The sequence below is a fragment of the Marinomonas rhizomae genome (genome assembly GCF_003315485.1).
Lineage (GTDB): Bacteria > Pseudomonadota > Gammaproteobacteria > Pseudomonadales > Marinomonadaceae > Marinomonas > Marinomonas rhizomae.
On sequence record NZ_QNSE01000002.1, the window covers coordinates 230,687 to 346,029 of the forward strand.

102 protein-coding genes and 1 riboswitch (2 of these 103 running past the window's edge) are annotated in these 115,343 nt (G+C 43.8%); of the genes, 41 read left to right on the forward strand and 61 right to left on the reverse strand.

Annotation, left to right across the window (positions count from 1 at the left end; genetic code table 11):
• The 11 genes from putA to DFP80_RS03005 form a co-directional block, all read right to left on the reverse strand.
• Positions 1 to 1,222: the 5' portion of a bifunctional proline dehydrogenase/L-glutamate gamma-semialdehyde dehydrogenase PutA gene (gene putA / locus DFP80_RS02955; RefSeq protein ID WP_113915325.1), read on the reverse strand. Its footprint begins 1,901 nt before the window's first position; the window shows 1,222 of its 3,123 coding nt (coding positions 1–1,222); its start codon is at positions 1,220 to 1,222; its stop codon lies off the left edge, out of view.
• Between the two features lie 312 nt (positions 1,223 to 1,534).
• Positions 1,535 to 2,308, reverse strand: coding sequence for a helix-turn-helix domain-containing protein (locus DFP80_RS02960; RefSeq protein WP_113915326.1), 774 nt, complete (start codon positions 2,306 to 2,308; stop codon positions 1,535 to 1,537).
• Between the two features lie 192 nt (positions 2,309 to 2,500).
• Positions 2,501 to 3,460 (reverse strand): NADPH:quinone reductase, encoded by a 960-nt coding sequence (locus tag DFP80_RS02965; RefSeq protein ID WP_113915327.1) that lies wholly within the window; start codon positions 3,458 to 3,460, stop codon positions 2,501 to 2,503.
• A 57-nt stretch (positions 3,461 to 3,517) separates the two neighbouring features.
• The gene (locus tag DFP80_RS02970) at positions 3,518 to 4,906 is read right to left on the reverse strand and encodes a TRAP transporter large permease (protein ID WP_113915328.1); all 1,389 of its coding nucleotides are present in this window, start codon (positions 4,904 to 4,906) and stop codon (positions 3,518 to 3,520) included.
• The gene (locus DFP80_RS02975; protein WP_113915329.1) at positions 4,906 to 5,442 is read right to left on the reverse strand and encodes a TRAP transporter small permease subunit; all 537 of its coding nucleotides are present in this window, start codon (positions 5,440 to 5,442) and stop codon (positions 4,906 to 4,908) included. The genes DFP80_RS02970 and DFP80_RS02975 overlap by 1 nt, the downstream gene beginning before the upstream one ends.
• Positions 5,443 to 5,683: 241 nt before the next feature.
• Positions 5,684 to 7,051, reverse strand: a complete 1,368-nt coding sequence (locus tag DFP80_RS02980) for a hypothetical protein (RefSeq protein WP_113915330.1) — start codon at positions 7,049 to 7,051, stop codon at positions 5,684 to 5,686.
• 63 nt (positions 7,052 to 7,114) lie between these two features.
• On the reverse strand, positions 7,115 to 8,281 hold the full coding sequence (locus DFP80_RS02985; RefSeq protein WP_113915331.1) for an iron-containing alcohol dehydrogenase: 1,167 nt from the start codon (positions 8,279 to 8,281) through the stop codon (positions 7,115 to 7,117).
• 40 nt (positions 8,282 to 8,321) lie between these two features.
• Entirely contained in the window at positions 8,322 to 9,761 is a 1,440-nt protein-coding gene (locus DFP80_RS02990; RefSeq protein ID WP_206610543.1) for an NAD-dependent succinate-semialdehyde dehydrogenase, read from the reverse strand.
• Between the two features lie 367 nt (positions 9,762 to 10,128).
• Positions 10,129 to 11,364, reverse strand: a complete 1,236-nt coding sequence (locus DFP80_RS02995; protein WP_113915332.1) for an ABC transporter substrate-binding protein — start codon at positions 11,362 to 11,364, stop codon at positions 10,129 to 10,131.
• A 30-nt stretch (positions 11,365 to 11,394) separates the two neighbouring features.
• On the reverse strand, positions 11,395 to 12,741 hold the full coding sequence (locus DFP80_RS03000; RefSeq protein ID WP_113915333.1) for a sigma-54-dependent transcriptional regulator: 1,347 nt from the start codon (positions 12,739 to 12,741) through the stop codon (positions 11,395 to 11,397).
• A complete protein-coding gene (locus DFP80_RS03005) occupies positions 12,734 to 14,428 on the reverse strand; it encodes a sensor histidine kinase (protein WP_113915334.1) in 1,695 nt (564 codons plus the stop codon). The genes DFP80_RS03000 and DFP80_RS03005 overlap by 8 nt, the downstream gene beginning before the upstream one ends.
• A 243-nt stretch (positions 14,429 to 14,671) precedes the next feature.
• Between DFP80_RS03005 and DFP80_RS03010 the strand changes: the two genes are divergently transcribed.
• From DFP80_RS03010 to msrC, 6 genes are all read left to right on the forward strand, one after another.
• Entirely contained in the window at positions 14,672 to 15,640 is a 969-nt protein-coding gene (locus DFP80_RS03010) for a PstS family phosphate ABC transporter substrate-binding protein (protein WP_113915335.1), read from the forward strand.
• 128 nt (positions 15,641 to 15,768) lie between these two features.
• A complete protein-coding gene (locus tag DFP80_RS03015) occupies positions 15,769 to 18,030 on the forward strand; it encodes an ABC transporter permease subunit (protein ID WP_113915336.1) in 2,262 nt (753 codons plus the stop codon).
• An 11-nt stretch (positions 18,031 to 18,041) separates the two neighbouring features.
• Positions 18,042 to 19,742: a phosphate ABC transporter permease PstA gene (gene pstA, locus DFP80_RS03020; RefSeq protein ID WP_113915448.1), complete on the forward strand. Its 1,701-nt coding sequence runs from the start codon at positions 18,042 to 18,044 to the stop codon at positions 19,740 to 19,742.
• Positions 19,743 to 19,762: 20 nt separating this feature from the next.
• Positions 19,763 to 20,593, forward strand: a complete 831-nt coding sequence (gene pstB / locus DFP80_RS03025; protein ID WP_113915337.1) for a phosphate ABC transporter ATP-binding protein PstB — start codon at positions 19,763 to 19,765, stop codon at positions 20,591 to 20,593.
• 14 nt (positions 20,594 to 20,607) lie between these two features.
• Complete coding sequence (gene phoU, locus DFP80_RS03030) at positions 20,608 to 21,321, forward strand: phosphate signaling complex protein PhoU (protein WP_113915338.1); 714 nt, start codon at positions 20,608 to 20,610, stop codon at positions 21,319 to 21,321.
• A gap of 167 nt (positions 21,322 to 21,488) precedes the next feature.
• Complete coding sequence (gene msrC / locus DFP80_RS03035) at positions 21,489 to 21,989, forward strand: free L-methionine (R)-S-oxide reductase MsrC (protein ID WP_113915339.1); 501 nt, start codon at positions 21,489 to 21,491, stop codon at positions 21,987 to 21,989.
• A gap of 15 nt (positions 21,990 to 22,004) precedes the next feature.
• Here the strand turns inward: msrC and DFP80_RS03040 are convergent, their stop codons facing one another.
• From DFP80_RS03040 to DFP80_RS03075, 8 genes are all read right to left on the reverse strand, one after another.
• Positions 22,005 to 22,340 (reverse strand): Hpt domain-containing protein, encoded by a 336-nt coding sequence (locus DFP80_RS03040; RefSeq protein WP_113915340.1) that lies wholly within the window; start codon positions 22,338 to 22,340, stop codon positions 22,005 to 22,007.
• The gene (locus tag DFP80_RS03045) at positions 22,337 to 24,157 is read right to left on the reverse strand and encodes a sensor histidine kinase (protein ID WP_113915341.1); all 1,821 of its coding nucleotides are present in this window, start codon (positions 24,155 to 24,157) and stop codon (positions 22,337 to 22,339) included. The genes DFP80_RS03040 and DFP80_RS03045 overlap by 4 nt, the downstream gene beginning before the upstream one ends.
• 10 nt (positions 24,158 to 24,167) lie before the next feature.
• Positions 24,168 to 24,686 carry a putative pterin-binding protein gene (locus tag DFP80_RS03050; protein WP_113915342.1) on the reverse strand — a complete coding sequence of 173 codons (519 nt, stop codon included), beginning with the start codon at positions 24,684 to 24,686 and terminating at the stop codon, positions 24,168 to 24,170.
• Positions 24,687 to 24,870: 184 nt separating this feature from the next.
• Positions 24,871 to 25,872, reverse strand: coding sequence for a murein tripeptide/oligopeptide ABC transporter ATP binding protein OppF (gene oppF, locus DFP80_RS03055; RefSeq protein WP_113915343.1), 1,002 nt, complete (start codon positions 25,870 to 25,872; stop codon positions 24,871 to 24,873).
• The gene (locus DFP80_RS03060; RefSeq protein ID WP_113915344.1) at positions 25,872 to 26,861 is read right to left on the reverse strand and encodes an ABC transporter ATP-binding protein; all 990 of its coding nucleotides are present in this window, start codon (positions 26,859 to 26,861) and stop codon (positions 25,872 to 25,874) included. Before DFP80_RS03060 ends, oppF begins: the two co-directional genes overlap by 1 nt.
• 9 nt (positions 26,862 to 26,870) lie before the next feature.
• Positions 26,871 to 27,797, reverse strand: a complete 927-nt coding sequence (gene oppC / locus DFP80_RS03065) for an oligopeptide ABC transporter permease OppC (RefSeq protein ID WP_113915345.1) — start codon at positions 27,795 to 27,797, stop codon at positions 26,871 to 26,873.
• A gap of 12 nt (positions 27,798 to 27,809) precedes the next feature.
• Positions 27,810 to 28,730 (reverse strand): oligopeptide ABC transporter permease OppB, encoded by a 921-nt coding sequence (gene oppB, locus DFP80_RS03070; protein ID WP_113915346.1) that lies wholly within the window; start codon positions 28,728 to 28,730, stop codon positions 27,810 to 27,812.
• 133 nt (positions 28,731 to 28,863) lie between these two features.
• Entirely contained in the window at positions 28,864 to 30,474 is a 1,611-nt protein-coding gene (locus DFP80_RS03075) for a peptide ABC transporter substrate-binding protein (RefSeq protein ID WP_113915347.1), read from the reverse strand.
• Positions 30,475 to 30,817: 343 nt separating this feature from the next.
• Here DFP80_RS03075 and cysZ point away from each other — a divergent pair, with 343 nt between their 5' ends.
• Both cysZ and DFP80_RS03085 read left to right on the forward strand, forming a co-directional pair.
• Positions 30,818 to 31,597, forward strand: coding sequence for a sulfate transporter CysZ (gene cysZ, locus DFP80_RS03080; protein ID WP_113915348.1), 780 nt, complete (start codon positions 30,818 to 30,820; stop codon positions 31,595 to 31,597).
• Positions 31,597 to 32,439, forward strand: coding sequence for a response regulator (locus DFP80_RS03085; RefSeq protein WP_113915349.1), 843 nt, complete (start codon positions 31,597 to 31,599; stop codon positions 32,437 to 32,439). Before cysZ ends, DFP80_RS03085 begins: the two co-directional genes overlap by 1 nt.
• A gap of 133 nt (positions 32,440 to 32,572) precedes the next feature.
• On the opposite strand, the gene phoR is transcribed toward DFP80_RS03085, so the two are convergent.
• The 9 genes from phoR to DFP80_RS03130 form a co-directional block, all read right to left on the reverse strand.
• Positions 32,573 to 33,922, reverse strand: coding sequence for a phosphate regulon sensor histidine kinase PhoR (phoR, locus tag DFP80_RS03090; RefSeq protein ID WP_113915350.1), 1,350 nt, complete (start codon positions 33,920 to 33,922; stop codon positions 32,573 to 32,575).
• The gene (phoB, locus tag DFP80_RS03095; protein ID WP_113915351.1) at positions 33,919 to 34,614 is read right to left on the reverse strand and encodes a phosphate regulon transcriptional regulator PhoB; all 696 of its coding nucleotides are present in this window, start codon (positions 34,612 to 34,614) and stop codon (positions 33,919 to 33,921) included. Before phoB ends, phoR begins: the two co-directional genes overlap by 4 nt.
• Before the next feature lie 84 nt (positions 34,615 to 34,698).
• Complete coding sequence (gene ubiA, locus DFP80_RS03100) at positions 34,699 to 35,553, reverse strand: 4-hydroxybenzoate octaprenyltransferase (RefSeq protein WP_113915352.1); 855 nt, start codon at positions 35,551 to 35,553, stop codon at positions 34,699 to 34,701.
• Complete coding sequence (locus DFP80_RS03105; RefSeq protein ID WP_113915353.1) at positions 35,550 to 36,110, reverse strand: chorismate--pyruvate lyase family protein; 561 nt, start codon at positions 36,108 to 36,110, stop codon at positions 35,550 to 35,552. Before DFP80_RS03105 ends, ubiA begins: the two co-directional genes overlap by 4 nt.
• Before the next feature lie 6 nt (positions 36,111 to 36,116).
• Positions 36,117 to 37,385 carry an HDOD domain-containing protein gene (locus DFP80_RS03110; RefSeq protein ID WP_113915449.1) on the reverse strand — a complete coding sequence of 423 codons (1,269 nt, stop codon included), beginning with the start codon at positions 37,383 to 37,385 and terminating at the stop codon, positions 36,117 to 36,119.
• 95 nt (positions 37,386 to 37,480) lie between these two features.
• Positions 37,481 to 38,260, reverse strand: coding sequence for an amino acid ABC transporter ATP-binding protein (locus DFP80_RS03115; protein WP_113915354.1), 780 nt, complete (start codon positions 38,258 to 38,260; stop codon positions 37,481 to 37,483).
• A 22-nt stretch (positions 38,261 to 38,282) separates the two neighbouring features.
• Positions 38,283 to 39,383 carry an amino acid ABC transporter permease gene (locus DFP80_RS03120; RefSeq protein ID WP_113915355.1) on the reverse strand — a complete coding sequence of 367 codons (1,101 nt, stop codon included), beginning with the start codon at positions 39,381 to 39,383 and terminating at the stop codon, positions 38,283 to 38,285.
• Between the two features lie 9 nt (positions 39,384 to 39,392).
• Positions 39,393 to 40,568, reverse strand: a complete 1,176-nt coding sequence (locus DFP80_RS03125) for an amino acid ABC transporter permease (protein WP_113915356.1) — start codon at positions 40,566 to 40,568, stop codon at positions 39,393 to 39,395.
• Positions 40,569 to 40,679: 111 nt separating this feature from the next.
• Positions 40,680 to 41,705: an amino acid ABC transporter substrate-binding protein gene (locus DFP80_RS03130; protein ID WP_113915357.1), complete on the reverse strand. Its 1,026-nt coding sequence runs from the start codon at positions 41,703 to 41,705 to the stop codon at positions 40,680 to 40,682.
• Between the two features lie 542 nt (positions 41,706 to 42,247).
• On the opposite strand from DFP80_RS03130, the gene lrp reads away from it, so the two are divergent.
• A complete protein-coding gene (gene lrp, locus DFP80_RS03140; protein WP_012072052.1) occupies positions 42,248 to 42,724 on the forward strand; it encodes a leucine-responsive transcriptional regulator Lrp in 477 nt (158 codons plus the stop codon).
• A gap of 45 nt (positions 42,725 to 42,769) precedes the next feature.
• Here the strand turns inward: lrp and DFP80_RS03145 are convergent, their stop codons facing one another.
• From DFP80_RS03145 to DFP80_RS03155, 3 genes are all read right to left on the reverse strand, one after another.
• Positions 42,770 to 43,450: a ComEA family DNA-binding protein gene (locus DFP80_RS03145; RefSeq protein WP_113915359.1), complete on the reverse strand. Its 681-nt coding sequence runs from the start codon at positions 43,448 to 43,450 to the stop codon at positions 42,770 to 42,772.
• 104 nt (positions 43,451 to 43,554) lie between these two features.
• On the reverse strand, positions 43,555 to 45,636 hold the full coding sequence (gene recG / locus DFP80_RS03150; RefSeq protein WP_113915360.1) for an ATP-dependent DNA helicase RecG: 2,082 nt from the start codon (positions 45,634 to 45,636) through the stop codon (positions 43,555 to 43,557).
• A gap of 8 nt (positions 45,637 to 45,644) precedes the next feature.
• Complete coding sequence (locus DFP80_RS03155; RefSeq protein WP_113915361.1) at positions 45,645 to 46,550, reverse strand: hydrogen peroxide-inducible genes activator; 906 nt, start codon at positions 46,548 to 46,550, stop codon at positions 45,645 to 45,647.
• 162 nt (positions 46,551 to 46,712) lie between these two features.
• Between DFP80_RS03155 and DFP80_RS03160 the strand changes: the two genes are divergently transcribed.
• Positions 46,713 to 47,555 carry an NAD-dependent epimerase/dehydratase family protein gene (locus tag DFP80_RS03160; protein WP_113915362.1) on the forward strand — a complete coding sequence of 281 codons (843 nt, stop codon included), beginning with the start codon at positions 46,713 to 46,715 and terminating at the stop codon, positions 47,553 to 47,555.
• Positions 47,556 to 47,672: 117 nt separating this feature from the next.
• Here DFP80_RS03160 and ridA read toward each other — a convergent pair whose 3' ends face one another.
• From ridA to gmk, 4 genes are all read right to left on the reverse strand, one after another.
• Entirely contained in the window at positions 47,673 to 48,059 is a 387-nt protein-coding gene (gene ridA / locus DFP80_RS03165; RefSeq protein WP_024024215.1) for a deaminase RidA, read from the reverse strand.
• Between the two features lie 59 nt (positions 48,060 to 48,118).
• Positions 48,119 to 50,236, reverse strand: a complete 2,118-nt coding sequence (locus tag DFP80_RS03170; RefSeq protein WP_113915363.1) for a RelA/SpoT family protein — start codon at positions 50,234 to 50,236, stop codon at positions 48,119 to 48,121.
• A 62-nt stretch (positions 50,237 to 50,298) separates the two neighbouring features.
• Complete coding sequence (gene rpoZ, locus DFP80_RS03175) at positions 50,299 to 50,523, reverse strand: DNA-directed RNA polymerase subunit omega (RefSeq protein ID WP_113915364.1); 225 nt, start codon at positions 50,521 to 50,523, stop codon at positions 50,299 to 50,301.
• A 57-nt stretch (positions 50,524 to 50,580) separates the two neighbouring features.
• Entirely contained in the window at positions 50,581 to 51,204 is a 624-nt protein-coding gene (gene gmk, locus DFP80_RS03180) for a guanylate kinase (protein ID WP_113915365.1), read from the reverse strand.
• Positions 51,205 to 51,497: 293 nt separating this feature from the next.
• Between gmk and DFP80_RS03185 the strand changes: the two genes are divergently transcribed.
• The 4 genes from DFP80_RS03185 (at position 51,498) to DFP80_RS03200 (ending at position 57,118) form a co-directional block, all read left to right on the forward strand.
• Positions 51,498 to 53,699: a GGDEF/EAL domain-containing response regulator gene (locus tag DFP80_RS03185; RefSeq protein WP_113915366.1), complete on the forward strand. Its 2,202-nt coding sequence runs from the start codon at positions 51,498 to 51,500 to the stop codon at positions 53,697 to 53,699.
• A 3-nt stretch (positions 53,700 to 53,702) separates the two neighbouring features.
• The gene (locus DFP80_RS03190; protein ID WP_113915367.1) at positions 53,703 to 55,646 is read left to right on the forward strand and encodes a sensor histidine kinase; all 1,944 of its coding nucleotides are present in this window, start codon (positions 53,703 to 53,705) and stop codon (positions 55,644 to 55,646) included.
• Positions 55,647 to 55,730: 84 nt separating this feature from the next.
• The gene (locus DFP80_RS03195) at positions 55,731 to 56,591 is read left to right on the forward strand and encodes an AraC family transcriptional regulator (RefSeq protein ID WP_206610544.1); all 861 of its coding nucleotides are present in this window, start codon (positions 55,731 to 55,733) and stop codon (positions 56,589 to 56,591) included.
• Between the two features lie 20 nt (positions 56,592 to 56,611).
• Positions 56,612 to 57,118 carry a DUF6622 family protein gene (locus tag DFP80_RS03200; protein ID WP_113915369.1) on the forward strand — a complete coding sequence of 169 codons (507 nt, stop codon included), beginning with the start codon at positions 56,612 to 56,614 and terminating at the stop codon, positions 57,116 to 57,118.
• A gap of 4 nt (positions 57,119 to 57,122) precedes the next feature.
• Here the strand turns inward: DFP80_RS03200 and DFP80_RS03205 are convergent, their stop codons facing one another.
• Positions 57,123 to 58,325: an MFS transporter gene (locus DFP80_RS03205; RefSeq protein ID WP_241560169.1), complete on the reverse strand. Its 1,203-nt coding sequence runs from the start codon at positions 58,323 to 58,325 to the stop codon at positions 57,123 to 57,125.
• A 74-nt stretch (positions 58,326 to 58,399) separates the two neighbouring features.
• Between DFP80_RS03205 and DFP80_RS03210 the strand changes: the two genes are divergently transcribed.
• Positions 58,400 to 59,227 (forward strand): AraC family transcriptional regulator, encoded by an 828-nt coding sequence (locus DFP80_RS03210; protein ID WP_241560170.1) that lies wholly within the window; start codon positions 58,400 to 58,402, stop codon positions 59,225 to 59,227.
• Between the two features lie 26 nt (positions 59,228 to 59,253).
• Here DFP80_RS03210 and DFP80_RS03215 read toward each other — a convergent pair whose 3' ends face one another.
• Positions 59,254 to 59,571 carry a DMT family transporter gene (locus tag DFP80_RS03215; RefSeq protein WP_113915372.1) on the reverse strand — a complete coding sequence of 106 codons (318 nt, stop codon included), beginning with the start codon at positions 59,569 to 59,571 and terminating at the stop codon, positions 59,254 to 59,256.
• A gap of 35 nt (positions 59,572 to 59,606) precedes the next feature.
• On the opposite strand from DFP80_RS03215, the gene DFP80_RS03220 reads away from it, so the two are divergent.
• The 8 genes from DFP80_RS03220 (at position 59,607) to DFP80_RS03255 (ending at position 66,686) form a co-directional block, all read left to right on the forward strand.
• Complete coding sequence (locus tag DFP80_RS03220) at positions 59,607 to 60,566, forward strand: LysR family transcriptional regulator (RefSeq protein ID WP_241560171.1); 960 nt, start codon at positions 59,607 to 59,609, stop codon at positions 60,564 to 60,566.
• 108 nt (positions 60,567 to 60,674) lie between these two features.
• Complete coding sequence (locus DFP80_RS03225) at positions 60,675 to 60,971, forward strand: helix-turn-helix domain-containing protein (RefSeq protein ID WP_113915373.1); 297 nt, start codon at positions 60,675 to 60,677, stop codon at positions 60,969 to 60,971.
• On the forward strand, positions 60,961 to 61,170 hold the full coding sequence (locus DFP80_RS03230) for a hypothetical protein (RefSeq protein ID WP_175020579.1): 210 nt from the start codon (positions 60,961 to 60,963) through the stop codon (positions 61,168 to 61,170). Before DFP80_RS03225 ends, DFP80_RS03230 begins: the two co-directional genes overlap by 11 nt.
• A 166-nt stretch (positions 61,171 to 61,336) precedes the next feature.
• Positions 61,337 to 61,585: a transcriptional regulator gene (locus tag DFP80_RS03235; protein ID WP_241560172.1), complete on the forward strand. Its 249-nt coding sequence runs from the start codon at positions 61,337 to 61,339 to the stop codon at positions 61,583 to 61,585.
• Positions 61,582 to 62,439, forward strand: a complete 858-nt coding sequence (locus tag DFP80_RS03240; protein WP_241560173.1) for a type II toxin-antitoxin system HipA family toxin — start codon at positions 61,582 to 61,584, stop codon at positions 62,437 to 62,439. The genes DFP80_RS03235 and DFP80_RS03240 overlap by 4 nt, the downstream gene beginning before the upstream one ends.
• Before the next feature lie 349 nt (positions 62,440 to 62,788).
• Entirely contained in the window at positions 62,789 to 63,088 is a 300-nt protein-coding gene (locus tag DFP80_RS03245) for a hypothetical protein (protein WP_113915374.1), read from the forward strand.
• Between the two features lie 158 nt (positions 63,089 to 63,246).
• Entirely contained in the window at positions 63,247 to 64,776 is a 1,530-nt protein-coding gene (locus DFP80_RS03250) for a DNA cytosine methyltransferase (protein ID WP_113915375.1), read from the forward strand.
• Positions 64,777 to 64,826: 50 nt separating this feature from the next.
• Positions 64,827 to 66,686, forward strand: a complete 1,860-nt coding sequence (locus DFP80_RS03255; RefSeq protein WP_113915376.1) for an ATP-binding protein — start codon at positions 64,827 to 64,829, stop codon at positions 66,684 to 66,686.
• A gap of 371 nt (positions 66,687 to 67,057) precedes the next feature.
• Here DFP80_RS03255 and DFP80_RS03260 read toward each other — a convergent pair whose 3' ends face one another.
• Positions 67,058 to 67,747: an NYN domain-containing protein gene (locus tag DFP80_RS03260; RefSeq protein ID WP_113915377.1), complete on the reverse strand. Its 690-nt coding sequence runs from the start codon at positions 67,745 to 67,747 to the stop codon at positions 67,058 to 67,060.
• A gap of 285 nt (positions 67,748 to 68,032) precedes the next feature.
• On the opposite strand from DFP80_RS03260, the gene DFP80_RS03265 reads away from it, so the two are divergent.
• Together DFP80_RS03265 and DFP80_RS03270 are read left to right on the forward strand one after the other, a co-directional pair.
• Positions 68,033 to 68,257, forward strand: coding sequence for a type II toxin-antitoxin system Phd/YefM family antitoxin (locus DFP80_RS03265; protein ID WP_113915378.1), 225 nt, complete (start codon positions 68,033 to 68,035; stop codon positions 68,255 to 68,257).
• The gene (locus DFP80_RS03270; RefSeq protein ID WP_158601330.1) at positions 68,250 to 68,591 is read left to right on the forward strand and encodes a type II toxin-antitoxin system RelE/ParE family toxin; all 342 of its coding nucleotides are present in this window, start codon (positions 68,250 to 68,252) and stop codon (positions 68,589 to 68,591) included. The genes DFP80_RS03265 and DFP80_RS03270 overlap by 8 nt, the downstream gene beginning before the upstream one ends.
• A 74-nt stretch (positions 68,592 to 68,665) precedes the next feature.
• Here the strand turns inward: DFP80_RS03270 and DFP80_RS20840 are convergent, their stop codons facing one another.
• Entirely contained in the window at positions 68,666 to 68,800 is a 135-nt protein-coding gene (locus DFP80_RS20840; RefSeq protein ID WP_110577088.1) for an entericidin EcnAB, read from the reverse strand.
• A gap of 350 nt (positions 68,801 to 69,150) precedes the next feature.
• Between DFP80_RS20840 and DFP80_RS03280 the strand changes: the two genes are divergently transcribed.
• Positions 69,151 to 70,002 carry an ion transporter gene (locus DFP80_RS03280; protein WP_113915380.1) on the forward strand — a complete coding sequence of 284 codons (852 nt, stop codon included), beginning with the start codon at positions 69,151 to 69,153 and terminating at the stop codon, positions 70,000 to 70,002.
• Positions 70,003 to 70,006: 4 nt separating this feature from the next.
• Here the strand turns inward: DFP80_RS03280 and DFP80_RS03285 are convergent, their stop codons facing one another.
• A complete protein-coding gene (locus DFP80_RS03285; protein WP_113915381.1) occupies positions 70,007 to 71,716 on the reverse strand; it encodes a sensor domain-containing diguanylate cyclase in 1,710 nt (569 codons plus the stop codon).
• A gap of 171 nt (positions 71,717 to 71,887) precedes the next feature.
• On the reverse strand, positions 71,888 to 72,754 hold the full coding sequence (locus DFP80_RS03290; RefSeq protein WP_113915382.1) for a YicC/YloC family endoribonuclease: 867 nt from the start codon (positions 72,752 to 72,754) through the stop codon (positions 71,888 to 71,890).
• Positions 72,755 to 72,923: 169 nt separating this feature from the next.
• Between DFP80_RS03290 and rph the strand changes: the two genes are divergently transcribed.
• The 4 genes from rph (at position 72,924) to DFP80_RS03310 (ending at position 77,726) form a co-directional block, all read left to right on the forward strand.
• Complete coding sequence (gene rph, locus DFP80_RS03295) at positions 72,924 to 73,646, forward strand: ribonuclease PH (protein WP_113915383.1); 723 nt, start codon at positions 72,924 to 72,926, stop codon at positions 73,644 to 73,646.
• Between the two features lie 227 nt (positions 73,647 to 73,873).
• Positions 73,874 to 74,668 carry a substrate-binding periplasmic protein gene (locus DFP80_RS03300; protein WP_113915384.1) on the forward strand — a complete coding sequence of 265 codons (795 nt, stop codon included), beginning with the start codon at positions 73,874 to 73,876 and terminating at the stop codon, positions 74,666 to 74,668.
• Positions 74,669 to 74,687: 19 nt separating this feature from the next.
• Positions 74,688 to 77,102: a sensor domain-containing protein gene (locus DFP80_RS03305; protein WP_113915385.1), complete on the forward strand. Its 2,415-nt coding sequence runs from the start codon at positions 74,688 to 74,690 to the stop codon at positions 77,100 to 77,102.
• Positions 77,103 to 77,207: 105 nt separating this feature from the next.
• Positions 77,208 to 77,726, forward strand: a complete 519-nt coding sequence (locus DFP80_RS03310; RefSeq protein ID WP_113915386.1) for a hypothetical protein — start codon at positions 77,208 to 77,210, stop codon at positions 77,724 to 77,726.
• 100 nt (positions 77,727 to 77,826) lie between these two features.
• Here the strand turns inward: DFP80_RS03310 and ushA are convergent, their stop codons facing one another.
• The 7 genes from ushA to DFP80_RS03345 all read right to left on the reverse strand — a co-directional run bounded on the left by ushA (position 77,827) and on the right by DFP80_RS03345 (position 86,623).
• Entirely contained in the window at positions 77,827 to 79,434 is a 1,608-nt protein-coding gene (gene ushA, locus DFP80_RS03315) for a bifunctional UDP-sugar hydrolase/5'-nucleotidase UshA (RefSeq protein ID WP_113915387.1), read from the reverse strand.
• A gap of 252 nt (positions 79,435 to 79,686) precedes the next feature.
• Positions 79,687 to 80,796 (reverse strand): ABC transporter ATP-binding protein, encoded by a 1,110-nt coding sequence (locus tag DFP80_RS03320; RefSeq protein WP_113915388.1) that lies wholly within the window; start codon positions 80,794 to 80,796, stop codon positions 79,687 to 79,689.
• Between the two features lie 100 nt (positions 80,797 to 80,896).
• The gene (locus DFP80_RS03325) at positions 80,897 to 81,799 is read right to left on the reverse strand and encodes a carbohydrate ABC transporter permease (RefSeq protein ID WP_113915389.1); all 903 of its coding nucleotides are present in this window, start codon (positions 81,797 to 81,799) and stop codon (positions 80,897 to 80,899) included.
• Positions 81,792 to 82,721, reverse strand: a complete 930-nt coding sequence (locus DFP80_RS03330; RefSeq protein ID WP_113915390.1) for a carbohydrate ABC transporter permease — start codon at positions 82,719 to 82,721, stop codon at positions 81,792 to 81,794. Before DFP80_RS03330 ends, DFP80_RS03325 begins: the two co-directional genes overlap by 8 nt.
• Positions 82,722 to 82,902: 181 nt before the next feature.
• On the reverse strand, positions 82,903 to 84,150 hold the full coding sequence (locus tag DFP80_RS03335) for an ABC transporter substrate-binding protein (protein WP_113915391.1): 1,248 nt from the start codon (positions 84,148 to 84,150) through the stop codon (positions 82,903 to 82,905).
• A gap of 279 nt (positions 84,151 to 84,429) precedes the next feature.
• On the reverse strand, positions 84,430 to 85,896 hold the full coding sequence (locus DFP80_RS03340; RefSeq protein WP_113915392.1) for an ATP-binding protein: 1,467 nt from the start codon (positions 85,894 to 85,896) through the stop codon (positions 84,430 to 84,432).
• Positions 85,886 to 86,623: a response regulator gene (locus DFP80_RS03345; protein ID WP_113915393.1), complete on the reverse strand. Its 738-nt coding sequence runs from the start codon at positions 86,621 to 86,623 to the stop codon at positions 85,886 to 85,888. Before DFP80_RS03345 ends, DFP80_RS03340 begins: the two co-directional genes overlap by 11 nt.
• Before the next feature lie 228 nt (positions 86,624 to 86,851).
• On the opposite strand from DFP80_RS03345, the gene DFP80_RS03350 reads away from it, so the two are divergent.
• The 7 genes from DFP80_RS03350 to DFP80_RS03380 all read left to right on the forward strand — a co-directional run bounded on the left by DFP80_RS03350 (position 86,852) and on the right by DFP80_RS03380 (position 95,991).
• Positions 86,852 to 87,823 (forward strand): carbohydrate kinase family protein, encoded by a 972-nt coding sequence (locus DFP80_RS03350; RefSeq protein ID WP_113915394.1) that lies wholly within the window; start codon positions 86,852 to 86,854, stop codon positions 87,821 to 87,823.
• A 456-nt stretch (positions 87,824 to 88,279) separates the two neighbouring features.
• Positions 88,280 to 89,632, forward strand: a complete 1,353-nt coding sequence (locus DFP80_RS03355; protein WP_113915395.1) for an ABC transporter substrate-binding protein — start codon at positions 88,280 to 88,282, stop codon at positions 89,630 to 89,632.
• Between the two features lie 114 nt (positions 89,633 to 89,746).
• Entirely contained in the window at positions 89,747 to 90,757 is a 1,011-nt protein-coding gene (locus DFP80_RS03360; RefSeq protein WP_113915396.1) for a carbohydrate ABC transporter permease, read from the forward strand.
• A gap of 1 nt (position 90,758) precedes the next feature.
• Positions 90,759 to 91,901 (forward strand): carbohydrate ABC transporter permease, encoded by a 1,143-nt coding sequence (locus DFP80_RS03365; RefSeq protein ID WP_113915397.1) that lies wholly within the window; start codon positions 90,759 to 90,761, stop codon positions 91,899 to 91,901.
• Positions 91,902 to 91,973: 72 nt separating this feature from the next.
• The gene (locus DFP80_RS03370; RefSeq protein ID WP_113915398.1) at positions 91,974 to 93,074 is read left to right on the forward strand and encodes an ABC transporter ATP-binding protein; all 1,101 of its coding nucleotides are present in this window, start codon (positions 91,974 to 91,976) and stop codon (positions 93,072 to 93,074) included.
• Between the two features lie 96 nt (positions 93,075 to 93,170).
• A complete protein-coding gene (locus tag DFP80_RS03375; RefSeq protein ID WP_113915399.1) occupies positions 93,171 to 94,790 on the forward strand; it encodes an alpha-glucosidase in 1,620 nt (539 codons plus the stop codon).
• Positions 94,791 to 94,890: 100 nt separating this feature from the next.
• Positions 94,891 to 95,991 (forward strand): LacI family DNA-binding transcriptional regulator, encoded by a 1,101-nt coding sequence (locus DFP80_RS03380; RefSeq protein ID WP_113915400.1) that lies wholly within the window; start codon positions 94,891 to 94,893, stop codon positions 95,989 to 95,991.
• Positions 95,992 to 96,014: 23 nt separating this feature from the next.
• Here DFP80_RS03380 and DFP80_RS03385 read toward each other — a convergent pair whose 3' ends face one another.
• The 11 genes from DFP80_RS03385 to DFP80_RS03435 form a co-directional block, all read right to left on the reverse strand.
• The gene (locus DFP80_RS03385) at positions 96,015 to 96,731 is read right to left on the reverse strand and encodes a 3'-5' exonuclease (protein WP_113915401.1); all 717 of its coding nucleotides are present in this window, start codon (positions 96,729 to 96,731) and stop codon (positions 96,015 to 96,017) included.
• Positions 96,732 to 98,588 carry a DUF294 nucleotidyltransferase-like domain-containing protein gene (locus DFP80_RS03390; protein WP_113915402.1) on the reverse strand — a complete coding sequence of 619 codons (1,857 nt, stop codon included), beginning with the start codon at positions 98,586 to 98,588 and terminating at the stop codon, positions 96,732 to 96,734.
• A gap of 44 nt (positions 98,589 to 98,632) precedes the next feature.
• Complete coding sequence (locus tag DFP80_RS03395; RefSeq protein WP_113915403.1) at positions 98,633 to 99,199, reverse strand: TMEM165/GDT1 family protein; 567 nt, start codon at positions 99,197 to 99,199, stop codon at positions 98,633 to 98,635.
• Positions 99,200 to 99,210: 11 nt separating this feature from the next.
• Positions 99,211 to 99,394: riboswitch (yybP-ykoY riboswitch) on the reverse strand.
• Positions 99,395 to 99,494: 100 nt separating this feature from the next.
• The gene (locus tag DFP80_RS03400; RefSeq protein WP_113915404.1) at positions 99,495 to 101,084 is read right to left on the reverse strand and encodes a BCCT family transporter; all 1,590 of its coding nucleotides are present in this window, start codon (positions 101,082 to 101,084) and stop codon (positions 99,495 to 99,497) included.
• Between the two features lie 475 nt (positions 101,085 to 101,559).
• Positions 101,560 to 102,729 carry a radical SAM family heme chaperone HemW gene (hemW, locus tag DFP80_RS03405; RefSeq protein WP_113915405.1) on the reverse strand — a complete coding sequence of 390 codons (1,170 nt, stop codon included), beginning with the start codon at positions 102,727 to 102,729 and terminating at the stop codon, positions 101,560 to 101,562.
• On the reverse strand, positions 102,726 to 103,340 hold the full coding sequence (rdgB, locus tag DFP80_RS03410; protein WP_113915406.1) for an RdgB/HAM1 family non-canonical purine NTP pyrophosphatase: 615 nt from the start codon (positions 103,338 to 103,340) through the stop codon (positions 102,726 to 102,728). Before rdgB ends, hemW begins: the two co-directional genes overlap by 4 nt.
• A 77-nt stretch (positions 103,341 to 103,417) precedes the next feature.
• The gene (gene metW, locus DFP80_RS03415) at positions 103,418 to 104,008 is read right to left on the reverse strand and encodes a methionine biosynthesis protein MetW (protein ID WP_113915407.1); all 591 of its coding nucleotides are present in this window, start codon (positions 104,006 to 104,008) and stop codon (positions 103,418 to 103,420) included.
• Complete coding sequence (gene metX / locus DFP80_RS03420; RefSeq protein WP_113915408.1) at positions 104,008 to 105,165, reverse strand: homoserine O-succinyltransferase MetX; 1,158 nt, start codon at positions 105,163 to 105,165, stop codon at positions 104,008 to 104,010. Before metX ends, metW begins: the two co-directional genes overlap by 1 nt.
• Positions 105,166 to 105,404: 239 nt before the next feature.
• The gene (locus tag DFP80_RS03425) at positions 105,405 to 107,291 is read right to left on the reverse strand and encodes a methyl-accepting chemotaxis protein (RefSeq protein ID WP_113915409.1); all 1,887 of its coding nucleotides are present in this window, start codon (positions 107,289 to 107,291) and stop codon (positions 105,405 to 105,407) included.
• 231 nt (positions 107,292 to 107,522) lie between these two features.
• Positions 107,523 to 108,125 (reverse strand): 16S rRNA (guanine(966)-N(2))-methyltransferase RsmD, encoded by a 603-nt coding sequence (rsmD, locus tag DFP80_RS03430; RefSeq protein WP_113915410.1) that lies wholly within the window; start codon positions 108,123 to 108,125, stop codon positions 107,523 to 107,525.
• Positions 108,122 to 109,438: a peptidase M16 family protein gene (locus DFP80_RS03435; protein WP_113915411.1), complete on the reverse strand. Its 1,317-nt coding sequence runs from the start codon at positions 109,436 to 109,438 to the stop codon at positions 108,122 to 108,124. Before DFP80_RS03435 ends, rsmD begins: the two co-directional genes overlap by 4 nt.
• A gap of 172 nt (positions 109,439 to 109,610) precedes the next feature.
• On the opposite strand from DFP80_RS03435, the gene ftsY reads away from it, so the two are divergent.
• From ftsY to rpoH, 4 genes are all read left to right on the forward strand, one after another.
• Positions 109,611 to 110,870, forward strand: coding sequence for a signal recognition particle-docking protein FtsY (ftsY, locus tag DFP80_RS03440; protein ID WP_113915412.1), 1,260 nt, complete (start codon positions 109,611 to 109,613; stop codon positions 110,868 to 110,870).
• Between the two features lie 64 nt (positions 110,871 to 110,934).
• Positions 110,935 to 111,606, forward strand: coding sequence for a cell division ATP-binding protein FtsE (gene ftsE, locus DFP80_RS03445; RefSeq protein WP_113915413.1), 672 nt, complete (start codon positions 110,935 to 110,937; stop codon positions 111,604 to 111,606).
• The gene (gene ftsX, locus DFP80_RS03450; RefSeq protein WP_113915414.1) at positions 111,607 to 112,614 is read left to right on the forward strand and encodes a permease-like cell division protein FtsX; all 1,008 of its coding nucleotides are present in this window, start codon (positions 111,607 to 111,609) and stop codon (positions 112,612 to 112,614) included.
• Positions 112,615 to 112,744: 130 nt separating this feature from the next.
• Positions 112,745 to 113,611 carry an RNA polymerase sigma factor RpoH gene (rpoH, locus tag DFP80_RS03455; protein WP_113915415.1) on the forward strand — a complete coding sequence of 289 codons (867 nt, stop codon included), beginning with the start codon at positions 112,745 to 112,747 and terminating at the stop codon, positions 113,609 to 113,611.
• An 80-nt stretch (positions 113,612 to 113,691) separates the two neighbouring features.
• On the opposite strand, the gene DFP80_RS03460 is transcribed toward rpoH, so the two are convergent.
• Positions 113,692 to 114,552, reverse strand: coding sequence for an energy transducer TonB (locus DFP80_RS03460; RefSeq protein WP_113915416.1), 861 nt, complete (start codon positions 114,550 to 114,552; stop codon positions 113,692 to 113,694).
• Positions 114,553 to 114,559: 7 nt separating this feature from the next.
• Positions 114,560 to 115,343 carry the 3' portion of a glutathione synthase gene (gene gshB / locus DFP80_RS03465; RefSeq protein WP_113915417.1) on the reverse strand. 164 nt of this gene lie beyond the right edge of the window, so the window shows 784 of its 948 coding nt (coding positions 165–948); the start codon falls outside the window, past its right edge; it ends in the stop codon at positions 114,560 to 114,562.

Genomic DNA, 115,343 nt, shown 5'->3' on the forward strand with positions numbered 1-115,343 from the left:
TGTTTGCACGAGTATGCTCGCTCAATAAGAAATGCGCACACGCCAAGTAAGAAACATCAGTGGATTCTTTGCGGGTATAAACTGGGTAGCCGTTGATGCCGCGTTGTTGGCAAAGTTTGATTTCAGAATCCCAGTAAGCGCCTTTTACAAGACGCACAGGTACACGGTCGCCTTGTTCTTTAGAAAGGGCTGCCAACCACACCAAAACCGGTAGTGCGCGCTTAGAATAAGCCTGAACAACAAGGCCGAATAAGCCCCAACCTTTCGTACATTCGTCACGATAAAGTTTTTCGAATAAATGCAAAGACAGCTCGAGACGGTCAGCTTCTTCTGCATCTATGGTGATGCCGACGTTCAACGAGCGCGCTTTGATGATCAAGCTTTTTACGCTGTCGAAAAGCTCTGTCATTACACGGTCTTCACAACCGACTTCGTAACGTGGGTGTAGTGCAGACAGCTTGATAGAAATAGTTGGGCGGTGTCCTTTGCTGTAGGTGTCTTTGCCTACAGATTCTACGGCTTTCATATAAGACGTTAGATACTTATCAGCATCAGCTGCGGTTAGTGCCGCTTCACCCAACATGTCGAAAGAGTAGGTGTAGCCTTTGTCGCGGTAGCTTTTGCCACGAGACAAGGCTTCTTCAATACTGCGACCTAGAACAAACTGGTGTCCCATGATTTTCATTGCTTGGTTCATCGCTTTACGAATCACAGGTTCAGAAACACGGTTTACCATGCGGTTTACTAAGTTCGCTGGTGTACCGTCTTTGTTCTCGTCCATCGTGACGATTTTGCCCGTCAACAATAAACCCCAAGTAGACGCATTAACGAAGAAAGAGTCCGAGTTTTTAGCGTGAGATGCCCAATCGGCAACGCTCAAGCGGTCTTTGATAAAAGCATCAGCGGTTTCTTTGTCCGGCACACGCATTAGAGCTTCAGCTAAGCACATCAGCAAGATGCCTTCTTTGGTGTCTAGGCTGTATTCCAATAACAAGGCGTCAATCATTGACATGCTATCGTCGTCTTTGCGGACGTCGGCAATCAAATTGGCAGCGGCATTGGTTTGGTTTTCTAGCTCGCCTTCAGTCGGTTTAGCTAAAGGTAATAACTCATTTAACCACTTCTCTTCATCCATATTATAAAGAGGGGAAATGAGCTGCCACAATTCATTGAGTGGACGCTGAATGAAGTTAGGCTGTAACACCTCAATCGCTTTAAACATGGTTGGATTCTCCCGCGTTAATATAAAAAACGACATGGTTTTTTATGAAGGCCGCATATTGTTATAGAGCATTAAGCATTTTTCTGACTACTTTTCACTCTGCTGAATCAAAAAAATGCATGTCTGGATAATGCTGACACTTTAGTGACAGAAGGGATAAATTGTCTTTCGAAAAAATCGTTTTTTTTTATAAGAAAGTCCGACAGCATAAGAATAAAGAGGGCGCTGATTTATTCTTGTGCAAATGATTAGGGGAAACGATAGCAATGCTTATAAATGGGGCGTTTAATGATTTTATATGGAGAAAGAGAATCAGCGCGTACCAAATTGCTTTTGGTACTTCAGTGGCGTAATGCCAAGGGTTTGAGAAAATACATTGGTCATAGCGCTTTGACTAGAAAATCCACACATTTCGGCCACTTGAATAGGGGGGAAGCCTTCGGCGAGCAAGCTTTGAGCACGTTCTAAACGTTTGCGCATTAAGTATTGGTGTGGGGTCATGCCAGTTCGGTCTTTAAAGCGTTCGTGAAATTGGCTAACACTCAAAAAGCAGAAGTTTGCTAACTGATCGATATGAACACGGCGGGATAAATTTAGTTCGATAAATTGGTCGAGTTTATCAATATCAAGATGATTGCCACGAGAGCGGACATCTTTATTGTTGATTTGATGGCGAATAGCGCTTAATAAGGTATTACCGCAAGCGCGAGCCAAGGTCATATCATTTGGGTATTGTTGCAATTCACCAGATAAAGCAGAGGCTAAGATCTGTAAACGCGGATTTAGCTGAAAATATGCTGCTTGGTCAAACAAACGAGATACGACTTCGTATTCTTCGTCGGTAATACTTTTTTGCGGCGGAACAGGTAGATTGACTACCATGATGCGATTTTCCCCTAGGCCTGCAAACGCATGACTGTTCTCAGACGGAAGGATACAGCCTTCGCCAGTATGCAGTTGCTTGCCTTTGCCTTCTATATCGAAATCGGTATTGCCATCTAGCACAACGACCAATTGGTGGTAATCGTGATCGTGCGTGTCCGCTTCGGCAGGTAGGCTGAAAACATCGGAATCAGACTTAGTCAAAATGAGCCTTTTGAATAAACATAAGTAAGAAAGTATAGCGGCCTTAGGGCAGCTTTAGTAGCGTATTTTTGTGAAGATATCGGATTTTACCGTATGAAGAGTATCTTTATTGCGAATAAAGAAGCAGGTGAAAAGATAAGAAAAGACGGCACTTGATGTTATTAAGCACCGTCTTTTCGTACTGGTTGGGTACTAGCTTATGCGGATAACAAGGTTGCCCAACGCTCCCGATTTTAAAACATCTTCGTGAGCTTGAGCCAATTCGGTAAGCGGGTAGCTATGACGAATAACGGGCTTGAGGACACCTTTTTCAAACAATGGCCGCAAAGATTTTGCAATCAAGGCCAGCTCGACAGGTTTTACATTGGCTAATGCCACACCGACGACAGAGGCATCACGCGCCATTAAGTCACGAGGGTTAACCTCGACTGTGCCTCGGTTGCCCACAACCGCCACACAACCACCAAAAGCCAAGGCTTTTAAATCCTGATCTAAATTGTGATTAGCGAGCATTTCGATGACGATATCAAAGCCAGTTTCTAATGATTGATAAGGTGTAAGGTGATCAGCATCATTGTGCATAATGACGTTAGTCACGCCTTGCTGACGCAATAAATCTGCACCGGCAGGGGTGCCTGAACTGGCAACCACTTCCATTCCCGCGGCTAATGCTAATTGCACTGTGGCAAGACCTACAGCGCCGGTTGCGCCATGTACTAATACCTTGTCACCGGCTTTGCCGTTGGCACGACCAAACAAGGCTCGGTGAGCGGTAGTATAAGGAATACCAATACACGCACCTTCTTCGAAAGATAAAGCATCCGCCAAAGGATAGGTATGAGTTGCAGCACAAGCAGCAAACTCCGCAGAAGAACCGCTTAGATTGCGACTAAAATACACACGCTGACCAATTTCGAAGCCAGTGACATTAGAACCGAGTTCAACAATCGTACCCGCACCATCAGAACCAGGCGTATGCGGGAAAGTGGTTGAATAGTTATTGGTGCCAGAGCGAATATAAGTGTCTACAGGGTTGACGCCTGCCGCACCGACTTGAACCAAAATTTGGTCTTCATTGATGCTTGGTTTTGGAGCATCAGCCAGCGATAAATCGCTGGCTGGGCCGTAGTCTGTGATTTGCATTGCTTTCATGTTTTTATCCTAACTTAATGAGTTCTGTTTTTGTTATTTCAAAAGTTATGTCTTAGATCAGTCTGCATAGACTTGTTCAGGCAGCCAAGTCGCTAGATCTGGCCAAATGGATAACATGATTAGTACTAACACCTGAATAAGAATAAAAGGTAAAACCCCTTTATAAATAGACTGAGTTTTCAGTTCTGGCGGCGCTACGCCACGCAAGTAAAATAGCGCAAATCCGAATGGTGGAGTGAGGAATGATGTTTGTAAATTAATGGCCATCATAATACCCAACCACACTGGATCTAAGCCCATTGCTAACAATACTGGCGCAACAATAGGTACAACCACAAAAGTGATTTCTATGAAGTCTAGAATGAAGCCAAGGAAGAACATTAGCAACATCACGACGATCATTGCGCCAACAACGCCACCAGGAAGTTGTGAGAAGAAGTCTTGAATCAACTCTTCGCCACCAAAGCCACGGAACACCAATGAAAATAAAGATGCACCGATCAGAATCATGAACACCATGCAGGTGACTTTTGTGGTCGAGTACACTGCATCTTTTAAGGTTGGGAAGCTTAACTTGCCACTTCCTAGAGCTAGCAACGCCGCACCTAGTGCGCCAACACCTGCTGCTTCAGTTGGTGTGGCAATACCGCTAAGAATTGACCCCAATACAGCAAAGATAAGCACCAAAGGTGGCACCAAGCCTTTAAGTAGTTGAACGGCTAAAGACTCTGTTGAGCCATTGCGCAATTCGTCACGAGGAACCGCGGGTGCTTTGTGCGGCTGCAACCAAGCGACCATGATGACGTAAAGAATATAAAGCCCAACTAAAATTAAGCCAGGAATCAAGGCACCAACAAACAAATCTCCTACAGAGATGGTTTTAGGAGAGAAAATGCCCATTTCCAATTGCGCTTTTTGATACGCATTGGACATCACATCGCCTAACAGAACCAATGCGATGGATGGTGGAATGATTTGACCTAACGTACCTGTCGCACAAATAGTCCCTGCGGCTAAAGCTGGATCGTAGCCGCGACGCAGCATGGTGGGTAACGAAATCATACCCATAGTTACCACGGTTGCACCCACAATACCGGTACTTGCCGCCAGTAACATACCTACTAAAATAACCGAAATACCCAAGCCACCACGTAACGTACCAAACAGCATCGCCATGGAGTCGAGTAGTTTTTCTGCCAATTTTGATTTTTCGAGCAAAACACCCATTAGGACAAAAAGCGGGACAGCGATCAGCGTTTCATTGCCGATGATACCGAACAAACGGTTTGGCAAAGCCTCCAAAAAGACACCATCAAAAGTGCCGAACATGGAGCCTACAGCGGCAAAAATAAGCGCCGTACCACCTAGAGAAAATGCGACAGGGTAACCAAATAACAAGCAGACACAAACGCCGGCAAAGAGCCATAAAGGAATAAATTCAGCCATTAGTTTTGTCCTTTAGCATGTCTAGTAATGGGGGAACGCGCCGCAGTTACCACACCAATATTTTTCAAAATATCCGCAGAACCTTGAATGATCATGCTCACCATCATGATAGGAATAAGCGTTTTTAGCAGATACACAAAAGGTAAACCGCCAGGCTCTGGAGAGGTTTCCAGTACACGCCACGAAGCACTCACATAATCTAGGCTTAAATAGGCGGTATAAAGTGTGAATGGCAAAAGGAAGAAAATGCCGCCAATGATATTTACCCATGCTTTTTTAGTGACAGAAAAATCACGATAAAAAACATCAACACGTACGTGCTCATCATCTTTAAAGGTATAGGCCGCTCCTAACATAAAGACCGTTGCATGCATATAAAGCACGGACTCTTGTAGTGCGATCGCACCAATATCAAAGCCATAACGCAAAAGCACGATGAGACAGGTAAACAGCATCATCGCTAACGTAAGCCAAGCAACGCATCGCCCCATATAATGGGAAATCGCCTCAGCCGAACTGACTAGTTTGTTTAACATTAAAATACCCACAGTTTTTAATCATTTTTATCGGAAGTTTAGCGAGGCCACAGTGCCTATAAAATCCGGACAGTTAGTCTATTGGATAACGCCACTCTTGGGAATATTACAGATGGCTTGAAAGGCAAGTTAGAAGGTATTTACAGGAAATTGAGCGTTTTTTTCGAGTAAAACAGTGAGCGATGATTCACTGTATGTCAGAAAACAGACACGACGTTGCCGTGTCTGTTTATTGAAAGTATTACTTAGTTTGGTCTTTTACAAAGGTTGTGTCTTTTTCACCTTTAAAGAAATCACGACCGTATACCAAAAGACAAAGTACTACACCAACGGCGAATGCCCATGTAGCACCACGAGTGGCTAGTACTGCAGCAACGATACCTGCGATACCAAGATCGCGTTGTGATCTGGCTTCCATAATACCGATTTTCACCGATACATAACCCTGAATGAGCAAGGTTAACGCCAGTGCTACGCCTAGGATTGGTTGCACGAGAGTAACAATTGGCATGAATAACAAGCCAGTGTTGGTTCCCCAGCGGAATGAGCCTGCACCACCAAAGATGGAGTTCATGGCTTTCTTGCCCTGGCTGAAACGCTCTGTGATAACTACGTGCATAGCCGCCCAAAGAGGTCCACACATTGTTACATCGGGCCCAAGAATCGACATTGCTGAGTTTCTTGCACCAAAAATCATGTGTGCACGGTCTGGGCTGTAATCGATTTTTTCATCGGAACGAACTAGATCAGCTTCATCCAAAATCGCTTTGCTTTGTAGCACGTCACCAAATAGTACGATGTACGCTGCTAAAACTGTCGGAACAGCAGTAACAAACATCATTATTGGTGGCATGCCTAGACCGAACACGGTGTACTCTTTCCAAAGAGTAACAAAATCTGGAGAAGAGAAGCCCCACTGAATCTCAGGCCAAGAAGTCTCACCAACCGTTGGTGCAATAAGAATCGCTAGAACGATGATTGGGAAGATACCGAGCTTTCCGATCATATTAAACAAAGCATTGTTTTGTTTTAGTGCTGCAAAATGACGTGAAAATATCACATAAAAAGCCACACCCACTGCAAGCGTGATGGTTACAGGGTAGGTATCAAAACGGCCATCGACTTTAAATACCGCCATAACCGCCGCAATCCCTGCACCGATGATGATGCCGGATTTTATGGCCTGTGGAATGAGTGATACGACTCTGTGTGCCAACCCCGAGGCCCCGATAAAAATGGCAAACACCCCTAACAGTAGTTGGAATGAGACGAGAGCGTATATTCGTTCAGGCCCTTCTGGGAAGGTCGAGCAATATGCCATGAGTAGTGGGATAGCGGGAGTAATCCAGCCTGGAACGACAGGGTCGCCTAATAAATGGTGTAACAAATAGAACAAGCCATTAAGCATGACGACGGCCAATGCTACTTCGAATGGCATACCGAGTAGTTCGGTCATTAGTGGGATAGCGGCTAAATCGACCGCACACATTATGAGGCCTTGAAAGTAATCTGGCCACTCAAAACGATAATGGACAAAAGGCAGCCTGACTTTAAAAGGTCCCATCTTCCAATAGGGCGTTTCTTGGCCATCAATGCGTTCTTCTCTCATGAGTTTTTCCTTTTATTTTTTTAGTTATTAGCCTCACCTGTATGGGGCGAGGGTTGTGTTAAATTAAAAAGCTGCTTGATATAACGCTAATGCATCGTCTTCGGTGACGGGAACGGGATTGTTGCCGAGCAAGCGAGTTTGTAACATGGCGTCTTTAGCAAGCGTTGGCAGGCTTTCCTCGGTGACACCAACATCTTGTAGGCGTTGTGGTGCACCAGACTCATTCATCAGTTTTTGCATGAAATCAACGAATTTCGCTGAGCGTATTTCTACTTCTTCTTCTGACGAACCCAGCACGACATCGGCAAGTTCTGCGTACAATGGCGCCGCAACGGCCATGTTGTAGCGTAATACCGGACCAAGCATGAGTGCGTTTGTTAAGCCATGAGGTAAGTGATAATGACCGCCCAATGGATAAGCGAGAGCATGAACGGCAGCAACTGGGCTATTGGAGAAGGCTTGCCCTGCTAAGTTTGCTCCCAACAACATGGCTTCACGAGCCGCGCGGTTTTGTCCATCTTGACAAGCTGTGACGAGGTTTTTGCTTAGCAAGCGTAAAGCCTCTTTTGCCAATGCATCAGACAATGGGTTTTTAAGATGTACTGAGGTGTATGCTTCTATAGCGTGAACCATCGCATCAATGCCGGTTGCCGCGGTTGGCAACGCAGGAAGCCCGACAGTTAATTCTGCATCCAACAAAACACGGTCTGCGTATAATTGCTGAGATACCACCCCCATTTTAGTGGTTTCGCCTGTGGTAAGAATGGTGATATTGGTTACTTCTGACCCTGTGCCTGCTGTGGTAGGAACTTGTACCAATGGTGTTCGAGTTCCTGTGACATTGCCAATACCGTACAGCTCAGACAGTGGTTGTTCTGATGTCAGCATAACCGCAACGAGTTTGGCGATGTCCATTGACGACCCGCCACCCAAGCCTAGAACGATATCAGCATGGCTCTTTTTACCTTGTTCAACACACGCCATTAACACATGTTCTGGTGGATCTGCGACTACATCGTCAAAAACGGTCACTGTGAAGCCGTGTTTTTTTAGCGAGTCTTTGGTTTGCTCTAATAGACCGCTTTCGTTCAAGAATTTGTCAGTGACGATTAATAAGTTACGTTCTTTGAACCACTCACTAAGTAATTCGCCAAGACGTTTTGCGCCACCCCATTCAAGGTGCATGGAACCAGGTGCATTAAAAGAAAAAGGTTTGATGCCATCAGTCATAATGATCTCCTATTTATTGTTGTTGGCTACGGTTTTTGGCTTAGAGGGCACTGCATACGTATTTCATTTCGAGATATTCTTCGATGCCATATTTAGAGCCTTCACGACCAAGACCTGACTGTTTTACGCCACCGAAAGGCGCGACTTCGTTTGAAATCAATCCTGTGTTGTGACCGACCATGCCGTATTCAAGTGCTTCTGATACGCGGATCATGCGGCCGTGATCGCGGGTATAGAAATACGCAGCAAGTCCAAAAATCGTATCGTTGGCCATGGCAATGGCTTCCTCTTCGGTATCAAAGGCAAACAACGGCGCCATCGGGCCAAAAGTTTCTTCTTGTGCGACTTTCATCTCAGCCGTAACGCCGGTCAAAATCGCTGGCTGTAGGAATAGCCCACCCAAGCGATCACCACCAAAAGCAAGTGTCGCGCCTTTGCTGACGGCGTCTTGGATGTGATCTTCTACTTTAGTGATGGCTTTTTCTTCGATCATTGGACCAATGTCGTTGCCAGCTTCAACACCGCTACCGACTTTTAAAGCTTTGACTTTTTCGGTCAGCTTGGCGGTAAATGCCTCGTAAACACCGCGCTGGACTAAGATTCGGTTAGCACAAACACAAGTTTGTCCTGCATTACGATATTTAGACGCCATAGCGCCTTCGACAGCTTTATCCAAATCTGCATCATCAAAGACAATAAAGGGTGCGTTGCCGCCCAGTTCTAAAGAGACTTTCTTGATGGTCTGTGCGCATTGAGCCATCAATAAACGACCGACTTCCGTTGATCCAGTGAAAGATAATTTGCTAACAACTTGGCTGTCGGTAAGAACCTTGCCCAGTTTACTAGCAGAGCCTGTGATGACTTGAAAAACCCCATCGGGAATACCAGCGCGTTGTGCTAATTCGCCAATGGCTAATGCTGTCAGTGGTGTTAGGTCCGCAGGGCGAACGATCATAGAACAGCCTGCTGCCAGTGCTGGCGCAGCTTTGCGTGTAATCATCGCCGCTGGAAAGTTCCATGGCGTAATCGCGGCGGTAACACCGATAGGTTGACGGATAACGGTCAGTCTCTGGTCGGCGCGAGGTGCTGGAATGGTGTCGCCATAAATGCGTTTTGCTTCTTCTGCAAACCATTCAATGAAAGAGGCAGCGTAGCCAATTTCGCCTTTTGCTTCCGCTAACGGCTTGCCTTGTTCAGTGGTCATCAATAGAGCTAGATCGTCGGTGTTTTCGATCATTAGCTCAAACCAGCGCTTTAGGATGACTGAACGTTCTTTTGCTGTAAGCGCTGCCCATTTTTTTTGCGCAATACGAGAGGCTTCGATAACGGCAGGGATTTCCTCTGGGGAAAGATGAGGAATGTTTGCGATGACATCACCGGTTGCAGGGTTGGTGACAGGATGTGTTGTTTTGGCTTTAGCTTCGACCCACTCACCATTCACTAAACAATGAGCTTTTAGAAGTGACATGTCTTTTAACATGAGTATCACCTTTATATTGGTTATTTTTAAGACGCTCTGTTTTTGTCGTTGCTAGGGTCACAAGGGATCCATAAACAGATGACGAACACGTCATTGCTCATTAGAAATAATCAAATAAGAGGCCGCTCAAGTTGCTGGGAGGGCTTGTGAGATAGGATGGCATTTATAGTAATGCGCGCTCTTATTATTTTTTTACTAAGAACAATGTTGCTTCTTAGCTAAGAGCAATCAGGATGCCAGTTTTTTAAATATATCTATCTATTTGATAAATATATAAAAATTCATTCCCTCATTTGTTTTTACGAGAAGTTTGAGCGGTTATCGATCACAATGATCGATGTTTTTTGATCGGTAACCGCTCGAAAAATTAGTGTGATAGACGACGATCAGGATAATAAACCGACCAGTTATGCAACAAACGTGCAGCGGGGGGAAGGGAGGTGTCTTTAGTTGAGGTCCCGATGGAAATTACTTGCTGAAGTTGGTGGGTGTTTGCATCCATGTAAGACGAAAAACCAGTGGGATCTTCGGGAAGTTTAATCACTAGGTTTTCGAGGACGGTTTGCAATTCTTCATTAGTTGCATCGACCCCCGCAAGGTGAACGGCCTCGGCAATACTCATTATACCTGAATACGCCCCTTCGGCAGCGTAAGAAGGGTAACGTCCACTTAGCTCATAGAAACGTGATACAAACCACTGATTGAATACTGTATCTGGCCAATTGTTATGATGGCGGGAAGCTAAAATGAGTCCTTCGGGCATATCTTCACCCAATGCGGCAAGGACTTCAAAGTTAGCGCCAGTGTCGAAATTGGCAAAGTGAGCATGTTGGAAAAGCTTGGCGCTATTGGCTTGCTGAATAAAGGTGACGAGGTCACCACCCCACATGGCATTCACGATTAAATCAGTCGGCTTTTCGAGCAATGCCTGAATGAAGGTCACATAGTTTGGTTCATAAAGTTTGGGCCATAGAGTGGTGACAATTTCATAGTTTACTTGTTGTTGTTTCAGTGCTTTTTCTAAATCGTCCCACATGGTGTAGCCGTATTCATAGTCTGGGCCAATATAAGAAATTCTAATCGGTTTATCTGCAGAGGATGAGAAATGCTCACGGATATATTTTGCTCCGGCCAGCATACTTTGTTGGGTGTTATTGCTGACTCGAAAGTATAGCGGACGCTTCCCCGAACCTGTCATCCGCGACGAAGCGTGATCCGTGCCAATAAAAAAGACGTCTTCTTGCTCTGCAACTTGGGCAACTTGCCACGCAATCGATGAATTCACCACGCCACAAATAAAGCGCGTCTGATGATCTCTTACTAATTCTTTTACCAAGCGTGTGGCCCGTGAGGCTTTCGATCTTGAATCTTCAATAATGATTTTTAAACTAGGGTAGTCATCCGTCTTGTCTGCTAATTTTTCTAATGCCAGTTGGATACCTATTTTGCTGTCTTCCCCATACAGGCCACCACGACCAGTAAGAGGAAAAAGACAGCCGATATTTACATCCGCCTTATCTTGGTGACCAAGCACTATCTCCGCTTGGTTGTTTGTCGCTGTGAAACACCCTAATAGGGTGAGTAACCAGGTTAATTTTTTCATAAGAGTGTTCTTATTGTTATTTTTCTGAGTTTAAAGGTCGATATGAAGTCTCTGTATTCTGCGTTTTAGCGCGTGTCGAGAGATACCTAGCTGTTCGGCTGCAAGGCCTTTTCTACCACCGCATTGGCTTAAAGCACTTAAAATCAGCTCTCGCTCTTTATTCTCTACCACTGAGGAGTAATTGGAATCCTCTGTTCTTGACGACGCTGGGTTTTGTTTGTACTCATTGGGTAAGTGTTTTGGCATGGCCGTTTGGCCTGGATACAAAATAGTAATGCGTTCGACTAAGTTTTTTAATTCTCGAATATTGCCTGGCCAAGGGTAGGTTTTAAGCTGCGAGATAACATCATCGCTCCATATTGGAGGTTTACACCCTTCTTGTTTTGCAAACTGCTCACTGAAGAAGTTGACCAATAAAGCAATGTCACTGGTTCTGTCACTTAGCGCTGGGGCACTAATAGGAACCACGTTGAGACGGTAGTATAAATCGGCGCGGAAAGCACCGGCATCAACGGCTTCTTTAAGGTCTTTGTTGGTGGCGGCAATAACCACGACATTGGCTTTACGCTCTTTCCCTCCACCAATAGATCGATAAACGCGGTTCTCTAGAAACGTCAGTAATTTTGCTTGAATGGCTAGTGGCATTTCGCCAATTTCATCTAAGAACAATGTGCCATTATCTGCCAGTGAGATCAGGCCATCTCGCTTCTGTACAGATCCTGTATAGGCTCCACGTTCGGCTCCAAACAGTTCAGCTTCGATAAGCTGTTCAGGTAGTGCAGCACAGTTTATTTCGATAAAAGGGGCGTCATTAAAGCGGATGTCATGTAGGCTGCGTGCGATTAAGGCTTTTCCTGTGCCGGATTGGCCTGAGATCAAAATGGTTTTTGCCGCACTGTTTCCAATCTGCTCGATCATCTCCCGAAGTTGCTGGATGTTATGACTGTTACCAATAATTCGTTGAGTATGAATTTGCTTAGAGCGTAAAAAACGCAATTCTTTTGATAGCCTTTGTTGTTCACCGCAGCGCTTAATTAGTAGCTCTAGTTCGTCAATATCAAACGGTTTGGTGATGTAGTCGAGCGCGCCTTCTTTTACTGCTTTTACTGCGGTTCTGGTATCCCCATGCGCAGAAATCATGATGACAGGCGTGTCAGGAGATAGGGCTTTTAATTGTGCAAGGACATCTAGTCCAGATTGATCTGGCAGTCCTAAATCCAATAATACGACGTCTGGCGCTAAGGTGGTGAATGTTTTTATGCCTTCGTTTCCTGAATACGCAGCATGGAGGCCAATGTTTTGGTCATTGAGAGAAAATTGGATGCTGCGAACCAAGTTAGGCTCATCGTCTATTACCAAAACGGTTAGGCTACTCATATTTATCTTCTTCTATCCGGTCATTTTGAAAATGTAGTTGAACTTTTGTACCCGTATTTTCCTGGCTTTCAATGGAAAGCTGTGCATTGTTGGACTTGGCTAATACATGACAGATTGCTAACCCTAATCCTGTACCAGCAGACTTTGTTGTAAAGAAAGGTTCTGATACACGTGGCATGAGTGAGGCCGGAATGCCTTTACCATTGTCAATGACGGATAAAATAACTTGCCCATTTTGCTTGGTGCCAAGTAAGGTAATTTGTCCTCCTTCTGGAGGCATTGCCTGAATCGCGTTCAGTATTAAGTTCATTAAAATCTGTCGAATATGAGACAAATCGGCGGTTATCTCAAATAAGGGGTCACAGTCTAGCGCAATCCCAACCTTTTGTTTTCTCGCTGACGCGTTGATCAGCGCTCGTATACCTTCTAATAGCTCCAACAAGCTTATTTTTTCTAATTTCGGTTGTGTCGGCCGAGCAAAGTTTAGCAAGTTTTCAATGACACGATTAACACGTTCTATTTCTTCTTCGACCATCACCAGCATTTCGTTATGCTGAGGATTGGATTCTCGTTTAATTAACGTTTGTATCGTCATGCGAATAATAGTCAGTGGGTTACGAATATCATGAGCTAATCCGGCTGCCAGTTGACCCAAGGAAGCCTGTCGTTCCATTTCAACTGATGCCTGAATAACATGATGCAGTTGTAAACGCATGCGATCAATGGCTAAGGTTAGCCGCTTTAACTCCGTTCCCGGCTGCAGTGGCACAGGGGAGTCTAAATCACCTGCGGCGATGCTTTCTACGCGATCAATCAGTTTGTCTAACTGTCGGTTCAAGCGCTTTGAAATATACCAATGCAGCAGTAATAGACCTGCGGCCGTAAATAGCACCAATAGAATTAACCAGTAACGCATCTCGGCACTTGGTGGACTCGAAAGGTCTTTATTTTGACGCAGTTTTAGCGACCAGTTTGGCAATAACTCATAACGGGTGTTAATGCTGGCGTTTTTGTCTACAGGCTGACCGACAATATCAAATAAACGATCGCCAGGAACGTCTAAGAAGGGCGTATAAGTGCCATCGCTACCAAGTAGCTTGGGTATAGCGGCTAGCGAGTTAAAGCGCAGAATGATGCCAATATATGGTGCTTGCTCAATAGCAAAGCTACTGGTGTTAATTTGTTTTAATAATAAGACGGAGGAAGGACGGTTAAAAGAATAGGTTTCTGGGCCATAAATGCCTGCGTCTTCAAATTGTGTTACTGGGTAGATAAGGGACTGATCGTAGCGATTTTGCGAGTAAGCATATTCTGGAAAACTCCATAAATATTGTTTGTGCTGATCAAAAAATGCAATGCCATAGACATTTTGTAAGTCAGTTTGAATTCTGAGCAAGGTTTGCAATTCAGTAGACAACGACTGCGCGCCATCAAGGGTATAAATTTTGGGGTTGTCTAATTCATCGGCCAAGACATCAAGTTGGTAAAGGCGTTCACGAAGATTGGCCTGGAATTCATTTTGAACGGTGGCGACACGTGTACTTAATTGTTCACTCGATATTTTTATTACCAACTGATTCAGATAAGTATCATAGAGGCCAGAAAACGCTAATAAGGGTACGAGCGCCACGACTAAGGACAATAATAAATAACGATTGGATAAGCGTTTGTTTTGACTTTTGAACAACTTAGTAGGCTCTTTTAATGGCGTAATATCTGGCTATGTTACAGCGATTAAAATGGTATGGACAAAGAAACTTCTTGTTAACACCCGTCACTGACGCACTCCTTCTTAAAGGTCGCTAATTTATTTTTGAAATATTTCATTGTTTAACATTACTGTCACATAACTTTTCTATAGTACAAAACATCGAACGAGCTATGGGCAGTTGCTCATAAATATTTGACTATAACCACTGAGGTTTATGTGATGAAAAAACTAGTTGCAGGTTTAGCGATGACAGCGGCAGTAGGCGTTTCTGTTAACGCTTTTGCAGATGTTGATTCAAATTTGATGTCTTACAGCAAAGCAAGTGGCGTTTCTGGCAATATTTCAAGTGTTGGCTCTGACACATTAGCAAACTTGATGACACTTTGGGCAGAAGACTTCAAACGTCTTTACCCTAACGTGAACATCCAGATTCAAGCGGCTGGTTCTTCTACTGCGCCACCAGCATTGACTGAAGGCACTTCAAACTTCGGCCCTATGTCTCGTACAATGAAAGACAAAGAAATCGCAGCGTTTGAGAAAAAATACGGCTACAAGCCAACAGCGATTCCAGTAGCTATCGATGCTCTAGCGGTTTTCGTACATAAAGATAACCCAATCAAAGGTTTGTCTCTGCCTGAAGTGGATGCGATCTTCTCTTCTACCCGTAAAGGTGGACACAGCGAAGACATCACTAACTGGGGCAAAGCAGGTCTGACTGGTGCTTGGGCGAACCGTGATATTCAAATCTTTGGTCGTAACTCAGTATCCGGTACATATGGTTACTTTAAAAAGCACGCGCTTTTCAAAGGTGACTTCAAAAACTCTGTAAACGAGCAACCAGGTTCTGCTTCTGTTGTTCAGTCTGTTTCTACTTCTCTTAACGGTATTGGTTACTCTGGTATTGGTTACAAAACGTCTTCTGTTCGTGCGGTTGCTTTAGCGAAGAAAGAAGGTGGCAAGTTTATCGATGCAACTGTTGAAAACGCAGCAACGGGTAAATACCCACTGTCTCGTTTCCTTTACGTTTACGTAAACAAAGCCCCTAATAAGCCGCTTGCACCACTACAACGTGAATTCGTTAAAATGGTACTTTCTAAAATGGGTCAAGAGGTTGTCGTAAAAGACGGTTATGTTCCTCTTCCAGCGAAAGTAGCGAGTAAGTACCTTAAAGATCTAGGTATTAACTAAGTAACGCTGTAGCGAGCTACGAATTAGATGCTAAAAGTAGGAGGGCCGAAACGCTCTCCTACTTTGCTTTCTTCGTAGGCTGTCACACTACTGTCACATAAAATGTCACACAACAAAGATGAATGCGGATGACTAAATCAACTGACCATCAGATGCCAGAACTGGATTTCAACACGCCAGCTTTAAAGCGTCATAGAAAAATTCGCGCCCTGAAAGACCGTATGGCTGGAATGGGTATCGCAGTCGGAGGCAGCAGTGTCATTCTTGCTGTGCTTTTGATCTGTTTCTATTTACTTTATGAAGTTGCGCCTTTGTTCTCAAGCGCCTCTATTGAACCTGAAGCTAACTATAGTTTACCCGCGGCAGATCAAGGTGAGAGTTTATACCTGACCACGGAAGAGCAAGCGGAAGTCGGTATGCGAGTGGCGAGTAATGGCAGTATTGTCTTTTTCTCCGTTGCTGATGGCAGTGTGATTAACACCGTAAAAAATCTTCGTGCTGAAAAAGTCACCGCCTTTGCGGTTGAGTCGGATACCAGTCGTTTGATGGCATTTGGTTACGAAGATGGTAAAGCGTTAATCGTCAAACATGATTACAAAACTTCTTACCCAGATGGAAAGCGTAAAATCACGCCAGTGGTTGAATATCCGTATGGCGAAGAAGCGATTGATGTCGCTAATTTCTCGATTAATCAATTAACGCTCCGCGATGGTAGCGACAGTTTAACCATAGCGGCGATTGGCGATTCCAATAGTGCGATTACTAAAGTCACGAAAGACGTTAATTTCATCACAGATGAAGTTGAGTTGAGTGAGCAGAGCGAGCCATTGCCTTTCGTGCCAGATGTGGCCAGCATGCTACTTAGTGGTGATCAGCGTTATCTCTATGTTGCGACTCGTTCAGGTGCTATGAGTGAATTTGATCTACGAGATTTCGATAACATCGCGCTTAAAGATGAAATAGCACTGCTTAAAGACGCCGATACCAAGCTGGTTTCGATGACGTATTTGCTGGGTAAGTCGTCTATCATGGTGGCAGACTCGTCAGGTCGAGTGAGTCAGTGGTTTAATGTTCGTGACGATGCTACAAATGAAGAGAAACTGACCTTTATTCGTGACGTGAAACAACCTGTTGCTTTAGTTGATTTGGCAATGGAACAGCGCCGTAAAGGCTTTGCGACATTGGATGAGCGTGGCTTGGTTGCTATCTACAATGCTACATCAACTCGTCAAGTACTGAACGAAAAACTGAGCGATAACAATGCTCGACTTATTAGCTTTGCTCCTCGCGCTAACGGTCTGTTGCTGGAAGATGATAAAGGGTTACACTTCTTTCATGTAGACAATGAACATCCAGAAGTTTCCTGGTCTTCTTTGTGGGGCAAGGTATGGTACGAGGGTTATCAAGAGCCGACCTATACTTGGCAATCGTCAGCGGCAAATAATGATTTCGAGCCTAAATACAGCTTGATGCCATTAGCGTTTGGTACTTTAAAAGCCGCATTTTATGCGATGTTGATGGCGGTGCCATTGGCAATTTGTGGTGCAATTTATACCGCTTACTTTATGGCTCCAGCATTACGTCGCAAAATCAAACCTGTGATTGAGTTGATGGAAGCCTTGCCTACGGTTATTTTGGGTTTCTTAGCCGGTCTGTTCTTTGCGCCTTTCTTGGAAGAAAATCTTGCCGCGACCTTTAGTATTTTCGTTGTTCTTCCGGTTGGCATCCTATTGTTTGCTTATATTTGGTCTCGTTTGCCTCAGCAAATTCGTTGGATGGTGCCTGAAGGTTGGCAGCCATTATTGCTGATTCCTGTCATCGTCTTCTTAGCTTGGCTCTGTTTGGCGATGAGCCCAATCATTGAGTTGAACTTCTTTGATGGCAACATCCGTGGCTGGATTACTCATGATCTTGGTATTACTTTTGACCAACGTAACGCGCTAGTCGTTGGCTTTGCGATGGGCTTTGCGGTCATTCCGACTATCTTCTCTATTACCGAGGATGCCATCTTTAGTGTGCCAAAAGCGTTAACTCAAGGTTCATTAGCGTTGGGTGCGACGTATTGGCAAACTATGACTCGTGTTGTTCTACCAACAGCGAGCCCTGGTATCTTCTCGGCCATCATGATTGGTATGGGCCGTGCTGTCGGTGAAACCATGATTGTATTGATGGCAACGGGTAATACCCCAATTATGGATTTCAATATCTTCGAAGGCATGCGGACACTAGCGGCTAACTTAGCGGTGGAAGTTCCTGAATCTGAAGTGGGCAGCTCTCACTATCGTATCTTGTTCTTAGCGGCGTTTGTGCTCTTTATCTTCACTTTCGTGGTGAACACAATCGCTGAAACCGTGCGTCAGCACCTACGCAAAAAATACGGGTCGCTATAATGAGTAATCAAATGAAAATGAAGAAAAAATCCGTATCCGAATGGGTCAAATCTGGTGATCCATGGGTGTGGCTAAATGCCGGAGCTGTGGCGATTTCTGTCATCATGGTTGTCGGTTTGTTATTACTGATTGCGGTACGTGGTCTAGGGCATTTTTGGCCTGCTGATGTGGTTGAAACACATTATGCTTTACCTGGTGATTCTGCATATAACCTTGTTGCAGAACGGGTTGAAAGCGTGGAAGTACCGGCTGCTCAGTTGCGTGAAGCGGGTATTGATATTCCAGATCAACATCAGCTGATGCAACGTACTTTGATGAAAACCGGTAACCGGGATGTATACGGTTCGGATTTTCGTTGGGTTATCGATGAATATTTAACGGATACTAAACGTCCTGAAATGCTATTTACGGCGGAACGTCGTGAATGGGGTAACTTATACGGTTATCTGAAGGCGGTGAAAGAAGATGGCAACATCATTTCTGAAACTACTGATCTGACGCCAACCGAGTCAGCATTAGCGACGTGGAATACGTTTGAGAAGAGTATTGAGCGTGCAGCGGTTATTTTCGATGAGATCCATGAGATCGAGAAAAAAGACATTGGTAAGATCAACTACGCTCTTGAGCGTATTCGTCTTGAGCAACGTCGTTTAGAGCTAGAAGGTAAGTTAACGCCAGCTGCCTCCGCCGATCTTGCGACAGAGCGTGGTCAATACGACGAAGAGTACAAAGGGCTTCAGCAAAGCCTAATCGACCTTTATGCTCAGATCAATCGTGATACCTTCATTGTTCAAGTGATGGACGGAACAGAGCATGAAATGCCAGTGGCAAAAATTGTTCATGCCTTCCGCCCTAATTCGATGAACATAGCTCAGAAGATGAGCTTCTACTTCACTAAGTTGTGGGAGTTCTTATCAGATGAGCCTCGTGAAGCGAATACAGAAGGTGGTGTGTTCCCTGCTATTTTCGGTACCGTGATGATGGTGTTGCTGATGACAGTGATAGTGACGCCATTTGGTGTGATCGCTGCGGTTTATCTGCGTGAATATGCGTCCCAAGGCTGGGTTACTCGCATTATTCGTATCGCCGTGAACAACTTAGCGGGCGTGCCTTCCATCGTTTACGGTGTGTTTGGTTTAGGCTTCTTTATTTACTTCCTAGGGTCAGGTATTGACCAAGCTTTCTTCCCAGAAGCTTTGCCATCACCGACCTTTGGTACCGGTGGTTTGATGTGGGCGTCTATAACGCTAGCGTTATTGACTGTGCCTGTGGTTATTGTGGCAACGGAAGAAGGTTTGTCACGTATTCCTCGCAACGTGCGTGAAGGCAGCTTGGCATTGGGTGCAACGAAGTTTGAAACTTTATGGCGTGTTGTTCTGCCTATGGCGAGTCCAGCGATTATGACTGGGGTTATTTTGGCGGTAGCGCGAGCGGCGGGTGAAGTAGCACCGTTGATGTTGGTGGGTGTGGTGAAATTAGCGCCATCGTTGCCATTGGATGGTAATTATCCTTACATCCATTTGGATCAAAAATTCATGCACTTAGGTTTCCATATTTATGATGTGGGTTTCCAAAGTCCAAACGTGGAAGCGGCACGACCACTTGTGTACGCAACAGCTTTATTGCTGGTGATCGTTATTGCCCTGTTAAACTTGTCAGCAGTAACAATTCGAAATCATTTACGTGAAAAATACAAATCGCTGGAAATGTAAGCGGCGGAGAAGAGATTATTATGAGCGACGTTAAAACACACTCAATTGATATTTCAGCAATGCAGCGTAGCCAACAGGCGTTGCGCATTGAAAATGAAACCGTTTGCCTATCTGTAAACGATTTGCACCTGTACTACGGTGAAAAAGAAGCGCTGAAAGGCGTGAACATGATCATTCCAGAGAAAAAGGTTACCGCATTTATCGGGCCTTCTGGTTGTGGTAAATCAACGCTATTGCGTTGCTTTAACCGCATGAATGATTTAGTGGATGGTTGCCGTATTACGGGGGAAATCAACTTACGTGATGAAAATATCTACGCGAAAGGTACAGATGTTGCTGAGCTACGTCGTCGCGTTGGTATGGTATTTCAGAAGCCAAACCCGTTCCCAAAAAGCATTTATGAAAACGTGGCTTATGGCCTTCGTATTCAAGGGATTAATAAAAAGCGTTTGCTGGATGAAACCGTTGAGTGGGCATTGCGTTCTGCGGCGTTGTGGGACGAAGTAAAAGACCGTCTACACGAAAGTGCTTTGGGCATGTCGGGTGGTCAGCAACAACGTTTGGTTATTGCCCGTACTGTAGCGGTAAAACCAGAAGTGCTGTTGTTGGATGAGCCTGCGTCGGCGTTAGACCCTATTTCCACTTTGAAGATCGAAGAATTGATCCATGAGTTGAAAAATGAATTCACTATCGCGATTGTGACACACAACATGCAACAAGCGGCTCGTGTATCAGATTACACAGCGTTTATGTACATGGGCGATTTGATTGAGTTTGGTGACACAAATACCTTGTTCACCAACCCAAGCAAGCAGCAAACAGAAGACTACATCACGGGCCGCTACGGCTAGGCGGAGGACGCATTATGAAAGAATTAACAACGGATCATATTTCTCAGCAGTTTAACAACGAGCTGGAATTGCTTCGCCAACACTTTTTGACCATGGGTGGTGTTGTTGAAAACCAAGTTCAAGACGCAGTACAAGCGTTACTAGATGCGAATGGCTCTTTGGCTGAAGACGTGAAAGATCAAGACGCAACGGTCAATCAGTTGGACGGTTTAATTGATGAAGAGTGTCGTCGTATCTTGGCGAAACGCCAACCTGCGGCGTCTGACTTACGCATGATTTTGTCGATCAGCAAAGCGGTCAGTGAGCTTGAGCGTATCGGTGACGAAGCGAAGAAAATTGCCAACCTGACCTTGAATTTGATCAATGAAGGCGAGTCTCCTCGTGGTTATGTAGAGATCAACCGCATCGGTCAAATGGTGTCGCGTATGATTCATGACTCTTTAGACGCCTATGCTCGTTTAGATATTGATGCTGCCATTAAAGTCGCGAAACAAGATCGTGCGGTAGATCAAGAATACAATACAGCGATGCGTTCTTTGGTGACTTATATGATGGAAGATCCACGCAGTATTTCTCGTGTGATTAACGTTATTTGGGTATTACGTTCTTTAGAGCGTATTGGCGATCATGCTCGTCATACCTGCCAGCATTTGATCTTCATGGTAAAAGGCGTCGATGTTCGTCATATTAATGTGAATGATCTTTCTGTTGAAATGAATAAGAAATAACTCTTGTTGCCGATCTCTTGGTTTGATTCGAAAGCCAAGAGATCGATTCCTCTCCTTTTCTCTCCCTTATTTCTCCTCTGTAATCATTGTCTTTTTACTGTTTATGGGTGGGCTATTGGACTGACTTTGTTATCATCTATTTTTCGTTTTAACGGGTATGAAATACGATGTTTACCATAGAAACCAATCCTACCGCTTCTGTCGAAGAATCTTATCATGAGTTAAATGCTCAACTAGCTGCATTGCTAAGTGGAGAGCGCGACTTCATCTGTAATGCCGCTCAATTTTCCGCGTTTGTGATGCAAACGGTGGCGGATCTGAATTGGTCCGGTTTCTACTTTTCCCGTGGCGAGGAATTGGTGCTTGGGCCGTATGTCGGCAAAGTGGCGTGTACTCGCATCCCATTTGGTCGTGGTGTGTGCGGTAAAGCTGCGACGTCCCTGCAAACCCAGCGTATTGAGGATGTGCATGCCTTTGAAGGTCATATTGCGTGTGATGCGGCTTCGGCCAGTGAAGTCGTTATCCCCATTGTCGTCGAAGGCAAACTGATTGCCGTGTTCGATATGGATAGCCCGAAGGTGGGCCGTTTTTCAGACCTAGATCAAGCTGGCTTGGAAACGTTAGTGGCAACCTTCATTGAAGCCACAGACTTTAGTTGGTCAATCTAATGGTATCGAGTTTATTTAGCTGGAAAAGAAGGCCTCAAGCTCATTGAGTGAGGTTTGATGAATGGCGGGCAGGTCATCGATGATGGCCTGCATACCCAGTTCACTTTGTTGAGCGGATGCTTCTTCTATCAGCTGACATTGTTCGGCAAACACCTGCATTGCCATGTTTAAACTGGCGGATTTTAGTGAATGGCTAATTTGCCTTAATTCTTGATAATCTCTTATATTCCATGCTCGTATGAGCAGTGTCATTTTTTCATGGCTATCATCTACAAACTCTAGACGTATTTGATTAATCGTATCTTTTTCTAGTAACTGAATAAGAGAATCTAGCTGCGCGTAATTAATCATTTTTCTGAGCCTTTAGGTGTTTTGTGTGACAGAAATAGACCTGCAATAAGAGGCTCTAATTGTGTTTGTGTGAGTGGGAAAACTAATGGCGTGACTGGGTATTCTGGATGGTTAATCGCCTGAGGGTGATAACCAAAAACAGGACACGATTTTGTACGCCATTGCATAAGAGCATCATTACCATCACGCTCGAAGCGTGGTGTATTGCCCAGAATAACAAGGTCATAGTCATTATGTTCTTGCAGACTACCATCTTTCGATATAATCGCACTGATGTTAAATGCTGCCAGTTGCAAACTAATAATTTTAGCTAGGTGTATGTCTGTTTCAATAACCAATGCTTGTGTTTGGTATGGGCATTGAAAGCTTGTTGGCTTTGCTGCTGGGTAATTGTTTGGTACATAGAAGGGTATATCCACCCAAAATTCACAGCCTTTTTGTGGCGCACAAGAAAAATGCAGTTCACCTTGCATCAGATAAACCAGCTTGTGGCACAGTGCCAAACTCAAGCCGACTTTGCTAGGCAGCGGCCCTTCTTTTTGCATTGGTAGGGATGGGTTAAACCTTAAGTTTTGTTGTAATTCATTCGGCATACCTAGCCCTGTATCTCTAAGAGCAATTTGCAGCACTCTGATTTCTTTTGTGTCTTTAGCAAGTGGCATTTGAGGCGCGTTTAGTGCCGAAGGTCTAATTTGTAAACTGATGCTACCGGATGGTGTGTGTGTAATGGCATTTTGCAGTAGTGCAACGATAATTTCTTTGGTTCTGGCGAAATCTAGGCTGATATATTTTGGTAAAAGAGGGTCAACATAAAGGATACTCTGCACGTTTTTGCGTGACATCTGGGGCTCAAAGATCGCGAAATACTCTTCGATACTTTTTTGTAAATGCTCAATAGTTGGATTAAGTGTTAGTTTTTTTGCATTGATCAGTGATAAGTCGGAGAGCATTTCGATGGTTTGCAGTAATTGCAGGCCTGACTCTTCAATATGCTTTGAGAGTGCCTGCGTCTCGTTTCTCGATACTGGCCCATTTAGGGTCTTAGCCGTTCCTAGAATAGCATTAAGGGGGGAGCGTATTTCTTGATTCACGAAAGACAGTAAGTTGGCTTTGTCTTCGTTCACCGTTTGCATCCCTAATTGAAGGCTTTTGTTACGTCTAATAACGCTTTTAAGCTCAGTTAACCCTTTTACAGTAAAGAAGCATAAACACAATAGGCAGGCCAACAAGGTTATTGAGAGTAGTTGTATCTCATCTAAATTTTTCTGCAAGGTTTGATGCTGCTTGCTGATAAACTCATTACTGCCTTTATTTACTAGGGTGACAAATTCGTTTATTTGCTCTTCGATACGCCGAATGCGCTCAATTAAGTTGGGTAGGTAAGAGGCATCACCGCTTTCTATTTTAGATAAATTGAAACTGAGCAACTCCAATTCACCGTTAATGATATTCAGCAGTCTGGTGGTGCGACCACTTTCAAAGGTACGAATGAGAGAGCCCACGTCACCCTGCCTAAGCAAGTCTACTCGACTCATTAATAGGTCATATTGAAAGAAAGCACTACCATTTAGAGGATAGTCGTTATCGTCTAATTCTATTAAATAATTGAGAAAACGATATGACTGTATTTGTAATTGTAGGGTGTTCCATAAAGAGCTTTCAAATACACGCCGACTATTATTTTTTGAGCTATCACTGGTGTAAGTAATAATGCCAAAGACAGCGATGGTGATGGCAATAATAAAAGCAACGCAAGCATAGAGTACCCAAAGCTTGAATTTGGACAGCCAAATCTTTTCCTTAAACAAACTTTCCATTTTTACTCCATTAGGGTAACACTTTGATACGGTCAACTTGCCAAATAGAACGACCATAAAACATTTCGGATTTAAGCTCTTTGCGCTCATCGAATGGATAGATCACCATAATAGGCCCGAGGTTTCTAACACTCATTGGCTTGCCATCAAGGTGAGTGGCAAAAATGGCCCCATTTTCAGTAAAGTCACTCAATGGAATCTCGGTCATGTACTCATTGAGCGCAGTGATCTGCAAAAGTGTGCCAGAGCTGCCCACTCGTTGTAATAGGTCGATGGCAGAAAAGCCTTGGTAAGTGTGGCGGCCTTTTGTCCAAGGATTATGAGTAATAACAGTATACTGCGGCAAGCGGTTTAGCATGGTTAAATCAAACTTAGACTCCGGTATTGAACCTGTGGTATTGATTGCCCCTGAGACGCTTAATAAAACGTTTCCTTGTGCCGTTTCCGCAGCATAGGAAGAAATAGAAATAACGCCTAAAAACAGTACAACAAGAAGGTTTAGCTGGGGATGAGAAGAACATAAGCGCATAAATAAGAGCCTAACTTAGTTGCTTGATGAATTTTTACACTATGATAGACAAAAATGACTGGTTTGTGTGACGAAAAATCGCTTTGAAATAAAAGAACTGAAGGTTGTACCAGTAAATAAGCTGTTTTGGGGGCTCAATAGAGTCTCCTCAAAACAGCGTAGGGTAGGGCTTTATTTTAGTTATTTATGTGATATCAGCTAAGCGTGAACAAGCTACTTGGTGCTCATCCGATAATATCTGCAAGGTCGGTTTTTGCTGCGCACAGCCCTCATTGGCATGAGGGCAACGAGTACGAAATACACAGCCCGATGGCGGGCTGATGGGAGAAGGTAAATCTCCCGTTAAGAGCTGAATTTTTTTACCACGCTCTACTTTTGGATCTGGTACTGGGACGGCTGACATCAAGGCTTTAGTGTATGGATGCTGGGGATTTTCATAGAGTGCGCGTTTACTGGCGAGCTCTACGGCATTGCCCAAGTACATCACTAAAACGCGATCGGAAATGTGCTTTACGACGCTTAGGTCGTGTGCGATAAACACCAAAGACAAGCCCATTTCTGCTTGTAATTCTTTTAGCAGGTTGACGACTTGAGCTTGGATGGATACGTCCAATGCTGACACGGGTTCATCGCATACTATCAATTTCGGCTTGAGGATCAAAGCGCGCGCAATACCGATACGCTGGCATTGGCCACCAGAAAACTCATGAGGATAGCGGTTAATTACGTTAGGCAATAAACCCACGCGATCCATGATGGCTTTCACTTCTGCTTTCACTTCTGTTTTTGAGAGCTCTGGACGAAAGGTTTTAAGCGGCTCAGCGATGATATCGCCGACTGTCATGCGGGGATCAAGGGAGGCTAATGGATCTTGAAAGATCATTTGCAGCTCTTGACGTTTGTCGCGCATTTGTTTTTTGTCTAGATCTGTTAGGTCTTGTCCGAGCCAAACGACATTACCTTCGGTGATGGGTACAAGACGTAATAAAGCACGTGCAAGAGTGGATTTACCACAACCAGATTCCCCTACCACGCCGAGTGTTTCGCCCGCGTAAATAGTTAAGTTAACGCCATCCACGGCTTTGAGGGCTTGGCCTTTTTCCCATGGCCATGCATTGTCTGATTTGATGTTGAAGTGAACTTTTAAGTTATTCACTTCCATTAAAATATTATTTGCAGTGTTCATTAGGCGACCCATCCATCAACGGATTTGTGACAAGCTCGTAGTTGATCCGGTGCATACTCTTCTAGCGGCGGTATGCTTTCTCCACAGCGTTCTCTGGCAAACTCACAACGCGCTTGGAATGGGCAGCCAGATGGCATTTGTAACAAGTTGGGTGGATTGCCTGGAATAGTTGATAGTTGTTCGTCATCGGCATCTAGACGAGGAATCGCTTTTAGCAAACCTTGGGTATATGGATGCGTAGGACGATAAAACACGTCTTCTGCTGTACCGTATTCCATGGTTTGTCCCGCGTACATAACTAACACCTTGTCACATAAACCGGCGACGACGCCCAAGTCATGCGTGATCATAATGATGGAGGTGTTGAAATCGTCTTTTAACTCATTCAGCAAGGTTAAGATCTGAGCCTGTACGGTGACGTCGAGTGCCGTGGTTGGTTCGTCGGCGATCAGAAGTTTAGGTTGGCACAACAAGGCCATAGCAATCATCACGCGCTGTCTCATGCCGCCAGAAAATTCGTGCGGGTACATGTTCATACGCTTGCGCGCTTCGGGCATTTTCACCGCATCGAGCATTTTTACCGATGCTTCAAACGCTTCAGCTTTGCTCATTCCTTTGTGTAATATCAAAACTTCCATCAGCTGCTTGCCGACTTTCATATAAGGATTCAATGAAGTCATTGGGTCTTGGAAAATCATCGCGATTTCCTTAGAGCGGATGCGATTCATGGCTTTTTCATTCAGGGTTAGGATGTTTTGCTCATTAAAGCGTGCTTCCCCTTCAATGACGCCATTACCTGCCAATAAGCCCATAAGGGCAAACGCGGTTTGGCTTTTACCAGAACCAGATTCGCCTACGATGCCAAGGGTTTCGCCTTGTGCTAAGGTGAAATTTAAATCGTTAACAGCGGTAACAAAACCATCAGGCGTTCTAAAGTTCACGCGTAAACGGTTCACTTCTAACAATTTCTTTGTGTTTGATAAGTTCATAAGGCCTCCTTAGCGGTCTTTTGGATCAAGCGCATCGCGTAAGCCATCGCCGAGGAAGTTAAAACAAAACAGCGTCACGACTAAGAAGCCCAGCGGCCAAGCCAATTGCCAGATAGCGATTTCCATGTTCTGCGCACCTTCAGAAATCAATGCCCCCCAGCTGGTCATGGGCTCTTGAACGCCCAGCCCCAAGAAGCTGATAAAAGACTCAAGCAAGATCATATTTGGCACCAACAAGGTCGCATAAACGACCACGATACCAAGTACGTTTGGCACAATATGACGCAAGATGATTTTCGGGGTTGAGACACCACAAGCATAAGCCGCTTCGATGTATTCTTTGTTTTTCAGGCTTAAGGTTTGACCACGCACTATCCTTGCCATGTCGAGCCAAGAGATCGCGCCAATGGCGACAAAGATCAAGAAAATATGGCGACCAAATAAAGTCATTAAAATGATCACAAAGAACATGAAAGGAAAAGAGTTAAGGATTTCCAAGAAGCGCATCATGACACTGTCAACGCGTCCGCCTATGTAGCCAGAGGTCGCGCCGTAAAGTGTTCCAATGATGATGGCAACCGCGCTGCCCATGATGCCAACCAACAAGGAAATTTGTCCGCCTTGCATGGTGCGAACAAAAATATCGCGACCCAAGGTGTCGGTACCAAAGTAGTGACCGTTCTCTATATTTGGACGGCCTAAGACAGAAATATCGGATAACGCTTCCCAGTCGATATCGTCGTAGTTCCATTGACTAAAAAGCGGCCCTAGCAACGCAATAGCTGTGATAATGGCCAGAACAACCAGACTGGTAACGGCGGCATGGTTCGAAAAAAAGCGACGACGTGCGTCTTGCCATAAACTGCGACCTTCGACTTCCACCACTTTTTCGGCGAACTGTTCGACGGCCTGAATTTTGTCTTTTGTAGTAATCATAATTGTACGGCCTTAGTAGCGAATTTTTGGATCAATAACAGCGTATAAAATATCGACAATGGCATTGAATAGAATCGTTAAGGTTCCGACCAAAATAGTCACGCCCATGACCATGGAGTAGTCACGATTCAATGCGCCATTAATAAAGTGCTGACCGATACCGCCAGTACCAAAATACACATCGACAATCACAGAACCTGTCACTATGCCGACGAATGCTGGCCCAAGGTAGGAAATAACCGGCAGCATGGCTGGACGCAAAGCGTGTTGGAAAATAATGCGATACTTCGGCAAACCTTTGGCTCGTGCCGTACGAATAAAATTGGAATGCATGGTCTCAATCATGCTGCCACGAGTAATACGTGCGATCTGTGCAATGTAGCTGGTGGACATAGCAATGACAGGCATGACTAAGTAAGGCCAAGCGCCGCCGTTCCAGCCACCAGGCGGCAGCCAATGGTTATAAATAGAGAAAAATAGGATACACAAAGGAGCTAAAACAAAATTTGGCAACACAATCCCAAGGTTGGCAAAGCCCATGACGCTGTAGTCTAACCAAGAGTTCTGACGTAATGCGGCGACGACACCACAGCCGACACCAATAAGAAGGGCAACAAGAAACGACCAAATACCGATCTCAGCTGAGACTGGAAAACTCTGACCAATTAGCTCATTAATGGTGAAATCTTTATAGCGAAAAGAAGGCCCTAAGTCGCCTTGGAGCAGACCGCCAAGGTAATAAAAATATTGATTAATGACTGGCTCATCTAAATGGTATTTGGCATTAATGTTCGCCAATACTTCTGGCGGCAAAGAGCGCTCGCTGGAAAATGGACTACCGGGAGCAGAGTGCATTAAGAAAAAAGAAACCGTGATTAAAATCAACAAGGTTGGAATGGCTTCTAAAATGCGTTTTGAAATAAATGTCAGCATAAAAATTACCGGATTAGGCGCTATAAAAGGGCGGCTAATGCTAGGAACCTATAGGGAGTTCAAGAGATGCCCAGCGCAAAAGTGCTGGGCATGGTGTTAACACAATGTACTATTTAATAGATAAAACAGTGAGTTAGTGCTTGATGATGTACATGTCACGCACGTAAACATTGTCTTCTGGGTTGGGCATGTAACCACCTAGGTAGCTTTTTACTAAGCGCTTCTCGGTATATTGATAAATAGGCGCAACGGCCATATCTTGCTCAATGGCGATTTCTTCTGCCTTGTTGTAGTTCGCCGCTGGGTGTTGCATGGTACGAGCATCGTGTAACAGCTTGTCATACTCCGTATTGCTGTATTTTCCATCGTTATTACCGTGAGTGGTGGTTAGAAGGTCTAGCATGGTAGAAGCTTCATTGTAGTCGCCAATCCAACCTGCACGTGCCACATCAAATTGCTGATGTTTTTTCGTTTCTAGGTAAGTTTTCCACTCTTGGTTTTCCAATGTGACGTTGACCCCCAAGGTTTTTTTCCACATAGACGCAATCGCAATGGCGATTTTCTTGTGGTTTTCGTTGGTGTTGTAAAGCAAGCTGAAAGACAGTGGGTTACTTTTGCTGTAGCCCGCGTCTTCTAATAATTCTACGGCTTTCTTGTTACGTTCTTTTTGTGTCCAGGTGGCGTATGCAGGTGTTGCTGGCGAGAAATCATTTACGACTTCAGGCGTGAAAGAGTAGGCAGGTAGTTCACCTGTGCCTGTCACATATTTTGCAATCACGTTACGATCGATGGCATAAGACAAGGCTTTACGAACGCGTACGTCGTTGTATGGCGCTTTAGTTGTGTTGAACTGATAGTAATAAGTCCCCAGCTTTGGTGTGACCACAACTTGGTCTGGAATATCACGCATTAGCTGTTTGAAGTGATCATTTGGTATCTCGTAGCTAAGATCCATTTGACCCGCTTGGAAGCGTTTAAGCTCGGCGTTAGGGGATTCAATTGGCAAGTAAGTAACTTTATTAATGATGGTTTTTGCGTCGTTCCAGTAGTTTTTGTTACGAGTGAAGACCATTTTCTCGTTGACGATCCATTCGTCCATTTTGTAGGCACCGTTAGATACCATGTGCTCTGGTTTGGTCCAATCGTCGCCCCATTTTTCAACCACCTTTTTAGGGACTGGAAACATATTCTGGTGAGAGGTCATTTTTACAAAGTAAGGTACAGGGCGCTCAAGTGTGACTTGGAATGTATAGTCATCTAGTGCTTTTACGCCAAGAGTGGAAGGGGCTGCTTCACCAGCAATGATTTTACTCGCATTCACAATAGATGGGATTTCCATGAACCAAGCGTAGGGTGATGCGGTGGCTGGGTCAACGGAACGGGTAAAGGCAAAAACAAAGTCTTCGGCTGTTACAGGATCACCGTTAGACCATTTGGCGTCTTTACGAAGGTGAAAGGTATATTGTGTATTGTCATCGCTCACATCATAGCTAGTGGCTACACCTGGGACTTGGTTACCATCACCGTCTTGATTATATAAACCTTCGAAAAGATCTTTTGAACGAATAGAACCTGGCGTGCCTTCCATTTTCTGTGGGTCAAGAGTGGCGGGTTCTGCTCCACCACCACGAACAAGCTCTTGTTTAGCGGCTAGCTCGACTCCAGCTGGTACCTCTGCTGCTTGTGCTTGTAGAGCGAAAAGAGAAGTGGCCATGATAGCACTGGCGAGTAATGTCTTTTTCATGTCGATTATGTCCCTTGTTAGTTAGCTTTATAAGTGCGTTTTTTTTATATATAGACGCTATACCTGCACTGGTTCGTATTCGTCTTACGCTTTCATAGTTCACCAATTTACAAAAGGTCACAATCGAAATTGCGTATCAAGTCATGCGTCTAATAAATGTAAGCTTTATAAAAGCGTGGCGGAAATAGCTCGCATTGTGGCTACAAAGCTTGAAGCCATTGCCCGCTTAATTTATGGCACCTCTATTTGAAAGGCGTTGTGGAGCCGCGAAAGTCGTCATGATATTCTGTGGGGATTAGATAAATTTGATCGACAGGTCTAACTTTAGGAGTGATTTGGCATCGTGATTACACACCCATTTAAAGCCGCTGGGGCTTTTTTGAAAGCGTTTCCTTTGGTGTTTTCGAAAGACCTAAGGCTATTTATATTGGCACCTTTATTGGCAAATTTTGTTTTGGTGGGTTTGTTATATATGGTCGCCTTTAGTTATTTTCAGGCCTTAATGGATTCTGCTATGGGCTATTTGCCAGAGTGGGTTTCTTTTCTGAATTGGCTATTTTATTTGATCTTTGCGGCCATTATTAGCGTGCTTCTGTTCTATAGTTTTTCGGTTGGTGTAAATATTTTGGCAGCACCTTTTATGGCATTTCTAGCTGAAAAAGTAGAGGAGAAAGAGACGGGTAAAGTCTTTGACGAAGTGTTAACTGCAGGCGTTATTATGGCCATTATCGGTCGTAGCTTACAGCGTGAATTGCAAAAGATATGGTACTTTTTGCCACGTTTTGTTTTGCTGTTGTTATTGTCTTTTGTTCCTTTGGTTAATGTTATCGCGCCAGTCTTGTTACTATTATTTTCAGCTTGGATGTTATCTCTTCAATATATGGATTATGCTTTTGATAATAATAAGGTGAAATTCCATGATATGAGAATGGCATTACGCTCCAAACCTTTGTTATGTTGGACATTTGGCGGGATAGTAATGGTCGGTTTGACGATTCCTTTCTTTAATTTATTCGTTATGCCGATTGCTGTTGTTGCAGCCACTTTATTGTGGATTTCGGTTTTTAGGTCGCAGCATGGGGATTTTTCTGCCTTGTTAGATCGCACTAATGGAACTCTTTGATGCCGTTAAAAATATTAGTAGTAGACGATGCCTCTTTTACACGTGATTTGATTCGCCGAACATTGCGTAAGCAGTTTCCGGCGGTTGAAATTGAAGAAGCGGTAAATGGCCGTAAAGCACAGCAAATGCTGACAAAATCTCAGTTTGATATGGTGCTGTGCGATTGGGAAATGCCAGAAATGACAGGTGTTGAGCTGCTTAAGTGGTGTCGAGAACAGCCTAAATATAAAAAAGAAGACGTGCCATTTGTGATGATCACCAGTCGTGGCGATAAAAGCCACGTGGTGGAAGCGGTTCAATCCGGTGTGACGGATTATCTAGGTAAGCCGTTTTCTAGCGAGCAGTTAGCCAATAAAGTCATATCTGCTGCGAAAAAGCACGGTCTTGATAAGGCGCTGACGTCACAGAAACCTCGTGAGTCAGTTTCTCCCGGTGGTGTCAGCTCGGCGTCGCTAGATGTATTAATGGGAGCTGGTAAAGCCGCACCGGTAAAAGCCACCAAGTTCACTAATCCTGACGCGCCTGCTGTGTCAGTGAAAGATGTAAAAATCCCGACTATGGTGCGCTTCGAAAACAAACAGTTTCGCTGCATGATAGTTCAGTTTAGTAAAACTGAAGCGACTATGCTGATAAAGAGTGATGATGTTGTTCCACAAGTATTGGGACAGGCGGTATTGGATCTAGAACATAAGGGAGTGATGAACCGTTTGAACTATTATGTTCAATCCGTTGCTACCACAGAGAAGAAACATGATTCGACCTTTTTGACTGTTATTTTGAATTTGATCGATCAGGACAGCGAGAAAGAGGCTTTTATTAGCCAGTTGTTTGATAGTTTATAACGACCTATTAGACCAACCTCACCTTAACCCTATTCTTGAAGATAAGAAGAGGGAAGAGATCTTAATCTGCTACTTTCTCTTAATAAAGTTAGAGAATCGATCTAGCTCTTCTCCCTTCCTTGCAAAGGCATCTTTAATGGCTTGGCAAATCTTGGTTATTATTGTCAGTAGGAATAGACAGAGCTGGAATCGCATCGTTTCTGGTTCGATTCGCAGGGAAATGGCAAGAGAATGTACTACCAAAGCCAGGTTGGCTGCGAATTTGTAGCTTGGCATCATGATGTAATAACACATGTTTCACTATCGCTAAGCCAAGCCCTGTTCCACCAGTTTTTGACCCTCTTCCTTTGTCGACTCGGAAAAAGCGTTCTGTAAGTCGAGGAATATATCTCGGCTCTATGCCTAGCCCTGAGTCTTTCACTGAAAAAACACCATTGAACTCACTAGACTCCCATCTAATCTCTATCTCACCGCCATCTGGTGAATACTTTATAGCGTTAAAAATCAGATTAGAAAAGGCGCTGTAGAGCTCTTTATAGGAACCGTACAAACGAGCTTCTTCAGGGATATCTAGGGTAATGGTATGTTTTTCTGTCAACACGGGCGTTGTCGCATTGGTAATAGTGTGGACTATGTCTGATACCTTATACCATTGGTTTTCTTCACGTTTGTCATTGCTTTCTAAGCGAGATAGCAATAAGAGATCTTCTATGAGTTGCTCCATTCGCTCCGATTGCTCTGCCATATTCACAATGCCTTTTTGCATACTTTTTGGCAGGCTGTCTTTAAACATATCTAGGGTTTCTAGATAGCCTTTAATAACCGTCAGAGGGGTTTTTAGTTCATGAGAAGCATTCGCTACAAAATCTTTGCGCATTTGTTCTAGCAAGTGTAAGCGAGTGACATCACGGACAAAAATCAAATGGTCATTTTTATCGTATAACGTGGTCTGAATCTCTAAATATACGCCGTCTTTGGCTGGAGACTTGATGACCAAGGGTTCACCAAAGCGTTTTTGGCTGAAGTAACGGAAGAATTCGGGACTACGGACAATATTGGTAATGATTTGGCCACGATCGACAGGACGCATTAGCCCAAAAAAATGGGCGGCTGAGTTGTTCCACCATTCCAAGTTACCTTGGTTGTCAGCCATGATAACGCCCTCTTTTAAAGCGGTGGTGGAGCTTTCAATTCTGGTAAGAGCTTGGCGCATGCGGCGCTTGGATTTACGCTGTTTCTTGTGCAGTCGATAAACCGCATCGAATACTTCGCCCCATATACCACTAGCTTCCGGTGGAGCCGCACGACCTGAATGGCGTAGCCAATTATGAAATTGGTAGAGCTGATAAAGCTGCCAGTACAAAGATCCCAAGACGTACAGCAACAAAACACCTAATAACTGACCTATGATTAGGCCTATTACAATGCAGGCCGCAAATCCTGCGAGCCAAGTAATAATAGCGTTTCGCCAAACTGTTTTCATACGGACCTTTTTGCTGAGAAGCGGTAGCCTGTTCCTCGAACTGTTTGTATCAAGAAATCATGAGTACTACCAATGGCTTTGCGTAAACGACGTATGTGGACATCAACGGTACGTTCTTCAACGTAAACATTCCCGCCCCATACTTGATCCAACAATTGTGCTCTTGAGTAGGCGCGTTCTTGATGGGTCATTAGAAATTTTAATAGACGGTATTCTGTCGGTCCCATGTCTAAAGGACGACTGCCTATGGTAACGCGTTGGCTAATCGGGTCAAGGGTTAGGCCTTCGATCTCAATTGGCTCATCAACTCCTTGAGGTGTTGCACGGCGCAATACCGCTTTGAGTCGAGCTACGAGCTCGCGTGGCGAGAAGGGTTTGGTGATGTAATCGTCAGCGCCCACTTCTAAACCTTGGATTTTATTGTCTTCTTCGCTTTTCGCGGTCAGCATGATGACCGGAATTTCAGCTGTGGTAGTGTCTTTTTTCAGTCTACGAGTCAGCTCTACGCCGCTACCACCAGGCATCATCCAATCGACAAGAATCAGATCTGGACGATGATCCACGATGATTTCATGGGCTTGCTGAATGTTCTCGGCTTCCAAATACTCGTAGCCAGCCATTTCAAGTGCGATGGCGATCATCTCGCGTATGGAAGATTCGTCGTCAATAATTAATACTTTTTTACCGGTCACAGGATTTATCCTCATCTCAGGAACGGTTTCATTAAAGCGGTATAATGTGACAATTCAGTTACATTGTCACAACTTTGCCACATATTACATAAAATAGCTTGCAGCCAGACCGATGAAGACACAATAACCAACACGGTTATTATCTAAAAATGAGCGAAAGCAGGCTTGTCGATCACGCTCTTTAGCTTGCTTGAATTGCTGATAAAAAAGCCCAACACAAACGACTAGTGATGCAAAATATAACCAATGTAAACCGGCGAGTAGGCCAATCCACGTTAATAAAGATAAGGTTAGACCTTGTAGACAAACAATGACAAATAAATCGTATCGGCCAAATAAGATCGCAGTAGATTTGATGCCTATTTTGAGGTCGTCTGGACGGTCTGTCATGGCGTAATAGGTATCATAAGCAATCGTCCAAAAGCAATTTGCGACAAACAACATCCATAATTCTGGGTCAGCTAAATCTCCCCCTTGTGCGCTGTAGGCCATAGGAATGGCCCAAGAAAAAGCCAACCCCAAGAAAAGCTGAGGCAGATGAGTGTAGCGTTTCATAAATGGGTACAACGCAGCCAAGCCTAAGCCTGCGAATGACAATAGAATAGTTTGCAGGTCGGTAAACAATACCAAGATAAAGCTTAAAACTGACAACGCACAAAACAGTGCTAGCGCTTCTTTTTCTGATACACGGCCAGAAGGCAAAGGGCGTTTTTTGGTACGGTCAACAAAGCCATCGACTTTTCTATCTGCGTAGTCGTTAATGACACAGCCCGCAGAGCGCATGCTGAAAACACCTAAGATAAAGATAATCACCAAATGCCATTGAGGCATTCCGTCGGCCGCCAGCCATAGCGCCCATAATGTTGGCCACATTAGCAAAAATGAGCCGATAGGGCGGTTAAACCGAGTTAATTCTGCGTAGTCTTTAAGTTTATTCATAACAATCCGAACGGCGGTTTTAGTTGGTTAATTTCTTCAAAGAAAGCTTCATTGACTAATATTCCTGGACCAAACTGCTGGAAGATAGAGCGTCTCGCCCATAAGGCATTAGGTTGATTTGGAAACATGCGCCTTGGTAGCTGAGTGATCTCAATGCCACTTCGAGAAAGACCTTTATGTTGAAAAAGGTAGCCTCCCAGCGGTTTATCTTTTAAATGTTTTACTTGGCGCCAATGACCTTTTAAAGACCTAGCTGGAATAATTGAGCGAGCATAAATAACAGCTTCACCATCAACTTTGAGCAAGACAGTACGAATACGAGCCGCTTCTCTTGGTCGTAATGTTAAGCGCCTTCGCTCTCTTGCTGTTGGGGTTCCCCAAGAATCCTCAAGCACCTCAACAGTCAGTGTCCCCAAACTTTTAAGCTTTGCCGTCAACGAGTCTTGAGTGACAAGCCAGGGCCATAAATTCTTTGGTACTTTTACCTTACTGATCTGATTTATGGGCGACCATCTGTAGTCAAATTGTTGTGCGGCAGACGAGTTCATTAACGTCATAATTAATTAGGCATTCATTTTATTAATTAAGGCGACAATTTTATGTAGCTCGGTAGATTTTTGAAAAACCGCCTCTCTGCAGGCTTCAGCTTCTTCTAAGGTTAACCCGACCTCTAAAAGCACGGATGGCTCAATGGCTTCGTTATGATGCAGCTGATACGAGACATACAGCAGTTTTGCTAAAATAGTGTGCTCGCCATAATAGTGAGGCCTTTTGCTATAGCGAATGGCTGTCCAAATATTGTCTGGTAGACTCCAGTAACGTAGTAACCAAGAGCCTAGTTGCTCCTTAGTAAAGTGCAAGGTTTGCATTTCGATTAATTCAGATGACAAGTGTGCGTTGGCTTCTTGATAGCGCGACAAAATCGAAAAATGTGGCGGTAGAATAGTACTAATTGCCAGATAACCAAAGTTATGTAACAAGCCAGCAAGGTAGGCATGGCCTAATTTTGGACGATTTTGTATTGGCATGGCTTTGACTAAAGATTCCATCAATACAGCGTTAGATACGGAATCGAGCCAAAAATCTTCATAGTGACGAGGTCCGTCTTCTGGAGCTTGAAAGGCGTTACCCATTGATAAGCCAAGTGCTAAATTCATCACCATATCAAAGCCTAAAACTCGGATAATCGCATCTTCTACTGATTCTATAGAGCCTGGTGCGCCATAGTAAGGTGATGAGGCCCAGCTGATGACTTGAGCGGCTAAGCTAGGGTCTAGTGCGATCACGTCACATAGTTCATCGGTTCCGGCTGTCTTATCGGCTGAGAGGCGGATTATGCGATGTGAAGACGCTGGCAAAGGGGGAATTTCTAATGTTTCTTCTATGCGCTGCTTAAGACGAATTGATTGGAATCGACCAAGGGCTTTGAGAATATGCTCTTCATCGTTTTCGTGATTATCAACTGGGCGCTTTATAAGCTGTGCATTGATGGAAATATTCTCGAATCGGTTTAATGGGCCAGAAAACATGTCAGCTAATTCTGCCGGTGTCACGTTATGATACTGCCCATTTACTTTGGTTCGAATCGAAAATGCCGACCCTTTTAGCATGCTAGCTTCTAGTATAGTGGTTACGCTGCTGGGCTTGATAAGCGGATCGCCTGAGCTTTGAAAGTTGCTGACGGGCTCAAAACGACGCTTAGTAATACGAGATACGGCTGAAATATCAAGCATATTGCATTCAGGAAAAATAACCTGCAAACGGCCTGTGTGGTCTGCTAAATGTACCACGCGCAATCTTTGGCTGGGCTGTAGGCTTACGGAAGGTTCCATACGTTTTCCTGTTAAAAAGACTGACATAAAAAAGCCCCAATACGGGGCTTTGTCAATATAACAGATTTTAAGTCTTAGTTCTGAATAGTAAATTATTAGTGATTCAAAATTTGACTGAGGAACATTTGGGTACGGTCGTGTTGAGGATTGTCGAAAAATTCGTGAGGCTCATTAGCTTCAACAATTTCACCAGCATCCATAAAGACAACACGGTCAGCAACGGTTTTAGCAAAGCCCATTTCGTGCGTTACACACACCATGGTCATGCCTTCTTCTGCTAACTGAACCATTACGTCCAGTACCTCTTTGATCATTTCAGGATCAAGCGCGGATGTTGGCTCATCAAAAAGCATAATGCGGGGCTGCATACACAAACCACGAGCAATCGCTACGCGCTGTTGCTGACCACCAGATAGCTGGCCTGGATATTTCAGCGCTTGGTTCGCGATTTTTACGCGTTCCAAATAGTGCATCGCCATTTCTTCGGCTTCTTTTTTAGGTGTTTTTCGCACCCAAATTGGAGCCAAGGTTAAGTTTTCTAAAATGGTTAAGTGCGGAAACAAATTAAAATGTTGAAATACCATGCCCACGTCTTTACGGATCGCTTCGATGTTTTTCAAATTGTTGTTCATTTCGACACCATCAACCAGGATCGTCCCTTTTTGGTGTTCTTCTAGACGGTTGATACAACGTGTCATCGTCGATTTACCGGAGCCAGAAGGGCCACACACAACGATGCGCTCGCCTTTCTTAATACTGAAATTGATGTTTTTTAGTACGTGAAAATCACCGTACCATTTGTTTACATCGTTAAATTCGATGATTGCTTCTTCGCCCTGCGCAAGTTGGGCACGAGCCATATTTGTATCTGTCATGATAAAGACCTCAAATTCCTAACTAATTTCGCTTGTGCCCAGTTTCTAACTTACGCTCTAGTGACATACTGTAACGTGACATACCAAAGCAGATAATCCAATAGATCAAAGCTGCGAAGGCATAACCTTCAACGGTAGTACCTAACCAATTTGAGTCATGGTTAGCGGCTTGAATTCGACCTAAGAAGTCAAACATGCCAACGATATACACCAAGGTTGTGTCTTTAAACAGTGCAATAAAAGAGTTTACTATACCTGGAATAACCAGCTTTAGTGCCTGTGGCAAAATAACCAGAATCATTGATTGCCAGTAAGTTAGCCCCATTGCATCAGCGGCTTCATACTGGCCTTTAGGAATCGCCTGTAGGCCACCACGAACCACTTCAGCCATATAGGCAGCAGAGAATAAAGTAATACCAATCAGGACACGTAATAATTTGTTGAAATTCAAACCTTCAGGTAAGAATAACGGAATCATTACTGATGCCATAAACAAGATAGTGATTAATGGCACCGCACGAATGGTTTCGATAAATACCACACAAACTGACTTCGCAATTGGCATTTCTGAACGTCGACCGAGTGCCAATACAATCCCTAATGGGAAAGACGCTACAATACCTATAACACCCAGTAGTACAGTAAGGAAAAGGCCACCCCATAAGGAAGTTTCTACTTCTTCTAGGCCAAATACACCACCAGCAAACAAGAAGTAAGCCACAATGGGATAAACGACTATAATAGCGATAGAAAGATAGAGCTTGTTAATCGTCTTAATGGCAAAAGCACCTACCATAACCACTAGTAGAATCACGGCCAAATTAATACGCCAAGTTTCTGCTTCTGGATAAAGACCGTACATGAACTGGTCAAAGTACACACCAATAAAGGCCCAACAAGCGCCACCAGCCGTACAAGCTGCTTTAGATGAACCTTCCCAAGTGGCATCGATTAAAGCCCACTCGATAACGGGTGGAAGCAGTAGATACACTATGTAAAGGCTAAAAAAGGTTAGAAAAATATTCAGTGGGGACGAAAATAAATTCTGACGTACCCACGCCACGGCACCGACCGATGTTGATGGTGGTGGGAGGCTTGGTGATGGTTTAAAGATAATAGCCATGTTTGCCTCCTAGCGTTCAATTAATGACATTTTGTTGTTGTACCAGTTCATGAATACCGAAATCGATAGACTCAATGAACCGTAAACCAACATACAAAGACCAATGGTTTCAATCGCCTGACCTGTTTGGTTAAGCGTCGTCCCCATTACCACTGCAACCAACTCAGGGTAAGCAATAGCTGCACCTAATGAAGAGTTTTTCGCCAAATTCAGGTATTGGCTAGTAAGTGGCGGAATGATCACGCGTAATGCTTGAGGCAAGACAATAAGGCGTTGCGTAAGGTTGTCACGTAAGCCTAAAGAACGGGCCGCTTCGGTTTGTCCCCAGTTTACAGACAAAATACCAGCCCGCACGATCTCTGCGATAAAGGCACCGGTATAAGTAGATAGCGCTACTAATACTGCAACAAACTCTGGCGGTAATACCATACCACCGGTTACGTTAAAGCGACTTTTTTGCGGTAAATCAAACTCTATTGGAAACCCAGCAATGGCAAGGAAAATAAAGGTAATACCAACAATAACACCTAATGATGACCAGTAAGCAGGAAACCATAATCCGGTTCTTGTTTGGCGTTTTTTAGCCCATATGATGAGACCAATGGAGGCGACAAGCGACAGAATGAAGCCGAAGATTACTAATCCAAAGCCATCTTGGGATATTGGGTTTGGAGAATAAATGCCACGTTTGTTAAGTAAGAAGTCGGCAAATTCATAACTATTACGTGGCGCTGGTAACGCAGCAAGAACCGCAAAATACCAAAAGAACATTTGTAACAATAATGGAATATTACGCAATGTCTCAATATAGACCGTTGCTAAACGTGCTACTAACCAGTTTTTTGACAAACGGGCTAGGCCCATTATTACACCAATAATCGTGGCTAATATTATCCCTAACAGAGAGATGACGAAGGTGTTGATCAAGGCAACAACAAACGCTCGTCCGTATGTATTGGCCTCAGTGTATTCAATAAGGTGAATAAGAATTGGAAAGCCAGCAGGCTCATTAAAAAATGAGAAACCAGTGGAAATTCCTCGGTTGTCGAGGTTGGCTTGAAGATTACTGAATAAGTAATAACCCGCAAAGACCACCATCGCTAGCAGCAAAATTTGAAATATAAGCGCGCGATTACCCGCGTCGTTCAAAAAGCTGTTATTACTCGGAGTTGTTTTATCGCTCATCTTGGTTCAGGCAATGAAATGCTCGTCAGATGTGTAAGAAAGGGGGAAGAAACCCAGCGACATTCTAGTCGCTGGGTAAATACCCAAGCAGAGAATAGTTTGCTTTAGGTATTAACGAACTGGTGGCGCATACATGATGCCGCCAGCTTCAGTCCAAAGTGCGTTAAGACCACGTGGTAGATCAACAGGAGTAGATGGACCAACGTTGCGCTCAAACACTTCACCGTAGTTACCTACTTTTGCGATAACGTTGTAAGCCCAATCCGCAGGAAGCTCAAGTTGAGCGCCCATATCACCTTCAACACCTAGTAAACGCTTGATGCCTGGATCATTTGTTTCTTTTTTGATCTTAGCAACGTTTTTAGATGAAATACCCATTTCTTCTGCGTTGACTTGAACGAACATAGACCAAGTGACGATATCTTTCCATTGGTTGTCGCCATGGCGAACAACAGGACCTAGTGGTTCTTTAGAAATTGTTTCAGGAAGAATAACGTGAGCAGATGGATCCGCTAGTTTAGTACGGTGAGCCGCTAGGCCTGATTTATCTGTCGTGTATACGTCACAACGACCTGAGTCATAAGCAGCAAGTGCTTCATCTGCTTTTTGTACCACAACAGGAACGTAAGATAGTTTGTTTTTACGGAAGAAATCCGCCATGTTTAATTCTGTTGTTGTACCTTGCTCAGTACAAACCGTTGCGCCATCAAGATCCATAGCAGATTCTACGCCTAGGTCTTTACGTACCATGAAACCTTGACCGTCATAAAAGTTAACCGCGGTGAAGTCTAAGCCCAAAGAGGCGTCACGGGTATAAGTCCAAGTCGTGTTACGAGCAAGAATATCGATTTCACCTGACTGTAGAGCAGTGAAACGTTCTTTAGCAGAAAGTGGAGTGAATTTAACTTTTTGAGGATCACCAAAAATAGCAGAAGAAACGGCGCGACAAGCATCAACATCTATACCAGACCAGTTGCCTTTATCATCGGCATTAGAGAACCCTGGAACACCTGTACTGACACCACATTGAACGAAGCCTTTTGCTTTAACATCTTCAAGTGTTGACGCAGCAGCACCAGCGCTGATAGTCGCAGCGATTGCAGCGGTCGAAAGTAATTTACCAACATTCGATTTCATTATATTGAGCCTCCCAGGCGTTTTTATGTATGTTGTAACTTGCTTGATTTTATATTGCAGACTTTACAATCTGTGTCTTAAAAACTAGCAAGGTTAGTGCCAACATTTAATTATTCTTGTTGTAAGATATATGTAGACGATTCCTCTAAAAGATCATCACATACCCCTATAGAATTACTCTTTTGAAGTGTAGTCAAGGATAAAATGTCAGGAAAGGTGTGTGATATGCTTAGTTTTTACACTTTTTGAGCATATAAAGATTAGTGTGCTATTCAGCTTAGCTGAATATATCTTTTTATTAAAGCTAGAGAAAACAAGGCTCTTCAGCGAAGAGCATTTGTTTTTATGCACAACAATGGGGCAAAAATAAGAAGGAAAGGCGCTATTTTGTGGCGAATGTTTTTTTTGCAACATTTTGGTGCTTTTTTGTAACTGTTGTAAATAACCATATAAAAGATATTGAATAAAGCGCTTTCCATAATTTGCAATCTGCATGGTAGACTTACGCATCAATTGAAGTCATGTAAGGAGATCCATAGCAAATGGATAACTCAGCAAAACCGCTTGATCGCTTGGATAAAAAAATTCTTCGTGAACTGCAGATTAACGGCCGTTTGTCGAATGTAGAGCTGGCTAGTCGTGTAGGGCTAAGTGCAACTCCTTGCTTGGAGCGAGTTCGCCGGTTAGAACGTAATGGTTACATTACGGGTTATTGTGCTCTGGTTAACCCTAAAAAAGTGGATGCTGGATTGCTTGTTTTTGTCGAGATTCGTCTTAAGACGACGTCTCCAGAAGGCTTTAATGAATTCAAAACCGCTGTTACAGAAATCCCTGAAATATTGGAATGTCATTTGATTGCTGGTGACTTTGAATATCTCCTAAAAGCACGTGTATCCAATATGGACTCTTATCGCCTTTTGCTTGGTGAGACCTTACTGACACTGCCGCATGTTCGAGAATCTCGTACTTACGTGGCTATGGAAGAAGTGAAGAATACGACTGTGGTTAACATCCCTTAAAAATAATCAGCGCTAAATGGCCTGCTTTCGCAGGCTTAATACTTGTCACTTTGATAATTCAGCGACTATTTTACCTAGCATTACTGGCCCCACTCCTTTTACGTTGAGCACGGCTTTTTCTGAGTGAAAAGGACGTTCTGCTACGAGCCTTTCGAGAATTTTTTTTGGCACGCCTTTCGCCTTTAGAAGCTTATCCACTTTTGATTTATTAATGGCGAGATAGCCATCGGCGTAACCATTGGTGTTTTTTTTTACTTCTTTTACGATAGGTTTCACTACGGTTGTTTTCGGCGTAGATGCTGCTTTTTCGTTCCCTAGTTTATCCACTTGCATTACTGAAGTGGAAGCGTCGGAAGGCGCCTCAATCTGATAGAATGCGTCGAAATAGGCGGAGTCACACAAGGTGTAGTCCACTCCGTTCCATTCATTAAGCTGTAATGATAATTGCCAAGTGCCACTGGGCGGTTGTCGGAAAAGTAGATCGTAGTAGCAATCGGAAAGAAAGTGCTGCCCTTTTATTTCACCAATTATGGTTGAAGCGAGCACGACTGCTTCTGAGCTTCCTACACCGTGTTGAAATGCACATAACTGTAGTTGCAGTGTGCCACTGAGATTACCTTCGACTCTATCATTAGCGATGCGCTGAATGGAAATGATGACCCTGTCATTTTCGATCCGGTAGCCACCGCCTTGTATTGTTAGATGTGCTTGATTGGAAGCATTCATGCCTTTTCCTTTTTGCGAATCGCTGAGGTGAAATCATTAAGGGATTTTTGATCAAATTTCACACAGGTGCAAGCAAATACCCTTTATTTAGACGATAAAAAGAGTTAGACGTTTAAATATTGATCGTGGTTCGGTAACCATCGAGATAACAGTGGTGAAATACGATCAGGATAACGGCTGTATAAGAGTGTGGCGGCTTTTTGTACATCATCAAGCAAGCTTTTATCACGCTGTAAATCCGCGACTTTGAACTCCCAAAGGCCTGTTTGTCTGGTGCCAAGCAGTTCACCTGGACCACGTAGTTCAAGGTCTTTCTCTGCGATTTTAAACCCATCACTGGTTTCTCGCATGGTGGAAAGTCGCTCTTTGCCTTGTTGTCCCAATGGGGCTTTATAAAGCAGCACACAATGGCTGGCAGTTTGTCCTCGACCAACACGACCACGTAACTGGTGAAGTTGTGCAAGCCCAAGCCTTTCCGGGTTTTCTATTACCATTAAACTGGAGTTTGGTACATCGACACCGACTTCGATGACGGTTGTGGCGACCAAGAGCTGAATCTCACCGGCTTTAAATTTGGCCATAATGTCGGCTTTTTCTTGCGCTTTGAGTCGACCATGCACCAAGCCGATGGATAACTCCCCAAGCTGCTCTTGCAGCAAAATCGCGGTGTCTTCTGCGGCTTGGCATTGCAGGGCTTCTGATTCTTCAATCAGGGTACAAACCCAGTAAGCTTGTTTGCCTTCTTCACAGGCGCTTTTTACTCGGTCAATGACTTCTTGTCGGCGCTGATCCGACACCACAATGGTGTTTACTGGCGTTCTACCTGGTGGCAGTTCATCAATAATGGAACAATCCAAATCAGCATAGGCAGACATTGCTAAGGTTCGAGGAATGGGGGTCGCGGTCATGATTAACTGATGGGGCTGGAAACCGAGCTTCATGCCTTTTGCGCGCAATGCCATACGCTGATGTACGCCGAAGCGATGTTGTTCGTCAATAATAGCAAGCGCTAAGCGATCAAACTCAACAGTGTCCTGAAATAAGGCATGAGTACCGACGACAATTTGAGCGGCACCTGATGCAATATTAGCGAGTTCTTTCTCGCGAGTTTTGCCTTTAAGTTTGCCGATCATCCATGCGACTTTTAAACCTAAAGGCTCGAACCATTGGGTGAAATTAATATAGTGTTGCTCGGCGAGGATTTCAGTTGGCGCCATGATGGCGACTTGGTAGCCCGCTTGTACGACAGATGCCGCCGCCAATGCCGCAACTAAGGTTTTCCCTGACCCTACGTCACCTTGCACCAAGCGAAGCATAGGGTGGCCTGTGCCAAGGTCGTTAAGGATTTCCTGAAATACTCGACTTTGTGCATTGGTTGGCGAAAACGGTAATTGTTGCAAGAGTCGCTGGCTTAATTCGCCAGCTGCTTGAACCTTGATTGCAGCATCCTGTTTGGCTTTCATACGTTTACCGATTAGAGAAAGCTGATGGGCCATAAGTTCTTCAAAAGATAAGCGATATTGTGCGGGATGACTTCCCGATCGGAGTAGTTCTAGGTTGGCTTCTCTTGATGGGTGATGTAGAAAATGAATGGCATCGCTCAGCGGTGGCAAACTGAACTGAGTACGAATTTCGTCTGGCAGCCATTCTTGTAGATTGTATGGCGTTAAACGCTCTAAGGCTTGTTCGCACAGTTGGCGAATTTTGGTTTGCGTTAAACCATCTGTCAGCGGGTAAATCGGCGTAAGCTGTGCTGTTTCTTCTTGTGTTTCATCTTCCCCAATGATTTTGTATTCAGGGTGATAAATTTCAAACCCAGTACTGCCGCGACGGATTTCGCCAAAACAACGAACGCGCTTGCCGGATTCTAATTGCTTTTTTTGCGCAGCGGAAAAATGAAAGAAGCGCAAACACAAGGTGCCAGTGTGATCTTTGATACGGCACAGCAAACTACGGCGTTTACCCATTTTGATTTCAGCACCAGTGACTTGGCCTTCAATAACGGCTTCGTCACCAAAGCGTAGCATTCCGATTGGAATAACACGGGTTCTGTCTTGATAGCGAATCGGCAAATGGAACAGTAAGTCTTGTACCGTATTCAAATGAAGCTTGGCCAGTTTTTCAGCCATAGCATCACCAATGCCTTTTAGTTCACGAACATTCTGAGTGTCTAATCCGTCGATCATGCTGCTCTCTATAAATTCAGATGTTTGCAAGCATCGCGGATAGACTGGCTCACAGCTTCAATGGCTTTTGGACGTGGGAAGCTTGCTCGCCACGCTAGGGCAACAGTTCGTTTAGGTGCGGGCTCTGCAAAAGGGCGTACTTCTAACATATCGTGATTAATATTAGTGACGGCGGATTTTGGTAATACCGTTACCCCTAAACCAGACGCGACCATGTAACGAATGGTTTCTAATGAACTGCCGTTGACGACAGTTCGTCCATCACCGTACTCGCCTTCTGTTACCAGAGGGCAGGCTTCTAAAACTTGCTCACTAAAGCAATGCCCTTTGCCAAGCAATAATAAATTGTCGCTAGAAAGTTGATCGGTTTCTATGTGTGTTAACTTAGTCCATGAATGATTCTTGGGCATCAGCACGACAAATTCTTCTTCGTAAATCGGCTGAGTCACCACATCTGGCTCACGGAACGGAAGTGCCACTATGATGGCGTCTAATTCGCCATTACGCAGTTTAGGGCGTAAGTTTTCAGTGAGGTCTTCTTCAATGATTAATGGCATGCCTGATGTAGCGCTATGTAAAGCTGGAATCATAAAAGGGAACAAATATGGGGCGATGGTGTAGATAGCACCGACCTTGAGAGGACCTTTTAATTGGTTTTTCCCAGACGTTGCCAGCTCTTTTATCATGTTGGCTTGATCCAGTACTCGCTTGGCCTGAGTGATGATTTGCTCGCCTAGCGGAGTAATATAAACGGAGCTTTTGCTGCGTTCAAAAATAGCGGTACCAAGTTCTTCTTCCAGCTTCTTCACCGCGACGCTGAGAGTTGGTTGTGATACATAGCAGCGATCTGCTGCTCGCCCAAAATGTTTCTCTTCGGCTAGCATTACAATGTATTTCAATTCCGTTAATGTCATAGGACACCTTTTGCTTAGGCTGATTCATTGTTAATAACTATGATAATACATAATTTGATAAAGTATACTGGTTCCTTTTTATTACTGAGTATTTCTTTCTTAGACGATCCTATCAAAGTTTTCAGCATAACATGTGCTTTTAACACATTTTGGAGAAGATAAATGGCAAAGGTTTTAATCGCTGGCTGCGGTGATTTAGGCGCTGGCTTGGCTATCGAGTTGCTTGCTCAAGGCCATAGTGTTACGGGTATTCGCCGGACAAAAAAACATTTCCCTGATGGTGTCATTGGCATAACGGACGATCTGGTTGGAATGAATGACGATGCCTTGCCTGAAGCCGATATCGTCTTTTTAATTATGACGCCTAATGGTCGCAATGAAGAAGCATATCGGGCCGCGTATTTTGATACAGCGCAGGTGCTGATTCGTCGATACAACAACAGGGCGAAGCAGCCCAAGGTATTTTTTGTATCAAGTACCAGTGTCTATGGTCAAAGCCAAGGTGAATGGATTGATGAAACGACGTCAGCACAACCAACCTCAGCCACCGCTAAAGTTCTAGTCGAAACAGAGCAATCACTCGCTGCTGCCTTCTCTAGTGTGGCGATACGTTGTTCTGGCATTTATGGCCCAGGACGCTTTAGATTATTAGAGACCGTATTAAGTGAAAAAGAGTGGGGAGCGAATAGCTGGACGAATCGAATTCATCGAGATGATGTAGTGTCGGCTTTGGTGTTATTGGCAAACAGCGCATTGAGAGAAGAAACAATGCCTGAGCACGTAATCGTGACGGATCAAACGCCTGTATCTATGTGGGAAGTTAAGTTGTGGCTGGCAACTTGTCTTGGTGCTAAGGTTGCCGTGAGCAGCGGTGAAGGCTTTGCACCAGCTTCTGGGAAACGTATCCAAGGCCAGTATCTTTTGTCACAAGGTTGGCGTTTGCAATATCCGAGTTATGTCGCTGGCTATCATGAGTTGTTACGCGAGTTTAATGCTTTGCGATAAATCAGCAGAGCAATAGATAAATGCTAGATAAAAAAAAGACATAAAAAAAGAGGCTGCAGCACAGCCTCTTTTTTATGAGATAAACACTCGTTTATCTCATAAGCACCAGTGAAGAGGTTAGTCTTCTAGCACCATAATTCCTTCGATTTCTACTTGAACGCCTTTCGGTAACGCGCGAACGCCCATAGCGGCGCGAGCTGGGTAAGGCTGTTTCACGAATTGCGTCATTACTTCGTTGACTGTGGCAAAGTTGCCTAAGTCAGTCATGAAGATATTGAATTTCACGACGTTCTCTAGAGAACCGCCAGCGGCTTCACAAACCGCTTGTAGGTTTTTGAATACTTGAGTGGTCTGCTCGACAATGTCTTCGCTGATTACTTCCATTGTTTCTGGTACCAAAGGAATTTGACCGGACAAATACACCGTGTTGCCAGCGCGAACAGCTTGTGAATATGGACCAATAGCGGCTGGTGCGTTTTCAGTGTGAATCACTTGCTTTGACATAATAGGTATCCTTTATCTTGGATTGGAAAGTCTAAGTTAAATAGGTAAGTGGACATGAATTAGCGCCCAACGATGGTCTCGCGCGAGACTTTTTCGACGCATCGAACCGCTTTTATTCGGCGCATTACATCGGCTAAGCCTACACGGCTGGATATAGTAATGCTTAACCGTAAACGACTGACCCGGCCACGTTCGATAATATCGAGGTTTGATACTTGGAAATCGGTATCACTGATCGAACTGGCTATTTTTGCTACAGCGCCACGTTCGTTAATGTAGGTGACGATAAGACTAATGTGTAGCTCTTCTTCTATCTCTTTACCCCATGCCATATGAATAAAACGTTCAGGGTTAGATAAGTGATCCTGAACGTTAGGGCAGTTAAGATGATGAATAATAATGCCTTTATCAACTTGAACATAACCAACAATCGGATCACCAGGAATCGGTGCGCAACATTTGGCATAGGAAATAAGCATGCCTTCTGAGCCGTTTACTTTAAACGATTTTGGTGTAACCAGAGACTCTTCATCAATATTTGGGAAGAGCTCACGAGCCACTAAGTAACCAACATGACGGCCTTTACCTATGGATTCTAATAAATCATCCATAGACTCTAGCTGGTGGTTTGCTAAGACTTGAGCAATTTGCTCTGCCGTTAGCTCTTCAACGTTGGTTTTAAATGCATTTAAGGAACGAGTTAGCAGACGATGACCGATAGATATCGCATTTTCGCGTTGTTTGTCTTTTAAATAATGGCGAATATTGGTGCGGGCTTTGCCGGTAATCGCAAAACTTAACCAAGCCACATTCGGTTGTGCATTCTTTGCGGTAATGATTTCGACGGTTTGTCCGCTTTCTAATTGTGTACTCAGCGGCGCAAGGCGGCGGTTAATTCGGCAAGAGATACAAGTGTTGCCGATTTCAGTGTGAACACCATAAGCAAAATCGACAGGTGTTGCGCCGGAAGGTAATTCAATAATTTGGCCATTTGGTGTAAAGACATACACTTCATCCGGGAACAAATCATTTTTCACGTTATCAACAAATTCGACGGGATTTCGTGCTTTTTGCTGAATTTCTAATAAGCTTTTTACCCACTTCGTCGCACGATCGTGGTTGCTTGGCATACTAGACGTACCGCTGACTTTGTAAGCCCAATGAGCTGCAATGCCATTATTGGCAACCAAGTCCATTTCTTCCGTACGTATTTGGACTTCCATCGGAATACCATTGGTACCTAATACGGTCGTGTGAAGAGATTGATAGCCATTCGATTTTGGAACCGCGATGTAATCTTTAAAACGTCCTTCGATAGGTTTGAACAGAGCATGAATAACCCCGAGGATGCGATAACAGCTGTCATGTCGATCGGTAACAATGCGTACGCCCATGACATCCATGATTTCATCTAAAGAACGGCGCTTTTTGTCCATCTTCTGATAAATGCTATAGATGTGTTTTTCTCGAACGCTGATGCTGGCTTCAATATAGTCGGCAGCCAGTTCTGAGCGGATCGTATCTTCAAGCTTTTGAGTATCTTTAATACGCTGTTGACCATACTTCTTGTGAATGGCTTTTTGCAACATGCGTGCGCGCATGGGGTAATAGGCTTGAAAAGCGAGGGACTCTAGGTCAACCCGAACCTTGTACATGCCCAGGCGGTTTGCGATAGGCGCATAAATGTCTAGCGTCTCGCGGGCAATACGGCGTTTTTTGTGGGCAGGCATGGCATCTAATGTGCGCATGTTGTGCAGCCTGTCCGCTAACTTAACCAAAATGACTCGAATATCATCAGCCATGGCCATGGCCATTTTTTGGAAGTTATGGGCTTGTTTTTCTATTTGGTTATTGAATTCAAGGTGGGTTAACTTACTCACGCCATCCACCAGTCCCGCAACACCTTCACCGAATTGTTCGGTAAGCGCTTCACGGCTGATGCCTGTGTCTTCAATAACGTCGTGCAAAAGTGCCGCTGTCAATCCATCACAATCCATTCGAAGTTCCGACAGAATTTCGGCGACAGCGAGAGGATGGGTGACGTAGGGCTCGCCACTTTTACGTCGCTGCCCATCATGGGCTTGCTCGGCGTAATAATAGGCGCGTTTTACCTTAGCGATTTGTTCGTAAGGTAAGTACTGACTCAAGGCCAGGGCTAAATCTTCAACGGTATACATCGCTCACCTCACTAAGGCAAAAAGGAAGCGCGACAACTGTGCTATGAGCGACACCATAAAGATTAAAACTCGTGCAATGGGCGTTTTTGCTGATCAACATTGTGCGCGTTGATCAAGTCTTCCGCGATTTCACGTAGTGCAACTACAGTTACTTTGTCGCCTTCTAAAGGTACTTTTGCGTCTTCACCACCAGTTGCAAGTTGACGGGCGCGTTTTGAAGCGACCATCACTAATTCAAAGCGGTTATCAACGTTTTCTAAACAATCTTCTACGGTAACTCGAGCCATTTTGACCTCTGTGTTCGGTTATCTACTTTTCCAAGGGTAATTCTACTTAACGGGTTCTTACAATGACAAGAGATCATTTATAAGATTGCCATTTTTTTCCTGCATAACGGTTGTTTTCGAGCGCATTGCTTGAAAAACAGCTGACATTTGTGAAAGCGCGGCATCAAAATCGTCATTGACGATGACAAAATCGTATTCGTGGTAATGGGACATTTCGTTAACGGCCTTTGCCATACGACGATGAATGACCTCATCTGAGTCTGTTGCGCGCTTTCTTAAGCGTTCTTCTAGCGCTTGTAATGAAGGCGGCAAAATGAATATTCCGATGGCTTCAGGATAGAATTGGCGAATCTGGCGAGCGCCTTGCCAATCTATTTCTAAAATCACGTCTAAGCCTTGCTCTAGCATGCCGAAAATAGACTCTTTCGACGTGCCGTAGTAATTATCAAAAACTTGAGCGTGTTCAAAGAAAGCATCTTCGGCAATCATGTCCAAGAAGGATTCATCATCGATAAAGTAATATTCACGGCCATGCTCTTCTCCGGTGCGTGGGGCACGTGTGGTATGAGAAATGGAAATCCGTACTTGTGAATCTTGGCTAAGAAGTGCCTTGTATAAAGTCGATTTACCCGCCCCAGAAGGAGCCGATAAGATGAATAAATTGCCTTTATGTTTGTCCATGGGTTGTTTGGTCCGCCAATCTTTGTCTTTTTAGCATCTTACTATATCACAAACAAAAAGCCCGTTTTTAGTAGGAAATTATGGCCGGAATGATCGTTTTCTGACCGAAACTCTAGCCCATGCTGTTAGCTAGCTTTATAAGGCTCATTGCGTGTATGTTATTGGTTTAGTGATGAGTAATAATTCTTTACAAATTTGTTGATTGTTCTAAATGCTTTTTTTGTAAATGAGTCTAAGCTTCAAAAGATAAGTTTGTAGCTGATACATGATGAAAAACAAGGAAGGGAAATACAATGGATTTACCCTACGAAAAGAAATCGCTGAAAGCAATCTCCACACAAAGAAACTACTGCAAAGTCCTATCCGTTGAAGATGATCTTGATTACCAAGAAGCGCTAATGAACGGCCTTAGTGCGCTTAATTATGATAGTAAAAAGGTAGAGCTCCTGACCGCATCATCCGCTAGTGAAGCGGCCACGGTGATTGCTGCTAACCCTGACATTTCGGTTATTTTTATTGATGTTGTGATGGAAACAGACGTAGCTGGGCTACGTTTAATTCGTACCATCCGCGACGTCATTGGCAATGATTTAGTGCGTATTGTGTTATTAACCGGCCAACCCGGTATGGCCCCGGTGGATGATTTAATCAGTCAATATGATATTGACGATTATTGGTGTAAATCTGACCTCACACAAGCACACTTACAAACGATAGTGCTCAGTAATTTGCGGACGTGGGAGCATCTTTTGGATATGAAAGAAGCCCGTCATGGTATGCAATTGTTACTGGCCTCCAGTCAGAGAATCGCATCAAAAAGCGACATTACTGATTATACGCATTCTATTTTGCAAGAAATTGGCTCGCTACTAAAAATGAACAGCGGCGGTATTGTGTGTTTTTTTCATCCGGAAGAAGAACATCTAGAAAAAGCGTTAATTGTGGCAGCGTGCGGAGAGTTTTCGTCTCATATCCATCAATATTTTTTATCAGCTGTCCAAGAAAGCTTTTTAAAAGACGCCGTAACATTAGCCAATACACAGAAAAGTCATGTATTTCAAGATGGCTTTTCTGTGCTCTATTTTTCGAATAAAGAGTTAGAAGATCGAGAATACATGGTGGTGGTAAAACTTGATCGGAATCTTGCTACCAATGAAATTAATTTACTGCAGGTATTTTGCGAAAACATTAGTGCTGGTTTTCGTAACGTCGCTTTGCATAATAAGTTAACCGAACTGGCTTATATTGAGCCTATATTAGGGATTCATAATAAAAACTGGCTGGTTCGAGAAATACGTAATATGTTTTCTTGGGAGCGTGAAAAAGCCACGTTATTGATGCTTTATGTAGAGGATCTGGCTTATACCGAGTCGGTATTAGGTTCTAAATATTGCGATCAACTCACCCTTTCTTTGTACGATTATCTCAATCACTTTTTTGATAAAGCGGTTGATATCGCCTTACTTGAACGAGATACATTAGTGTTAGTTGTGTATGACGATCGGGATTACAACGAAGCGTCACTCGAAAGCATTATTCATACCAGCATTGAAGTGGAAAAATCTCTACATTCTCTTGATTTAACTGTCAGCTTGGTGAAATTTTCCGACTTTCCTGATTATGAGCCCGAGCAATTAGTGAGTGTTGGGAAGAGCACGCTAGAAAGAGCCAAATATGAAGGCGTTTCGTATTTGGCTTTTTCTGAAACGCTGGCCTCGGATATGTTTGGGCGTTATGAATTGTTAAAAGATTTACGAGAAGCGATTGCTGATAATCAGATTCGCGCGTATTTCCAGCCTAAATTTAACTTAAAAGACAACTCATTAATTGGATTTGAAGCCTTGGCTCGCTGGACCCATAAAAATGGCCAATGTATTCCACCTGATCAATTTATTGCTTTAGCAGAAAGCAGTGGTTTGATTGATAAACTGGACCAGCAGATGTTGCGTCAGTCTTGTGAAGCAATTAACACACTTAAAAGCGTCGGTATAAATGTGCCTATTTCTGTGAATGTAGCTGGCAATGAAATCGTTCGTCCAAATTACTTCGAGAATTTTAAAAAAATGCTCGAAGAAGAAGGTGTTTCGAATGAGATGGTTGAGCTAGAAATTACAGAGTCTCAAATCATTGAAGAGAAAAGTACCATAAACAAGCATTTATCAACGCTTAAACAGTTAGGTATACGTGTCAATATTGATGACTTTGGGACGGGGTATTCTTCTTTAGCTTATTTATCTACATTATCGGTTTCAATTATTAAAATTGATCACAGCTTTGTGTGGCGAATGGATGAGTCCGAAAAAGATTGGGAAATACTGAAGATGATCATTGAGCTAGGAAACTTCTTGGGGTTAAGTGTAATCGCTGAAGGTATTGAGACGGAGCAACAAAAAGCCAATTTATTGGCTCTGGGCTGTAAGGATGGCCAAGGTTACTTATTTGCTAGACCTATGTCTTTAGACGATACCGTTAGTTGGGTTCAATCAGGACTATAGCATATGATTTTTGGCAAACGGACGTCACAAAAATCGCTACTCGTTATTTATTTATCAGGTGTTTTGATCGTCATTATTTTGCTTGGCGTAGGCAGCTATCGATTTTTTTTAGATAATAAAATCAGCCAATTAGCATGGAGTGAGTCAGAAATTTTGTCTCGTAGCAGCAGTCTTTTTAGTCGTGAAATGGGGCATATCAAACGCGTTACCTTGCTGCTACGCAATAGTATTAACGCGCGCTTATCTACTCAGAATATAGGGTTACAAAACTCAGAGGGACAGAATTCAACAGCGGCTTCGTCACAGAATAAAACAAGATTTCCGGCAAACTGGGAGGCTCAGGTAGTGGATGAGTTTAATCAATTTGCTCGAACCTCTAGCCTAATTTCTCAAGTGCGTTGGATTACGCCGACAGGTCAAGAGTATATTCGAATCAATTCTCAAGCTGGTGTCATTACTCGAGTACCAGAGAATTTGCTACAGAATAAATCGGATCGACATTACATTAGAAATGTACCAGCCAGTCGCAATGACGTGTTTATTTCCTCTTTGGATTTGAACATAGAGAATAAAGAAATAGTTCGACCTTTTCAGCCAACGGTTCGAGGTGTTGTCAGAGTTGGTGGTGGTTTCCCTGGCATTTTGGTGGTGAATTATGATTTGACCAAACTTTTCGAGCTTGTGCGTACCTTTAGCTCAGAAGGCATATATTTAGAGATATTAGACAGCCATGGAAATTGGTTGTTGGCAGCGGATAGAAGCCTCGAGTGGGCAGGTATTTTGCAGCCGGATGACTCAAACCTGAATATTAGAGCTCGTTTTCCCACTATTTGGCAGGAAATGGATTCGGCAGATGGGTTAGAGCGAGTCTTTGATAATGGCCACTTATGGAGCCTTTTAAAGCTGTATATAGACGAAGAAGGTCTCAATGTTCAAAGCCCAAAAACACCTTCTTTATACTTTGTTGCGCGTTCAAACTCTGATGCTTTTGTGTCATGGCGGAGCAAGCTGATTCTTTCCATTGTAGGTCTTGCTGCGGTTAGTTTCTCTATGATCGCATGGCTGGTTTGGCGCCAAGTTACCGCTCAATTTGAGACCTATCGATTGCTTAAACTGGTTCAGCAGGAAAAAGCGCAAGCTGAGCAGGTTAACCGAAAATTGAATTTAACGAACAAGCGCTTGGTGGATATGCAGGATGAGTTAGTGGAGACCAGCAAATTATCTTCGTTAGGTTTGATGGTGGCAGGTTTAGCCCATGAAATGCACACACCACTTGGTGGCGTCAGAATGGCTTTGTCTTCTTGTAAAGCCTGGTTGGATAAAGAGGTCCAGCAACACCCTTCGGAAGAGCTTGAGAAAATAAATAGTTCATTACTTATCGCTGAAAAGAACTTGGTACGAGCGCTAGATGTCGTTGCCAGCTTTAAACGCATTGTATCGGATAGAACCGCTCAGGACATGCAGTCCTTTTTCTTTCATAATGTCGTCAATGACATATTGTTTACTTATAAACCTATTTTAAAAAAACGCTTTCAGATCCGAATCAATGTTGATTGTCCGCAAGACATTGATATGCGAGGGTACCCTGGAGCTATGTCCCAGATCATTCAAAACCTTATTGATAATGCATTAGATCACGCCTTTCAACGACAGGATCACGGTGTGATTACTATCATCGCGAAAAAGGAGCAAGATAATCTCGTTCTCGTGATCAATGATAATGGTAGAGGTATCTCTCCAGAAATAAGAGCGCATATTTTTGAACCTTTTGCGACCACAGGCCGCACAAATAACCATACCGGCTTAGGGCTGCATCTAGTTAACCAATGGATTAATAAACTGATGAAAGGGAGAATAGACACTGTTTCAGAGATAGGTGTCGGGACAACATTTACTCTGACCATCCCATTAACACAGCAAGAAGACGAGAAATCGGCGAGCAGCTGACTTTAGCAACTTCTGTCAGGCATTCCCTGTCATAAACAGGTTATTCTGTCATCACTCAGTGAATTGACGGAACGAGCAAAGAGCGTGGCATCAATAAAGCATTACGAAAAACGCATGTTGGCGGTATGTGATTACATATATAAGCATTTGGATGAAGACCTAACGGTTGAAGCCTTATGCGATGTCGCTTGTTTTTCTAAATATCATTTCCACCGGCAGTTTACGCATTTTATGGGCGTTGGCGTTTTTAAGTTTGTTCAGCAATTGCGCTTAAAAAGAGCCTCGTATGAATTGGTGTTCACGACAGAGAAACGCATTATTGATATTGCTATGAGTGCAAAATTCGATCATCCAGAATCTTTTTCCAGAGCCTTCAAGAAAGCCTACTCACAATCGCCAAGTGACTTTCGTCGTAATCCTGATTTACAGAAATTAGGTTTGCATTTTCATAAGCTAGAAAAACAGCTGGAACCTAAAATGACGGCAAATATTGTCGATTTTGATACCACCAAAATAGCCTTGCTAAAGCATAGAGGGGCGCCGAGTCGAATTATGGAATCGGTTGCTGTCTTTAGAGAATGGCGCAAAGCATCAGGCTTATTACCGATATCGAAAAGTCGCACATTTAATATCGTTTACGAAGACCCCGCCGTGGTCGCCCCAGAAGATTTTCGTTGTGATATTGCGGCAGAAGTAATGAACGAAGTAGATGATAATGATTACGGTGTGATCAATAGCACCCTAGAAGGCGGTCGCTATGCTGTTGTGCGCCATTTAGGCCCTTATGACAGTATTAGCCGCTGTTTGTACTTTCTCTATGGGGAGTGGTTGCCAGAGAGCGAGGAAGAGCCGAGAGATGCGCCCTGTTTTTTTCAATATCAAAACCATTTTCCAGAAGTGGCTGAACATGAACTAATTACTGATGTGTACTTACCTCTAAAATAAAGTTCCCATAGGAGTCAAAAATGTTAGCTATTTTTACACATACCCCAATGTGGGTTTGGTTGTTGTTGATTTTGCTTATTTACTTGGGTGCAAAGCAAAGCCGAGACCGTCACGTGTCAAAAAACAAAGCCTTCATTCTGCCTATTGTGATGATTGTGTTTTCACTGCACGGCGTAATGTCGAATTTTGGTGGCAGCTTTGATTCGCTACTGTTTTGGAGTGTCAGTTTTATTGCGACGCTATTGATTGGCGTATTGATTTTTCCATCTCAACAGGCGCGGTTTGATGAGTCGACACAATGCTATTTTATAAAAGGTAGTTGGCGACCACTGTTTCTTATTTTGGGAATTTTTACCATTAAATACACGGTCGGCGTGATGGAAAGCATGCAAAGTGATTTGCTTAGTCTGTCATTTTTTGTTGATGGGTTGTCGTTGCTTTATGGCTTCTTCAGCGGCGTGTTTGCCGCGCGTAGTGTGAGCCTATGGCGCTTGAGCCATCAGACTCAAGCTTATCCTTCGCCTTGAGCAGTTAACGGTCTGGTTTTGGGCTCGCCATCCAGCCCAATCCCATCCAGATGATGCCAATGCTTAACATGACATAGAGCGATGCCGTCCATGACTGCTGCCAGTCGTAGAGTGCGCCAATTAACACAGGGCCAATAGCTGCGAGCGTGTAACCGATTAGCTGTGCCATACCAGACAGCGCGGCTGCTTGTTTTGGGCTATTGGTTCGTAAGCTGACAAAAGACAAGCCCAAAATAAAGCCCATACTGACGCCAAAGCCAAAAGACACCGACCAGACACCAGACCAACTTGGAATGAACAAAAAGCCAGCCAAGCTCAATGTCGTCAGCCCAGTGGCAAACAAGCAGAGTCGTCTATGACTGCCTAAGCGATTGATAAAGGGCGCTAAAATCAACGAAGGAATAGCGCCCGCTAGTTGCAAGTAACCTTGATAAAGCCCAGCTGTCGAATCGGTATAACCATTATTCATTAAAATCGCCGGGACCCACGCGACCACCACGTAATTCACCAGCGAGTTGACGGCTAAAAAACCAGCCACTTGCCAAGCGGTAATGGATCGCCAAACCGAGGTTGATATTTCCACATTGTTAGTCTGAGGAGGCTGATGTTGGGTTATTTTACAACTGAACCAAACCACCAAAGGTAACAGAATCAACACACTTTGACAGGCCAGAGCAAATGACCAACCGCTCATAGGCAAGTGAAAAGAGGGCTGCTCTGCATACAAACTTAACGGCACCGCAAGGCTCGACATCAGAAAGCCGCCGATGCTCATCATCAGCACATAAATCGCCGTGAGCTGGACCACGTAATTCGGAAATTCGCGTTTTAGCAAACTCGGCAACAAGACATTACCGATGGCAATACCAGCACCAATAAAAATAGCGCCAATATACAAGGTGCTGATCGAACCAAAAGTACGGATTATCATACCAATGGCAATTAAGCCTACACCTGAAGCCAAAATCCGCTCAATGCGAAAATGACGCGTCAGCCAAGACGCCACAGGCGCAAAAAAACCAAACACCAACAAGGGCAAACTAGTAAGCAAACCAGATTGCGAGCTGCTTAAATTCAGATCGGCACTGATGCGATCTAGTAAGGGCGGCAAGCCTGTTACTGGGCCACGTAAACTCAGTGCCACCAGAAAAATAAACAGAAGTAAAAATGCCGCGTCGTGTTGCGCTAATTTATGTAATCGTTTCATGATGTCCATTTCGAAAAAGTGATGCTGGGAGAGATTGTCGAGTCGCTATTATATGAGTTACTCTGCTTGCTGAATTGAGAGATTTGGACAATAAATTGCGAAATACAGACAGAACTATGCTTCAGACATTGACCGACCTTTGCTTTGCAGACCACTACCCACATCGCATCTTGGTATTGCGCTCACAATCCGTGCCCCATCTTGAGGAAACCCCATGGCATCATCATAAGAAAGCACAGCTTGTGTTGCCATTAACTGGCGTTGTGACCAGCTTTATTGATGACAAAATGTGGCTTGTGCCACCGCGCTGCGCGGTTTGGATTCCCAGTAATCTCATGCATCGTAACCAGATATCGCCTAATGCTGACGTGTGCATGTTATTTGTCGACAGCACTGATTTAGCGTTGCCGGAAGTTGCTTGCACCCTGACGATCACGCCTTTTGTACGGGAATTGATATTGCATCTGCATACGCAACAAGATTACGAAAAAACCGATCCGGCAACGGACCGACTAGTCGATGTTTTGCTCGATCAACTCATTCAACTAGAGCGAGAAGAGTTTGATTTTCCTATTCCTGATGAACCAACACTTAACCGCCTTGCCCTCGAACTCATTGCCAGACCCAACGAAAAGCGTACCCTAGGCGAATGGGCCAGTGACTTTGCCATGAGCGAACGCACCTTAGCGCGCCTGATAAAACGCCATATACAACTCACCTTCGGTCAATGGCGTCGCCAACTTCACATCGTTCTCGCTCTGCAAAAACTCGCCATCAACATGCCAATTCAAACCATCTCCGAAGAACTCGGCTACGACTCCGTCAGCGCTTTTATCACCTTTTTTAAAAAAGCACTGGGAAAATCACCAAGACAATATCGGATCGAGCGCTGGGGGAAGTAAGGGTATCTATCGTGCAAGTGTTTGTTTTAGTGGGCGAACTTCAACACTACTACACCAAGGATGATCAGCAACACGCCCATGTAGCGAAGCAAGGAAGTGGGATCGCCATAAAACCAAATACCCAATAAAAACGTGCCAGATGCACCTATTCCCGTCCAAACCGCATAAGCGGTTCCCATCGGAATTTCTTTTTGTGCCAACCACAGTAAAGCACCACTTACCGTCATAAAAAAAATCGCAATGGCAATCCCTAACATTTTTGACCCGCCAGATTGCGCCATTTTTAAGCCGACGGGCCAGCCTATTTCGGTAAGCCCTGCTAATAGTAAATAGACCCAGCTCATGTTCATCACTCCATACTAGAAATATTCGCACTTAAGTGGGCGAAGTTGCTTTTTATAGTATCGATATTTATGATGATATAAAGTTATTAACTATCGATATTTTTCATATGTTGAGTTTAGAGCAAATCAATATGCTGGTGTTATCCGCTGAATTAGGGTCTTTTTCAGCGTGTGCGAGAAGACTGGGTAAAGTACAGTCAGCCGTGAGCCACGGTATCAGCAGCTTAGAAATAGACTTAGGAGTTGAACTGTTTGATCGCTCCTCACGTAGCCCAAAACTGACGCTGGAAGGGGAACGTTTAATCCGCAGCGCAAAAGCGCTTTTAGCCCAATCCCATGAGTTTGAAAAAATTGCCGAATCCATTACGCGTCGTGAAGAGGGTGCATTAACGATTGCCGTTGACGATGCCTTATTGACGCCTTATTTGAGCTCTATCTTGGCTGTATTTTCTCAAGCTTTTCCCCATGTCGAAATTGACCTGATTTCTTTGGCGTCGCCTGACATTATTACCAGGGTGGCCGATGGCAATGTTGACATCGGCATGATGTTTTCAGAAGTAGAAGTGAATAAGCAAGTGGACTTTTGTTACGTAGGCAGCGTGGACTTTGTCGCGGTGTGCCATGCTAATTTCCCCTTAGCGGCTTTGCGTCGGCTCTCCGAATCGGATTTGATACCCTATCGCCAAATTGCAGTGAGAGGCCAGCAAAAGCGAGAGTCACAAGCACTCATCAGCATGACGCCAAATGCATGGTGGTGCTCAAGTAACTACAGTGTATTGGAGTTGGTGAAACAACAAATAGGCTGGGCTTACCTTCCTTTAACCTTGGTCCAGCCCTTCATTCAAACAGGCTTACTGCAAAAAATAGACGTCACCTTTGACCACAAACCCTGGTCTGTCCCCGTTGACCTAGTCTGTAAAAAAGGCGCCTTACGTGGCCCAGCTCATCAGTGGCTCTTTGATGCCTTTAAAAATGCATTTCCTGCTGAGCGTTAGGTAAGGTAAAAAGATAAGAAATTATAAAATGGACATAATAATATCCAAAAAATCTAAAATTAGACTAAAATAGATACTATTGTATCTTTTTTATGGGTGGTTGTTTCTATGAGTCATTTCCTATTGCTGGACGACAGCGACGTACAGCACGCTTTTGCGGCGCATCTTCGTAAGCTGCGAGAGCAAGAAAAACTGTCTCGCGATGCATTGGCCACTCGCAGTGGCGTGCCCGCGCCTACTATTAAAAAGTTCGAACTGACAGGGCAGATTTCCTTTCGTCAGCTACTGTTACTCTGGCAAAGTCTCGATGATCTATCGCGGCTCTTTGCGTTGACTCAAAATACAGAAAATAATCAATCTAGTATGCCAACGTCCATTGAAGAGGTGTTGAAAGATGGCTTTTAAACCCATTCAAAAACTCGCCACGACCGCCAGCTTTGCAAGCTGGGAACAAGCCCAACAAGCGATAGAAGAAATTGTAGAGTCTCTCTCAGGGTTTCATGACGCCGCTTTATCACTCGGCGTGAAACCCGATACCGTGCGTCTGATAGAAAAACAACTGGATGCTTGTTGGCAAGATAACAAAGGTTTGTTGGGGGAATGAACCGATACGAAATCTTGGCTGTACAGGAAGGCTTATCAAGATAGGACTGTATTCCTATAATAGTTAAAAATATAGGAACACAATCCTATTTTTGAATAGGGATAAATGAAATGCCTAAGAGAGACATGCACCGAGTGTTATTTCCCAAACAACTCAAGGTTTGCGTGTGTTCGGTGAAGATTTGTTGTTGGCAGCTAAACGGCGAGGCTTTACCAAGCAATTGATTTGTGACCGTACCGGGTTTGATAACAAAACAGTGAACAAAGTCTTTGCGGGCGATCCGGGTGTGGCGATTGGCACTTATATTAAAGTCATGGCTGTGCTTGGTATGGAGGGCAATTTCTCGACATTGGCTGCCCATGACGAAGTAGGCGTTAAGCTGCAAAACATTAAGCTACTGGAGGGCAGGAAATGAGCCGTCGAGTGGTGGAGGTTTATGCCCATTGGATGCCTATCGACCCGCCTTTGTTAGTGGGACAGCTGACGTTCGCAGAAAGCAGCCGAGGTGGTGTGTTTAGCTTTGCTTACGATCAAGCCTTTCTAGCATCAGATTACCGCTTACAGATAGATCCACTGCTAACGCTTCATGATGGCGAACTGTATAACGATTCACTCGATAAAAACTTCCGTGCCTTTTTGGATTCATCACCGGATCTTTGGGGTCGAATTCTCATGAAGCGACGAGCCGCCATTGAATTTAACAAAGGCTTAAGGACAACAAGTCGACTCACTGAATTAGACTATTTATTAGGTGTACATGACTCTTATCGAATGGGCGGAATTCGCTTTAAACTCGCTGGTTCGACAGACTTTTTAGATGACAACTTAGATAACTACAGCGAGTTTGCTGCACCGCCTATGGCCTCTCTACGAGAGTTGGAATATGCCGCTCTCCAAATAGAAAAAGACGACAATATTGAGAGCGATGAATATTATCGCTGGCTAAAAATGTTGATTTCTCCCGGCTCATCGTTAGGTGGTGCTCGGCCAAAAGCGTGTGTAACAGACGAGAAGGATCACCTTTGGATTGCCAAATTTCCCAATCAAAGTGATGTTTTTGATGTGGGGGCTTGGGAAATGGTCTGCTACGAACTGGCTCAAGCCGCTGGCGTAGAGATGTATCCCAGTGAAATCCGTCGATACTCCTCTGAACATCATACTTTTATCACCAAACGGTTTGACCGAATCGGCACGCAGAGAGTGCATTTTTCCTCCGCCATGACCGCAACGAAGCGACCCGCATCTATGATCAAGTGCTCGGTGCCGTGAAACACTGGCAAAGCATCGCCAACCAGCTCGGCATCCGCCGCAGCGAACAACTAGCCAAACAAGAAGCGTTTAATGTTTGAACGCGGCTTAGAAAGAGACATAGGCAAGCAGATGTCTTTTGGGTTATGTATAAAAAACACGAAAAAATAGACATGTCATAAGGATTTGGTCTTTTCATGTCGAAAAAGTGGGAAAATTTCGACATGACTACCTCTCGATGGTGACGCTCTGCTAAGCGATAGACAGAATAGATCATATACGCGTTGCGAGAGTTACAAAAAGTTAGCAAAAGCACTCAAAACATTTATACTGTTTTTATATACAGTATATTGGTGTTTAAGGAGAGACAATGAGCCGATTTGAACTGGGTTTTAAGTCAAGCGAACTACCCGTTACGTTAAAAGATTGTAGCTATGAGAATGATACTTGTCCCTCGTTCTATTTTCGAGTGAAGGATCAATACTACAAACTGTGGGTAGAATACAAAGACAAAGCCCAACGAGAAGACCCTGATAGCCCTCGTTACACGGTGTGTAAAGCTATCAATGAAGGGGATGATGAATCGCCAGAGATTTACAGCGACTCATCAAAAGAAGATCTTTTTCGTTCCGAGTATGTGAGTGAACTGATTGGATTTCTTTCTTCCTAATTTACTTTTGACGTGGTGGTTTTTAGAGGCTTTTGCTTTAAGTAAAGCGGATACGTATACGAAGAAACTATCTATATGAAGTCACGTTAGTATGGAATCTTGCCTCGTTTATTTTTGCGAGTATGATTGGGCGATTTTAAGTTTAAGCTGTTGGGCGAATGAAGAATAAAGAAGTACTAGTAATTGACCTATTTGCTGGGCCTGGTGGGCTGGGAGAAGGCTTCTCGTCAGTGAAAGATGAAACAGGTAATGCTGTCTTTAAGATAGGTATTTCCGTTGAGAAAGAAGCGTCAGCCCATAAAACGCTTACAACACGTGCTTTTTATCGAAAAATTAAAGATGTTGAAGGTGGCTTAGAGAGCTACAACGCATACTTGGCTGGAAGTATTACACGTCAGCAACTTTTCGATTTATTTCCTGAGCAAACTGAAGAGGCAGAAACCGAGACCCTTTATGGCCCTAAAGCGCTAGGTGATGATAATGAAATCATCCATGAACGAATTACCGAACTCGTAAAGCTACATAGTGATTGTCCAAAAGTCGTTATAGGTGGGCCGCCATGTCAAGCTTATTCACTGGCTGGTCGTTCTCGTAATGCAGGAATTAAAGACTATAAAGCAGAAGACGACCATCGCAATTTTTTATATAGAGAATATTTGAAAGTACTTTCTATCGCTCAGCCTGATGCATTTGTGATGGAAAACGTTAGAGGCATACTTTCGGCCAAAATTGCCGAAAAAATCATGTTTCCAAGCATCCTAAATGATCTACGTAATCCAGAGCAAGCGACAGGTATAGCGAGTCCTAGGTACAAAATTTACTCCTTAGTTGTTGAAGCCTCAGATAAAGATAATCCAGTTTATAACGATTCAAGTGATTACCTTATAAGGGCTGAAAACTATGGAATTCCCCAAGCGCGTCACCGAGTCATTTTATTGGGTGTACGTAGCGATATAGAAAAAGCCCCCAAAACGTTGACTCGTTCTGACGAACAAGTGTCTGTTAAACAGGCGATTGATGATTTGCCTAAACTTCGAAGTGGATTCTCCAAACGTAAAGATGAACCGCAAGCATGGGAGAAGGCTGTCTCGCAAAACTCAGCACGCATAAAAACCTTATTAAAAAAGCAATTCGATGGAGTAGAAAGCCTAGACTTGCAACCATTCAATAACTTGTCTCGTTCTGCCACACAGCCTATTACTCCACTCAATTTAGTACCAAAGAGTCTTGCTGATTGGTACCGTAAAAATGAACCTTGCCAAGTGCTTAACCATGAAACACGTGGTCATATGGAAAGTGATTTACTCCGGTATGCTTACAGTGCCGCCTATACAGATATTAGAGGTGATATCTCACCTAAATCTCGAGATTTCCCAGACGAGTTAGCACCAAAACACGAAAACTGGAAGTCAGGTGCCCATGCTGATCGCTTTAGAACGCAAGCAGCCAATAGATATGCTACAACGGTCACAAGCCACATTTCCAAAGACGGGCATTATTTTATTCATTACGATCCAAAACAATGTCGTAGCTTAACGGTACGAGAAGCGGCACGTTTGCAGACATTCCCAGATAACTACTTGTTTGAAGGCAATCGAACACAGCAGTACGTGCAGGTTGGAAATGCTGTGCCACCATACTTGGCACAGCAGATAGGGTGGGTTGTAATGAGGCTGCTTGAAGTTTAATCTTTCGCATTAATAGACTGCAGTCGCAGTTAAAATATATGGATGTAAATATGCCTGATTCACTTATTCTAAAATTTGACCCAAATACAATTGAGCATCTAGGTGTTTCGCTTTATTCAAAACTCCCTAGCGTGCTTTCTGAGTTACTCAGCAATTCATGGGATGCGGATGCAAAGGTTGTAACTATCGATTTTTCTGAGCAGGAAAATGCAAAGGAGATCATCTACGAAGACGATGGCGAGGGTATGACTTTTGAAGAGCTTAATAATAAATACCTAGTCATAGGTCGTAATCGTCGTCGTGACACTCAACGACAATATAGTACTCTTGGTCGCCCCGTTATTGGAAAAAAAGGCCTTGGAAAACTGTCTGTTTTTGGTATCTGTGATGAGATCGAAGTAATTTCTATCAAAGAGGGGAAAAGAAATCATTTCACTATGAACCTTCAAGAAATTAAGGGAAGCCGTGGAAATGAATACTCTCCAGAATTGCTTGCTTTTGATGAGCGAACCTCTGCCAAATCAGGAACTAGGATCATTTTAAAAAAGATTCGCCGTAAAAGTGGTTTTAATTTAGATGATATTGCTCTTAGTCTTTCTAAAAAATTTATTATATTTAGTGAAATGGATACAAGAATTACTAGAAATGGGGAGAGTGAGTCAGAAATTCATATAACCAATGATCTAAAATACCAAACTTTAAATACAGAGTTTACTTGGGAGTTTCCTGATGAAAAGTTTGACTCAGAATATTCTTACTGGGGTCAAATGAAAGGTTCTGTGATTACTTTGAAAACTCCAGTTAGAGACACAGAAATGAGGGGGATATACCTCACATCTAGGGGTAAAATTGTCAACGTTGCAAGCTTTTATGGTGCGCGTGATAATGATCAATTCCACAACTATGTTACAGGTTACTTAGAAGTCGATTTTATTGATGATTTTGAAGATGACGTAATTTCTACTGATCGACACTCCTTAAACTGGGAGCATGAAGAAACGCGTTCTCTACAAAGCTACCTACAGACAGTTATTAAAGTCATTGGCAAAGAGTGGAGAGAACGCCGAGCCCAAGTGAAGCTAGAAGCTGTAGAAAAAGAACATAAAGTTGGGCTTGAAAAATGGAAGGCGAAGCTGCCATCTTTTGAAAGAGATTTGGGCGAAAAGATAATTAATCCTATTTTAGAAAACTCAAACATTGATGTGGGTGAATCAGCAGAGTTAATTGGAAGCGTGATGGATAAGTTTGATAACCAAGCTTATAAAGAGTATGCGTCTTCTATAGCTGATTTATCTGAATCAGCGGAGGATATTCCTAAGTTGCTACGCTTAATGGATGAATGGAAATCTATAGAATCCAAGCAGTATCGTGATTTGGCTATTTCACGTGTCGAAGTAATAAAACAATTCGAGAACTATGTAAACACAAATACAAGAGAAGTCCCCACTCTGCATAATTTTTTGAAGAAGTTTTCATGGCTTTTAGATCCTCGGATCTTAGAGTTCCGTGATGAAGTCACGTACTCAAAGCTTCTTGAAGAAACTTATCCTGAAGAAGAGTTAGGGGAACAAGAGCGCCGTATTGATTTCTTATGTAGTAATGCTTTAGGGGAAATTCTTTATGTAATCGAAATTAAGCGTAGTAGCTATAAAGTCGATGTAAAAGCCATAGAGCAAGCTTATGAGTATGTATCCTATTTAGAAGAAAGGTATGCTTCTCAGACAGGGTTCTCGCGAGTTGTTTGTTATGTAGTTGGCGGTAGTAAATCAGAAGATAGGAAATTTAGATCGAAAGAGAAAACATATGCCGAAACTGGAGAGGTTTTTGTTAAGACATACCGTGAACTTCTTGAGCAATCAAAAGAGTACCATAAGGAATTTATAGAAGCTTATGATCAGCATAATAGCTGACTTTAAATATTAAAGCCTATTGGCTCTTCACATATAGGTTGGTATAGGCTTATTGCCTTTAATGTCTTCAAAGCCTTCTAAGGGATGTTCAGCCAATACCTAAGTTAAGCGCTTGGTAATTATTGCTGAGGTAGATTTCTTTTATTGCAGGTTTAATGCTAGTGGAGTGGAGATTAGATCTGCTTTTTTGAACCCCTCAGAGCTATCATTGCGGCTTTGAAGAATACCTGTAGAATATTAGCGGCATCAGCTTGATTAGCAGGCGCGTTGCAAATTGAATACGATAGATCGTTGTATATTGAAAATCACACGGCCATTCATAAGTTCTCTATCTGTTTTTGTAGGGAATTAAAGAATCGCACTAGATTTGGCTACCAATAATCAGGTTTAAATATTGGTTTCTTCTTGGTCGGTACTTTATCAGGTAGCTGATTTGCAGCGAGTTCTTCATTCCTAACAATTGTCCGCATCCAATCTGCTTGGTTGCGAAGTGTGCCTGGTGCGCCACGTTTAATACCTTCTCTGTGTGGAAGAATGACACCAATTGTTATATGAGGAAAGTCTTCTTTGATTGCTTGAAGAGCAGGGCCGATATCAGTATCTGCAGAAACCAGCACAATTTGTTGAATTTGATCTTCCGTGTGTAAAGCTTGTTGCTTAGACAAGAGGCGATACAGGCTAACCGCTAAATTAACATCTGTTTCCTTTTCTTCTAATTTCCAGATATCAACCTTATCTTGCCGGGACGGTCGAGTCGATTTGTTAACAAACCTTGGGGCTTGTGCTGGCTCGAGAGTATGCCTTCCCATTGTTACAGAAACACCACAAGCTTTTAGCGCTCGGATATAAGAATCCTGCGCTTCTTTTGATTGAGTTCCCCGACTCGCTAATTCTGGCTTTACTGGTGAACTAAAGTAGTAAATTGCTGCGGTTTTTGATTTAGGGTTTTCGATTGCTGTGATGTGAGTTAGTAGGGCGGGTAGGTCGAGCCACTTGTAGGAAGTATTGGCAAGTAAGCCGTAAAATAGATTATATCCATCAATAAAAAAAGTTGTTCTCATTTTATCTATCCTTAGATGTGAAAAAACCGGCCAAAGCCGGTTTTTTCGCCTTAACAGCCAGCGTAACTTAATCGCTGCGTACAAGGCTGAGTTGTAATACTTATGGTAGTGATCATTTTGATAACTTTGAATTTCATATAAGCTATCAATTATATAAACCTTATAATTTCAGGCTATATCAAGGCGAATTAATCTATTTTTGTCAGAGTGCTAGAGAAAACGTGAGGTAGGCTAAAGCAAGTTATCAGTCTATAATTAGTCCATATTTAGACTGATAGGCTTTTTATGAATATTCAAACCGTGTCCTACCTGAAAGCAAATGCCAATAACCTCTCGTTAGATAATCCTTTGCACGTCACTCAGAACGGAAAAGAAGTGTATGTTGTACAAGACTCGCGGGCTTACTATGAGCAGCAAGAAACCATTGCTTTGCTTAAGCTGATCAACCTTTCTGAGCGTAGTTTGAATCAAAAGGGTGAGCTGTCTTTGGATGAGGCATTTGATGTCTGAGTCTTTTCAAGTTGTCGCTACGCCAGTATTTAAAGAGACACTTAAAAAGCTATCTGCATTCCTAACTCGCAAACATGGGGCTGCCGTGGCCGATGACGCTCGGAGCCTAATGAAACAACAAGTTCAGGAACTGAGTCTTCATCCTTTTTCCTCCCCGATCAGTGAGCGTTTATCCGCTTTGGGTTTTATGGACTATCGCCAAATGCTGGTAGACCAGCACAGCTTAGTTTTCTATCGAGTCGATGAAGAGGCGAACAAGGTTGTACTGATTGCTGTGATGGACAGTCGACAACGCATCGAGCAGCTGCTTTATGAAACCATGCTGGTGCTGTAGATGATGAAAAAGCCCGCTTCTACATAATGTAAAAGCGGGTTTTTGAAATACTGTTATGACTTACAAAAAACGACTTATTCGGTTGCTTCATGGATCGTTTCTTTTGTGCTGTTGTAAGCTTTTGAAGAGTCTTCTTTCACGCCTTCCCAAGTATTTGCGCAGCCAGCTAGTGCAAGTGTTACTGCAATTACTAATAATGGAAACTTCATGTTTAAACCTCTTTATTGTTAGGGGTCTTTTCAGGTTAACAAAAAGTTTTGTAAAGGGTAATCCACTATTTTGATTTAACTTAGGATAAAGCATTCGATTTTTAAGCCGAACATTGAGCTATTCTGGCGAAGGTGCTTTTAACCTAGTAAAAGTCATGACTTATTAGCCAAAAGTCTACTCGTCTATATTTCAGCGCCTTTCTTACTAAAAGCCCTAGGGAGGAGCGCTTTTTTACGATTCTCTAATCGGTCAATTTGTTTACATCAAAAGAGATTGACCTTCTTCGGCTCTGACATAGAATAGCGTCAATTTATCCCCAGCTTGGGGTTGCTTAGAATTGAGGTGATAGATGTCCAGTACATCGGTGGTTCCAACAGGTTCGATTCGTCAGAGCCTTAAAACGGTTATTGAAAATTCGACGATACAGCGTGTTTTATTGGCATTGATTTTAATCAACGCCGTTATTCTTGGGTTGGAAACCTCGCCAGAGGTGATGACTATCGCGGGCTCATTCTTAATAGCCTTAGACAAGGCTATATTGGCGGTATTTGTTGTTGAGTTGAGTATTCGTTTGTTTGTACACCGTTTTGCGTTTTTCAAAGACGGCTGGAATGTCTTTGACTTTATCGTTGTGGGGGTCGCCTTAGTCCCTGCCAGTGGGCCTTTTGCGGTATTACGCGCGCTGAGAGTCTTGCGGGTGCTGCGCGTACTGACTTTTGTTCCATCGATGAAAAAAATTGTCGGGGCGTTAATCAAGTCTCTAAATGGCATGTTGTCCATTGCCATGGTGTTGGGTCTATTGTATTACGTGGCCGCGGTTATGGTGACCAAGCTGTTTGGTGAGGCGTTTCCTGAGTGGTTTGGTAGCTTAGGTGCTTCCCTATATACGCTGTTCCAGGTGATGACGCTAGAAAGTTGGTCAATGGGCATCGCGCGTCCTGTAATGGAAGCCTTCCCTTATGCTTGGGCGTTTTTTATTCCATTTATTCTGATTGCTACTTTCACTATGCTGAATCTCTTTATTGCCGTCATCGTCAACGCAGTGCAGACCATGCATGACGATGATAACAAAGATGAGCTAGACGCTGAGAAAGTGACACAGCAACAGTTATTGGAGAAAATGCAACAACTTCAATCTGAGCTACAAGCATTGCGTCGCGACATTAATAAGCCGCAGGAAGAGGAAAGCGAGTCGCGTTAATCCTCTAAGCTTCATATACTTGAGACTGATTCCGGCCGTTTTCTTTAGCTAGGTAAAGGGCTTTATCGGCTTGGTTTATGCTGTTCTTTAAGTCGGGATTTTCTATGTCTACAGCGGCAATACCCACGCTAACGGTAAAGTGTACGGTGTGAAGGTTGTTCACTTCTATCGCTTTCTTTTCTAGCGTTTGCCGCACCCATTCAACTAAGTTAAGCGCTTCATTAGTCGATGTATTGGTCATCAAGATAATAAATTCTTCGCCGCCATAACGAGCTAAAATGTCTTGTTCACGGCACTCCTCCATTAAGGTATTCGCTACTTGTACGATGACTTTATCGCCAAAACCGTGACCATAGGTGTCGTTAATTTGTTTAAAATGATCAATATCAAACATGGCGATGGCTGCAGGTTGTTGAAGCTGTTTGGCCTGTTGCAGTAAATATTCCGCTTCAGTATTAAAATGACGTCGGTTGAAGAGCTGCGTTAGTGAGTCTGTTGAAGCGAGTAGTTTAAGCTCGTCTTGCGATGCTTTTATTGCTTCTAGTTTACGAATCCGATAGGCGATGATAAGTGATAAAACGAGCGCTTCGAGCATGATGCCAATGCCAACACCGTGGCTATTCACGTAAGTAAATTCTGCTTTGCCTTTATAAAATAAGACCGCTATGGTGCTAAACACTACAAACAATCCGTGACCGAGTAAAAAGAAGGGGGCGATTGGGTGTTTACGAATGAGCATCGAGATGGTGACGGAAATACTAATGACCATCATGATAGCGGCCAGCGTACTAGAATAGTTCAGAGCCGTTATCATATCGAACAGACCATAGACAAAGTCGCAAATCAGTAAGGTAAGAATTGATAGCAGTGCCCAATGCTCTATGGGATATTTTTTCTTGGTTTCAAAAATATTGATCATGAAAAGCAGCAAAAATATCGGCATAGCAACTAACGACAAATGCCATTTTAGCGTGATGGAGCCAAATACATTGAAAAGATCAGCGAGTAACCCGTAAGAGAGCGCAATCCAAAATCCGCCAGCAACTAAATAACAGGCGTAAAAGAAATGCTCTCTTAATCGTGACGAGAAGAAGAGTAAGAAGTTATAGATCATCAGCGCCAACAGCATACCTGTTAGTAAGGCGATGTCTGTGTATAACCCCAATAAGGCTCTTTTAGATTGGTCTTCATCGTATAGGTTAAGAGTAAACCACTGGTGCGAAAACGACTGACTTTTGACCAGGAGCGTTTTGTGTTGGTGAGGCGCTAATGTGATATCAAACACCGCGCTGCCTCGATACATCCATTGTTGAGTTTCTTTTCTATCCATGTCGAGTATGCGTTCGCGAGTTAGTTCACCATTCATGATCTCATACAGTTCCACCTTATGATTGTGGTATGCATAAGGATGGTGAAGATAAATTTTGACCGGGGTTGTATTCGCATTTTCGATTTCAATTTTCGCCCATGTCATTTTTGAGGTTGTACCCAATGAGACGCCGTTTGGAGATAACTGAAACTCTTGTTTTTGGACTTCAGAGACGGGCATTGTTTCTGTTTTATCAACAAAGTATCCCATTTGGAACTGTTCTAGCTTTATGGAAGAACCTTGAATCACTTGAGTGGGAATAGTGGCATTCGCCACACTAGAAAATCCCCATGTTACAAAAAGCAGGCATATGCGAATAAAAAGTTGAGAGTAAGAATTGATCATGAATCATCTTCCGTAACGAGAGCTGTATTTTTCGTTTAATAATGCATTCTAGCCGATTGATCAGAAAAAAGATCGTGTCTGAATTGTTTGGGGTTGGAGCGCTTCGATTAAGACGATAATAAGAAGAATGTAGGGAATATCTGCATTTCAGCTGATATTCCCTAGGCATAATTACTCGATGTTCTGTATCTGTTCTCTCATCTGTTCAATTAGAACTTTCAGTTCCACGGCGCTTTGGGTGGTTTCTACGACGATGGATTTCGATGAAAGGGTGTTGGCTTCGCGGTTAAGTTCTTGCATTAGGAAGTCGAGTCGGCGGCCGATTGGGCCTTTTTGTTGTAGCTGGCGACGCACTTCTTTGGTGTGTGTAGCTAGGCGGTCTAGTTCTTCAGCCACGTCGGCTTTTTGTGCCAGTAGAACGATTTCAGCTTCGACTCGCATTGGGTCGAGATCGACTTTGGCTGCGTCGAGTTTGTCGAGTAGGTTTTGTTTTTGTGCCGCGATAATTTCTGGCAATTTGGCTTGTACTTCTACGACGATGGTATCGATGGCGTCTAGGCGTTGTTCGATGATGTCTTTTAGCTGTGCTCCTTCTCGTAGGCGTACTTGAATGAGCTCGTCGACCGATTGATTAAAGAGTTCGACGACGGCTTTTTTCATTACTTCGAAATCGCTGCCTTCCTCGCTGAGAATGCCTGGCCATTTTAGGATATCGAGTGGGTTGGCAGGATCCAGATCTTTAAACCAAGTGCCTAGTGTATTGATGGCGTTTGCCAAGGCTTGGGCGTTGTTTGGATTAATGGTTAAATTGGTGGCCGCTTTGTCTACGCCTTGGAAACGCAGTTGGCATTCTAGTTTGCCACGGTTTATTTTTTTGCGCAGCACGTCACGGAAAGCAAACTCAAGCTCGCGGAAGTTTTCTGGTAGACGAAAGTTAGGTTCTAGATAGCGCTGATTCACTGAGCGAACTTCCCAGCTAATTGTGCCCCAATCGAATACGGCTTCTTGGCGCGAGAAGGCGGTCATGCTTGCTGTCATCTTGAGTTCCTACGTAAAAAATCAAAAAATAAAGTCGACATTGTAGCCTAACGAGACGGGGTTCGACAGGTTTGCTAAATGTCATGTTTTCCGGCTGCTGGGGGCGCAATTTTATCTAAGATCATTATAATTATGCCTTTATCATGGTTAATAAACAGAGAGAGCAAGTATGCGTCCAAGCGGAAGAGAAGCAGATCAATTACGTCCCCTGAAAATCACACGTAATTTTACTAAGCATGCAGAAGGCTCAGTGCTGATCGAATGTGGCGACACGAAAGTTATTTGTACTGCCACTGTGGTTCATGGCGTGCCGCGTTTTTTGAAAGGCAAGGGCCAGGGTTGGATTACAGCAGAATACGGTATGTTACCTCGCTCTACCCACAGCCGAGTGGATCGAGAAGCCGCACGCGGTAAGCAAACTGGTCGTACGGTTGAAATTCAGCGTTTAATTGGTCGCTCTTTGCGGGCGGCGGTGAATCTTAAAAAATTGGGTGAGAACACCATCACGATTGACTGTGACGTGATCCAAGCGGATGGCGGTACGCGTACCGCTTCTATTACGGGTGGCTTTGTTGCGTTGGCGGATGCCATGCGTGTTTTAGTTGAGAACAAAAAGATCAAAGAAAATCCAATTACCTCGCAAATCGCAGCCATTTCTGTGGGCGTTTATAAAGGCGTGCCTGTGTTGGATTTGGATTACCCTGAAGACTCTAACGCCGAAACAGATATGAACGTTATTATGAACGATAAAGGCGGTTTCATCGAAATTCAAGGTACTGCCGAAGGCGAAGCGTTCAGCGACGAACACATGATGGGCATGTTGGCTGTGGCTCGTAAAGGCATTGCTGAAATTATAGAAGCGCAGCGCGCGGCTCTGTTCGATAAAGAGTAGTCGACCAATAAAAGCCGAGGCTCTTGATGCCAATTTTCTAAAATCTAGCTTCGGCTAGATTTTTTTTGCCTGTTGTATGGATTGTAGTCAGTTTTTTGCAATGTAACGATTTGCAAAAATGCAACCTGGGTAATGTATAAAGCTTGAGTCACGTTGGTTTCTGCTTCATATTTGGACAAGGATGGAATATCTAATCTTCTTTAGAATAGAGAGGAAAGTAGAGTGTCATGAAAAGAGCCTGTCAGTTTTTAGTTGCTTGTATTTTGGGCTGTTTGTTAATGCCTGCTAGATCTCTTTTCGCAGAAGAAATTGTTTTACATACTGTGCATGTACCGCCTCACGTTATTGATGCTGCGTTACTTCCACCGCCCTCTGATTTTGCTAAAACGGAATCGGTTTATGGTTTTGATGTTGACATTCTAAGGGCCGCGTACGCGACGCAAGGCGTTTCTGTACGTATTGTTCTCAGTCCTTGGAAGCGGATTATGAGAGACGTCAAAGCAGGTTTGATCTTAGGGGCAGTGTCTTGTCGACGAATTCCTGTTCGAGAAGAGTTTGCTATATTTTCTGATCACCTTAGTGATTCTGTTAATGCTCTTGTTACTCGAAAATCCTTTCTTGAGAATGAGGTGACGACACTCGATACGCTTAAAAATTACAATGTGGCGGTTGTGAATGGTTGGTCTCAGGTTGGTATTCTAGAAAGCATTGGTCAGCCATATACTTCTGTATCTGGTTTGGATCAAGGAATTAACGTGGTGCTGCATCGTAATCAAGATGTTTTTATGACGGAACGAGACAGTGCTATTTTTGCCGCAAAGCGCATGCAGATTATTGATCAATTGAGCTTCTATGATGTGACCGAATTGGATCTAGATCATTATTCGGTTTGTTTTAGTAAGCGATACCCCGACGCTGAAAAATGGCGTGACGTATTAAATAAAGGATTAGAAGAATTGAATACGAATGGCCAAAGAAAGGCATTACTCAAGAAGTACGATATCTCTTTTGTAATTCAGTAGCCAGATATAGCGAGGGATTATGTTAGCTCTACGTAAGCGGCTGTCTTATACGCAAGCCAAATGGGCATTGGTGATTTTGTTAGTGCTGAGTTTGGCTATGAGTGCTTTTCAAATTTTTTTAGATTGGAAAGAAGAGCAAATAACTATTCATAATCAGGTTATGTCGACGCTGTATATTGTGGAAAGCTCAGCAGTAGAAGCGGCTTATTATCTTGATGAAGAGTTAGCAAAAACGGTATTGACTGGGTTAATGCGCTCGACAAATTTTCATAAGACTAGGTTAGAAGATGATTTAGGGTACGAACTTGCCAGTATGTACCGTTCTTTGGCTTCTTTCCCGCTACGTTGGTTATCTGAAAACATTTTTAGAGGCTTGCCACCACAGTTCAAGTTAGTACTCAAACGTGATAACCAATTGGTTGTTGGTACGCTGATTGTGTCCATTGATAATGCCGCGGTAACAAATGCCTTTGTTCATCGCAATATTCGTTTAATTGCTACTTCATTCATATCTGCATCCTTGCTTGGTATTGCAATGTTCATGTTGTTTTATTTCCAAGTGTCGCGACCCTTATCTCATGTTATTGCGCAATTAAATGTGCTTGAAAATGAAAGGGATGAGCCGACTCAACTAAAATTCAAGCAGTCATCACGAGAAGATGAGCTGGGCATCTTGTCTCGCACTATTACAGCGCTTTGGCATAAACGTAAAAAAGTAGAAAGCGAATTAGCAAAGAGTGAAGCCTATTTTAAAGCGGTATTGCATCAGTCTAGCGAATGCATGTTACTGACGAACTTAAAAGGTCAAATAGTAGACTGTAATGGGCAGACTTGCCGTTTATTAGAGTACGATACACCCACATTATTAACGCTAACTATTCAAGATATAGATCCCGGGCAGGACCCGAGTTTGTTGAAGGGTTGGAGCAATTACTCCCAAGACGCCCCTAAAATATATGAGGCAAGTTACCATAAGAGCAACGGTGAGAGCTTTCCTGTGGAAGTATGTGGAAACATTATTACGTTAGATAATGAAACATATTTCCTCGCGTCTTTTCGAGATATTACACGACGTAAAAAAGACCAAGAGCAAGTGAGGTTTCTTGCCTACTATGATGCGTTAACAAACCTCCCCAATCGGCGTTTTTTAAATCAAAACCTGCAACAAGTGATCGCGAGCACGCGTGATAATGGTCAAATAGGGGGCTTGTTGTTTATTGATCTTGACCGGTTTAAAAATATTAATGATTCGATGGGCCATCATATAGGTGATGCGCTTTTGGTGGAGGCTGCGAAGCGTATTGTTTCCTGTTTATCTGAATCGGATACGGCGGTAAGGATTGGTGGTGATGAGTTTGTCTTGCTGATTCCGTTATTAGGGAGCAACTTAGATGAAGCTCAAAATAAAGCCAGTTTTATCGCCGAGAGCTTGCTTTCTCAATTATCCCACGTGTTTCGATTAGAGCAAGCCGACCTTTTTATCTCGGCAAGTATAGGGGTGAGCTTGTTCCCTTTAGGTGATGCGGATGACGTGCAGATTATGCGTCAAGCTGATGCGGCCATGTATGAAGCTAAAGAAAGTGGCCGCAATGCATATCGTTTTTATCGACAGGAGATGCAGCAGCAAATTACCGAGCGGGCCTTGTTAGAAAAAGCGCTACACAGCGCGATTAGTAAGGATGAATTTTATTTAGTTTATCAGCCTCAAGTAAGTGAATATGGACAATTGATCGGTTTTGAAGCACTAATACGTTGGTTTAATGAAGAGCTTGGCTTGGTACCACCAAATCGTTTTATTCCGGTTGCTGAAGAAGTCGGTTTAATTGATGAGATCGGGAATTGGGTTTTAGAGAGTGTTTGCCATCAATTAAAAGAATGGCAAGACTTGGGCTTACCGCCGACATTTAAAGGCGTAGGGATAAACATCAGTCCGTATCAGTTTGCCAAGGAGTGCTTTGTTGAAACCGTTTACGGCGTGATAGAACGGACTCAAGTGGACCCAAGCCTACTTGATCTAGAAATTACCGAAGGCATGTTGGTAGAGAATATCACCTCAGTTGCAGAGAAAATGTGGCGACTCAAAGAGCATAACATACGCTTTTCGATTGATGACTTCGGGACTGGATATTCTTCGTTGCGTTATTTACAGCATTTTCCTATTACACAATTAAAGATTGACCAATCCTTTGTTCGAGATCTGACTAGCGATCCACAGAGTCATGTCATTATTAATACAATAGTGTCTATGGCGGCGCACATGAAGCTGTCTGTGCTGGCTGAAGGTGTAGAGCATCAGGAAGAAAAAGAGATTCTAAACAACATAGGTTGTTTGAAATACCAAGGTTATTACTTCGCTAAACCGGTCAACGTGGGTATGGCAACTCATTACCTTTCTAGTGCTATCACTTTTCCATTGCAGCCCCAAAAAGCTTAATCGCAGCAATGGCGTTAAATGTTAGTCATTGTGCGCGTTTTTGCGCCTTACAAGTTTCCTTGACTCTGCGATTATTTATTCACAATAAAAATAAGGAGAAGCAAGGTGAAGAAACTGATTGGTGTTGGAGTTGTGGCTGCCATTGCGTTTAGTACTAGTGCGTATGCATCGAATGATGTTTTGGCTGGGAAGTGGGTTTTACAGGACGCAGGTAGCACTCAGGCAACGTTGGACGAAGCGGTTGAAAACGTGGCACAAGAGATGAACTTTTTTATTCGGGCTTTGGCACGCCCTGTGTTGAAAAAGCAAACACAGATCTGCCAGCAATGGTCATTGGGTTGGCAAACGTCGCAGTTTCAGTTCCAGTGTGACGAGGCTGAAGCCGATACCATACCGCTTACAGCTAATGGTGAAGTGATCAAGAAAGACGAAGAAGGCATCGAAATCTCTGGCACCTATCAGCAAACGAATGATGCTGTGGTTGTTGTGCTTGAATCGGAGCGAGGAAAACGCACCAACACTTGGAAGCAAGTTGGGGAGAATGAGTTACTCTTCACCGTTAAGTTAGAATCTGAAAAACTACCGACACCTTTAACTTGGTCGTTAAACTATAAAAAGCAGTAATACTTCTCGCTGTTTTATATCAGCTATCAAACAAAAAAGCGCCAGCAGCATGTCTACTGGCGCTTTTTTATTCGTTATCTTATCTCATAGATGGTGTGATTTAACGCTTAACCGCACCTGTTGGAGCGAACCTTGCGCCATCAAGTGGTGAATTCATTTGAATATATTCCACTAGAACATCAGCATCTACATAACCAGAGTTAACGTAGTTTGGATGATCAACGATTTTAGGGTAACCATCACCGCCTGAAGCAGAGTAGTTGTTCATCGCAATGCGGTAAGTTTTTCCAGCGTCTAAGGCGTTACCGTTCACCATGATGTCAGTCGCTTGGCCATCTTTTAGTGTTAAAGACACGCCACTGAATTGAGCAAATGCTCCAGTACCAGCTTGTTTCGCTGCGGCTGTAGAAAGGTAATCCGTTAGCTCATCGGCCGTGAAGTCAACATAAGACACCATGTTGCCAAAAGGCTGAACTTTCAACACGCTTTTATAGGTTACAACGCCTTTTTCTAAGTTGTCACGGATACCACCGGAGTTCATGACACCAATATCCGCATTAACTTTTTGTTTCATTGCGAGAGCAATCAAGTTGCCTAAGTTGGTTTCTTGGTTACGCACAACACTACGATCGCCAATGAAGTCTGCTTCTGAGAAACCAATTTCAATATTAAGCTCTTTCTGACCTTTTTCTTGGAATGGCGTTAGCATTTCAAGCATGGTTGGATCTTGTGCGATTTCTTCTTCAATGAAAACACGCTCAGATTTGCCATCGGCTGTTTTGATCTTTTTCTTTAAGTTAACGGGAATCAGTTTGTATTCAGACCAAACGATCGCGCCATTTTTGTAGACAAAATCAAGACGTCCAACGTATTTACCCCACTCATGTGCCTGTAGGATCAGCGTGCCGTTTTGCTCGTCAGGTTGGAAAAGAGGGTTCTGTGAGTGGCCACCAACAATAACGTCGATACCGGGAACCGTGCGGGCTAGTGTTACATCGCCAGGAGCATTGCCACCGTAGTTACCATCTTGGTAGTGCCCCATGTGAGTAACGGCAACGACTAAGTCGGCTTTTTTACGCAGCTCAGGAATCAGTTTTTTAGCGACAGTAATAGGTGACTCGATCTTGATGCCATCTAGAAACTCGGGATTTCCTAGTTTGGCTGTATCATCAGTAGTGAAACCCACAACCGCAATTTTCAGATCATCTACTTGGAAGATTTTGTAAGCATCAAACAAGGGTTTACCCGTTTTTGCATCTAAAATGTTCGCAGAAAGGAAAGGAAAGCCAGCCCATTCTTGTTGTTTCTTCAGGACAGAAAGAGGGTTGTCGAATTCATGATTACCCAACGCCATGGCATCGTACTTGAGCATTTTCATGCCACGGAAGTCTGGTTCGGCATCTTGCAAGTCAGATTCTGGTACGCCCGTATTGATATCACCACCGGACAGTAATAGGGAATTACCATCGTCTAGTGCGACTTCTTCTCGAATGTTGTCGATTAGAGTCTTACGAGCGGCCATGCCATATTCGCCTTTACTGTTTTGCCAGAAGCGACCGTGGTGGTCATTAGTGTGCAAAATAGTGACGCGATATTCTTTGTCTTCTTGCCAATCTGGTTTTTGCGGCCCCATCATAGAACACGCTGTCACAGATAACGCGACACCAGTAATGGCCAGTTGCGTGATAAAACGCTTGGTAAACTTCATGGTTTGATTCCTTTACATGATATTAGTCGGCAGTTCTTCGATTCGAGATAATCAAATACCACTATGGAGTTGCTTTTTTGATTACGGTTCTCAAAATGTATCTCATATTTGTGACAAGTTCGAGAGACTGTGCAGTAATTTTGACCATTTGTGCAAAAACCTGACGTTTTTCACAAAAAAAAGCCTGCCACAGAGATGTGCGCTCTGTGACAGGCTTGCTTAATGGTGTTTAACCCATGGCGGAGTGAGCGATTAAATATCGATACGTTCACCTGATTCATTATCAAACGCGACCGCTTTGGACGTATCAAACATCATCTTGATGATGGATCCTGCTTCAGCTGGGTACATTGGATTAGAGCGACAGTTGATTTCTGCATCGTTAACACGAGTCAGAATCATGGTGTCGGCACCCATTGGCTCAGTTACTTCGACTTCGATATCTGTCGTTGTCACAAAAGGCTGACCTTCTTTATGCGGCTGTGGTTCTGTGATCATTTCAGGGCGCAAGCCAAGTAGAATGGTTTTACCTATGTAGTCTTTTAGTGTTTCTGATTTCGGGAATGGCAAAGCAACGGTGCTGCTGGTGGCCAGTTCCAACATTGGTGTGCCTTCTTTTTCGATCACGTTTGCAGGAATAAAGTTCATCGCAGGTGAACCCATGAAGCCCGCGACGAATAGGTTCGCTGGGTTATCGTAAATTTCTTGTGGTGTACCAAGTTGTTGTACTTCGCCATCTTTCATCACAGCGATACGATCCGCTAGCGTCATGGCTTCGATTTGATCGTGTGTTACATAAACAATGGTTGTGCCCAGTTTTTTATGCAGCTTCTTGATCTCTGTACGCATCTCTACGCGCAACTTAGCGTCTAGGTTAGACAGTGGTTCATCAAACAAGTAAAGCTGAGGACGACGAGCTAAGGCGCGCCCCATGGCAACACGTTGACGCTGACCACCAGACAATTGCGCGGGTTTACGGTCCAGTAAATGACTTATTTGCAATAGCTCAGCGACACGCTGAACTTCCACGTCACGCTCTGTTTTGGGTACTTTGCGCATTTCCAAGCCGAAAGAGATGTTTTGTTCTACGGTCATGTTTGGATACAGGGCGTAAGACTGGAACACCATTGCGATATCACGATCTTTTGGGCTAGTGTAAGTCACATCTTTGTCAGCGATGAGAATGCGACCTTCCGATACATCCTCAAGTCCAGCAATCGAGTTCATTAGAGTGGATTTACCACAGCCAGATGGGCCAACTAAAATCAGAAACTCACCCGCTTTGATGGAAATGTTGATGCCTTTTAAAATCTCAGTCTCGCCGTAGCGTTTTTTCACATTATCAATGACTAGGTTTGCCATGTTATTACTCCGAATTTTTCAGATCACTCGTGCTGTGTTAGTTAGAAAGGCACGAGTGCATTTTGTCTTTATTGTTCGCTAGTTTGCTTAGCGGCGTTAATTAGCCTTTTACTGCGCCAGCCGTTAAGCCACGAACGAAGTATTTTCCTGCAAACACGTAAACGGCCAGTGTTGGTAAGGCTGCGATAATGGCGGCGGCCATATCGACGTTGTATTCTTTACCGCCAAAGCTGGTGTTGACCAAGTTGTTTAAGGCAACCGTGACTGGCTGAGTATCAAAACCAGAGAAAGCCACACCAAATAAGAAGTCGTTCCAAATCTGTGTAAACTGCCAAATGACGGTTACCACTATGATGGGGGTAGAAACTGGCAAAATGATGCGGTAGAAAATAGTAAAGAAGCCTGCACCATCTAGGCGAGCCGCTTTGACCAATTCACTAGGAATAGACTGATAAAAGTTACGGAAGAACAAGGTTGTAAAAGCCACGCCGTAAACCACATGAACGAAGACTAACCCAGTAGTGGTATTGGCAATGCCTAACCAGCCTAGCGTTTGTGCCATTGGCAACAAGATCACTTGGAACGGAATGAAGCAACCAACCAACATTGCGGCAAAGAAAAAGTCACTGCCACGGAACTTCCATAGGGAAATAACGTAACCGTTGATGGCGCCAACTAACGTTGAAATTGCCACAGCAGGTAACACTATTTGAAACGAGTTCATGAAGTAAGGCGAAATACCACCACAACTACTGCCAGTACAGGCGCTTGACCAGGCTTTTGACCAAGAGTCGAAATGCAAAGATGCTGGCAAAGAAAGTAGCGTACCAGTACGAATTTCTTCTACATCTTTTAGGGAAGTAATCAACATGACGATAAACGGCATTAGATAAAACGCCGCCACAATGATCAATACCGTGTATAAGGCAACGCGCAATACCTTGTCTAGGCCAGACGTTTTACGACCAACAGCTTTTTTACTTGTAGAATTAAGGTTACTCATGGCGTTTACCTCGCAACTCAGAGTACAAATAAGGAACTAAAATCGCCAAAACACAGCCTAGCATCACCATTGCAGACGCCGAACCTAAGCCTATTTGGCTACGAGTAAAGGTGTAGGTGTACATGAAGTTTGCTGGTAAATCTGACGAGTAACCTGGCCCACCATTAGTCAAAGCCGCAACCAAGTCGAAACTCTTAATGGCAATGTGCGAAAGAACGACTAAAGCGCTGAAGAATACTGGCTTCAAAGAAGGCAGAATAATACGACGGTAAGTGGTAAATGTGCTTGCACCATCAAGGTGTGCGGCTTTGATAAGGTCGCCATCAACACCACGCAGCCCCGCTAAAAAAAGTGCCATGACGAAGCCAGATGCTTGCCATACTGCCGCGATAACCAAACAGTAAATAACCATGTCTGGGTTAATCAACCAGTCGAATTTGAAGTTCTCAAAGCCGAAATCGATCATCATTTTTTCTAAACCGTTGGTTGGGTTAAGCAACCATTTCCACGCGGTACCCGTTACGATGAAAGAAATCGCCATTGGGTAAAGATAAATGGTACGGATCGCGCCTTCAGCACGAATCTTTTGATCCAAGAAAATGGCTAAAGTAACGCCAAGGAACAAACAGATAACAATAAACAAACCACCGAAAATCCCAAGGTTGGATAGGGCTACCATCCAGCGGTCATTGTTGAATAGACGCTCGTATTGATCGAAGCCGACAAATTTGTACGACGGCAACATACGAGAGCCTGTGAAAGAAAGTACGGCGGTCCAAATCATATAGCCGTAAATGCACACCAAGGTAACCAGTACCGTTGGGGCCATGACGATTTTAGGCATCCAATCGGCCAAGCTTAGGCGCGCAGGACGTCCTGACTGAGTCTGTCCTGACCCAGAATTGGCGGCTTTAGTGTTCATAATTGATGCTTCACTATAGAAGAGAGAGTAACAAAACGGCTGGCGTTGATGATGCGGTTAAAACCTGACTCATCTTTGCTCGAGATGTTTCGTAACATTCTCTAGGAAATCTTAAGAGGAGGCTGACCAGAGGGTCAGCCTCGTATGTTTACTGCAAATTAGGGTTTTGCAGATTGATCACTTACATGCTTGCCTTGATAGCGCGAGCTAGCTTGTCTACGGCTTCTTCAGACGTCATAGACTCGTCGTTGAAAAAGTTAGTGACTACGTCAAAGATGGCACCTTGAACCATAGAGTTCACAGCCATACCGTGAGCCATACTTGGTACTAGGCTACCCGTCGTTGAGCTTGCTAGAAACGCATCCATTGAAGAATGAGCGCACGAATCGAATTTATCGCGAGGCATATTCAAACGAACAGGAATAGAGCCTTTGTTCAAGTTGAATGTTTCTTGGAACTTAGGCTCAAGAATCAAACGAGCCAGGTCTTTTTGAGCGGCCTGCTTGTCTTTGCCATCTACTTTAAACATGGCTAGAGAATCGATGTTGAAAGTATAAGCTCCACTTGTGCCTGGCGCTGGGTAACAAACGTAATCGATACCGGCTTTTTTGCCTGCGGCTGTGAACTCGCCTTTTGCCCAGTCACCCATGATCTGCATTGCAGCATCACCATTGATAACCATAGATGTGGCGATATTCCAGTCACGTCCTGAAAACCCTGGATCAACGAATTCGCGCATTTGCTTGAAAGTATCAAATACGTCGATCATGTCTTGGCTGCGGAGTGTTTTATCAGACAAACCGATGAATGCGCTGTTGTAGAAACGTGCGCCTTTAGCCAAAGCAATGGCTTCGAATAGAGTAGCGTCTTGCCAGTTTTGACCACCGTGCGCGAGAGGAGTGAAACCTGCTGCTTTGATTTTTTTCGCTTCAACGATGAACTGTTCCCAAGTCGTTGGGATAGACGCGCCAGATTTACGGAATACTTCTGGGTTAGCCCACATCCAGTTTACACGGTGAACGTTAACGGGTGCCGCTACGTAATGGCCATCATACTTCATTACGTCACTAACAACTTGAGGAAGGATAACGTCCCACTCGCCTGCTTTAGCAACATCATCAAGATTTGTTAGGAAGCCAAGGTCACCCCATTCTTGAATGGTTGGACCTTTGATTTGAGCTGCTGAAGGTGGATTGCCAGAAATGGCTCGAGATTTTAGAACGGTCATCGCAGATTCACCACCGCCACCAGCAACGGCGAAGTCTTTCCAGGTGTGGCCAGCGTCTACCATTTCTTCTTTAAGCACATTGATCGCAGCGGCTTCGCCACCTGATGTCCACCAATGTAGAACTTCTACTTCACCAGCCTGAGCCGTAGCCGCGGCTAGAGAAAGTGCCACTGTGGTTAAACCGAAAGCAATTTTTTTCATGATAGGAACCTTTGTTATTGTTATATCATCCAACCAAAGACATTTAATAGACTTTGATGTCGCGTTATTTTTGTGTCGACTTCGCTTTCTGAAGTTCAGCTTAAGCGAGTATTCGAGTGACAGAATTTAGCAAAGGATCTGACAATAGAGGGTAAAGTAGAGCAACCTATTGTAACAAAGTCTTGCATTAGGTGTTTTGAAATGACATTTTTTTGCTTTTTATGTGACGTTTATTTTCATGTTTTAGCGACTAGAAATAACCTTTTTATTCTTTATTAATCAATGTCTTGGTAGCCAAAGTCTTGCTTCTAAGCCTTGCTCTATATGGTTGCTCAAGGTGACTTCGCCACCATGGGCGCGGGCAATATTACGCGCGATACTTAACCCTAATCCCATGCCTCCGGGATGGCCGGAATGATCTGGTGTAAGACGAGTGTAAGGCTGAAAAACTTTGTCCATTTTATCAACTGGAATTCCTGGGCCTTGGTCACAGACTCTAATACAGACTTCGTCTTCGTTGTCTTCGATGAATACAGTGGCGGTTTTGCCATAATACAAAGCGTTATCAACTAGGTTGCCAAGGCAGCGCTTTATGGCAAAGGGTTTACCAATAAACGGATGCTGCAATGCGCCGACAACGGTGAGTTTTTCATCATGTAGGTTGGCGGTAGATTGCATGTCTCTTAACATTCGAGAAATGTTCACTTCAACACGGTTTTCATGAATATCTGTTTCTTTTACGCTTTGTAGAGCGCCTTTTAACAGCATATCTAAATCTTCTAAGTCGCGAATCATAGCGTCACGAATGTCATCTTCGTCTAACATTTCGGCGCGTAATCGTAAGCGCGTAATGGGGGTTTTTAGGTCATGAGAAATAGAGGCAAAGAGCCTTTCTCGATCATTAAGATAACGCTGAATGCGACGCTGCATATCGTTAAAAGCTTTGGCCGTGTTACGTACTTCGACACTACCGACTTCTTTTATTGGCTGCCAGTCACCTTGTCCAAAACGTTCTGCGGCACGAGCCAAGGTCGCCAGAGGTCGTGTTACGCGCCTTAAGATCAGAATACTAAGCAGTAAGACCGTAATGACCGACATGGCCATAGAAAATAAGCGATCACCGCTAAGCGCCGTGGTGCCATCCAAAAAATACGGGTCGGGCATCAAGCTGGCAAGATATAACCAGTCTTTGTCATTGATAGGGATTTGAATCACGATAATCGGTGGCGTAAGGGGCTTCACTAATAAGCTATGGTGTCCCCAGCGCTCAGGCAGATCAACAAGGCGGGTGTGGTTATTTATAACGTGTAAATCGCTCGGGCTGGAAAACGCAATTTTGGCATTATGAATACCTAATTGTTTAATGAGCGTCGACTGCACTTCATTTTTGACAATGTTTTTGAGCGGCGAATCAGGAATGTTGTTGATGTGAATTTCTTCTTTATTGAGTGTCACAAAGAAGCGTGTACCACCCATGTCTTGTAATTGGTCGATGACAATATGACGATAATTGGTTGGCAATGAGGTGAAGTAGCTGACGGTGGCGGCAATACGAAACGCCATGTGCTTAGAGACTTCACGGACGTTTTCTTCTGTATCTGATTCAAGCTGCCGCAACCAGATAGACGAGCTGATGAACTGAGCGCTTGCCACACCTAGCGCCATGATGATCAGGATTTGTCCCGTTAGAGATTGAGTCCAACGTCTAATGCGTGAACGCTTACTGATGGTAGGATTAATGTGCATCACTGATGGCTTCGACGGTAGCGGTTAAGATATAACCTTGACCACGAATGGTTTTGATTAACTGCGGCTGACGAGCATCTTCACGTAAACGCTGACGCAAGCGGCTAACATGTACATCAATAAAACGATCCAGTGGGGCGCTATCGCGTCCACGCGTGTTTTCCGCAATTAACTCGCGAGTGAGCACGGCGCCGGGATGAGTTAGGAACAACATTAAAAGGTTGTAATCCGCGCCGGATAACGACTCCTTTTCATCTTTAAAGTGCAACTCTCGTGATAGCGTATCCAGAGTAAACTGTGCAAAGCGATAGAAGCGATTGGCTACTGGTGGTGCTATTTCCGCGATTTCAGTATGCTCCATGCGCCTTAAGATGGCCTTCATTCGAGCCAGTAACTCTCGTGGGTTAAAGGGCTTGGCGAGGTAGTCATCGGCACCAATTTCCAAGCCAATAATGCGATCCATTTCATCCGAGTTGGCTGTCAGCATGATAACTGGAACTTGTGATTGGGTGCGTAAGGAGCGGCAAACCGCGAAGCCATCTTGTCCAGGTAGCATGATGTCCAAAATTACCAAGTCGACTTCTTGGTCTGCTCGAAAGTTAGCTAAGAAGGCTTCACCAGAGTCGGCTGTTAAGACAGTGAACTGGTGCTTTTCTAAGTAAGTTTTGAGCAGGGTGCGAATCTCGTCGTCATCGTCTACAACATAGATACATTTTGCGTTGGTCATTATCTTACTCAGTGGAAGGTTGAGGTCTGTTCGTTATTATAAAATTGTTACATTGGTTTTGAGTCTAACAAGAAACGGACAGTGAACCAATTGCTCAAATAAGAGTTGAGTCGAACCGTATTTAAATAAATTAAATTGATTTAATGCTTTCTCCCCTGCATAATTTTTCGACTATCCTTATTTACATCTGTGTAGATTATGTCTGCAAACCAAAAAGAGACTGCAATAATGACAACAAAAGTAATGGCATTCGGTGAAGCCTTGATCGATTTCCTTTCTAATGGAGCAACCAAAGCAGGAGAGCTTGAATCATTTACTAAATTCCCTGGTGGTGCGCCAGCTAACGTTGCTGTAGCTGTGGCTCGTTTAGGTGGTAATAGTCATTTCGTCGGCCAAGTAGGAGATGATGCGTTTGGTCATTTCTTAAAAGAGTCTCTTGATGATTATGGTGTGAATACCAGTAATATGTTGATGACCAAAGAAGCGAAAACGGCTTTGGCGTTTGTGAGCTTAGATCAAACAGGCGAGCGAAGCTTTGAATTTTATCGTAGCCCTTCTGCGGATATTTTGTTCCGTGAAAGTGATTTTAAAGCAACTTGGTTTGCTGATAGCCAAGGGGTTTTTCATACCTGTTCAAATACATTGACAGATACTGATATTACTAAAGCCACCTTGGCCGGTGTGAGTATGGCTCGTAAGGCGAATTGGATCGTCAGTATTGATGTTAATTTGCGCACGAATTTATGGCCAAATGGGCAAGTGGATTGCAAGCGTGTGATTGATTGGATGCAAAGTGGCGATGTGGTGAAAGCCAGTCTAGAGGAATTGACTTTATTAGCAGAGGATCCATTTGCATTAATTGAACAGTCACTTGCGGCAGGTGTCACCCTGTTTATATTAACGGATGGTGGCAACTCGATTCGTTTTTACACGGCGACTCATGGCGTAAGTGAGGTCGTTACTCCTAAGGTTGAAGTAAAAGATACCACAGCGGCAGGTGACGCTTTTGTTGGGGGCTTATTGTATAAGCTAGCAGAGCAGGGCGGTGACCGTGCTGCACTCGCTAATTTGCCACAACAGCAGTTGGTGGAAATTGTGCGCTTTGCTGCGGCGTGTGGCGCGGATTCTGTAACCAAACTGGGTGCATACCCTTCTTTACCTTCACTAAGTGAAGCGGAATCACAATTAGCACGATTTTAACCGATAAAATTGAAATTTATCGGTAGAGCATAGTTTAGTTAAACGGTTAAGAGACTATTAAGTCTGTTGTTCGTAATCAGAAGCGTGGCTAGCCCACGCTTTTTTTATGTCTAAAAAAAACACTGTCAATGTGTAAAAAACATGAACTAAATTGCCAGTTTATGACTTTAATTTGCTCAGCAAGTTGCTGAATTTGTGATAAAAAGCCATTTCTGCTGTTTTTTTATACAGATGCGGCGGGGGAAATAAAATTCGCATTTTTAGATAGATCAACTAAATTTAGAAAATAATTAAGTCAATATTAAGGAGGCGCAGAGCTTGAAGCACGGGTTTTGTTTGTTAATAATCAAATTCCTTCTTAATCCTTATAGAAGACGTGTTTACTTTGTTTCGGTCTACGATAATAAAAACAAAGGCGTGCTTAGCAATTCCTAAGCGAGCCTGTAAGGAGCAATGATGAAAAAATCTCTATTGTCTATGGCGGTTGCCCTGACGCTTTCCGCTCATGCTGTTCATGCAGCAGACCTCTTGTTTAAGCCTGGTGAAGATTCTCGTTTTAGTTGGAACAGCTATGAAGCTTTGAAATCGAATAAGCTATCTGGTGAAACTATTTCTATTTTTGGTCCTTGGACTGGCGATGAGAAAGCCAATTTTGAGCGTGTTGTGGCTTATTTTGAAGAAGCTACTGGCGCTAAGGTAAAGTATGCCGGTTCTGATTCTTTTGAGCAGCAAATCGTTATAGATACTCAAGCAGGCAGCGCCCCGAATATTTCTGTTTTTCCTCAACCAGGTTTGGCTGCTGATTTAGCGGCTAAGGGCTTTCTGACACCCCTTAGCGATACGGTCAAAGATGGTGTGAAAAATGATTATGCAGCAGGTCAGTCTTGGGTTGATCTAGCGACTTTCAAAGACAAGCAAGGCGATAAAGAGTTTTATGGTGTGTTTTATCGTGCAGATTTGAAGTCGTTGGTTTGGTATTCGCCAGATAACTTTGACGATGCAGGTTATGAAGTCCCTAGCACGATGGAAGACCTAAAAGTCCTAACCAAACAAATTGTTGCTGACGGTGGAACACCTTGGTGTATAGGTTTGGGGTCCGGCGCCGCGACAGGTTGGCCTGCCACCGATTGGGTGGAAGATTTACTACTTCGTACTCAACCAGCATCGGTTTACGATAAATGGGTAACGAACGAAATTAAATTTGATGATCCTCGTGTTGTTGGAGCCATCGAAGAGTTTGGTTGGTTTGCCCGTAATGACGAATTTGTTGACGGCGGTGCTAGTGCAGTTGCGTCTACCGACTTCCGTGATAGCCCAAAAGGTTTGTTTGCTTCACCGCCTAAATGTTATTTACATCGCCAAGCGTCGTTTATTCCTGCTTTCTTTCCGGAAGGAACGCAATTGGGTCTAGATGCGGACTTCTTCTACTTCCCATCGTATGCGTCTAAAGAGTTAGGTAACCCTGTATTGGGTGCCGGAACCTTAATGAGTGTGACGAATGATTCTAAGGGCGCTCGTGCTTTTATCGATTTCATTCGTTCGCCAATCGCTCATGAGTTGTGGATGGCGCAAACGGGCTTTATCTCGGCGCATTTGAAAGCAAACCCTGAAGTGTATTCAAGTGAAGCGGCGAAAAAACAAGGCGAGATCTTACGTTACGCGACAACCTTCCGTTTTGACGGGTCAGACTTGATGCCAGGTAAAATCGGCGCCGGTTCTTTCTGGACAGGAATGGTTGACTACACTGGCGGTAAAGATGCCAAAGAAGTGGCTCATGACATCCAAAAAAACTGGGATGCCTTGAAGTAATTTTTTGCCAAGCCCTAGAGTGACTATTCACTTTGGGGCTTTTTGTATTGGTTTTATAAGTAAAGCGGTTGCCGTTTTTTAATAGTCACTGCATTGATATATTTTGGAGATTCTATGGGACAGCTTGCCTCGGCGTTAGTGACCATGATTCTAGGTGTTATGGGGTGTGCCGCGTATTTTTACGGGTCAAACTTCCTTTTAGATAAAATTTTTCCAACCAAAAGTGGCGCTGCTGCTGTGGTCGCCCGCAATTTGCGTGTGGCGAACAATATTCGTCCTTGGTTGTTTTTAGGACCAGCGGTTTTATTGCTGACGTTTTATCTTTTTTATCCTGTTATTGATTCTATTCGCTTATCTTTTTATGGCCGCAGCGGCGAAGAGTTTGTCGGTCTAGCAAACTACAAATGGTTATTTGGCAGTGATGAGTTCTATGAGTCTTTCCGTAATAACATGTTATGGCTGATTGTGGTGCCCACAGCGGCAACATTTTTTGGTTTGATTATTGCGACCATGACCGACCGTATTTGGTGGGGTAATATCGCAAAAAGTTTGATCTTCATGCCGATGGCGATCTCTTTTGTGGGCGCGTCGGTTATTTGGAAATTCATTTACGATTTTCGTACTGGTGGTGAAGACCAAATTGGCTTGTTAAATGCGTTAGTGGTCTTTTTCGGCGGAGAGCCTCAGACATGGCTGACGATTCCAATCTGGAACAACTTCTTCCTGATGGTTATCTTAATTTGGATTCAGACTGGTTTTGCCATGGTGATTTTATCTGCGGCACTGCGTGGTATTCCAGATGAAACTATTGAAGCAGCCGTATTAGATGGTGCTAATGGTTTTCAGATCTTCTACAAAATTATGGTGCCGCAAATTTGGGGAACCATTGCTGTGGTTTGGACCACGATTACCATTTTGGTTTTGAAAGTTTTCGATATCGTGTTGGCGATGACAAACGCTCAGTGGGGCACTCAAGTATTGGCTAATCAGATGTTTAGTTGGATGTTTAATGGTGGTGGCGACTTCGGTCGCGGCGCGGTAATTGCGTTGGTTATTATGGTTCTGGTGATCCCTATCATGGTGTGGAATATTCGTCGTGCCAATGCTGAAATGGAGGGGCGTTAATATGATTACGTCATCTAAACGTACTCCGTTAACATTTTTAGTTCATGCGACTGTTTTGTTTTTGGTGATTATTTGGACTATCCCAACCGCAGGCTTGTTTATTTCTTCTATTCGAGACAAAAATCAGCTGTCTACATCTGGCTGGTGGACGGCGCTGTCGACTTCTGAGCAGCGTCATGTGGCGCGTGCCCATGAGCCTAAAGCTCAAGTTCAAGAAGGCGATCGCTTTGTGATTCGCGGAAATCTATTCGAAGGATCTGCTGGAGAAATTACCAAGTTTGGTTCTAGTTCATTAAGACCGGATGAATTTGACGTCGGTACGGTAGCTGAGCTGAAAAAAGGCGAAACCTTGCAAGTGCTGGAGAATGGCGATTATGCGTTTTCCTCACCCGTTCCATGGAAAGGCTCCCGTGGTGACCGTATTTTCTACACGGCTGAGGTTCCACCTCGTTTTACCTTAGAGAACTATCGTGAAGTATTAAATTCAGAAGGTTTAGGTAAGTCGTTTATCAATTCATTAACGGTTACCATCCCCGCGACCATAATTCCTATTCTTGTTGCAGCGTTTGCCGCTTATGCTTTGGCGTGGATGCGCTTTCCTGGTCGAGCTTTGCTGGTTGCTGCTGTCGTGGGGTTGTTGGTTGTGCCCTTACAAATGTCGCTGATTCCACTATTGAAAACTTATAATTTAATTGGTGATTTTTTTGGCGTTGGGTCGAAAACCTATGTGGGGATTTGGTTGGCGCATACTGGATTTGGTTTGCCCTTAGCGATTTATCTACTGCGTAACTATATCGTTGGTCTACCAAGAGAAATTATTGAATCCGCACGTGTGGATGGTGCTTCCGATTTTGATATTTTCCGTAAGATTGTTTTGCCTCTGTCTTTTCCTGCCTTGGCGTCATTTGCCATCTTCCAGTTTCTCTGGGTATGGAATGATTTGCTAATTGCCATGGTATTCCTTGGAAATGATGCGGATCACATAGTGCTAACGGGCCAGCTTCGTGAATTGCTGGGTTCTCGCGGTGGTAACTGGGAAATTCTGACCGCATCGGCGTTTATTACCATCATTATTCCTTTGTGTGTCTTCTTTGGCTTGCAGCGCTATTTAGTGCGCGGTTTGCTAGCAGGCTCGGTGAAATAACAAAACCTAGGCAGGTGAGTTGAGCGTTCGCTCCTCACCTAAGGTACGAATTTAGATTGAGGCAGTAAAATCATGGCTGATGTAAAACTCACCAATGTTAAGAAAATTTATTCCAATAATGTTGAAGTATTAAGAGACATTAATCTGGATATCAAGCAGGGCGAATTCATTGTTTTTGTTGGTCCATCAGGCTGTGGCAAGTCTACATTATTACGCATGATTTCAGGTTTAGAAGAGATTTCTGCTGGCACACTGGAGATCGATGGCGTCGTCGTGAATGACGTGCCGCCAGCACTTCGTGGGATTGCTATGGTGTTTCAAAGCTATGCTTTGTACCCGCACATGACGGTGTATGACAACATGGCGTTCAGTTTACAAATAGCTAAAACAAGTAAAGCAGATATTGATCAGCAAGTACGTAAAGCTGCCGATATGCTGCAGTTAACACCATATCTAGACCGTTTGCCGAAAGCGCTTTCTGGTGGTCAGCGTCAGCGTGTGGCGATTGGTCGTGCGATTGTACGTCGCCCCAAAGTCTTCTTGTTTGATGAACCTTTGTCTAACTTGGATGCGGCGTTGCGTGTGGCGACTCGTATGGAAATAGCTAACCTGAAAGACAGTATGCCTGATTCTACGATGATTTATGTGACCCACGATCAGGTAGAAGCCATGACTTTGGCGGATCGTATTGTATTGTTGTCTGGGGGGGACATTGAGCAAGTGGGTTCGCCATTGGAGCTTTATGAGCACCCTGCGAACGTGTTCGTGGCGAAATTTATTGGTTCGCCAGCGATGAATATTGTGCCTTGTCGTATAGAGCAAACTGGCGCACAAACCTTGGTGTCTTTATCGGCTTCTACCTCTATTCAAACGCCTATCGTGACGGAATCGAGCGAGCAAGCGAAACCGGCTTTCTTTGGTATTCGTCCAGAAGATCTAGTGGTGGTTTCTGCTGAGCAGGAGAGTCTTTTCTCTGGCGAGGTGTCCTTTGTGGAATCCTTGGGTGAAGCCACTTTGCTGTATGTGAAAATTCCCGGTGCAGACGATATGGTTATTGCCAAGCAAGCTGGCACCTTGAGTATTAAGCGTGGGGATAACGTGTATTTATCTGCACCGGCTGAAAAAATGCATTTATTTGATGAAAATGAACAGTCGTATTTGCGCAAAGGTTGATGGATGACTATGCGTCTACACGGCTAGTCATAATGTTATTTTAATGGGGCATGGCTTTGGCGTTGCCTCACGTTTTATGTTTTTTGGAGAGTCTTGATGACAACCAATCTGAACTGGTGGAAAGGTGGGATTATTTATCAAATTTACCCACGTAGTTTTATGGATGCGAATGGTGATGGTGTTGGTGATCTAGCGGGTATCACAAGTAAGTTGGATTACGTGGCATCACTTGGTGTCGATGCTATTTGGCTATCGCCTATCTTTACTTCTCCGATGAAAGATTTTGGTTACGATGTATCAGATTATTGCGATATCGACCCAATGTTCGGCTCGTTAGCTGATTTTAAAGCCTTGGTAGGTCGCTCCCATGAGTTAGGTTTAAAAGTTATGATTGATCAGGTGATTAGTCATTCGGCTGATGCCCATCCTTGGTTTGAAGAAAGTCGTCAGGACAAAACCAACCCGAAAGCGGATTGGTATGTTTGGGCTGATCCTAAGCCGGATGGTTCACCGCCAAATAACTGGTTGTCTATCTTTGGGGGCAGTGCTTGGAAATGGGACAGCCGTCGTTTGCAGTATTATTTGCATAACTTCTTAGAGTCGCAGCCAGATTTTAACTTCCACAATCCAGATGTTCGTCAGGCGCATTTGGATAATATGCGTTTTTGGCTAGAGCTTGGTGTAGATGGTTTCCGTTTGGATACTGTGAACTTTTATTTCCATAGTGAAGGTTTGGAAGACAACCCACCTGTACCGGTTGGTGAACCAAAAACAATGGGTGCGCCACACGATAATCCATATACTTATCAGCGTCATGTGTATGATCTTAGCCGTCCAGAAAACCTGGGCTTCTTAAAAGATTTACGGGTCATGATGAATGAGTTTCCGGGCAGTACCATGGTGGGTGAAATTGGTGACGATTTCCCTCTGAAACGCATGGCAGAATACACATCTGGCGGTGATAAATTACACATGGCGTATACCTTTGACTTTCTGAATACGCCACATTCGCCGGAATACATTCGTAAAACCTTGGCTAATATGAATAACATCGTGGGTGATGGTTGGCCTTGCTGGGCGTTATCGAACCATGATGTGGTGCGTTCTCGCACTCGTTGGGGGTCAGGCGAAGATGGCAAAGCCTATCCTTTGATTGCTTTGGCGCTTATTTTGTCGCTACGTGGCAGTGTTTGTTTGTATCAAGGTGAAGAGCTTGGTTTGCCTGAAGCTGAGGTGCCGTTTGAGCGCATTCAAGACCCTTATGGCATTCCGCTATGGCCAGTGTTTAAAGGTCGTGACGGCTGTCGTACACCAATGGTGTGGGATAAATCTGCATTGGGTGGATTTTCAACAATCGAACCTTGGTTGCCAGTCGACAAAAATCACTTACCGCTAAGCGTTGCTGAGCAAGAAGCGAACCCAGATGCCTTGTTGCATCAGGTGCGTCAGCTGATTCATTGGCGTCAGCAACAACCTGCTTTAGTAAATGGCGAATTGTCGCAACCTGATTTGGACAATAAGCAATTGATTGCTTTAGTGCGTGAGTACGATGGTGTCCGCCTTCTGGTTGTACTAAATATGACAGGTGAGGTGCAGCAGGCAAGCCTAAGTATGGAGGTTGCTGAAGTGCTACAGGGACATGGTTTTGAATCCACTCTGGATGGCCAAGCATTGACTTTACCAGCTTATCAAGCGTTTTACGCTAAGTTGTCTTAAGTCGTATTGCGCAGATTATTGGGTTTTCTGAACAGGCTAATGGAAGTATCGTGTGAATTAGCTTGTTCGTTGAAACGCTTTCTGGTTACGGGTAGTTAGTATGACAAAAAACATAAAAAAACTGACTTTAAAAGACGTTGCTGAACGATTAGAAGTGTCTACGGCAACCATATCAAACGCTTTTAATCGACCTGATCAATTGTCGGCTAGTTTGCGTGAAAACATTCTGAGCGAATGCGAAAAAATGGGCTATTTTGGCCCTAATGCTGCGGCTCGTAGTTTACGTACTGGCCGCACGGGAATCGTGGGCATTGTGTTGTCTGATGACCTTAGTTATAGCTTAACCGACCCTGTTGCTAATCAGTTTCTAAAAGGCATGGCAGAAGTCTTTGAAGCTAACGAATACAACATGTTGCTGTTGTCCTCGGATCAAGTTGAGCAAGATGCTCAAAGCCGCATGCAATCTTCTATGGTAGATGGTTTTATTGTTTACGGACACAAACCGCAGCAATGTATTAATGCGCCTTGGTTGATGCCGAACAAGAATATTATTACCGTAGATAGCTTTATTCCTGGCACAACGTCGGTCAATATTGAAAACCACACTGGTGCTTATCGAGTCGCCAGTCACGCTTTGCAACATAAGCCTGATGCTGTGGCGATTTTAGGTTTGAGCCTGTTGGCAACGGATCGTGTGTGTCGTATACGTGAAGACGAATTGTTTGATCGAGCGGCGTCTATTTCGATCCAGCGTTTGTATGGTTATTTTGAAGCTTTAAAAGAACATCAGTTGTCCGTTGCGTCTGAGCATATTTGGCACATTCCTGAAAACAATCATAAACTAGCGTACCAAGCGGCTCGTGAAGCATTAACGATGGCTAAGCGTCCACAATTATTGTTGTGTATGAGTGATTGTATTGCGATTGCGGCGGTGCAAGCGGCCTTGCATTTAGGCTTGCGTGTGCCGCAAGATTTGCAAGTGGTTGGTTTTGATGGCATTCCTGAAAGTGCCAATATTCACCCTTCTATTACTACCATACATCAGCATACAGTCGAGAAGGGGCGTGTTGCTGCTGAAGTGTTCTTGGGACTAAGAGAAGCCAAGGATGTGGTGCTAGAAACCGAATTGGTGGTCCGCGAAAGCTGCCCTTCTGTTACTGAATACGCTGAATCCGTCTTTGTCACATCGGTTACAGCATAATCGTATCAATGCGATCGAAACCATCATACCCAATAGTTGGAGATATCAGCGTTTGGGTCCATGTGATAGGAAATTTGTGCTTGCAGCAATTCGGCTGATGACAAGGCGTCGGTGAGCGCATGGTGTGCTTTGTAACGTGGTAGTTTATAGCGTTGGCGACAAGCATCTAAACGTAATGATGGTTGTTTTCCAAAGCGTTTCCACCAAGGTTTATAGGTCGCTTGTCGTTCAATGTCCATGGTGTCGAGCACAGGGAAATACAGCGGAAAACCATAAATTTTCATCGATGCTTCTAATAAAAACTGACGTTCGATGGCCACACAATGCACGACGATGACTTGATGAGAGAGCGCTATTAAAATCTCATCTAAAATGGCATGAAGCCGTGGTGCTTCTGCCAGTTCAGAGTGAGTGATTTCGTGGATGGTGACCGATTCGGCATGCAGTGAACGTTCTGGTTTTGCCATCCAATATTGTGCGCCTTGGCAACGAATAGTTTTATGGCTAAGCGGAATTAAACCAAGGCTGATGATTTCATCTAGGTTTGGGTCAAGTCCTGTGGTTTCTAAATCCAAGGCCAGTAATGGCGTATCTTTTAATGCTGTTTGTGGCGTAACCATCCCGGCTTGATAATAGCGTTTTAATGGGCCTTCTGGTGCTTTTTCTGCCCATTCTGCAAACATGGATTGCCAGTCCTGCCTATCTTCTTTGGGTTTGTTTTTTAATAGTAACTTAGTCATTTAGCTGCGCTTCCCTGCGTAACGGAATTTAATAAATTCCTGTTGGCGAGTAACGATATGAAAAGCATCTCTTAGGTGACGCTTTTCAAATGATGACAAATTTTCAGGGTTAACGTGATTATTAGGCTCTTCGCCTGCTTCAATTTGGTCTTTCTGATTTTTGATACGCACCATACCTATCATTTCTAGCGCCAACGCTAGATCTTTAGCTCGACCATCAGGCAACAGTCCTGCAGCTTCAATGTCCTCGATGCGCTCAAGCGTATTGAGTTTGTCGCTGCCGCAGGCAAGAGCGTGAACGCGAACAATATCAATAATTGGTGCTATGCCTCTTTCTTTTAGATTAAAAGTTCGTGATTGTTCGCCTTCACCGTCTAGAACAAATTGTCGGAAGAAGCCAAGCGGGGGTTTTCGTTGATTGGCATTTCTGGCCATAAAGGTTAAAAAGCCAGAATGTTGTTTGGCTTCTTGGCGAATGTGCTGATTGAGCTGCTTAGCGAGGGTTTTGTCGCCATAAATACCACGTAGGTCAAAGAAAATAGAAAGACGTAAAAGTGCTTCAGCCTTGGGTTTTTGTATCCACTCACTGAAGTTTTCCTTCCAAACGCTCAATGGCTGACGCCAGCGAGTGTTCGATGCCATGATATCACCAGTACAAAGCGTGTAGCCGCAGTCATCTAGATGACGACAAACCCATTCGGATAAATTTTCGAAGTATTCACCATGTAAGGCTTCGTCGTATTTATTACTTAAGACGATCGCATTGTCTTGGTCGGTTTTAATTGTTTGTTCTTCTCTTGCTTGTGAACCAAGAGCGATAAAACAATAGGGCACAGGAGGTGGGCCGTACTTTTCTTCGGCCAGCTGCAATAATCGCTTTACAAAGGCGGTACCGATATGTGACATAGCATTACCAATCATTTGTGTATTGGCATCCGCGACGACAAGTTGGGTGAAAGTATGTGTCATTTTTCGACTGATGCTTTTCAAGCCTTCGATGCCAGTTTGTTTATAAATATCGCTGATCAGATAAACGCTGCCGTGGCTTTCTTTTTGAATGATGTCCCCAGTGCTTATCACACCGATAGGGCGCTCATTTTTGACAATGGGAATATGATGAACATTACTTTCCATCATTTTTAATACGGCTTCTGACGCGTAATCACCGCTGTCCATCACAATTGGGTCGCGGGTCATAACATCGGCGATAGATGTGCTGTAAGGAAGACCTTTGGCAACAGCCCGAGTGCGTAAATCACGGTCAGTTACAATACCTATTAGTTCGTCATTTTCCGTAATTAATAGGCTTGAAACGCGATGCTCCGCCATTATTTGAGCAGAAGTCAGAATGTCTGAGCTAATGTCTGCACTGATCGGTGGTCTTCTTAATAAGCTGACAACAGGGCAGGTCATTAATGATACATCTGAGCTTTGTGAATCCATCGCAACACGTAAACGTACTTCGCGAGCGAGTTCAAAAAAATCAGAAAAAATATCGTTTTCTTCATAGAGCTTCAAAAACCAGCGGGCTGGAATACGATACAATAAACTGTCTTCAATTGTACGCATGGATTGTGAGGATTTGCCGCCCCGCAATAGAGAGAAGTAGCCAAACAGCTCGCCTTCATTCATACGTCGAATTAACTTTTCTTCCTTGCTAAGTACTTCAATTGCACCACTGCGAATAAAGAACAACGTATTGTTTAGTGAACTGGGAGCGATAACCCATTCGCCAGCACGAACATACTGAATCTCTATTTCTTTGGACATGTCATTGAGTTGCGGGTCATCGGCAATCTCATTGAATGGCGCATGTTGGCAAAGTGCCTCGAGAATTTCGGTTAATTCGACATCCATTGTTCCATTCCTGTTGATTAAAAAGCCGTTATTAAGAGTCTATATTATTGAAGCAGAGGCGTTGCTATTGTGACTATTCCCATAATGAGAAACAGTAAACAAGCTAGCTGGCGTGTGCGGTTAGCATTGATTCTGTCCATTATCCAGTTGCCAGCAAATATCACTGGGACGTTTGCTAGCATCATACCGATAGTTGAGCCTAGCAAGACCATCCAAATACTGCCATAGTGCGCCCCCAATAAAACGGTGGCGATTTGAGTTTTGTCGCCGATTTCAGCAAGGAAAAACAAGATAAACGTTGCACTAAAGGCACCGTATTTCAGCATGGCATTATCTTCACTGTCATCTTTATCAGGTATTAACAACCATAAACCTACGGCAATAAAGCTTGAGCCAACTACCCAACTGATCGCGCTTTCGGGAATCCAGTGAGCGACTTCAACACCGAGCCATGCTGAGAGCGCATGATTTAATAGAGTCGCAGCAAGAATGCCAAGAACAATAGAAACTTTAGAGGCAAAACGTGTAGCAAGGAATAAGGCTAGAAGTTGAGTTTTATCGCCGATTTCAGCAAGAGCAACAGTGGAGGTAGAAGTGAGCAATGCTTCCATTTGATCGATCCAAGGTGGGCAATAAACGAAAGACAAAAACCTGAGCCCACCTGAGCCAAGTCATTGTCTTAAGTCTCATCAACCCTGCCGATATGGTGTCGGATCAGGATTTCTTTGCCACGAGCTTGAGGCTCGATTATGTTGACAAAGAATCTTTGCAGTGCAAAGAAGATTACTCCCCTAAGAGGACGCAGATAATAGAATATTTACAAAAAAAAAACAACGCGAATGTCCTGCTTCGGCCAATCGCGTTGTTTTCTTAGTTGTGAGTGGCTTCTAGGAAGCCACCACAAAACTATGCTTTCTTATAAAGATGCATATCGCTATGCAAACCTTTCCACAAGCTCACACACATGATCAGCATGAGCAAGGTAAATGGTAAGCCAATGGTAATGGCTGCGGCTTGAATCGCACCGAGCGCTTCAGAACCACCACCTACCAATAGTGCGATGGCAATAACACCTTCTAGAATAGCCCAGAATACACGCTGAATCATTGGTGCATCGGTTTTACCGCCAGCGGTAATACCATCGATAACCAAAGAGCCAGAGTCAGAAGAGGTCACAAAGAAAACCAATACAAGAATGATACCTATGAAGGAAATCACAGACGTCATTGGAAGATTTTCAAACATTTGGAACATAGCAAGAGAAGAATCAGAAATTCCGTTTGCTAAAGCACCAATACCGTTTGCTGACTGGTCTAGAGCTGATCCACCAAAGATAGACATCCATACGAGGGATACAACAGTAGGGACCAATAACACAGCAACAATGAATTCACGTACTGAACGGCCGCGTGAAACGCGCGCGATAAACATACCAACAAATGGTGACCAAGAAATCCACCAAGCCCAGTAGAATACAGTCCAGCCATGGTAGAAGGTTGTATCTTCACGGCCGATCCAATTACTTAATGGAATGATGTTTTCAACATAGCTTAAAAAGTAAGAACCCATTGCTGCAAAGATAGCGCTAGAGTTGCCAACGATCACAATAAAGACCGCCAATACGGCAGCGATGATCATGTTGACGTTAGAGAGTAGTTTTACACCACCTTCTAGGCCTCGTGCTACCGAAATAATGGCAACAGCAGTAACACCACAGATAACAAGGATTTGTGTTGTTAACGTGTTTGGAATATCGAATAGGAAGTTAAGACCACTTGTTGCTTGCAGTGCACCAAAGCCAAGTGATGTTGCCAAACCAAAGATAGTCGCAATAACAGAAACAACATCGATTACGTGACCGATGCCACCCCAAACTTTCTCTCCAAACAATGGATAGAAAGCAGAGCGAATGGTAAGAGGTAAACCTTTGTTGTATGCAAAGAAAGCTAGAGACAAACCCACTACAGCGTATATGGCCCAAGGATGAAGACCCCAATGGAACATGGTTGCCCCCATTGCTAGGTCGCGAGCTTCTGGCGTATTTTTAACCACATCAAAAGGCGTGCCGTACCAACCAGTATAATAAGCTACTGGTTCAGCCACACTCCAGAACATCAGACCAATACCCATGCCTGCTGCGAACAGCATAGAGAACCAGGTAATTGTTGAGTGTTCTGCTTTGGCTTCCGTTCCACCTAGGCGAATTCTACCAAGAGGAAGAGCGATGAGAAGTAGACAAAAAAGTACGAAGATATTGCCGGATACCATGAAAAACCAATCAAAGTTATTGATCGACCAGTTTTTGGCACCTGATAAGATAGCACTCGCATCAGCCGGGAATAAAATACTGCCAATGATAAATGCAAAGATAATAAGTGCGCTGGTACTAAACACTGGGTTTAATACGTCTAAACCAAGAAACTGAACGTTATCTTGCCCTACTTTATATGACGTGTTGTATTCTGCCCGACCACTGTCAGGTACTTTATTACTCATAAACATTCTCCTGAATTAGTGAAAACTTCCCCATGACTTCTATAGAATAACTGAATTTATAGAAATCTATTCAAATCTTTTTAAACGAAAATCAACATGAGCGTTTTTCTACACAATTCCGTTATTTCACCCTAAAAGAATTCTCATTATCGAATTGTTCTTAATACGACGTATTTTGTTCTTTTTTCACAATTTATGCATAATTTAGTGTTGTCCATTTTGCCAATGAGACCAAAGTATTTGATCATCTCAGCCACAAAAGGAGCAAAAATATAGAGCGCTGTAAATTGTTGAAATAGAAAGAAATGACGGGTGATTTCTTTCGTTTAAAAAGATATTTTATTAAAAAATTCACTAGTTTGTATGTTGCTAATAGAACAAAAAAGGCCATCAAAGATGGCCTTTTTTGTTCTTAACTTGATAAGGGTTACATCTAAATGCTTAGATGTCAAATTATAGTAAATAAAATGACCTGCTATGGAAGGAATAATTCAAGCAATTCGTTAAGAAATAATTTGCCTTTTTCAGTGGTTTTGATGCGTTGTTTTTTCCATTCATTGCCATCTAAGAGACCTTTTTGTAGCGCCATTTCACAAGATTTAAGTAGAGAAACTGGCACACTTTGATAGGTAAATCGCTCATAATCCTTTAAATCAAAGGATTCGAACAAACGTAGACGGTTCATCATGAATTCGAGAGGCAAGTCTTCTTGCTCGATCGCCTCTTTGATCGCCAAGGCTTCAGGTAAGTTAGTTAAGTAATGGTTCGGGTGGCGAGTCTTTCGTGTACGAAATATTTGACCATTAACCAATGTGATCTTACCGTGAGCGCCAGCCCCAATTCCTATGTAATCACCGAAGCGCCAATAATTCAGGTTGTGTGTCGCGCGGTGGTTTTCCTTCGAGTTAGCGGAAACTTCATACTGAGCATAACCCTGTTTGCTGAGCAGCGCTTGCCCAGCATCTTGAATTTCCCATAAGGTGTTGTCTTTTGGTAGCGTTGGCGGACGACGATAAAACTCTGTATTTGGTTCGATAGTCAGTTGATACCAAGATAAGTGTTCAGGGTTTAGTTCGATGGCTAGGGACAAATCTTCTAGCGCCATTTCTAGGCTCTGATCTGGTAACCCATGCATCAAATCAAGGTTGATATTGTCAAAACCTGCGGCTCTAGACTTATCCACAGCGTGTATTGCTTCTTCACGGTTGTGGATTCTTCCTAGGGTTTTCAACAGGTTTGGCTGAAAACTTTGTATACCAATGGAGAGTCGATTGATCCCAGCTTGACGAAAATGGCGGAATTTTTCTTGTTCAAAAGTTCCTGGGTTGGCTTCCATGGTGATTTCAGCATTGTCTGCCCAGGTTAGCTTTTTACGTAGCGCATCCATTAAACGATAATAGAAGTCTTCGCTCATCAAGCTTGGCGTGCCACCACCAATGAATGCTGTTTGGATTTTTCGACCGGCGACATACGCTAAATCCGTGTCTAAATCGGCCAAAAGCTGTGCCAGATAGGCGTCTTCTGGCAGTTTTCCATTGGCTTCAAAACGGTCAGCTTGATGGGAGTTGAAGTCGCAATATGGGCATTTACGCACGCACCAAGGTAAATGGATATACAGACTAAGAGGCGGTAACTGTGTACTCAAAATGGCCTATCCTGTTGAGTCTGCTGAAAGGAAGCGAGTAGCTGTTTCAACGCTTTGGCACGATGGCTTATTTGGTTTTTCACTTCTTTTGGCAGGCTGGCGGCGCTGCAAGCGCATTCCGGTACATAAAATACAGGATCATAACCAAAGCCTTCTTGGCCTTCCGTAGAGGTCAAAATACGACCTTCCCAGACACCATGAAACACTTGTGGTGTTGGGTCCTCTTTATGGCGCATATAAGCCAATACGCAATGAAAGCGAGCACTGCGCTTTAGTTCAGGCACGCCGTCCAGCTTGTCTAGTAGCAGCGTGTTATTTGCTTCGTTATTACCGTGATCCCCTGCAAAACGAGCAGAATAAATACCTGGCGCACCATCTAGATAATCCACTTCGATACCAGAATCATCTGCTAAAGCTGGCAAGCCAGTGTGAGCGCAAGCATTGCGCGCTTTTAGAATGGCGTTCTCAATAAAGCTTAAGCCTGTTTCCTCGGCTTCTTCAACGTTGAACTCGCTTTGTGGTTTTACATCAATGCCCATGTCACCGAGTAAGGCATTGAATTCTTTGATTTTTCCAGCATTGTTGCTAGCTAATACGATGGTTTTGCTCATCGGTTTTTCCTTTATCTTCTAAAACAAAGGCGGCTGATGTGCCGCCTTGTTATCGTTTGATTGATGCTGCTCGTGATTCATCGGCTGATGTGAAAAATAGCCGTTTCACTGAATAAGTTTGGCATGGAGCGAATCCACCAGTGGTCTTTTAGTTGGCCATCTACAGCAGCCCAACGCAAAACTTTGATGTTTTTTTCGCGGCATAATCGCTCAAAATCTTGAAAAGTGAAAAAGTGAATGTTTGGCGTGTCATACCAGTTGTATGGCAAGAAATCCGATACCGGCATTCTGCCTTTTAATGCCAAATGCAAACGACTTCGCCAATGTCCAAAGTTCGGGAAAGTGATAATGCATTCTTTGCCGATACGCAGCATTTCGTCGATTAGTAAATCTGGGCGACGAAATTGTTGTAAGGCGTGCGTCATTAAGACTAAGTCAAAACTTTGGTCATCGAAGTTCTGCAAACCTTCGTCGATGTTCTGTTCTAAAACCGGAATACCCTTTTCAATACAAGTGTTTAAATCGTCATGACCGATTTCTAAGCCATATCCATTTACCTGTTTATTCTGAATAAGGTGGTGAAGCAATTCGCCTGGGCCGCAAGCCAAATCAAGCACTCGAATATTGGGCTGTACCCATTCATCGATCATTTCTAAATCAGAGCGCATTATTTGACCTCCGAGGTAAGACCATTGGCCACGCGAGTTAAAAAGGTGTTTAACACGGCCATGTAGCGTGGTATTGGGAATAAAAAGGCATCATGACCTTCTGTTGCTTCGATTTTAGCGTACGAAACCTGCTTGCCTGCTTTGACAAGTGCGTTGACGATTTCTTCACTACGTTCTGGGGAGAAACGCCAGTCGGTGGTAAAGGAAACTAATAAAAATTCACACTGTGCGCGGCTTAGAACGGCAGAAAGATCGCCATTGGTTTGTGAAGCCGGATCAAAATAATCCAGCGCCTTGGTCATCAGCATATAAGTATTAGCGTCAAAGCGCTTGGTGAAGGCTTCGCCTTGATAGCGCAAATAGCTTTCAACTTCGAATTCAATGCCGTAATTGTATTGGTAGTTGTCATGGCGCATTTGACGACCAAATTTTGCGCCCATAGCATCATCTGAAAGGTAGGTGATGTGCCCCAACATGCGCGCCAAACCAAGGCCGTTGGTTGGTACGGAGTTGTTGTCTATGTAGTTGCCATCAAAAAAGTCAGGGTCACGACGAATGGACTGACGTGCGACTTCGTTGAAAGCGATATTCTGTGTCGAGAGTTTTGGCGCTGATGCGACAATTACGGCTGACTTTAAACGAGTAGGGAAGCGGATGCTCCATTCAAGTACCTGCATACCGCCAAGACTACCGCCAACGATGGCCGCAAAGGTTTGGATACCGAGTAAATCGGCGAGGCGAGCTTGGCTTTCAACCCAATCTTCTACTGTTACAATCGGAAAGCTGGCTTCCCAGCGTTGTCCTGTTTCTGGATTGAGGCTAGTGGGTCCCGTTGAACCACAGCAACCACCTAAGTTGTTGAGAGCAATGACAAAAAAATTATCTGTATCGATGGCTTTGCCTGGTCCTATTGCTGTGTCCCACCAACCGGGTTTGCTATCCGACATGGCATGATAGCCTGCAGCGTGATGATCTCCGCTTAGCGCATGGCAAATTAGAATAGCGTTAGAGGCGCTTTGATTGAGCGTGCCATAAGTCTCGTAAGTCAGTTGGTACGATGACAAGGTTTGTCCGCAGGAAAGCGCCAACGGTGTGTCGAATTGCGCAATCTGTGGCGTAACAATACCAACAGAGTCGGCTGGAATGACGTCCGGCATAGGTTTGTTGTTATCCTAAAGTAAAGTCCTAAAGAAAGTGTTCGCATTCCCGTGAAGAAAGGCGGGAAGTTCATCGATGATAGATGCCACACAGTCTAGCGTTTGTGCTCAGTGTCATCAAGAGGCGGATGTCTCCACCAAACTGTGTATGCCATTAGATGTTTGAAAGTAAGACACTTCAACCATCAACTGATGCTTGAAGTGTCTTACTTGTTGAGGTGTCTGAGGCTAATAAGGTGTTAAACAAGAGTGAATACTTGAGTTTTAACGGCAAGTTGCTCAGAAATTTGCTGAATTTGTTTGGTTTTATCCGCCAAAATATCGATTGAGCGAGTGTCTTGGTTGAGCTGCTGAGAGATTTCTTCCATCTCGGTACTCATTTGAATGGCAGTTGTCGCAACATTTTGAATAGCATTGGCCATCGAATCGGTTGCTTTCGATCCTGTCATGGCGTTGCTTTCTATGTCGCGCATAGCTTCTTCGGCTTTGTTACCATTGTCGCCGATGATTTTTAGGTTGTCTTGTCCGCTTTCCATTGTACTAATGGCAGTTTGAGTAGATAGCTGAATGGTATTGACGATATCCGTGATTTTTGAGGTGGCGTCGACGGTTTTCTCAGCCAAGGCTCTAACCTCATCTGCGACAACCGAGAAGCCTCGTCCTGCTTCGCCAGCGCGAGCGGCTTCTATCGCGGCGTTAAGTGCAAGTAAGTTGGTTTGACTTGCAAGGTCATTGATCATGGCAATCACGCTGTCGATATTTTTCGATAAACGACCAAGCTCATCGAGTTGCTGGCCAGTCATATTCACGATATTGACTGTATCTGTGATGCTATTTAACACTAATTTAATAGTGTCTGCGCCAGATTTAGCCGATTGGTAGGTGTCATTGGAATGCGTTTTAAGTGTGTTCGTGGTACTAGACAGTTCGGTTAAACGGCTGGAAATATCGTCTGTGGCTGACGCCAATGAATGTGTGCGTTGATTGACTAAGTGGTTGCTGCTGGCAATGCTGCTGATGGTATTGTTTAAATCGGTCGACATGGTGCTGACATTGTAAGTTGTTGAGACAACGTCTTTTAATACATTGCCTAAGCCGCCTGTCATTTCATTGAGAGACTGGCTTAATTGATCGAACTCATCATTGCGTTTGATGTTGACAGCCGCTTTTGATGACATATCACCTTTTTTGACCTTATTAAGATCGGTAATGATGTTTTGTAATGTGCTGTTTACGCTGCGGCCAATGGCGAGCATCAGTAGTGCGGCTACTAGAATTGCGATGATACTAACGGCGAGTAGTGTGGCATTCGCTTGAGCTGAACTTTCTTCTGCGCTGTCTTCGGCCTGCTGAACCTTGGCTTCAATTAATTGGGTCGCTTTAAGTTGGCTTTCGGTAAACTGGTTTTTTTGTGTCGAAAACGTATTTTCAATCTCGCTGAGCGAGGTGTATTCCTCACCATATTTGATAATTGCATCACGGTAAGCGTTGGCCTTAATGCCATGAGTATCTTGAAAGCCGAAGTTTTCAATTCGATTATCGAAACGATTAAAGCTTGTGGTGAACTCTTCTAAATTACTTGCGGTTGGATCAGATAAATAGCCGGCTTCAGCCTTACGTACATTGGTGAATTCCCGTCGTAATAAGCTAAGCTTTTGGACATCCTGGCTTATTTCTGTGCCCATTTTATCTATGTTACCGCGCAAGCCTGAAGAAGAATTGAGACCAATAATGTAACGCTTTTCGATAAGGGCGATGAGTGCTAGGCCATAATCGTTGAGCTCATGTAGATTTTCTTCGAGAGTCTGCTTTAAGCTTTGGCTATGAGCTTTTTCAATATTTGCAGAGATGATGCCAGCGTTTTGCACGATTTGTTCTTTCGCGTCCGTCACATAGTCTTGGTAGTTCTCAACTGATATAGAGCGCAGACTGTCGGCTATCTCTAGCATGTGAATGCTCAATTGATCATTAGATGTTTGTATTTTTGTAAGATTTCTCAGTTCATTATTGGCACTTTGTTGGGATGAAAGGCCGGTCATCGCCACAGAGGTGACGATAATCAATCCCATAATCGCAGTGACAAGAAGTATGAACAATTTAGTCTTAAAGGATAGGTTTGACAGCATAGAATACCTTCCAGCACGAGGCAAAAATTTAGTGAAGTGCTCATTAATGGCACATATCCAACTGGGTTATGCAAGTATCGTGCTCAAATAACAGTGACTGATATAAGGCGCTTTTGCAGAAGGTATGAAAGGGGTAATGCTGCTGTGTTGCTTTTTTTTGGTGCGAGGGTTGAATAAAGAAATGAGAAAGCCCTATTTTGGATAGGGCTTGGGATAGAGTTTGCTGGTGGGTTACTTCGCAACGTCAAATAGACGATAAACCAATTGACCTGCGACTTTTTCCTTTAACAAAGACCAGTGACTTGGTAGTGCAGGTAGGTCTGCTTCTTTTTCCATTTCAATGTAGACAAGTGCACGATCTGCAAGCCAGCCTTTTTCAAGCAGGGGAATAATCTGTGCTAACCAGTTTTTGCGAAATGGTGGGTCAAGAAACACAATATCCATAGCGTGAGGAGGAGCCGTATCAAGAAAGAGCGCCGCATTTTGTGCGACCACATCGGCTTTATCTGTCGCCCCTAATGTGGTTAAGTTCGCCGCCATTTGCTGTGACACTACGCGAGAGTTATCAACAAAGGTCATGTGTTTTGCACCACGCGATAAGGCTTCTAAACCGAGCGCACCAGAGCCACAAAATAGGTCGCCACAAACCGCGCCTGGAAGGTAAGCATTGATCCAGTTAAATAAGGTTTCTCGTACCCTGTCTGGTGTTGGTCTTAAACCTTCAATCTCTGGGATGGGCAATTGGCGAGAACGCCATTCACCGGCGATGATACGGAGTCTCGATGCCTTTGCTTTGCTTTTGTTCGAGACGTTACTTAGAACTTTTTTCTTCATTGGTAAACCTGAATTTCTTGATAGGACGATGGTTTTAATAAGCGCTGTAGAGCGGTTTGATAATCTTCTAAGGTGAAGCTGTCGACGGCTTCTTTATAGCCTTTTGCGAATTGTTCCACTGTAAGTTCGCCATCTTCATGGGTGACTTGTGTTGCAATATAGCTCCACCAAGTTGGTGATAATGTTTGCTGTTCGAGTTGTTGCTTGAAATTATCCAATAACGTTTCAAACGTTTTTTCGTCATTTACTGACGGCACTTGTTCTACAAACACTAGACTTTTTGCACTCATGAAGCGGCTAGCATCATCAACCGGCTCATTTTCAGCTTCTGTAACGCTGTCGCGGTATTGAATATTCCACCATGCCCAAGGACGTTGCGGTGACAGTGTAAAAGCAAGTTGAACAAAATCAATATGTTGTTGCTGATTAAGCGTAGAGACCAAATCCGCACCCCATATTTGTAGACTAATCCATTCCTTGATTGATGACACGGGCATTAATGCAATGGCACTGCGTGTTTGCCAGAGTTCGCCTTCGTTCTGCTGAATCGTCGAGCTGACAGACTCATAACGAATGGTCTCGGCAGAAGCGCGTGATAATTCATAGTCTTGGCTGATGGTGTTAATTGCTTCCTCGACGATTTGCTTTGTTTCTGGTGACATGTCACCTACGATAAAAACAGTCGCCGCAGACGATTTTAAGCTTTGGTAGTAGTCAGTTACTTGTTTTAAAGACACCTCGGTTTTGAATTCGTTGCTTTGGTTGTTTGTCTTGTCGAAAAACAACACCGCCTCCAGCTCATGTTGTACAGGAGGATGGGCTTGATGTTGGTTTTGCCAGACATCGAAAGTACGAGGTTTAAAATCTGGCTGTCTAAGCCAGTTGGTTACTAGGGAAAGCGTTGGTGTTAGATATTGGGGTTCATTACTTAGAGTTAACCCAATGGTTTGGTTTTCGTGATCATAATAACTGTTTGCACTGGCGGCTAAAGGGGCAAGTCGTTGATTAATCGAGGCTGTACTCAGAGGTAATGAGTCGCTCATTAACATGGCTAGTGTGGTTTGGATCAATGTTATATTAGTGGTGACTGAGCGAAAGGAAAAACGAATTTCTAGCTTGTTACTGTCTTGCCATTCTGCTTGTTTTAGCCAAACTACTGGGATACCGGATGTGGTTGTCCACTTTTCAATTTTAGGGCTGGGTAGTTTACTGTTCAAAGCGGTTAAATTTAATAGCCAAATAGCCAGAGTACAAAACAACATGATCGCTGCCAGAACGGGTCGGCTGAATAGAGGTTTGCTATTGTCGGACATAATGAACCTTAAGTGGTGCGAGTTAAGAATACTTTGGTTAAAACTAAGCCTGTTTGCGAGCCAGAATGATGTTAAAATAACCGTTTTTAAGTGTCCATGTATGTGGCGCTGTATCTAATCATAGCATTTCACTGATGTTTATCGCATCAGTCAAAATAAAGAGACTGATTTAATGGAAGTTGTTAATCAAATTATTGCTTTTTTTACACCGTATCTTGGTGAATATGCGCGTTATGTGCCAATTGCGATTGGAACACTTTTAGCCATTATTGCTTTTATTATTCGCCGTCGTTTTGTCAACAAAATGAATGCAGATATTGCTGCAGCAAAGAAAAAGGATATAGATTTGCCGGATGCAGCTCAGGATGAACCTGTTTCTACGGAAACTTTGGTTTCTGATGAGGTTCTGGTTTCTGATGAACAGCCTGTAGATGATGTAGCGACGAGTGCTAATTCGAGCACCAAAACACCAGTCGCAGCAGAAGTGCCAAGCGACCCCGCTCAGCCTACGTTATCTTGGTCTCAGCGTTTCAAATCTGGTCTGTCTCGTACACGCAGCGGTCTAGGAAATGGCCTATCGTCTGTTATTGGTGGCCATAAGAAAGTGGATGATAATCTGCTAGAAGAGCTAGAAACGCAGTTATTAATGGCGGATGTCGGCATCGACGCAACGCAAACCTTGATTGGCGCGTTAACGGATAAGCTAAATCGCAAAGAGTTAAAAGATTCTGCTGCATTGTTAAGTCATTTAAAGGCTGACATGGAAGGTATTCTAAGTCAGTCGCAACAAGTACTTGAGCCTGTTAGCAAGGATGGTCCTTTTGTGATCCTGATGGTGGGCGTGAATGGTGTTGGAAAAACGACCACCATTGGTAAGCTGGCTAAAAAATATCAGGCCGAAGGTAAAAGTGTTATGTTGGCAGCGGGTGATACCTTTCGTGCCGCAGCGGTTGAGCAGCTCCAAGTGTGGGGTGAGCGCAATAATGTTCCTGTCGTTGCTCAGCATACCGGCGCCGATTCTGCGTCTGTTATCTATGATGCGATTGAGTCGGCCAAAGCAAAAGGCGTTGATATTGTGATTGCCGATACGGCAGGTCGCCTTCAAAATAAAGCGAATTTGATGAACGAGTTGTCTAAAGTCGTTCGTGTCATGAAGAAGCTGGATGAAAATGCGCCACACGAAGTGATGTTGGTGTTGGACGCTGGGACTGGTCAAAATGCTATCAGCCAAGCTAAGCTGTTTTCCGAAGCGGTTGGCGTGAGTGGTATTACGTTGACCAAATTGGACGGAACTGCAAAGGGCGGTATTATTTTTGCCATTGCTAAACAGTTCGGATTACCAATACGTTATATTGGTGTGGGTGAACAAGCGGATGATTTACGTCCTTTTGTTGCTCAGGAGTTTGTCGACGCTTTGTTTGATAGTGAATAGTTTGATAGTTAAATAAGTGGTGATTAGGCCTTTTTTCTTTCTAATTTAAGGATGCTAGATTAGCGTGGAGATCGAATTTCAACGAGTGGGTAAAAAGTACGAGAGCGGACAAGAAGCATTGTCGCAGGTGAACTTTCATTTGCAACAAGGTGAAATGGCTTTTCTTACTGGGCATTCTGGTGCAGGCAAGAGTACCTTGATGAAACTCATGATGATGATTGAGCGCCAAACCTCAGGACAAATTTTAGTAGATGGTGTGGATCTGCGAACCTTGAGTCGCAGAGCGATTCCTCATCATCGGCGTCGTGTTGGGGTTGTGTTCCAAAACCATCAGTTGTTATTAGATAGAAGTGTTTTTCATAATGTTGCCTTGCCATTACAGGTGAGCGGAGCGGACCCTCAGCAAATTGCTAAACGTGTACGTGCAGCCTTGGATAAAGTAGGGTTGTTAGACAAAGAGAAATATAACCCTATGGCATTATCTGGTGGTGAGCAGCAGCGTGTTGGTATTGCCCGAGCTGTTGTGAATAAACCTCAGTTATTATTAGCCGATGAGCCTACCGGTAATTTGGATCCTAAATTATCCGCGGAAATCATGAATTTATTCCAAGAATTTAATCGTGTTGGTGTGACTGTCTTGGTTGCTAGCCATGATTTAGCACTTGTTGCGCGTATGCGTCATCGTGTTTTGACATTAAACCAGGGACGAATGGTGAATGATGGAGGGTTTGGCTAAATGGCACAGAAGCCGAATCAACGCGGAGCAACGAGAGAATCGATTAAGGCGACCAAACATCATTGGCCGACTCGGACCTCTTTTAGCCCGAGTAAATACTTTCGTCAGCACCAAAGCACCTTAACTGAAAGTTTTATGCGGCTAGTGAATTATCCATTGGCCAGTGTTATGACGGTGATGGTGATTGCTATAGCCTTATCTTTACCAGGTGGTTTGTATGTTTTACTGAAAAACGTGCAGTCTGTGACCTCCCAGTGGGAACAGCAATCTGTCATTACTTTGTACCTTTTTCCCAATTTAGAAGACACGCAAGCCCTTGCTTTGTCGCATCGTCTTTCTGCGCAGGAAGATATTGCATCAGTGGAGTATATCTCTAAGGAAGAAGGGCTTCGATATTTCGAGCGCTCCAGTGGTTATGAACAGATTTTGTCTGCGCTACCAGAAAACCCTTTGCCGATTGTTTTGCGAGTAATCCCTAAACAAGCGGTAGATATCACAACATTATCGAGCTTGCAGGCGTTACGGGATCAGCTTGCGGCGCAAAAAGAAGTGGATTATGCAGAATTGGATGCACAATGGTTACAGCGTCTTGCGAATATACTGAGTTTTGGACAACGATTTGTGTATGCTCTGTCGGTATTGTTGGTGGTTGCTGTGTTATTGATTGTGGGAAACACCATTCGCATGGCCGTGGAAAGTCGGCGCGATGAAGTTTTGGTAATGAAGCTGGTGGGCGCAACGGATGCTTATATTCGACGACCATTTTTGTATATGGGGTTTTGGTTCGGTGTGCTGGGCGGCTTTTTCGCCAGCCTATGTATTCTCCTGCTTAGCTGGTGGGTAAGTGCGCCGGCAGAACGATTGATTGACCTCTATCAAAGCGGTTTTCAACTGCAGTCTTTTAATGCAGATGAAATTGTTTTATGTTTAACTATTAGCGCATTTGTTGGTGTGTTTGGCGCATGGATCGCTGTTAATCGACACATTGCGACTATTGAACTGCAGTGACAATGAAAGGCTGATATCACTACTAAGATAATAGCCATGGTTTATTCACATTTATGTCACACACAAGCAGAATTTACTTGTTAGTATTTTGTCATATACAGTATGAACAATTAGAAAGGTGGAAATAGAGATGGGTAAAGCTCTCCAACCTACGGACATGATGATTCCAGGTCAAAATCTAGAATCTTACATACAAGCCGTCAGCAGAATTCCGATTTTAACCGCGGACGAAGAAAAAGCGTTGGCGGAACGTCTTTATTATCAAGAAGATCTTGAAGCTGCACGAACCTTGGTCATGTCACATTTGAGATTTGTTGTACATATTGCGAAAAGTTACTCTGGATACGGGTTAGCTCAAGGTGACCTGATTCAAGAGGGCAACGTTGGTTTGATGAAAGCGGTGAAGCGCTTTAATCCAGAAGTAGGTGTTCGCCTTGTGTCTTTTGCTGTGCATTGGATTAAGGCCGAGATTCATGAGTTTATTCTGAAAAACTGGCGCATTGTTAAAGTCGCGACCACAAAAGCGCAACGTAAAATGTTCTTTAATTTGCGTAGTGCGAAAAAAACGCTGTCTTGGTTTAGCAATTCAGAAGTAGAGTCGGTTGCCAGTGACTTAGGTGTAACGCCAGAAGTCGTTCGTCAAATGGAAGGGCGCTTAAGTTCTTCCGATATGGCGTTTGACGCTTCTGCTGACGATGATGATGACAGTGCTTTTCAGGCTCCATCACAATATCTAGAAGATCACCGTTCCGATCCTGCGACCTTGCTTGAAAACGGTAACTGGGAAGAGGATTCTAATCATCGTTTAGAAGTTGCTATGTCAGATCTTGATGAACGTAGTCGAAATATTCTCGTTCAGCGTTGGTTATCTGATGCTAAATCTACATTACATGATTTAGCCGATGAATACGGTGTCTCTGCTGAGCGTATTCGACAGCTTGAAAAGAACGCAATGAAGAAAATTCGTCTTGCAATGGGTGATGGTCAGTTTGACTGATTGTGACACCAGCAGATAATCATTGAATAGAGCCCTCCAAGTGAGGGCTTTTTTATTTCTGTTGCTGTGTATTTATATGTTTACTGGCTTTGTAATTGATTGCCCGGAACAAATCGCCATGTACGAATGATTTCTAGCTTATCCACTTCCTTTTTGAGTTCGCTGGGGAAAGCCTGAAAGGGTTCGGCTAGGCGAACAATGCGCATGGCGGCATCATCAAGCACTCGAATGCCTGAGGAGTGTAATATCTCGATATCATCTACGTAGCCATTTGGCAGTAAAATAACGGCTAAGCGAAGATCACCGTAGAGATGGTTGCGCTTTGCTTCTTCTGGGTAGTGAATATTACCGATGCGTTCAATTCGTCTACGCCATTCATCTAGGTATTGGGCATCAATAGCGGCTTTAGCGGAAACCGAGGTTAAGCGGCGAATCCGTGGTCGCTTAGCATAGGATTGGCGTTGTTGATCCAGTAAGGCTTCTAGAGTCGCTATATCGTTTGATAGATGGCTTGGAATTTGGGTTTCGCCACGAAATTTTTCTTCGAGCGTTTTAGGCTCATTTTCAGATTCGTTGACGATCTCAAATACGGCCTCCTGGTCTCTTGTTGCGAGTAGACTTGGTTCGTCGATAGGTTCTGCAGAAGCAAGTTGCGGTTGGACGGGAGGTGATATTTCTTGGATGGTGTCTGATAAAAAACGCGCGTTTTCTGTCGTGGTGAGCTTCTGTTTGCGCAGCTCTGTACCGCTGGCTTGTTGATTTGCTTGAGCAATAAAGTCGGCCTCGACTGGTGCTTTCGTTGTATGCTGAACAAGCGTCACCTCTAGCGTTTTAGGTTTTGGTGATGGCAGCACAAAGTCGAAACCAATAATCATCACCATTAGCACATGAAAGCTAATGGCGATGAAAAGTGCGATAGAAAATTTATCTACTACTCGCATGTTGATATTACTGAAGGCGTTTTTCTATGGCTTCTATCAATATCATGGCGATATTTAGGTCGAACTGGGTGTCGAGTTCGCGAACGCAGGTTGGGCTGGTGACATTGATTTCAGTGAGGTAATCACCGATTACATCTAAGCCAACAAACATTAAATTCTTTTCTTTCAATGATGGAATGACTTGCTCGCATATCCAACGATCCCGATCCGTTAGAGGCCTGCCTTCACCACGTCCGCCAGCCGCTAAGTTGCCACGGGTTTCGCCAGACGCTGGGATACGTGCCAAAGCAAAAGGTACAGGTTCGCCGTTAACGACGAGAATGCGTTTATCACCATCTTTGATTTCTGGGATGAATTTTTGCGCCATGATTTGCTCTGCACCCATATTGGTAAGAGTTTCAATTATAACGCTCACGTTTGAGTCATCTTGTTTGATGCGGAAAATCGAGCTGCCGCCCATGCCGTCTAATGGTTTGAAAATAACATCGCCATGTTCTTTGTGGAATTTTTTCAATAAATCAGCGCGTCTGGTAACCAAAACTGGCGGGCAGCACTGAGGGAACTGAGTGGCGAAAAGTTTTTCATTACAGTCACGTAGGCTTTTAGGATCATTAACTACAAGTGCACCGTCTCGCTCTGCTTGCTCTAGGATCATAGTGCTGTAGACAAACTCACTATCAAATGGCGGGTCTTTGCGCATTAAAATAACGTCTAGATCGCCCATGGCCATTGTGGTTTCTTCACCAAGGTCGTAGAAGTGTTCAGGGTCCTTATAGACATTTAATGGGCGA

Excerpts from the sequence above, each read along its gene's own strand:
- rph (WP_113915383.1), top strand. The coding sequence starts at position 72,924 with ATGCGTCCAAGCGGAAGAGAAGCAGATCAATTACGTCCCCTGAAAATC.
- lrp (WP_012072052.1), top strand. The coding sequence starts at position 42,248 with ATGGATAACTCAGCAAAACCGCTTGATCGCTTGGATAAAAAAATTCTT.
- DFP80_RS03015 (WP_113915336.1), top strand. The coding sequence starts at position 15,769 with ATGACTAAATCAACTGACCATCAGATGCCAGAACTGGATTTCAACACG.
- DFP80_RS03225 (WP_113915373.1), top strand. The coding sequence starts at position 60,675 with ATGAGTCATTTCCTATTGCTGGACGACAGCGACGTACAGCACGCTTTT.
- DFP80_RS03125 (WP_113915356.1), bottom strand. The coding sequence starts at position 40,568 with ATGAGCGATAAAACAACTCCGAGTAATAACAGCTTTTTGAACGACGCG.
- DFP80_RS03350 (WP_113915394.1), top strand. The coding sequence starts at position 86,852 with ATGACAACAAAAGTAATGGCATTCGGTGAAGCCTTGATCGATTTCCTT.
- DFP80_RS03130 (WP_113915357.1), bottom strand. The coding sequence starts at position 41,705 with ATGAAATCGAATGTTGGTAAATTACTTTCGACCGCTGCAATCGCTGCG.
- rdgB (WP_113915406.1), bottom strand. The coding sequence starts at position 103,340 with ATGAGCAAAACCATCGTATTAGCTAGCAACAATGCTGGAAAAATCAAA.
- DFP80_RS03265 (WP_113915378.1), top strand. The coding sequence starts at position 68,033 with ATGAATATTCAAACCGTGTCCTACCTGAAAGCAAATGCCAATAACCTC.
- oppF (WP_113915343.1), bottom strand. The coding sequence starts at position 25,872 with ATGAACACTGCAAATAATATTTTAATGGAAGTGAATAACTTAAAAGTT.
- ftsX (WP_113915414.1), top strand. The coding sequence starts at position 111,607 with ATGGCACAGAAGCCGAATCAACGCGGAGCAACGAGAGAATCGATTAAG.
- DFP80_RS03365 (WP_113915397.1), top strand. The coding sequence starts at position 90,759 with ATGATTACGTCATCTAAACGTACTCCGTTAACATTTTTAGTTCATGCG.
- msrC (WP_113915339.1), top strand. The coding sequence starts at position 21,489 with ATGTTTACCATAGAAACCAATCCTACCGCTTCTGTCGAAGAATCTTAT.
- DFP80_RS03250 (WP_113915375.1), top strand. The coding sequence starts at position 63,247 with ATGAAGAATAAAGAAGTACTAGTAATTGACCTATTTGCTGGGCCTGGT.
- DFP80_RS03215 (WP_113915372.1), bottom strand. The coding sequence starts at position 59,571 with ATGAGCTGGGTCTATTTACTATTAGCAGGGCTTACCGAAATAGGCTGG.
- DFP80_RS03390 (WP_113915402.1), bottom strand. The coding sequence starts at position 98,588 with ATGGATGTCGAATTAACCGAAATTCTCGAGGCACTTTGCCAACATGCG.
- metW (WP_113915407.1), bottom strand. The coding sequence starts at position 104,008 with ATGCGCTCTGATTTAGAAATGATCGATGAATGGGTACAGCCCAATATT.
- metX (WP_113915408.1), bottom strand. The coding sequence starts at position 105,165 with ATGCCGGACGTCATTCCAGCCGACTCTGTTGGTATTGTTACGCCACAG.
- DFP80_RS03305 (WP_113915385.1), top strand. The coding sequence starts at position 74,688 with ATGTTAGCTCTACGTAAGCGGCTGTCTTATACGCAAGCCAAATGGGCA.
- oppB (WP_113915346.1), bottom strand. The coding sequence starts at position 28,730 with ATGCTGACATTTATTTCAAAACGCATTTTAGAAGCCATTCCAACCTTG.
- phoR (WP_113915350.1), bottom strand. The coding sequence starts at position 33,922 with ATGAAAACAGTTTGGCGAAACGCTATTATTACTTGGCTCGCAGGATTT.
- ubiA (WP_113915352.1), bottom strand. The coding sequence starts at position 35,553 with ATGAATAAACTTAAAGACTACGCAGAATTAACTCGGTTTAACCGCCCT.
- DFP80_RS03145 (WP_113915359.1), bottom strand. The coding sequence starts at position 43,450 with ATGAATGCTTCCAATCAAGCACATCTAACAATACAAGGCGGTGGCTAC.
- DFP80_RS03280 (WP_113915380.1), top strand. The coding sequence starts at position 69,151 with ATGTCCAGTACATCGGTGGTTCCAACAGGTTCGATTCGTCAGAGCCTT.
- DFP80_RS03395 (WP_113915403.1), bottom strand. The coding sequence starts at position 99,199 with ATGGAAGCATTGCTCACTTCTACCTCCACTGTTGCTCTTGCTGAAATC.
- DFP80_RS03320 (WP_113915388.1), bottom strand. The coding sequence starts at position 80,796 with ATGGCAAACCTAGTCATTGATAATGTGAAAAAACGCTACGGCGAGACT.
- DFP80_RS03285 (WP_113915381.1), bottom strand. The coding sequence starts at position 71,716 with ATGATCAATTCTTACTCTCAACTTTTTATTCGCATATGCCTGCTTTTT.
- DFP80_RS03200 (WP_113915369.1), top strand. The coding sequence starts at position 56,612 with ATGTTAGCTATTTTTACACATACCCCAATGTGGGTTTGGTTGTTGTTG.
- ushA (WP_113915387.1), bottom strand. The coding sequence starts at position 79,434 with ATGAAGTTTACCAAGCGTTTTATCACGCAACTGGCCATTACTGGTGTC.
- pstA (WP_113915448.1), top strand. The coding sequence starts at position 18,042 with ATGAAAATGAAGAAAAAATCCGTATCCGAATGGGTCAAATCTGGTGAT.
- DFP80_RS03425 (WP_113915409.1), bottom strand. The coding sequence starts at position 107,291 with ATGCTGTCAAACCTATCCTTTAAGACTAAATTGTTCATACTTCTTGTC.
- DFP80_RS03160 (WP_113915362.1), top strand. The coding sequence starts at position 46,713 with ATGGCAAAGGTTTTAATCGCTGGCTGCGGTGATTTAGGCGCTGGCTTG.
- DFP80_RS02980 (WP_113915330.1), bottom strand. The coding sequence starts at position 7,051 with ATGAGAGAAGAACGCATTGATGGCCAAGAAACGCCCTATTGGAAGATG.
- DFP80_RS03085 (WP_113915349.1), top strand. The coding sequence starts at position 31,597 with ATGCCGTTAAAAATATTAGTAGTAGACGATGCCTCTTTTACACGTGAT.
- DFP80_RS03345 (WP_113915393.1), bottom strand. The coding sequence starts at position 86,623 with ATGACCAACGCAAAATGTATCTATGTTGTAGACGATGACGACGAGATT.
- DFP80_RS03105 (WP_113915353.1), bottom strand. The coding sequence starts at position 36,110 with ATGACGTTAATGAACTCGTCTGCCGCACAACAATTTGACTACAGATGG.
- DFP80_RS03010 (WP_113915335.1), top strand. The coding sequence starts at position 14,672 with ATGAAAAAACTAGTTGCAGGTTTAGCGATGACAGCGGCAGTAGGCGTT.
- DFP80_RS03360 (WP_113915396.1), top strand. The coding sequence starts at position 89,747 with ATGGGACAGCTTGCCTCGGCGTTAGTGACCATGATTCTAGGTGTTATG.
- DFP80_RS03110 (WP_113915449.1), bottom strand. The coding sequence starts at position 37,385 with ATGGAACCTTCCGTAAGCCTACAGCCCAGCCAAAGATTGCGCGTGGTA.
- phoU (WP_113915338.1), top strand. The coding sequence starts at position 20,608 with ATGAAAGAATTAACAACGGATCATATTTCTCAGCAGTTTAACAACGAG.
- oppC (WP_113915345.1), bottom strand. The coding sequence starts at position 27,797 with ATGATTACTACAAAAGACAAAATTCAGGCCGTCGAACAGTTCGCCGAA.
- gmk (WP_113915365.1), bottom strand. The coding sequence starts at position 51,204 with ATGGACAAACATAAAGGCAATTTATTCATCTTATCGGCTCCTTCTGGG.
- DFP80_RS02990 (WP_206610543.1), bottom strand. The coding sequence starts at position 9,761 with ATGTTAAAAGACATGTCACTTCTAAAAGCTCATTGTTTAGTGAATGGT.
- DFP80_RS03330 (WP_113915390.1), bottom strand. The coding sequence starts at position 82,721 with ATGAACACTAAAGCCGCCAATTCTGGGTCAGGACAGACTCAGTCAGGA.
- DFP80_RS02970 (WP_113915328.1), bottom strand. The coding sequence starts at position 4,906 with ATGGCTGAATTTATTCCTTTATGGCTCTTTGCCGGCGTTTGTGTCTGC.
- DFP80_RS03270 (WP_158601330.1), top strand. The coding sequence starts at position 68,250 with ATGTCTGAGTCTTTTCAAGTTGTCGCTACGCCAGTATTTAAAGAGACA.
- DFP80_RS03075 (WP_113915347.1), bottom strand. The coding sequence starts at position 30,474 with ATGAAAAAGACATTACTCGCCAGTGCTATCATGGCCACTTCTCTTTTC.
- rpoZ (WP_113915364.1), bottom strand. The coding sequence starts at position 50,523 with ATGGCTCGAGTTACCGTAGAAGATTGTTTAGAAAACGTTGATAACCGC.
- recG (WP_113915360.1), bottom strand. The coding sequence starts at position 45,636 with ATGATCGACGGATTAGACACTCAGAATGTTCGTGAACTAAAAGGCATT.
- DFP80_RS03255 (WP_113915376.1), top strand. The coding sequence starts at position 64,827 with ATGCCTGATTCACTTATTCTAAAATTTGACCCAAATACAATTGAGCAT.
- rpoH (WP_113915415.1), top strand. The coding sequence starts at position 112,745 with ATGGGTAAAGCTCTCCAACCTACGGACATGATGATTCCAGGTCAAAAT.
- DFP80_RS03155 (WP_113915361.1), bottom strand. The coding sequence starts at position 46,550 with ATGACATTAACGGAATTGAAATACATTGTAATGCTAGCCGAAGAGAAA.
- DFP80_RS03045 (WP_113915341.1), bottom strand. The coding sequence starts at position 24,157 with ATGGAAAGTTTGTTTAAGGAAAAGATTTGGCTGTCCAAATTCAAGCTT.
- DFP80_RS03170 (WP_113915363.1), bottom strand. The coding sequence starts at position 50,236 with ATGTATACCGTTGAAGATTTAGCCCTGGCCTTGAGTCAGTACTTACCT.
- DFP80_RS02985 (WP_113915331.1), bottom strand. The coding sequence starts at position 8,281 with ATGACTGATGGCATCAAACCTTTTTCTTTTAATGCACCTGGTTCCATG.
- DFP80_RS03190 (WP_113915367.1), top strand. The coding sequence starts at position 53,703 with ATGATTTTTGGCAAACGGACGTCACAAAAATCGCTACTCGTTATTTAT.
- DFP80_RS03325 (WP_113915389.1), bottom strand. The coding sequence starts at position 81,799 with ATGAGTAACCTTAATTCTACAAGTAAAAAAGCTGTTGGTCGTAAAACG.
- DFP80_RS03355 (WP_113915395.1), top strand. The coding sequence starts at position 88,280 with ATGAAAAAATCTCTATTGTCTATGGCGGTTGCCCTGACGCTTTCCGCT.
- ftsY (WP_113915412.1), top strand. The coding sequence starts at position 109,611 with ATGGAAGTTGTTAATCAAATTATTGCTTTTTTTACACCGTATCTTGGT.
- DFP80_RS03260 (WP_113915377.1), bottom strand. The coding sequence starts at position 67,747 with ATGAGAACAACTTTTTTTATTGATGGATATAATCTATTTTACGGCTTA.
- DFP80_RS03240 (WP_241560173.1), top strand. The coding sequence starts at position 61,582 with ATGAGCCGTCGAGTGGTGGAGGTTTATGCCCATTGGATGCCTATCGAC.
- DFP80_RS03460 (WP_113915416.1), bottom strand. The coding sequence starts at position 114,552 with ATGCGAGTAGTAGATAAATTTTCTATCGCACTTTTCATCGCCATTAGC.
- DFP80_RS03435 (WP_113915411.1), bottom strand. The coding sequence starts at position 109,438 with ATGTCCGACAATAGCAAACCTCTATTCAGCCGACCCGTTCTGGCAGCG.
- DFP80_RS03300 (WP_113915384.1), top strand. The coding sequence starts at position 73,874 with ATGAAAAGAGCCTGTCAGTTTTTAGTTGCTTGTATTTTGGGCTGTTTG.
- ridA (WP_024024215.1), bottom strand. The coding sequence starts at position 48,059 with ATGTCAAAGCAAGTGATTCACACTGAAAACGCACCAGCCGCTATTGGT.
- DFP80_RS03040 (WP_113915340.1), bottom strand. The coding sequence starts at position 22,340 with ATGATTAATTACGCGCAGCTAGATTCTCTTATTCAGTTACTAGAAAAA.
- DFP80_RS03370 (WP_113915398.1), top strand. The coding sequence starts at position 91,974 with ATGGCTGATGTAAAACTCACCAATGTTAAGAAAATTTATTCCAATAAT.
- DFP80_RS03000 (WP_113915333.1), bottom strand. The coding sequence starts at position 12,741 with ATGAGTAGCCTAACCGTTTTGGTAATAGACGATGAGCCTAACTTGGTT.
- DFP80_RS02965 (WP_113915327.1), bottom strand. The coding sequence starts at position 3,460 with ATGAAAGCAATGCAAATCACAGACTACGGCCCAGCCAGCGATTTATCG.
- DFP80_RS03400 (WP_113915404.1), bottom strand. The coding sequence starts at position 101,084 with ATGAGTAATAAAGTACCTGACAGTGGTCGGGCAGAATACAACACGTCA.
- DFP80_RS03335 (WP_113915391.1), bottom strand. The coding sequence starts at position 84,150 with ATGAAAAAAATTGCTTTCGGTTTAACCACAGTGGCACTTTCTCTAGCC.
- pstB (WP_113915337.1), top strand. The coding sequence starts at position 19,763 with ATGAGCGACGTTAAAACACACTCAATTGATATTTCAGCAATGCAGCGT.
- DFP80_RS03060 (WP_113915344.1), bottom strand. The coding sequence starts at position 26,861 with ATGAACTTATCAAACACAAAGAAATTGTTAGAAGTGAACCGTTTACGC.
- DFP80_RS03230 (WP_175020579.1), top strand. The coding sequence starts at position 60,961 with ATGGCTTTTAAACCCATTCAAAAACTCGCCACGACCGCCAGCTTTGCA.
- DFP80_RS02975 (WP_113915329.1), bottom strand. The coding sequence starts at position 5,442 with ATGTTAAACAAACTAGTCAGTTCGGCTGAGGCGATTTCCCATTATATG.
- rsmD (WP_113915410.1), bottom strand. The coding sequence starts at position 108,125 with ATGAAGAAAAAAGTTCTAAGTAACGTCTCGAACAAAAGCAAAGCAAAG.
- DFP80_RS03380 (WP_113915400.1), top strand. The coding sequence starts at position 94,891 with ATGACAAAAAACATAAAAAAACTGACTTTAAAAGACGTTGCTGAACGA.
- DFP80_RS03290 (WP_113915382.1), bottom strand. The coding sequence starts at position 72,754 with ATGACAGCAAGCATGACCGCCTTCTCGCGCCAAGAAGCCGTATTCGAT.
- DFP80_RS20840 (WP_110577088.1), bottom strand. The coding sequence starts at position 68,800 with ATGAAGTTTCCATTATTAGTAATTGCAGTAACACTTGCACTAGCTGGC.
- DFP80_RS03385 (WP_113915401.1), bottom strand. The coding sequence starts at position 96,731 with ATGACTAAGTTACTATTAAAAAACAAACCCAAAGAAGATAGGCAGGAC.
- DFP80_RS03205 (WP_241560169.1), bottom strand. The coding sequence starts at position 58,325 with ATGAAACGATTACATAAATTAGCGCAACACGACGCGGCATTTTTACTT.
- DFP80_RS03340 (WP_113915392.1), bottom strand. The coding sequence starts at position 85,896 with ATGCACATTAATCCTACCATCAGTAAGCGTTCACGCATTAGACGTTGG.
- DFP80_RS03245 (WP_113915374.1), top strand. The coding sequence starts at position 62,789 with ATGAGCCGATTTGAACTGGGTTTTAAGTCAAGCGAACTACCCGTTACG.
- DFP80_RS02995 (WP_113915332.1), bottom strand. The coding sequence starts at position 11,364 with ATGAAAAAATTAACCTGGTTACTCACCCTATTAGGGTGTTTCACAGCG.
- DFP80_RS03120 (WP_113915355.1), bottom strand. The coding sequence starts at position 39,383 with ATGGCTATTATCTTTAAACCATCACCAAGCCTCCCACCACCATCAACA.
- DFP80_RS03050 (WP_113915342.1), bottom strand. The coding sequence starts at position 24,686 with ATGCGCTTATGTTCTTCTCATCCCCAGCTAAACCTTCTTGTTGTACTG.
- DFP80_RS03375 (WP_113915399.1), top strand. The coding sequence starts at position 93,171 with ATGACAACCAATCTGAACTGGTGGAAAGGTGGGATTATTTATCAAATT.
- DFP80_RS03185 (WP_113915366.1), top strand. The coding sequence starts at position 51,498 with ATGGATTTACCCTACGAAAAGAAATCGCTGAAAGCAATCTCCACACAA.
- DFP80_RS03115 (WP_113915354.1), bottom strand. The coding sequence starts at position 38,260 with ATGACAGATACAAATATGGCTCGTGCCCAACTTGCGCAGGGCGAAGAA.